The organism is Caulobacter sp. Root655 (genome assembly GCF_001427665.1).
GTDB lineage: Bacteria > Pseudomonadota > Alphaproteobacteria > Caulobacterales > Caulobacteraceae > Caulobacter.
This window is the reverse complement of sequence record NZ_LMHC01000026.1, coordinates 111,628-203,632: the sequence shown is the minus strand read 5'-3', so window position 1 is coordinate 203,632 and position 92,005 is coordinate 111,628. Positions and strand designations below refer to the sequence as shown.

General features: G+C 67.9%; 83 protein-coding genes and 1 pseudogene (1 of these 84 cut by a window edge). 44 read left to right on the top strand and 40 right to left on the bottom strand.

Translation table 11 applies throughout. The annotated features are described in order from the left end of the window. Positions 1 to 366 precede the first annotated feature (366 nt). Positions 367 to 1,428, bottom strand: coding sequence for a ketol-acid reductoisomerase (gene ilvC, locus ASD79_RS21680; RefSeq protein WP_255357005.1), 1,062 nt, complete (start codon positions 1,426 to 1,428; stop codon positions 367 to 369). 323 nt (positions 1,429 to 1,751) lie between these two features. After that, positions 1,752 to 2,714, bottom strand: coding sequence for an RcnB family protein (locus ASD79_RS21675; protein ID WP_056725532.1), 963 nt, complete (start codon positions 2,712 to 2,714; stop codon positions 1,752 to 1,754). Between the two features lie 103 nt (positions 2,715 to 2,817). On the opposite strand from ASD79_RS21675, the gene ASD79_RS21670 reads away from it, so the two are divergent. The 7 genes from ASD79_RS21670 (at position 2,818) to ASD79_RS21640 (ending at position 7,901) form a co-directional block, all read left to right on the top strand. Then, complete coding sequence (locus ASD79_RS21670) at positions 2,818 to 3,372, top strand: DUF924 family protein (protein WP_056725558.1); 555 nt, start codon at positions 2,818 to 2,820, stop codon at positions 3,370 to 3,372. A gap of 75 nt (positions 3,373 to 3,447) precedes the next feature. Next, complete coding sequence (locus ASD79_RS21665; RefSeq protein WP_056725530.1) at positions 3,448 to 4,398, top strand: SH3 domain-containing protein; 951 nt, start codon at positions 3,448 to 3,450, stop codon at positions 4,396 to 4,398. A gap of 216 nt (positions 4,399 to 4,614) precedes the next feature. Continuing rightward, positions 4,615 to 5,457, top strand: coding sequence for a thymidylate synthase (locus ASD79_RS21660; protein WP_056725528.1), 843 nt, complete (start codon positions 4,615 to 4,617; stop codon positions 5,455 to 5,457). Continuing rightward, positions 5,454 to 5,885 carry a PaaI family thioesterase gene (locus tag ASD79_RS21655; protein WP_056725527.1) on the top strand — a complete coding sequence of 144 codons (432 nt, stop codon included), beginning with the start codon at positions 5,454 to 5,456 and terminating at the stop codon, positions 5,883 to 5,885. The genes ASD79_RS21660 and ASD79_RS21655 overlap by 4 nt, the downstream gene beginning before the upstream one ends. Before the next feature lie 9 nt (positions 5,886 to 5,894). After that, positions 5,895 to 6,410, top strand: a complete 516-nt coding sequence (locus ASD79_RS21650) for a dihydrofolate reductase (RefSeq protein ID WP_056725525.1) — start codon at positions 5,895 to 5,897, stop codon at positions 6,408 to 6,410. Next, positions 6,410 to 6,802: a hypothetical protein gene (locus tag ASD79_RS21645; protein WP_056725523.1), complete on the top strand. Its 393-nt coding sequence runs from the start codon at positions 6,410 to 6,412 to the stop codon at positions 6,800 to 6,802. The genes ASD79_RS21650 and ASD79_RS21645 overlap by 1 nt, the downstream gene beginning before the upstream one ends. 187 nt (positions 6,803 to 6,989) lie before the next feature. Then, positions 6,990 to 7,901, top strand: coding sequence for an SMP-30/gluconolactonase/LRE family protein (locus tag ASD79_RS21640; RefSeq protein ID WP_056725520.1), 912 nt, complete (start codon positions 6,990 to 6,992; stop codon positions 7,899 to 7,901). Positions 7,902 to 7,910: 9 nt separating this feature from the next. Here ASD79_RS21640 and ASD79_RS21635 read toward each other — a convergent pair whose 3' ends face one another. From ASD79_RS21635 to ASD79_RS21620, 4 genes are all read right to left on the bottom strand, one after another. After that, entirely contained in the window at positions 7,911 to 8,621 is a 711-nt protein-coding gene (locus ASD79_RS21635; protein ID WP_056725517.1) for an alpha/beta fold hydrolase, read from the bottom strand. A gap of 143 nt (positions 8,622 to 8,764) precedes the next feature. Beyond that, on the bottom strand, positions 8,765 to 9,856 hold the full coding sequence (locus ASD79_RS21630; protein ID WP_056725515.1) for an NADH:flavin oxidoreductase: 1,092 nt from the start codon (positions 9,854 to 9,856) through the stop codon (positions 8,765 to 8,767). A 229-nt stretch (positions 9,857 to 10,085) separates the two neighbouring features. Continuing rightward, positions 10,086 to 11,297 (bottom strand): acyl-CoA dehydrogenase family protein, encoded by a 1,212-nt coding sequence (locus tag ASD79_RS21625; RefSeq protein ID WP_056725513.1) that lies wholly within the window; start codon positions 11,295 to 11,297, stop codon positions 10,086 to 10,088. 4 nt (positions 11,298 to 11,301) lie between these two features. Then, positions 11,302 to 11,592, bottom strand: a complete 291-nt coding sequence (locus tag ASD79_RS21620) for a putative quinol monooxygenase (protein ID WP_056725511.1) — start codon at positions 11,590 to 11,592, stop codon at positions 11,302 to 11,304. Between the two features lie 136 nt (positions 11,593 to 11,728). On the opposite strand from ASD79_RS21620, the gene ASD79_RS21615 reads away from it, so the two are divergent. Continuing rightward, positions 11,729 to 13,183, top strand: a complete 1,455-nt coding sequence (locus tag ASD79_RS21615) for a serine hydrolase (protein WP_082585059.1) — start codon at positions 11,729 to 11,731, stop codon at positions 13,181 to 13,183. 8 nt (positions 13,184 to 13,191) lie between these two features. Here ASD79_RS21615 and ASD79_RS21610 read toward each other — a convergent pair whose 3' ends face one another. Both ASD79_RS21610 and ASD79_RS21605 read right to left on the bottom strand, forming a co-directional pair. Next, complete coding sequence (locus tag ASD79_RS21610; protein WP_056725507.1) at positions 13,192 to 13,479, bottom strand: hypothetical protein; 288 nt, start codon at positions 13,477 to 13,479, stop codon at positions 13,192 to 13,194. A gap of 104 nt (positions 13,480 to 13,583) precedes the next feature. Beyond that, the gene (locus tag ASD79_RS21605; RefSeq protein WP_056725506.1) at positions 13,584 to 14,279 is read right to left on the bottom strand and encodes a DnaJ family molecular chaperone; all 696 of its coding nucleotides are present in this window, start codon (positions 14,277 to 14,279) and stop codon (positions 13,584 to 13,586) included. Between the two features lie 348 nt (positions 14,280 to 14,627). Between ASD79_RS21605 and ASD79_RS21600 the strand changes: the two genes are divergently transcribed. Next, positions 14,628 to 15,464, top strand: coding sequence for a hypothetical protein (locus ASD79_RS21600; protein ID WP_056725504.1), 837 nt, complete (start codon positions 14,628 to 14,630; stop codon positions 15,462 to 15,464). 193 nt (positions 15,465 to 15,657) lie between these two features. On the opposite strand, the gene ASD79_RS21595 is transcribed toward ASD79_RS21600, so the two are convergent. The 5 genes from ASD79_RS21595 to ASD79_RS21575 form a co-directional block, all read right to left on the bottom strand. After that, positions 15,658 to 17,106 (bottom strand): GH1 family beta-glucosidase, encoded by a 1,449-nt coding sequence (locus ASD79_RS21595; RefSeq protein ID WP_056725502.1) that lies wholly within the window; start codon positions 17,104 to 17,106, stop codon positions 15,658 to 15,660. 89 nt (positions 17,107 to 17,195) lie between these two features. Then, positions 17,196 to 17,576 carry a hypothetical protein gene (locus ASD79_RS21590; protein ID WP_056725500.1) on the bottom strand — a complete coding sequence of 127 codons (381 nt, stop codon included), beginning with the start codon at positions 17,574 to 17,576 and terminating at the stop codon, positions 17,196 to 17,198. A 121-nt stretch (positions 17,577 to 17,697) separates the two neighbouring features. Beyond that, the gene (locus ASD79_RS21585) at positions 17,698 to 19,524 is read right to left on the bottom strand and encodes a DUF885 family protein (RefSeq protein ID WP_056725498.1); all 1,827 of its coding nucleotides are present in this window, start codon (positions 19,522 to 19,524) and stop codon (positions 17,698 to 17,700) included. A gap of 41 nt (positions 19,525 to 19,565) precedes the next feature. After that, positions 19,566 to 20,741 carry an MFS transporter gene (locus ASD79_RS21580; protein ID WP_056725496.1) on the bottom strand — a complete coding sequence of 392 codons (1,176 nt, stop codon included), beginning with the start codon at positions 20,739 to 20,741 and terminating at the stop codon, positions 19,566 to 19,568. Continuing rightward, positions 20,738 to 21,478 carry an SDR family oxidoreductase gene (locus ASD79_RS21575; RefSeq protein WP_056725494.1) on the bottom strand — a complete coding sequence of 247 codons (741 nt, stop codon included), beginning with the start codon at positions 21,476 to 21,478 and terminating at the stop codon, positions 20,738 to 20,740. Before ASD79_RS21575 ends, ASD79_RS21580 begins: the two co-directional genes overlap by 4 nt. 109 nt (positions 21,479 to 21,587) lie before the next feature. Between ASD79_RS21575 and ASD79_RS21570 the strand changes: the two genes are divergently transcribed. Then, the gene (locus tag ASD79_RS21570) at positions 21,588 to 22,193 is read left to right on the top strand and encodes a TetR/AcrR family transcriptional regulator (RefSeq protein WP_056725492.1); all 606 of its coding nucleotides are present in this window, start codon (positions 21,588 to 21,590) and stop codon (positions 22,191 to 22,193) included. Here ASD79_RS21570 and ASD79_RS21565 read toward each other — a convergent pair. Beyond that, positions 22,190 to 22,798 carry an FMN-dependent NADH-azoreductase gene (locus ASD79_RS21565; protein ID WP_056725490.1) on the bottom strand — a complete coding sequence of 203 codons (609 nt, stop codon included), beginning with the start codon at positions 22,796 to 22,798 and terminating at the stop codon, positions 22,190 to 22,192. The two genes, ASD79_RS21570 and ASD79_RS21565, sit on opposite strands and share 4 nt — an antisense overlap. A gap of 112 nt (positions 22,799 to 22,910) precedes the next feature. On the opposite strand from ASD79_RS21565, the gene ASD79_RS21560 reads away from it, so the two are divergent. After that, positions 22,911 to 23,825, top strand: a complete 915-nt coding sequence (locus ASD79_RS21560; RefSeq protein WP_056725487.1) for a LysR family transcriptional regulator — start codon at positions 22,911 to 22,913, stop codon at positions 23,823 to 23,825. Between the two features lie 41 nt (positions 23,826 to 23,866). Then, on the top strand, positions 23,867 to 24,436 hold the full coding sequence (locus tag ASD79_RS21555; protein WP_056725485.1) for a Uma2 family endonuclease: 570 nt from the start codon (positions 23,867 to 23,869) through the stop codon (positions 24,434 to 24,436). Positions 24,437 to 24,493: 57 nt separating this feature from the next. On the opposite strand, the gene metH is transcribed toward ASD79_RS21555, so the two are convergent. The 9 genes from metH to ASD79_RS21510 form a co-directional block, all read right to left on the bottom strand. Further along, the gene (gene metH / locus ASD79_RS21550; RefSeq protein WP_056725484.1) at positions 24,494 to 27,163 is read right to left on the bottom strand and encodes a methionine synthase; all 2,670 of its coding nucleotides are present in this window, start codon (positions 27,161 to 27,163) and stop codon (positions 24,494 to 24,496) included. Further along, entirely contained in the window at positions 27,160 to 27,561 is a 402-nt protein-coding gene (locus ASD79_RS21545) for a DUF4259 domain-containing protein (RefSeq protein WP_056725482.1), read from the bottom strand. The genes metH and ASD79_RS21545 overlap by 4 nt, the downstream gene beginning before the upstream one ends. A gap of 2 nt (positions 27,562 to 27,563) precedes the next feature. Then, positions 27,564 to 28,559, bottom strand: a complete 996-nt coding sequence (locus ASD79_RS21540; protein ID WP_056725480.1) for an ATP-grasp domain-containing protein — start codon at positions 28,557 to 28,559, stop codon at positions 27,564 to 27,566. Between the two features lie 11 nt (positions 28,560 to 28,570). Continuing rightward, positions 28,571 to 29,665, bottom strand: a complete 1,095-nt coding sequence (locus ASD79_RS21535) for a homocysteine S-methyltransferase family protein (protein ID WP_056725478.1) — start codon at positions 29,663 to 29,665, stop codon at positions 28,571 to 28,573. Continuing rightward, positions 29,662 to 30,537, bottom strand: coding sequence for a CAU/MBL1b family subclass B3 metallo-beta-lactamase (gene blaCAU, locus ASD79_RS21530; RefSeq protein ID WP_156400621.1), 876 nt, complete (start codon positions 30,535 to 30,537; stop codon positions 29,662 to 29,664). Before blaCAU ends, ASD79_RS21535 begins: the two co-directional genes overlap by 4 nt. Further along, positions 30,534 to 31,478, bottom strand: a complete 945-nt coding sequence (gene metF / locus ASD79_RS21525; protein ID WP_056725476.1) for a methylenetetrahydrofolate reductase [NAD(P)H] — start codon at positions 31,476 to 31,478, stop codon at positions 30,534 to 30,536. Before metF ends, blaCAU begins: the two co-directional genes overlap by 4 nt. Further along, positions 31,475 to 32,452 (bottom strand): metalloregulator ArsR/SmtB family transcription factor, encoded by a 978-nt coding sequence (locus ASD79_RS21520; protein WP_056725474.1) that lies wholly within the window; start codon positions 32,450 to 32,452, stop codon positions 31,475 to 31,477. The genes metF and ASD79_RS21520 overlap by 4 nt, the downstream gene beginning before the upstream one ends. A 62-nt stretch (positions 32,453 to 32,514) precedes the next feature. Next, positions 32,515 to 32,883 carry a VOC family protein gene (locus tag ASD79_RS21515; RefSeq protein WP_056725472.1) on the bottom strand — a complete coding sequence of 123 codons (369 nt, stop codon included), beginning with the start codon at positions 32,881 to 32,883 and terminating at the stop codon, positions 32,515 to 32,517. 269 nt (positions 32,884 to 33,152) lie between these two features. Then, positions 33,153 to 34,112 carry a 2-hydroxyacid dehydrogenase gene (locus tag ASD79_RS21510; RefSeq protein ID WP_056725471.1) on the bottom strand — a complete coding sequence of 320 codons (960 nt, stop codon included), beginning with the start codon at positions 34,110 to 34,112 and terminating at the stop codon, positions 33,153 to 33,155. Between the two features lie 262 nt (positions 34,113 to 34,374). On the opposite strand from ASD79_RS21510, the gene ASD79_RS21505 reads away from it, so the two are divergent. Then, on the top strand, positions 34,375 to 34,788 hold the full coding sequence (locus ASD79_RS21505) for a hypothetical protein (protein ID WP_056725469.1): 414 nt from the start codon (positions 34,375 to 34,377) through the stop codon (positions 34,786 to 34,788). Positions 34,789 to 34,813: 25 nt separating this feature from the next. Here ASD79_RS21505 and ASD79_RS25255 read toward each other — a convergent pair whose 3' ends face one another. Both ASD79_RS25255 and ettA read right to left on the bottom strand, forming a co-directional pair. Beyond that, positions 34,814 to 38,536 carry a calcium-binding protein gene (locus ASD79_RS25255; protein WP_056725467.1) on the bottom strand — a complete coding sequence of 1,241 codons (3,723 nt, stop codon included), beginning with the start codon at positions 38,534 to 38,536 and terminating at the stop codon, positions 34,814 to 34,816. A 141-nt stretch (positions 38,537 to 38,677) separates the two neighbouring features. Continuing rightward, complete coding sequence (gene ettA, locus ASD79_RS21495; protein WP_056725464.1) at positions 38,678 to 40,345, bottom strand: energy-dependent translational throttle protein EttA; 1,668 nt, start codon at positions 40,343 to 40,345, stop codon at positions 38,678 to 38,680. A 239-nt stretch (positions 40,346 to 40,584) separates the two neighbouring features. On the opposite strand from ettA, the gene ASD79_RS21490 reads away from it, so the two are divergent. The 8 genes and pseudogenes from ASD79_RS21490 to ASD79_RS21460 all read left to right on the top strand — a co-directional run bounded on the left by ASD79_RS21490 (position 40,585) and on the right by ASD79_RS21460 (position 50,898). Then, entirely contained in the window at positions 40,585 to 41,184 is a 600-nt protein-coding gene (locus ASD79_RS21490) for a cation transporter (RefSeq protein WP_056725460.1), read from the top strand. Positions 41,185 to 41,330: 146 nt separating this feature from the next. Then, positions 41,331 to 43,706, top strand: a complete 2,376-nt coding sequence (locus tag ASD79_RS21485) for a TonB-dependent receptor (protein WP_056725457.1) — start codon at positions 41,331 to 41,333, stop codon at positions 43,704 to 43,706. Positions 43,707 to 43,796: 90 nt separating this feature from the next. Then, positions 43,797 to 44,909, top strand: a complete 1,113-nt coding sequence (locus ASD79_RS21480) for an alkaline phosphatase D family protein (RefSeq protein ID WP_056725455.1) — start codon at positions 43,797 to 43,799, stop codon at positions 44,907 to 44,909. Positions 44,910 to 44,985: 76 nt separating this feature from the next. After that, complete coding sequence (locus ASD79_RS21475) at positions 44,986 to 45,924, top strand: polysaccharide deacetylase family protein (RefSeq protein WP_156400620.1); 939 nt, start codon at positions 44,986 to 44,988, stop codon at positions 45,922 to 45,924. A 6-nt stretch (positions 45,925 to 45,930) separates the two neighbouring features. Further along, positions 45,931 to 46,063, top strand: a pseudogene (locus ASD79_RS24150) (hypothetical protein); the annotation flags it as partial. Positions 46,064 to 46,096: 33 nt separating this feature from the next. Continuing rightward, entirely contained in the window at positions 46,097 to 48,328 is a 2,232-nt protein-coding gene (locus ASD79_RS21470; RefSeq protein WP_056725453.1) for a S9 family peptidase, read from the top strand. A gap of 120 nt (positions 48,329 to 48,448) precedes the next feature. Then, the gene (locus tag ASD79_RS21465; RefSeq protein WP_056725452.1) at positions 48,449 to 49,231 is read left to right on the top strand and encodes an acyl-CoA thioesterase II; all 783 of its coding nucleotides are present in this window, start codon (positions 48,449 to 48,451) and stop codon (positions 49,229 to 49,231) included. Positions 49,232 to 49,434: 203 nt separating this feature from the next. Further along, positions 49,435 to 50,898, top strand: coding sequence for an amidase (locus ASD79_RS21460; RefSeq protein ID WP_235524554.1), 1,464 nt, complete (start codon positions 49,435 to 49,437; stop codon positions 50,896 to 50,898). A gap of 174 nt (positions 50,899 to 51,072) precedes the next feature. On the opposite strand, the gene ASD79_RS24145 is transcribed toward ASD79_RS21460, so the two are convergent. The 4 genes from ASD79_RS24145 to ASD79_RS21445 are packed head-to-tail and all read right to left on the bottom strand — an operon-like array spanning position 51,073 to position 54,717. Further along, a complete protein-coding gene (locus tag ASD79_RS24145; RefSeq protein WP_156400619.1) occupies positions 51,073 to 51,228 on the bottom strand; it encodes a hypothetical protein in 156 nt (51 codons plus the stop codon). 2 nt (positions 51,229 to 51,230) lie between these two features. Continuing rightward, positions 51,231 to 51,773 carry a hypothetical protein gene (locus ASD79_RS21455; RefSeq protein WP_056725449.1) on the bottom strand — a complete coding sequence of 181 codons (543 nt, stop codon included), beginning with the start codon at positions 51,771 to 51,773 and terminating at the stop codon, positions 51,231 to 51,233. Then, positions 51,770 to 53,212 (bottom strand): hypothetical protein, encoded by a 1,443-nt coding sequence (locus ASD79_RS21450; RefSeq protein WP_056725447.1) that lies wholly within the window; start codon positions 53,210 to 53,212, stop codon positions 51,770 to 51,772. The genes ASD79_RS21455 and ASD79_RS21450 overlap by 4 nt, the downstream gene beginning before the upstream one ends. Beyond that, a complete protein-coding gene (locus tag ASD79_RS21445) occupies positions 53,209 to 54,717 on the bottom strand; it encodes a tetratricopeptide repeat protein (RefSeq protein ID WP_056725444.1) in 1,509 nt (502 codons plus the stop codon). Before ASD79_RS21445 ends, ASD79_RS21450 begins: the two co-directional genes overlap by 4 nt. Positions 54,718 to 54,936: 219 nt before the next feature. Here ASD79_RS21445 and ASD79_RS21440 point away from each other — a divergent pair, with 219 nt between their 5' ends. Then, entirely contained in the window at positions 54,937 to 56,721 is a 1,785-nt protein-coding gene (locus ASD79_RS21440) for a VWA domain-containing protein (RefSeq protein WP_056725441.1), read from the top strand. Between the two features lie 125 nt (positions 56,722 to 56,846). On the opposite strand, the gene ASD79_RS21435 is transcribed toward ASD79_RS21440, so the two are convergent. Next, positions 56,847 to 58,070: an acyl-CoA dehydrogenase family protein gene (locus tag ASD79_RS21435; RefSeq protein ID WP_056725439.1), complete on the bottom strand. Its 1,224-nt coding sequence runs from the start codon at positions 58,068 to 58,070 to the stop codon at positions 56,847 to 56,849. A gap of 13 nt (positions 58,071 to 58,083) precedes the next feature. After that, complete coding sequence (locus ASD79_RS21430) at positions 58,084 to 59,199, bottom strand: acyl-CoA dehydrogenase family protein (protein ID WP_056725435.1); 1,116 nt, start codon at positions 59,197 to 59,199, stop codon at positions 58,084 to 58,086. 149 nt (positions 59,200 to 59,348) lie between these two features. On the opposite strand from ASD79_RS21430, the gene ASD79_RS21425 reads away from it, so the two are divergent. Beyond that, positions 59,349 to 59,915, top strand: a complete 567-nt coding sequence (locus ASD79_RS21425; protein WP_056725434.1) for a hypothetical protein — start codon at positions 59,349 to 59,351, stop codon at positions 59,913 to 59,915. On the opposite strand, the gene ASD79_RS21420 is transcribed toward ASD79_RS21425, so the two are convergent. Then, on the bottom strand, positions 59,912 to 60,838 hold the full coding sequence (locus ASD79_RS21420; RefSeq protein ID WP_056725432.1) for a CPBP family intramembrane glutamic endopeptidase: 927 nt from the start codon (positions 60,836 to 60,838) through the stop codon (positions 59,912 to 59,914). The genes ASD79_RS21425 and ASD79_RS21420 overlap by 4 nt on opposite strands. Before the next feature lie 68 nt (positions 60,839 to 60,906). Beyond that, entirely contained in the window at positions 60,907 to 61,431 is a 525-nt protein-coding gene (locus ASD79_RS21415; protein ID WP_056725431.1) for a hypothetical protein, read from the bottom strand. A 96-nt stretch (positions 61,432 to 61,527) separates the two neighbouring features. Here ASD79_RS21415 and pepN point away from each other — a divergent pair, with 96 nt between their 5' ends. From pepN to ASD79_RS21400, 3 genes are all read left to right on the top strand, one after another. Continuing rightward, the gene (pepN, locus tag ASD79_RS21410) at positions 61,528 to 64,119 is read left to right on the top strand and encodes an aminopeptidase N (protein WP_056725429.1); all 2,592 of its coding nucleotides are present in this window, start codon (positions 61,528 to 61,530) and stop codon (positions 64,117 to 64,119) included. Between the two features lie 203 nt (positions 64,120 to 64,322). Continuing rightward, positions 64,323 to 66,827, top strand: a complete 2,505-nt coding sequence (locus ASD79_RS21405; RefSeq protein ID WP_200952343.1) for a PAS domain-containing sensor histidine kinase — start codon at positions 64,323 to 64,325, stop codon at positions 66,825 to 66,827. A gap of 7 nt (positions 66,828 to 66,834) precedes the next feature. Continuing rightward, positions 66,835 to 67,155: a low molecular weight protein tyrosine phosphatase family protein gene (locus tag ASD79_RS21400; RefSeq protein WP_056725424.1), complete on the top strand. Its 321-nt coding sequence runs from the start codon at positions 66,835 to 66,837 to the stop codon at positions 67,153 to 67,155. A 7-nt stretch (positions 67,156 to 67,162) separates the two neighbouring features. Here the strand turns inward: ASD79_RS21400 and ASD79_RS21395 are convergent, their stop codons facing one another. Further along, positions 67,163 to 67,681 (bottom strand): hypothetical protein, encoded by a 519-nt coding sequence (locus tag ASD79_RS21395; protein ID WP_056725422.1) that lies wholly within the window; start codon positions 67,679 to 67,681, stop codon positions 67,163 to 67,165. 177 nt (positions 67,682 to 67,858) lie between these two features. Here ASD79_RS21395 and ASD79_RS21390 point away from each other — a divergent pair, with 177 nt between their 5' ends. From ASD79_RS21390 to ASD79_RS21375, 4 genes are all read left to right on the top strand, one after another. Then, positions 67,859 to 70,288, top strand: a complete 2,430-nt coding sequence (locus tag ASD79_RS21390; protein ID WP_056725419.1) for a TonB-dependent receptor — start codon at positions 67,859 to 67,861, stop codon at positions 70,286 to 70,288. A 166-nt stretch (positions 70,289 to 70,454) separates the two neighbouring features. Then, complete coding sequence (locus ASD79_RS21385; protein WP_007664037.1) at positions 70,455 to 70,793, top strand: helix-turn-helix transcriptional regulator; 339 nt, start codon at positions 70,455 to 70,457, stop codon at positions 70,791 to 70,793. 25 nt (positions 70,794 to 70,818) lie between these two features. Beyond that, the gene (locus ASD79_RS21380; RefSeq protein WP_056725417.1) at positions 70,819 to 71,292 is read left to right on the top strand and encodes an SRPBCC family protein; all 474 of its coding nucleotides are present in this window, start codon (positions 70,819 to 70,821) and stop codon (positions 71,290 to 71,292) included. A 109-nt stretch (positions 71,293 to 71,401) separates the two neighbouring features. Beyond that, positions 71,402 to 72,049 (top strand): glutathione S-transferase family protein, encoded by a 648-nt coding sequence (locus tag ASD79_RS21375; protein ID WP_056725414.1) that lies wholly within the window; start codon positions 71,402 to 71,404, stop codon positions 72,047 to 72,049. Between the two features lie 11 nt (positions 72,050 to 72,060). Here the strand turns inward: ASD79_RS21375 and ASD79_RS21370 are convergent, their stop codons facing one another. Then, complete coding sequence (locus tag ASD79_RS21370; protein WP_056725412.1) at positions 72,061 to 72,684, bottom strand: glutathione S-transferase family protein; 624 nt, start codon at positions 72,682 to 72,684, stop codon at positions 72,061 to 72,063. Between the two features lie 97 nt (positions 72,685 to 72,781). Between ASD79_RS21370 and ASD79_RS21365 the strand changes: the two genes are divergently transcribed. From ASD79_RS21365 to ASD79_RS21340, 7 genes are all read left to right on the top strand, one after another. Next, positions 72,782 to 74,116, top strand: a complete 1,335-nt coding sequence (locus ASD79_RS21365) for an MFS transporter (RefSeq protein WP_056725410.1) — start codon at positions 72,782 to 72,784, stop codon at positions 74,114 to 74,116. Positions 74,117 to 74,521: 405 nt separating this feature from the next. Beyond that, entirely contained in the window at positions 74,522 to 76,027 is a 1,506-nt protein-coding gene (locus ASD79_RS21355; RefSeq protein WP_056725408.1) for an MFS transporter, read from the top strand. A gap of 957 nt (positions 76,028 to 76,984) precedes the next feature. Then, a complete protein-coding gene (locus ASD79_RS24140) occupies positions 76,985 to 77,647 on the top strand; it encodes a hypothetical protein (protein WP_156400618.1) in 663 nt (220 codons plus the stop codon). Beyond that, entirely contained in the window at positions 77,644 to 79,254 is a 1,611-nt protein-coding gene (locus tag ASD79_RS23565) for a hypothetical protein (RefSeq protein WP_082585058.1), read from the top strand. The genes ASD79_RS24140 and ASD79_RS23565 overlap by 4 nt, the downstream gene beginning before the upstream one ends. Before the next feature lie 58 nt (positions 79,255 to 79,312). Then, positions 79,313 to 80,623: an adenylosuccinate lyase gene (gene purB, locus ASD79_RS21350; protein WP_056725407.1), complete on the top strand. Its 1,311-nt coding sequence runs from the start codon at positions 79,313 to 79,315 to the stop codon at positions 80,621 to 80,623. 10 nt (positions 80,624 to 80,633) lie between these two features. Continuing rightward, on the top strand, positions 80,634 to 81,134 hold the full coding sequence (locus tag ASD79_RS21345; protein WP_056725406.1) for a DNA-deoxyinosine glycosylase: 501 nt from the start codon (positions 80,634 to 80,636) through the stop codon (positions 81,132 to 81,134). Positions 81,135 to 81,266: 132 nt separating this feature from the next. After that, entirely contained in the window at positions 81,267 to 83,291 is a 2,025-nt protein-coding gene (locus tag ASD79_RS21340; protein ID WP_056725405.1) for a M13 family metallopeptidase, read from the top strand. A 56-nt stretch (positions 83,292 to 83,347) separates the two neighbouring features. Here the strand turns inward: ASD79_RS21340 and ASD79_RS21335 are convergent, their stop codons facing one another. After that, entirely contained in the window at positions 83,348 to 83,770 is a 423-nt protein-coding gene (locus ASD79_RS21335) for a DUF1842 domain-containing protein (protein ID WP_056725404.1), read from the bottom strand. A gap of 261 nt (positions 83,771 to 84,031) precedes the next feature. Continuing rightward, positions 84,032 to 84,349: a DUF1476 domain-containing protein gene (locus ASD79_RS21330; RefSeq protein ID WP_007668482.1), complete on the bottom strand. Its 318-nt coding sequence runs from the start codon at positions 84,347 to 84,349 to the stop codon at positions 84,032 to 84,034. Between the two features lie 268 nt (positions 84,350 to 84,617). Here ASD79_RS21330 and purC point away from each other — a divergent pair, with 268 nt between their 5' ends. The 6 genes from purC to ASD79_RS21300 all read left to right on the top strand — a co-directional run bounded on the left by purC (position 84,618) and on the right by ASD79_RS21300 (position 88,313). After that, positions 84,618 to 85,376, top strand: a complete 759-nt coding sequence (gene purC, locus ASD79_RS21325; RefSeq protein ID WP_007668486.1) for a phosphoribosylaminoimidazolesuccinocarboxamide synthase — start codon at positions 84,618 to 84,620, stop codon at positions 85,374 to 85,376. A gap of 190 nt (positions 85,377 to 85,566) precedes the next feature. After that, positions 85,567 to 85,806 carry a phosphoribosylformylglycinamidine synthase subunit PurS gene (gene purS, locus ASD79_RS21320; RefSeq protein ID WP_056725403.1) on the top strand — a complete coding sequence of 80 codons (240 nt, stop codon included), beginning with the start codon at positions 85,567 to 85,569 and terminating at the stop codon, positions 85,804 to 85,806. Positions 85,807 to 85,908: 102 nt separating this feature from the next. Then, positions 85,909 to 86,607 (top strand): TIGR02594 family protein, encoded by a 699-nt coding sequence (locus tag ASD79_RS21315; RefSeq protein ID WP_056725402.1) that lies wholly within the window; start codon positions 85,909 to 85,911, stop codon positions 86,605 to 86,607. A 62-nt stretch (positions 86,608 to 86,669) separates the two neighbouring features. Beyond that, positions 86,670 to 87,155 (top strand): DUF3291 domain-containing protein, encoded by a 486-nt coding sequence (locus ASD79_RS21310; RefSeq protein ID WP_056725401.1) that lies wholly within the window; start codon positions 86,670 to 86,672, stop codon positions 87,153 to 87,155. A 197-nt stretch (positions 87,156 to 87,352) separates the two neighbouring features. Then, on the top strand, positions 87,353 to 88,015 hold the full coding sequence (gene purQ, locus ASD79_RS21305; protein WP_056725552.1) for a phosphoribosylformylglycinamidine synthase subunit PurQ: 663 nt from the start codon (positions 87,353 to 87,355) through the stop codon (positions 88,013 to 88,015). Positions 88,016 to 88,028: 13 nt separating this feature from the next. Then, on the top strand, positions 88,029 to 88,313 hold the full coding sequence (locus tag ASD79_RS21300) for a hypothetical protein (RefSeq protein ID WP_056725400.1): 285 nt from the start codon (positions 88,029 to 88,031) through the stop codon (positions 88,311 to 88,313). Here the strand turns inward: ASD79_RS21300 and ASD79_RS21295 are convergent. Further along, a complete protein-coding gene (locus tag ASD79_RS21295) occupies positions 88,310 to 89,017 on the bottom strand; it encodes a hypothetical protein (RefSeq protein ID WP_056725399.1) in 708 nt (235 codons plus the stop codon). The genes ASD79_RS21300 and ASD79_RS21295 overlap by 4 nt on opposite strands. A 135-nt stretch (positions 89,018 to 89,152) precedes the next feature. Between ASD79_RS21295 and ASD79_RS21290 the strand changes: the two genes are divergently transcribed. Then, a complete protein-coding gene (locus ASD79_RS21290) occupies positions 89,153 to 91,066 on the top strand; it encodes a CocE/NonD family hydrolase (RefSeq protein WP_056725398.1) in 1,914 nt (637 codons plus the stop codon). Between the two features lie 200 nt (positions 91,067 to 91,266). Here the strand turns inward: ASD79_RS21290 and ASD79_RS24740 are convergent, their stop codons facing one another. Together ASD79_RS24740 and ASD79_RS21285 are read right to left on the bottom strand one after the other, a co-directional pair. After that, positions 91,267 to 91,428, bottom strand: coding sequence for a hypothetical protein (locus ASD79_RS24740; protein WP_200952341.1), 162 nt, complete (start codon positions 91,426 to 91,428; stop codon positions 91,267 to 91,269). 83 nt (positions 91,429 to 91,511) lie between these two features. Beyond that, on the bottom strand, positions 91,512 to 92,005 hold the 3' portion of the coding sequence (locus ASD79_RS21285) for a peptidylprolyl isomerase (RefSeq protein WP_235524553.1). Its footprint extends 133 nt past the window's final position; 494 of the gene's 627 nt are visible here — the last part of the coding sequence; its start codon lies beyond the right edge, outside the window; its stop codon occupies positions 91,512 to 91,514.

Below are 92,005 nucleotides of genomic sequence, written 5' to 3'. Positions count from 1 at the left end.
GCGCTCTCGCCACGGCATCGCACAGCCCTCCAACCTATCAGGCGAGAACTGTTACCCATCTATCCGGGCTGGTCTGTCACCTCTCTATCCGGGCTGAACAGAGCGGCGGTATCAGGTCGCCTGGGGGCCGGTGTTCGTGCTGGGGTGAGTTTCTACAAAATCCGCTCTTCCCGGCGAAGGCCGGGATCCAGATGGAATGGCTGTGGGGCTGACGCCAAAGGCTCTGAGATCTTCCAATCATCCGCACCGCCACGGGATCTGGATCCCGGCCTTCGCCGGGAAGAGCGGATTGGAAAATAGGCCCGAACGAAAAACGGCGGGCCCTTTCGAGCCCGCCGTTCGTCGTTTCAGCGATGGAGCCGAAGCCTAGTTCTTGGCCACGTCCACCAGCTTGTTCTTGGCGATCCAGGGCATCATGGCGCGCAGGCGGCCGCCGACTTCCTCGATCTGGTGCTCGCCCGCGCGGCGGCGGGTGGCCTTGAACGAGGGTTGGCCGACCTGGTTTTCCAGCATGAAGTCGCGGACGAACTTGCCCGACTGGATGTCCTCCAGCACGCGCTTCATCTCGGCCTTGGTCTCGGCGGTGACGATGCGCGGGCCGGTGACGTATTCGCCGTACTCGGCCGTGTTGCTGATCGAGTAGTTCATGTTGGCGATGCCGCCTTCATAGATCAGGTCGACGATCAGCTTCAGCTCGTGCAGGCACTCGAAATAGGCCATTTCCGGCGCGTAGCCGGCTTCCACCAGCACTTCGAAGCCGCAGCGGATCAGCTCGACCGTGCCGCCGCAGAGGACGGCCTGCTCGCCGAATAGGTCGGTTTCGCATTCCTCGCGGAAATTGGTCTCGATGATGCCCGAGCGGCCGCCGCCGATGGCGCTGGCATAGGCCAGGCCCAGATCCAGGGCGTTGCCGGTGGCGTCGTGGTGGACGGCGATCAGGCAGGGCACGCCGCCGCCCTTCTGGTACTCGCCGCGCACGGTGTGGCCGGGGCCCTTGGGGGCGACCATCAGCACGTCGATGGTGTCCTTGGGTTCGATCAGGCCGAAATGGACGTTCAGGCCGTGGGCGAACAGCAGGGCCGCGCCGTCGCGGATGTTCGGGGCGATCTCTTCGGCATAGATCGCGCGCTGGTGCTCGTCGGGCGCCAGGATCATCAGCAGGTCGGCCCAGGCGGCGGCCTCGGCCACGGTCATGACCTGCAGGCCTTCGGCCTGCGCCTTCTTGGCGGTGGCCGAACCGGCGCGCAGGGCGACGGCGACGTTCTTGGCGCCGGAGTCCCGAAGGTTGAGGGCGTGCGCGTGACCTTGCGAACCATAGCCTACGATCGCGATCTTCTTGTCCAGGATGCGAGCGAGGTCGGCGTCGCGATCATAATAGACGCGCATGTTTTTTCTCCAGGACTGGTCAAATCGAGCCGCCCCGCGCAACGGCGGAGCGACAAAGGCCGGGCGTTTGAGCGTTTTTTTGCCGTTTCGTCAAGGCGATGACGACAGAACGCTGTGACCCGGAAGCCTCTGCGACCAGGTTTTAGACGCTGGGGCGTTCCGCCGCCATGCCTAGCGTCCGACAGAGCTCGAAAGACACGTCCCAAGACGGCGAATATCGAGAGCGATTTCCCTCCCCCTTGCGGGGAGGGTGGCCCCGAAGGGGTCGGGTGGGGGATCGGTGCAGAGCGCTATTGGCGCGGCGCGGCCCCACCCACCAGCTTCGCTGGTCCCCCCTCCCCACGAGGGGGAGGGAAGGTTCAGGCTTACCAGAACAGGTCGTAGTAGACGCTCAGCACCTGGCCCGACCAGACGTCGACCAGCACGGCGTCGTCGCCCACCCGGATCCACTCACAACCGACCGGCGGCATCGGCAGGCCGTAGCGGAACCAGTCGAGATAGTAGGGCTGGCTGTACCAGCCGCCCGGCAGGTAGTCGCCGAACGACCACCGGCGGACGTAGAAGCCGCGCGGATAGCGGTAGGCCGGCGCGCGGTAGCGCTGCGGGGAATTATAGAACGGGCGATAGCGGTTGCGGTCGTAGCGCGGACGGTCGCGGTCGCGATCGCGCCATTGGCCGCCGGAGCCGGGGCCGCCGAAGCCGGGACGGCGCTGATCGCCGCGATCCCAGCCGCCACGGTCGCGGCCATCACGGTCACGGCCGTCACGGTCACGGCCGTCACGGCTCCAATCGCGCCGATCTCCATCACGCCGGTCGCCGTCGCGGTCGCGCGGGACCTGCGTCCGGGGCGCGGACGGCGGTTGCTGAGCCTCGGGGGCCGGGCGGGCGCCGCCGCCCCAATCGGGCCGACCGCCACGGTCGCCGCGGTCGCCGCGATAACCACGGTCGCCACGGTCGCCGTCAGACGGTCGCTGACCCCGCCACCCACCGCGATCTCCGTCGTCTTGCCGGACCTGCGGCGCGGGCGCGGCTTGCGGGGCCTCGGGGGCCGGACGCCCGCCACGACGGTCAAGGCGTTCGCCACGACCGCCGCGATCGCCGCGATCGCCGTCGTCCTGGCGGGCCTGGGGTCGTGGTTGCTGCGGCTGTTGCTGTTGAGGTTGCTGTTCCTGCGCTTGCCGCTGGCGCCAGCCGCCCTCGCGGCGTTGACGCCGGTCGCCGTCCTGCTGATCCTGCCCTTGGGCGACCGCGGCGCCGGCGCCGGCGGCCTCAGCCGCGACGCCGCCGAGCAGCGACAGGATCATCGCGGTCGTGATCAGACGTTTCATTTCAAGCTCCAGAGGGCCTTGTGCTAGGCCCGACGCTCATCCCTTGTACGCACTGTCCGCCTTGCTCCATGAACCGCGTTTGAACGACCTGCGGAGGACCTTCATGACCGCCAAACCACAGGATGTGCTGGGTTTTTGGACCGCCGCCGGACCGGCCAAGTGGTTTTCCAAGTCCGAAGCCTTCGATTCGGCGATCCGCCTGAAGTTCGAGCCCGTCCACCAGGCCGCCGCGCGCGGCAAGTACGACGCCTGGACGGCCAGCGCCGAGGGCGCCCTGGCCCTGGTCATCCTGCTCGACCAGTTTCCCCGCAACCTCTACCGCGACAGCGGCCACGCCTTCGCCACCGACGGCAAGGCCCGGGCGGTCGCCGCGGCGGCGATCGCCGCGGGCCACGACCGGCAGGTCGATCCGACGCTGCGGTCGTTCTTCTACATGCCGCTGGAGCATTCCGAATCCCTGGCCGACCAGGAGACCTGCATCGGCCTGTTCGAGGCGCTGCAAGCCGACACCGGCGACACCGACGGCCTGAAATGGGCGCTACTGCACCGCGACATCATCGCCCGCTTCGGCCGCTTCCCGCACCGCAACGCGGCGCTGGGGCGCACCACGACCGCGGCCGAGCAGGCCTTCCTGGAGGAGGGCGGCTTCGCGGGATGAGCCCAGGAGCTTGGCTGAGCGCCGGCCGCAAGCTAGGGTTGGCGTTCAAGCATTGAGCACACCTAGGGGCATCTCATGAAATTGCTGTCGGGTCTGGTGACGGCCGGCGTCACCCTGTCCATCCTCGCGCCATCGGCGGCCTTCTCCCAGGCCAAGCCCAGCAAGACCCAAACGCTTCAGACCCAGGCGATGACCGAGATCCCGCGCTGCTCGCGCAAGCTGGGCACGCTGTCGATCATGGACGGCGACGACACCCGCGGCTGGATGCAATACAATCTGGCCTCGCCGCAGAAACTGCTGAAGGCCATGGTCCAGAAGTCGGGCTGCTTCAACCTGGTCGACCGAGGCGCGGGTCTGAACGCCGCCCAGATCGAGCGCAACATCGGCGGAAACCTCGGCCTGCAACGCGGCTCCAACGTCGGCCAGGGCCAGGTCAAGGCCGCCGACTACGTGCTGGTCGCCGAGGTCCAGGCCAGCGACAGCAATTCGGGCGGCGGCGCGGTGGCCGGCCTGGTCGGCGGCATGCTGGGCGGTCGGGCCGGCGGCCTGATCGGCGGCATCAAGACCAAGAAGCTGGAAGCCAACACCGTGCTGTCGCTGACCAATGTCCGCACCACCGAGACGATGGCCGTGCAGGAAGGCTACGCGGCGAAGAACGACATTGGCTGGGGCGCGGGCGGCGGCCTGGGCTTCGCCGGCGCGGTCGGCGGCGGCTATGAAGACACCGACATCGGCCGGATCATCACCCTGTCGTTCATCAACAGCTACACCAAGCTGGTCACCGACCTGGGCCTGCTGTCGACCACCACCACGGCCGCCGCGGCCGCGCCGGCCAAGACCTTCGTCGCCACCCGCGTGACCAACATGCGGGCCACGGCGGTGGCCGGCGGCAAGCTGATCCGCGCCCTGCCCGCCGGCGCGATCGTCTATCCCACCGGCGAGAAGAACGGCCTGTGGTGGGAAGTCGCCGACGAGAACGACAATGTCGGCTGGGTGCTGAACACCGGGCTTGAGCCGGCGCGGTAATCCGGCGCGGTAGTAAAGGGTCTCTACTTCCCTCCCCCTTGTGGGGAGGGGGGACCAGCGAAGCTGGTGGGTGGGGCCCGCTGCTCCAAAGAAGCCCTGCACCGATCCCCCACCCGACCCGCTACGCGGGCCACCCTCCCCACAAGGGGGAGGGAAAGGCCATCAGAGTTATTCACCGCACTGGCGACCGTGCCGATTCGACGGCATTCTGTCCCCATGAACGCCGTCACGCCCATCCACGCTCAGCAGGCCCCCGCCGACCATCCGGAACGGCAGTACCTGAACCTGCTCGCCGACATCCTCGAGAACGGCGTCCAGCGCGGCGACCGCACGGGCACCGGCACCCTGGGGGTGTTCGGCCGGCAGATCCGCTTCGACCTGGCCAAGGGCTTCCCGGTCCTGACCACCAAGAAGCTGCACCTGCGCTCGATCATCGTCGAGCTGCTGTGGTTCCTGCGCGGCGACACCAACGTGAAGTACCTGCAGGACAACGGCTGCAAGATCTGGGACGAGTGGGCCGACGAGAACGGCGACCTGGGTCCGGTCTACGGCAAGCAATGGCGCTCGTGGGCCGCGCCCAACGGCCAGTCGATCGACCAGATCGCCAAGCTGGTCGAGGGGCTGAAGACCAACCCCAACAGCCGCCGCCATATCGTCAGCGCCTGGAATCCGGCCGATGTCGACGACATGGCCCTGCCGCCCTGCCACTGCCTGTTCCAGTTCTTCGTGGCTGAGGGCAAGCTCAGCTGCCAGCTCTACCAGCGCAGCGCGGACGTGTTCCTGGGCGTGCCGTTCAACATCGCCTCCTACGCCCTGCTGACGATGATGGTCGCCCAGGTCGTCGGGCTGGAGCCAGGCGAGTTCGTCCACACCTTCGGCGACGCCCACCTCTACCTGAACCACCTGGACCAGGCCCGCGAGCAGATCCAGCGTGAGCCCTTTCCCTTCCCGACCCTGAAGATGGCCGACAAGAAGGACCTGTTCGCCTTCGACTACGCCGACTTCCAGTTGGAAGGCTACGAGGCCCACCCGCATATCAAGGCGGCGGTCGCGGTTTGACCTGGGCCACCGACCGGCTCGACCAGATCAAGGGCGGCGACACGCCCTTTCCGCCGGTGGTCCAGACCCTGCAACTCGGCGGTCTCGACGACTGGGGCGAGGGCTGGGCGCGCAAGACCTGGACGCCAGCGCCGGCGCTGCTCAACAGCGACGGCTCGCTGTTCGGCGGCTACATCGCCGCCCTGGCCGACCAGATCCTGGCCTTCGCCGCCATGACCGCCTCCCCGGCCGACGCCATGTTCCGCACCAGCAATCTCAAGGTCGACTTCATCCGGGTGGGCAAGGCGGAAATCCTCGCCCTGGAGGGCCGCGTGGTCGCCAGGACCCGCGGCATGATCCATGTCGAGGCCGATTTCCGGCGCCCTGACGGCGAGCTGATCGCCCGCGCCTCGGCGCAACAGGTGGTGGTTCCGTTCGGAGCAGCGTAAGAACGGGGCATGTCCGTTATTCTTACCGTCGGCCCCGTGGCCCGCTCGCTCAACGGCGTCATCGGCCGCGACAACGGCCTGCCCTGGCGGCTGAAGTCCGACCTGGCGATCTTCAAGGCCCGCACGATGGGCAAGCCGGTGATCATGGGCCGCAAGACCTGGGACAGCCTGCCCAAGAAACCCCTGCCCGGCCGGATGAACATCGTGCTGTCGCTGGACGGGTCTTTCGAACCCCCGCAGGCCGTGGTCTGCGAGAGCTTTCTGGAGGCGCTGCAGATGGCCAAGGAACAGGCCGCCGACGACGGGGTCGACGAGGTCTGCGTGATCGGCGGCCGCGCCATCTTCGAGTTGGCCCTGCCGCGCGCCAAGCGGCTGTACCTCACCGAGGTCCAGGCGCGGGTCGAGGGCGACGTCAGCTTCCCCGACTTCGACGAGGCGGCCTGGACCGAGGTTTCGCGCGAGCAGCACCCCGCCGGCCCCGACGACGACCACGCCTTCGTGTTCCGCGTCCTGGAGCGCCGCTGATGCGCCGTCTGCTCCCCGCCCTGTGCGCCCTGGCGCTGTCGGCCGCCGGCTTCGCGGCCTTCGCCACCACCGGCCAGGACGACGGCGGCCTGGCCCGGGCCGCCGCCACCGACGTGGTGGTGTTCGACGTGCTCAAGGTCCGGCCGCTGCTCAAGGGCGAGGTCGCCAGCTGCCGGGTGTTCGGCCGGGCGATCCGCGCCGAGCGGGGCGCCCGCTACAAGCCGCGCCAGTCGGTGCGGCTGACCGTGCCGTGCGCGACCCAGGGGGCCGGCTCTTCCGACTCCGTCCCCAAGTGGGTGGACCGCGAGGCCCTGGTACGCTCGGCCCACGGCCGCGCCTTCCTGGCCAGCGACGGGGTGCTGATCGCCTACGAGCTCTACGACCTGCACTGAGGGCCGTGCGTCCTTCGAGGCTCGCCTATCGGCTCGCACCTCAGGATGAGGAAGTGGGTTGCTTCTGAATTCCTCATCCTGAGGCGCCGCGTAGCGGCCTCGAAGGACGCACGGCCTTGCCCCTTCGTTCAAACGCTCGTTTACTCCCCGGACCCGCCCGTCAGAGGCGGCCAAAAGGGAGTGACGCATGCAACTGGAACTCGTCGCCGAAGGCCTGCGGTTTCCGGAAGGCCCGATCGCCATGGCCGACGGCTCGGTGATCCTCACCGAGATCCAGCGCCAGACCCTGAGCCGGATCACCCCGAACGGCCGCCGCGAGACGGTGGCCGAGCTGCCGGGCGGCCCCAACGGCGCCGCCGTCGGTCCGGACGGGGCGATCTATGTCACCAACAACGGCGGCAGCTTCCAGTTCATCGACATGGGCGGCCTCAACGTGCCGGGCCCGACCCCGCCCAGCCATCATGGCGGCTCGATCCAGCGGGTCGACGTCGCCACCGGCGCGGTGACCACCCTGTATACCGAATGCGACGGCAAGCCGCTGGTGGGTCCCAACGACCTGGTGTTCGACAAGCAGGGCGGCTTCTGGTTCACCGACCATGGCTGCACCACGCCGGAGGGCCGCAAGTACGGCGCCCTGTACTACGCCCTGACCGACGGCTCGAAGATCGTCCGCTGGCGCGAACACTTCGTCTCGCCCAATGGCGTGGGCCTCTCACCCGACGAGAAGACCGTCTACATGGCCGACACCATGCTGGGCCGGCTGTGGTCGTTCGACGTCGCCGCGCCCGGCGTGCTGGCCGACCCCGCGCCGCTGATGCCCGGCAATGTCGTCTGCACCCTGCCCGGCTATCAGCTTCTGGACAGCCTGGCGGTCGAGGCCGATGGCAAGGTCTGCGTGGCGACCATCATCAACGGCGGGATCACGGCCTTCTCGCCGGACGGAACGACCGAGCACCACGCCGTGCCCGACGTGATCGTCACCAACATCTGCTTCGGTGGGGCCGACATGCGGGATGCGTGGATCACCGCGTCGGGCACCGGCAAGCTCTACAAGGCGCGGTGGCCGAGGCCGGGACTGAAGCTGAACTTCAACGCCTGAGGTCCGTCTTCAGCCGGCGGCGACCCCGTCGAGCACGGCGGCGAGTTCGGCCGGCAAGTCGAGCATGACGTCATGCCCGCAAGCCATGGTGGAGGTGCGCCAACCTCTCTTCGCCGCCAGGTCGCGGAAGGCGGCGAAGGGCGAGTGGCTCCAGCCGGTCGCCAGGACGTAGCGGATGTCCGGGATGGATCCCGCCTTCTCGGAAAAGATCAGCGGTTGCTCGAAGGTCGCCAACGATTGCGGCGTGCATTGGCGATCGACCCAATCTCGGTCCTGGTCGTTCACCGCGAACATCGCGGCCGGGTTCGGCGGAACCTTCCAACCGCCGCCATGATCTCGGGCCATCGCGCGCTGATGATCGCTGATCTCGGGCGGCAGGGTGTCGTGCAGGCTTTGGCCGCTCTCTGGCAGGAAGGCGTCGAGATAGACCAGGGCGGCGATCCGCTCCGGCATCTGTTCGGCCACGCCGCTGATCACCAGTCCCGCATAGGAGTGGCCGCACAGCACCACGTCCGACAGCTCTTCCCAGCGGATCAGATTGGCCACGTCCTGGATATGAACCGTCAGGTCGATCCCCGGCGAGAGGAGATGAGCACGTTCTCCGACGCCCGACAGCGTGGGGGTGAAGACCTCATGGCCCAGCTCCCGCAGCGTCCGGCGCACCCGCTGCCAGCACCAACTGCCGTGCCATGCGCCATGAACCAAAACGAACGTCGCCATGTCGTGCCCCTCGGCCCAGGACAACCTGTGCGCTCACCGGGACGAGGTCAATGCTCACGGACACGGGACTGGGGACGTACGCTCACGCCGCGGCCGGGCCAAGATCGCGCGGACTCGCCGTGAGCGTGCGTCCCGGCCGTGTCCTAGTACAGCACCCCCAGCGCCGCGCGCTCGAAGCTCTTCAGCTCCTCCGTCCGGCCCTCGCGGATCTTCACCACCCATTCGGGGTCCTGCAGCAGCACGCGGCCGACGCCGACCAGGTCGAACTCGCCGCGCTCCAGGCGCTCCAGCAGGCCGTCGATCGAGGCGGGCTGGCTGCCTTCGCCGCCGAACGCCGCGATGAACTCGCCCGACAGGCCCACCGAGCCGACGGTGATGGTCGGGGCGCCGGTCAGCTTCTTGGCCCAGCCGGCGAAGTTCAGGTCGCTGCCCTCGAATTCCGGCTCCCAGAAGCGGCGTTGCGAGCAGTGGAAGATGTCGGCGCCGGCGTCGGCCAGCGGCTGCAACCAGGCTTCCAGTTCCTGCGGCGTGGTCGCGTTCTTGACCGCGTAGTCCTGTTGCTTCCACTGCGACAGGCGGATGATCACCGGGAAGTCCGGGCCGACGGCGGCGCGGACGGCCTTGAGGATCTCGGCCGCGAAATTGGCGCGGGCGGCGATGGTCGGGCCGCCGAACGCGTCGCCGCGGACATTGGTGCCTTCCCAGAAGAACTGGTCGATCAGGTAGCCGTGCGCCCCGTGCAGCTCGATGGCGTCGAAGCCCAGGCGCTTGGCGTCGGCGGCGGCCGTCGCGAACGCCTGGATCGTGTCGGCGATCTCGGCGTCGGTCATCGGCTCGGTGAACGGGGCGCCGCCGGCCTTGGACAGGCCAGAGGGGCTGTCGATCTTGCCCAGCACGTCCTTGCCCTTGGCCGAACCCACATGCCACAGCTGCGGGGCGATCAGGCCGCCGGCGGCGTGGGTCTCGTCGACGACCTTCTTCCAGGCCGCCAGCTCCTTCTCGCCGTGGAAGCGCGGGATGTTGGCGTCGTTCAGCGAGGCGTCGCGGGCCACGCCGGTGCCTTCGGTGATGATCAGCCCGACCTGGTTCTCGGCGCGGCGGCGGTAATAGGCGGCCACGTCGTCGGTGGCGACGCCGCCGGGCGAGAACGACCGGGTCATCGGGGCCATCACCACCCGGTTGGGCAGCTTCAGCGACTTGAATTCGAACGGCTTGAACAGGGCGTCGAGGGCCATGAGGCGGCTCCGGAGGAAACAGTTGTTTGAAAGCTTATGCAGTGGGTTTCGTTTCAGGACCATGCAGAAAAACTGAAGGCCATAAGCCCTCCCCCTCTGGGGGAGGCGGTCGCGAAGCGACCGGTGGGGGGATAGGTCGGACGGCTCGATCCGGGTTGTGGCCGGCGCCCCGTGACTCCCCCCACCGTCGGCTTTCGCCGACACCTCCCCCACAGGGGGAGGACTTAGCTCACAACCCCAGCACCAGCTTGGCCATGATGTTGCGCTGGATCTCGTTCGACCCGGCATAGATCGAGGCCTTGCGGAAGTTGAAATAGGCCGGGGCGGCCGGCGCGGCATAGTCCGGCCCGGCCCGTCCCTCGTTGGTCGGCGCCCAGGTGTCCTGGACATAGGGCGCGGCGTAGGTCCCCACCGCTTCCAGGGTCAGTTCGGTGATCGCCTGCTGGGCCTCCGAGCCGGCGCATTTCAGCATCGACGACACCGCCCCCACCGCCTTGCCGGCCGAGCGGCCGGAGAAGATCCGCAGCTCGGTGGCGTTCAGCGACTCCACGGCGATCTCGAGGTTGGCGATCTTGTCGCGGAAGGCCGGATCATCGATCAGCGCCCCGCCGTCGTCGGCCCGCTCGAGCGTGGCGAGTTTCCGCACCTTGCGCAGGGCGTTCATCAGGCCCGGCGCATAGGCGTTGCCGCGTTCGAACTCCAGCAGGTACTTGGCGTAGGTCCAGCCCTTGTTCTCCTCGCCGATGCGGTTGGCGACCGGCACGCGGACATTGTCGAAGAACACCTGGTTGATCTCCTGCTCGCCCTCGGCGGGACCGTCCAGGGTCGGCAGCGACTTGATCTGGATGCCGGGGCTGTCCATGCGCAGCAGCAGGAACGAGATGCCGTTCTGCGGCTTGCCCTCGGTCGAGGTGCGCACCAGGCAGAACATCCAGTCGGCCCACTGGGCATGGGTGGTCCAGATCTTCGAACCGTTCAGCACGTAGTCGTCGCCGTCACGTACGGCGCTCATCTTCAGGCTGGCGAGGTCCGAGCCCGAGCCCGGCTCCGAATAGCCCTGGCACCACCAGATGTCGGACGACAGGATCGGCGGCAGGTGCTGGGCCTTCTGCTCTTCCGTGCCGAACGCCATGATCACCGGGGCGCACATCTTCAGCCCCATCGGCGAGGGATGCGGCGTGCCGGCCAGGGCCAGTTCCATGTTGAAGATGTAGCGCTGCGACGGGGTGAAGCCCGTTCCGCCCAGCTCGACCGGCCAGTCGGGCGCGACCCAGCCGCGCGCGAACAGCTTCTTCTGCCATTTCACCTGGCCGGCCTTGTCGAGATAGCCGTTCTTCGACTGGGCCATCTGGCGGCGCAGGTCGTCGTCATAGGCGGTGGCGATCCAGTCGCGGACTTCCTGCTGGAAGGCCAGATCCTCGGGGGAGAACGCCAGGTCCATGGCCCTACTCCACCGCGTCGAGATATTCGATCTCGGGACGGCCGGCCATGAACGGCCCCATGGCCGCGCCGGCGGCCTTGAAATAGTCGCTGCCGCCATGGGCCTTCAGCGCGTCTTCCGAGGCATAGAGCTCCAGCACCTTGTAGGTCCCCGGCTCCGCGCGGCTCCTGGTCAACTGATAGGCGATGCAGCCCGGCTCGTTGGCCTTCACCTTGGCCGCCAGGTCGAGGAACACCTTCTCGAAGTCCGCGGCCTTGTCCGGCTGCACCTTCAGAATCGCCACCACGCCGATCATGTCGTCCTCCCAAGGCCTTGGCGGCCAAACACTTGTTTGAAGGCAGTGTCGGGGAAGCGAGGGCCGAGGGCAAGGGGTCTCGCGCTTGACAACCCTGAGTAGGGTCACGCCAGATGCGGCGTTCTGGGGGGAACGCATGCCGCCAACGCGTCGAGACCACCTATTCGGCGCCGTGGCGTTCGCGGCGATCGCCTTGGCCCGGCCGGCCCGCGCGGCCGAGCCGCTTGCCGCCCTGGTCGGCGTCTGGTCGGGCGCGCTCATGGACGATGGCCGCTCCTATCGGGCTCGACTGGCCATCGCCGTCGATCATCGGGCCACCCTGACCATCGTCGACATGGCCGAATTGACGCTGGAAGCCAGCCAGTTCGAACTTTCAGGCCTGGACCTGACACTCGAATGGAAAACCAACAACATCACCTTCACCGGCCGATTGACCGGCGCCGACGCGCTGACGGGAACGGTCGTCCAGGACGGCAAGCCCGCGCCCATCGCCTTCAAACGCGGCGATCTGTTCAAGGTCGATCGGACGGTCCTGCCGCCGGGGCCGCTGACCCCAGCGAGGTTGAACCGGTTGCTGGCGATCTCCGGGGCCCCCGCCTTGGGTCTGGCCTGGGCGTTCAAGGGCGGACCGGACCACGTACTGGCCGACGGCCTCAGATCGGCGGACGCCAGGACACCCGTGGCCGCGACCGACCAGTGGCACATCGGCTCGGACACCAAGTCGATGACGGCCACCCTGGCCGCCCGGCTGGTGGAAGCGCGCCGCCTCGACTGGACGACCACGGTCGGCGAGACTCTGGGTCCGCGCCTGGCGGACATGAACCCCGCCTATGCCGGCGCCAACCTCCTGCACCTGCTGAGCCATCGCTCCGGGCTGCCGCACGATGCGCCCGATCCCGACGGCCGCTTCTCACGTGTCCCCCTTGAGGATCCCCGTGGCGAGCGTCTGGCCTATGCCGCCGAGGCCTTGAAACAGCCGCCGCTGGCGCGGGTTGGCGAGACGGAAAGCTACAGCAATACCGGGTTCGTCGTGGCGGCGGCGATGTTCGAGGTCGTCATGGGCCGATCCTGGGAGCGGTTGATGCGCGAACAGGTCTTCCGCCCCCTGGGCCTGGGCAGCGCCGGTTTCGGGCCGCCGGCCGCTGGCGGGCGCCTGAGTCAGCCGTTGGGCCACGCGCGTGGACCCGACGGGCGCCTGCATCCGGAGACCCGACGCGCCAGAGCGGACCTGCCCACGGTGTTGGGACCCGCCGGCCTGATCCACATCAACCTCGGCGACCTGTTGACCTATCTGAAGGCCCATCGCGACCATCCGACCACCTTCTTGACCGAGGCATCCTGGCGAAAGCTGCAGACCCCGCCGTTCGGCGGTCATTCGGCATTGGGCTGGGGAGTCGATGGCAATGGCAGCCTCGGCCACGTCGGCTCGAACGGCCTGTGGTGGGCGCATGTCTTCATCGACCAACAGGCGGGTATGGTCTTCGCCGGCGCTCAGAACGCCGTGACTCCCGAAGCGCAGTCGGTCATGCAACAAGCGCAGGAGGCCGCCAAGCACAGTCGAGGTGAGGTTTACAGTCGAGGTGAGGTTTAAGGAGCGCCCTAGCGCCGCTCGTTCCAGCCGTAGGCGACCCACGAATGGCCGCCCATGTGGCGGGCTTCGATCAGGCTGGGATCGCTGGGCGTGGCGGCGGCATGGCCGTGACGGGCGCGCAGGGCGAAGGCGGCCAGGCCCAGCAGCGCGGTGGCCATGAAGCCGATGACCACCAGGGTCGCGGCGAACACCACGGCCAGAACGGCGGCGACGGCCACGGCGATCGAGGTCGCTACGGCGCCGGCGACGGTAACCAGGCTGCGCCAGGCGATACCGCTTGCCTTGGGTGTGTCCATCATCGTCCTCGTCAGGCGTAGCCCCGCCCATAAGCTAAGGTGGGGCGCCAGTACTGAACGTCAACTGAACACCCGACCGATGGTTCCGTAAAATGAATTCCGCGCTAACCAGCCGCGAAACCGGCCAATTCGCGACGTTCGCGCATCACCGTGCTGAAAGCGGCGTTGATCGACGCCGATTTCGCCTCGGCCACCTCGACGAACTCCAGAGGCAGGCCGCGGGCCCGCGCCCGGTCCGGGTGGGCTTCTGACAGCGCCGTGCGCCAGGCCAGGTGCACCACGGCGTCCTCGGCGTCGGCCGGCACGTCGAGGATGCGATAGGGATCGTCCGGCTGGGCTCCGATGTGGGTGGCCATCAGGCGACGGAACGACAGCGGCGACACGCCGAACAGGTCGGCGACCCGCTCCAGATAGTCCAGCTCGTCCTGGGTCACCGCGCCGTCGGCCTTGGCGATGTGGAACAGGCCGTCGAGCACGTCCTCCAGCAGCTGCGGGCAGGTGCGGTACCGCTTGGCCAGGCGCTTGGCGTAGCTCTCGAACCCGTGGGTCGTCTGCCGCGCCAGGTCGTACAGGCGATGGATGTTGTTCTCCGACGCCGGGTCGGGATGGAACACCTCGGCGAAGGCGGCGAACTCGTCATGGTCGGCCGAGCCGTCGGCCCGCGCCAGCTTGGCGCCCAGGGCGGTGACGGCGGTCGAGAAGGCAGGGTCCTGTCCGGGCAGGCCGGGCGGACACTCCTGGCATTCCGCCATGTCCAACCGCCGCGCGGCGAGGCTTGCGATGTTACGCCAGAAGGTCATGGCAGCGACGAAAGTCCAGAAGCGTGGCGGAGTAAAGGCGGGGGGAAATACGTAAGACCGCCGTCTACGGACCACGCTCTCAAGGGGCCTTCTAGCACGAAAACGCCGTCGCCCCACCCGGGGCTTGCTGCGTCGCACATTGAAAATTGGTAACCCGCGCCGACGCGTCGGCGCCACGCTTGGGAAATCTTCGTCGCGGGCGGGAGCGTTTTGGCCGGTTGTGTCGTTATGGTCACGCTTTGTCGCCTGGCGGGTTGAAACACCCCTGGCGCCATGCTCCGGTCCCATTGCGGCCGGAAATGAACTATTCGACGCGCACGACGCCCCATCAAGAGGACTTCCGCCCGCATGGCGACCGCTTTCCTTCTCGCCCTGGCCCTGCTGGCCCAGGACGCCCCCGTTTCCACCGCGCCGACCGCCTCCGCTCCTCCGCCCCGCACCACCCCGTCCGCCACGCCGCCGACCGACGACTACGGCTATGTCGGCTGGTGCTACGGCGCGCTGGGCGGCTATGCCGATCTGTACGAAAAGGTGATGCCCGAGGTGACGCGCATCGAGAAGGCCTTCCCCGGTCCCGGCGGCGTCGCCGCGGCGATGAAGGAATATCCGCTGATGCGCGACCAGGCGCGCAGTGACCTGAAGCTGTATCGCGCGGCGATCACGGCGGCCGAGAAGGCCAGCCCCCGCCCGATCGCCGAGTATGGCGCGGCGGCGATCAAGAAGGGCCGCTCGGTCTGGGGCGGTTCGGACCAGGTCGACAAGGCTCGCCTGGCCCAGGTGTGGATGAGCTGGAGCCCGCCCAGCGACTGCGAAACCCGCGCCAAGACCCTGGAGACCAAGTCCAACCTGTTCGGCCAGGCCCTGAACTACAACGTCAAGAAGGACGAGGCCCCCGCCGAGACGGCGCCCGCCATGCCCGAGCCGGAAGCTGCTCCGACCGAGGCGCCGGCCATGGAAGCCCCCGTCGCCGAGGCGCCCGCCCCCGCGCCGGTCGCGCCCAAGCCGGCCGCCGTCAAGACGAAGACCAAGCCGGCCCTGCCCGCGATCGGCGCCAAGCCGGCCGCCATGCCGCTGGCCCAGAAGGGCGAGATCATCATCGACCCCAACGACCCCAAGCCCTGCGCCGGCAGCCTCACCCCCGCCAAGCGTGGCGGCAAGAACGTGCTGATCTGCAAGGCGGATTAAGGGGCGACCTTAGAAACCCTCTCCCAGAGGGAGAGGGAGGGACCCACGCTGCAAGCGTGGGAGGGTGAGGGGTTTAGACGTTGGACGGCGTGCCGGCAGGGCGTTGGGGATGGGCGGTTGACGGCGTCACCCCTCACCCTCCCACCGCTGCGCGGCGGGTCCCTCCCTCTCCCCTCCGGGAGAGGGTTTCACTTCAAGGCTTCAACGGCAGCAACCCGCTCTGCGCCAGCGCCTTGAACCACCCATAAGACGCTTTCGGCGTCCGCACCCCGGTCGCGCGGTCCATCGCCACCAGGCCGAACTTCGACGTGTAGCCGATGTCCCACTCCCAGTTGTCGATCAGGGTCCAGGTGAAGTAGCCGCCGATCCGCGAGCCGGCCTCCATCGCCCCCTTCACCGCCTCCAGATGGCGACGCAGGTACTGGCTGCGGAAGCCGTCGTCGATCACGCCCGGCCCGTTGCCGAATGGGTCGGAGCAGCCGTTCTCGGTGATCAGGACCCGCGGATTGCCGTAGTCGCGGCGCACCATCTCCAGCACCTGGCCCAGCCCGGACGGATCGATCTGGCGACCGAAGGCGTCGAGCTCCGCGCCCTGCGGCGGCGCCCCCGGGGCGATGTGGCTGGCCGATTTCAGGTCCAGCTTCACATAGGCCGGGGCGTAGTAGTTGACCCCCAGGAAGTCGATCGGCTGGCGGATGGTCACCAGGTCGCCGTCGCGGACGTGGCCCTTGAGGAAGTCCTCCATCAGGCTCGGATAGGTCCCCTTCAGCAGCGGATCCAGCCAGGCCCGGTTCCACAGGGCGTCCAGCCCCTGGGCCGCCGGACGGTTCCAGAACGCCAGCGCCCCGCCCGCCTGGCGGCACGGCTGCAGCGCCTGGGTCGTGCCGATCGTCAGGTCGCCGTGGGCGGCGCGCAGGGCCTGAATGGCCAGCCCCTGGCCCAGGTTCATGTGGTGGGTGGTCGGGCCCAGCAGGGCGATGTCCTTGAGGCCCGGAGCATGCTCGCCCAGCACATGGCCGAACACCGTGTGCACCGCCGGCTCGTTGAGGGTGATGAAGTGCTTGAGCCGGTCGCCCAGCCGCGCGGCCACGGCGGCGGCGTAGTCGGCGAAGCTGCGGGCCGTGTCGCGCGCGCTCCAGCCGCCCTTGTCCTGCAACGCCTGGGGCAGGTCCCAGTGGAACAGGGTGGCGTAGGGCGTGACCCCCTTGGCCAGGCAGGCGTCGACCAGGCGGTCATAGTGGTCCAGCCCGGCGGCGTTGACCGTGCCTGCCCCGGTCGGCAGCACGCGCGACCACGCCATCGAGAACCGGAAGGCCTTCAGCCCCGCCCCGGCGATCAGGTCGACGTCCTCGGCGTAGCGGCGATAGCTGTCGGTGGCGAGGTCGGCGGTCGAGCCGTCCTTGATCTGCCCCGGCTGCTTCTCGAAGGTGTCCCAGATGCTGGGGCCGCGACCGTCGGCCGTGGGCGAGCCCTCGGTCTGGAAGGCCGCCGTCGCCACGCCCCAGATGAAGTCGTCGGGAAACTGGCGCGACTTGATCGTCACCTCGGTCTTGCCCGCCCGGTCGCAACCGCTCAAGCCCACGCCGATCGCCCCGCCGGCCGCCAGAACGCCCAGCGTCCTGCGGTTGATGCCCTTGTCCAAGTTCGCCCCCTGCCCCGTCGAAAGTCGTCGCCTTCGTTCAGCGGAAGGATGATCTCAAATCACCGCGATGGCCAGTCCGGCGGCGGCGATCACCAGGGGCGCCAGATCACCTTGGGCGAGCCGTTTTCGAGCACGATCATCAGGGTGCAGTCGGTGACGTCCTTCGATTCCGGCACGGGATGCTCGGTCGAATAGCCGTTGAAGTCCGACCAGTAGAGGGTCTGGCCTTCGTCATCGTTCACCCAGAACGAGACCACCCATGCGCCGTTGTCGGCTTTGATCGTGATGTGATGGTCCGCCCAGTAACGCGAGTCCGAACAGTCGGGCAGGAAGATCCAGTTGTTGTCGCCGCCGCCGGTGTGGGTGACGCCGAGGGCGGCGATCGCGCAATCGTCCTCGGAATGCTCGATGCTGTCCAGATAGGCGGACATGCCGGTGGCGTTGGCGACGGCGTAAAGAATGTGAGCCATGATTTCCCCCTGGTTGTTTTGGCGGCGAGAAACCACCTAAAGGACACCATGACGCAAGCTCAACCATAAGGCTAGAGGTTTCGCAGAACATCGGTATGGGATTTTCGCTGGCGCGCTCGGCTCACCGTCCCGCGATATAGCGGTCGATCACCCCCTCCAGCTGGGTCAGCGGGACGTTGCCGCCCATCACCACCGCATCGTCGAAGGCGCCAAGCTGGAACCGCGCGCCCAGGGCCGCCTGGGCCTTGGTCCGCAGGCGGACGATCTCGCTGTGACCCACCTTGTAGCCGCAGGCCTGGCCCGGCCAGGCGCAATAGCGGTCGACCTCGCCGCTGACCTCCTGCTCCGTCGAGCCGTTGGTGGTCACGAACCAGTCGATGGCCTGCTGGCGGCTCCAGCGCTTGGCGTGGATGCCGGTGTCGACCACCAGACGGCAGGCGCGGAAGGCGATCGACTGCAGATAGCCCCGCCGCCCCAGCGGATCGTCGTCATAGGCCCCCAGCTCGTCGGCCAATTGCTCGGCATAGAGCGCCCAGCCCTCGGAATAGGCATTGAAGGCCAGCAGCGAGCGCGCCAGCGGCAGCTTGTAGGTGTATTCGCCCTGCCAGATGTGGCCCGGTATGCCCTCGTGATAGGTCAGGGTCGGCAGGGCGTAGCGCGGCCAGATGCCGGTGTCGCGCAGGTTGATATAGTAGTTTCCGGGCACCGTGCCGTCGATCGAACCGGCCCCGGCATAGCCGCCCGGCGCGCCGTCCTGAATCTCGACCGGCACCCGCTTGATGATCAGGTTGCCCGGCGCCAGGGTGTTGAAGGCGCGCGGCAGGCGAGTGCGGATGTCGGCCACCCGGCCGTTCAGATAGGCCAGGATCTGGGCCCGGCCGGCGTCGGTGTTGGGGAACAGGTTCTTGGGGTCTTCGCCCAGCGCCTTCATCCGCGCCCCTACCGTGCCCTGGCTCAGGCCCTGGGCCTTCAGCAGCACGTCCATGCGGGCCGAGAGCTCGCGCACCTGCTCCAGGCCCATGGCGTGGACGGCGTCGGGCGACAGGGTACTGGTCGTGCCCGCCCGCAGCGCCCAGGCGTAGTAGGCCTCGCCGTCGGGCAGCTTCCAGGCCCCGGCGTCGCCGGTCGCCCGGGCGCGGTGGGCGGTCAGTTCGGCGATCTGGCGGTCCATGGCCGGGGCGATCCTGCTCTCCGCGATGGCGGCGGCGCGGCGGACGTGATCGCCGGGCGCGCCCTGGACCTTCTTGGCCAGCGCGGTGACTAGGCCCCACTCGCCGACCGGCTGGGCCCGCGCGCCCTTCATCTGCTTGAGGGTCTTGTCGAGCAGGAAGTCCGGCGCGACCACGCCCAGGCCCCCGTCGTGCTTCAGGCGGGCCGTCTCGCCGTCGAGGGCGGCGGCGTACAGCTCCAATCGGGCCAGATAGGCGTCGGCGTCGGCCGCGTTGGCGATGCCGTGCTGGCTGTCGAGGAAGTCGGGGATCTCGACGAAGGCCCCGGTGTTCTGGGCCACCACATAGGGCGCGTTGCGGTAGGACCATTGCGCGCTGAGGCCGATGGCGTCGCCATAGGCGAAGTCGAAACCCTCGACCGCCAGTTCGTGGGCGGTCTGGACGACACCAAGGTCGAGGGCCGCGGCGGGGCTCAGGCCCTTGCGGTCCACGGCCTTCATCGCGGCGACCCGCGCCTTGGCCGCCGCCGCCAGCCTTGCCCGGCCTTCCAGGGAGCGGTCGGTCAGCGTCGCCTTCAGTCCAGCCCGAGCGCCCTTGTCGAGCCCGAGCGCGCTGGCGTTCTCGGGATATTCCCGCATCAGGTCCTCGGCCACGCCCGACAACAGCGCCTCGGCGGCGGCGTCGCCGGGCGCGGCGGCCAAGGCGGCTCCGCCGGTCGCCGCCGTCGCGAGCGCGGCGCCGCCGAGGGCCAGAACGTCACGTCGATTGAATTGGCTCACGGAGCGCCTCCCGGATTCGATCCCGAGTCCTAGCGCGGTTTTTACGGGGATACACACGCCTCGCGTCGGCCGAGCCCGATTCTCCGCCTCATCAGCGCCGCCAGCGACGCCGTCAGCAGCGCCAGGGCCGCCGCGCCCAGTCCGATCCGCGCCAGACCTAGGACCTCGGCCATCCCGCCGCCGAACACCGCGCCCAGGGCGATGCCGAGGTTGGCGGCGCTGATATTGAGGGCGCTGGCGAAGGCCGCCGCCTCGCCTCCGGCCAGCACGACCCGCACCTGGCAGAGCACGAAGACCGCCGTATGGGCGACGCCCCACAGGGCCAGCAGGCCGACCAGCGCCGCCAGACCGTCGTGCCAGATGGCCGACAGGACGAAGGCCACCGCCAGGGCCAGCATGGCCGTGATCGTAGCCGCCAGCGGACGGCGCTCCGCCACCCGCCCGGCCAGGGTGTTGCCCGCCAGCCCGGCCAGCCCGAAGCCCCCCAGGCACAGCGCCACCGCCCACGGCTCCAGCCCCGCCACGGTCTCCAGCCAGGCCGACAAATAGGTGTAGCCGGCGAACATCGCGGTGAAGGCCGCGACCGACAGGGCCAGGTGCGCCAGGAAGCGTGGCCGGGCCAGCAGGCCGGCCTGGGCGCGCCGATCGCCGGGAGCGGACGGCGTGTCGGGGAACAGGATCATCGCCAGGCCCATCGCCGCCGCCATGCCGCCGAGGATCAGGAATGGACCACGCCAGCCGTCGCCGCCGGCCAGCAAGACGCCGGCCGGCACGGCGAACACCAGCCCGATCACCGTGCCCAGGTTGGCGTCGGCCAGCGCCTTGCCGCGTCCGCCCGCCGGGGCCAGGGCGACCAGAGCCGCCGCGCCGACGCTGAAGAACACTGGCAACACCGCGCCCTGGGCCACGCGCACGGCCAGCAGCACGAGATAGTGCGGGAACAGCACCGCCAGGCCGTTGCCGACCGCGAAGACCGCCAGGCTGGCGGCCAGCACCCGGCGCGCCGACCAGCGCCCGGCCCAGGCCGTCAGTCCCGGCCCCAGGATCGCGGCGGCCAGGGCGAAGCCGGCCACCAGGCCGCCGGCCCGGCCGAGCGGAATCCGAAGATCCCGGGCCAAGGCCGGCAGCAGGCCCACGACGATGAACTCGGTCGCCACGACGACGGCCAGGGCCGGCGCCAGCAGCCAGGCCGCCCGTCGCGCCGACCTTGACGTCACGCGTTCGCCCCACCGTCGATGGTCAGGCCCGCGCCATTGATGAACCGGCCCTCGCCGCCGGCCACGAAGGCCACCAGGGCGGCGATGTCCTCGGGCTTGCCATATTCCGGGATCGCCATGCGAGCGCGCTGGGTATCGGCCTGGGGCCCGACGGCCGGGTTCATGTCGGTGTCGGTCGAGCCGGGATGGACGATGTTGACGGTGATCCCACGCGGCCCGAGGTCGCGCGCCAGGCCCTTGGTCCAGCCGATCAAGGCCGCCTTGCTCAGCGAGTAGAGGGCCATGCCCGGTTCGGTCACCCGCTCGGCCAGGCAGCTGCCGATCGAGATGATCCGCCCGCCCCGGGGCAGGTGGCGGGCGGCGGCCTGCGAGGCGATCACGGCGGCCCGGACATTGACGGCCAGGGTGATGTCGATATCGGCCAGCGTCAGGTCCTCGACCGGTCCGCCCCGCCAGATGCCGGCGTTGTTGACCAGGATGTCCAGGCCGCCCAGGGCGCGGGCCGCCTCGTCGACGGCCGCGCTCATCGCCGCGGGATCCGCCGCGTCGGCTCGGATGGCCACGCCTCGCCGCCCCAACTTGGCGACCTCCGCGACCAGGGCGTCGGCCTTCTCGGTCGAGCGCTCGTAGGTGATGGCGACGTCGGCCCCGTCCCGCGCCAGACGCAGGGCGATGGCCGCGCCGATGCCCCGGCTGGCGCCGGTGACCAGGGCCCGTTTTCCGGTGAGATCGCTCATGGCGGTTCCTTTCCGTGTTGATCGCACAAAAATAGCGCCGCCTTGCCACGCCCGGTCAAGCGATTTATATAACGATCATCACAGAAATAGACGGAGGCTTCGGACAGGCATGGCGGAACGCGGCCGACCGCGCGGCTTCGATCGCGACCTGGCCCTGGCCAAGGCCATGGAGGTGTTCTGGGCCCGGGGCTACGAAGGCGCGTCGATGACCGACCTGACCGCGGCCATGGGCATCGCCTCGCCCAGCCTCTACGCCGCTTTCGGCTGCAAGGAGGCGCTGTTCCGCGAGGCGCTGCGGCTCTACGCGGCCACCGAAAGCGACGGGATCTGGGGCGGCCTCGAAACCGCGCCCACCGCGCGGGCGGGGTTCGAAAGCTTCCTGTACGCCACCGCCCGGGTGTTCACCCGCCCCGGCAAGCCGACGGGCTGCCTGGTGGTGCTGTCGGCCCTGAACGCCAGCGAACTGAACCAGACGGTCCGCGAGGAACTGGTCCGGGGCCGCGCCGCGATGGCCGACGGGCTGGAGGCGCGCCTGAAACGCGGCCAGCGGGACGGTGACGTGCAGGCCGGCGCCGACACCCGCGCGATCGCCGCCTATTTCGCCACCGTCCAACAGGGCATGTCGATCCAGGCCCGCGATGGCGCGACCCGGGCGACGCTGGAAGCGATCGCCCGGGTCGCGCTGTCGGGTTGGGACAGTTTGGTCGGGGCCTAGGCGGCCAGTTTCAGGATTTCAGCTTCCGCGCCTTCGACCGACTTGGCGCGCTGCTCGTCGCCCATCGCCACGCCCTCGGCGCGGATGAAGCGGACGTCGGTGATCCCGAAGAAGTTGAAGACGCCGCGCAGATAGGTCTCCTGATGGTCGAAGGCCGCCATCGGCGTGCCTTCGGCATAAACCCCGCCGCGCGACGAGGCGATGATCACCGTCTTGCCGCCGGCCAGGCCTTCGACGCCGTTCGCGCCGTAGCGGAAGGTGCGGCCGGCGATGGCCAGGCGGTCGATCCAGGCCTTGAGCTGGGTGGGGATCGAGAAGTTGTACATCGGCGCGCCGACCACCACGATGTCGGCGGCCAGGAACGCCTCGAGTACTGCCACGCCGTCGTCGAAGTCGGCGGCGAGCGTCGCGTCTTCGGGCACGGCGCCTTGTCCGGCGGCGAGATGCGCGCCCGACAGGTGCCCCACAGGCGCAGCGGCCAGGTCGCGGTAGCTGACCTGCAGGCCCGGATGCTGGGCCCGCTGGGCGGCGACGATGGCCGACGACAGGGTGCGGCTGACCGAGCCGGCGCCCAGGATGCTGGAATCGATGTGCAGAAGTTTCATGGCGCTAGAGGCTCCGTCACCGCGTTCTCTCGCGGCGACGGGATAACTAGGGCTGCATCGTCCAGTGCAGTAGCCTATATATTGCGATCACACCTATCGTCAGGAGCGATACATGATCGACGGTGTTTCCCTCGACCAACTGCGCACCTTCCTGGCCGCGGCCGATGAAGGCAGCTTCTCGGCGGCGGGCCGTCGGCTGGGCCGCGCCCAGTCGGTGGTCAGCCAGACCCTGGCCAATCTGGAGGGCCAAATCGGGGTGCGGCTGTTCGACCGCGCCGCGCGCCTGCCGGTGCTGACCGACGAAGGCCGGTCGCTGCTGCTCGAAGCCCGCCTGGTGGCCGGCCGTATGGACGCCTTCAAGGCCCGCGCCGCCAGCCTGGCCGGCGGACTGGAGCCGGAGGTGTCGGTGGTGATCGACGTGATGTTCCCGATGGAGTTGCTGACCCACGCCATCGGCGACTTCCAGGCGCTGTTCCCCGACACCGCCCTGCGCGTCCATGTCGAGGCCCTGGGCGCGGTGCTGCAGCCGGTGCTGGACGGCCGCGCCGCGTTCGCGGTGATGGGCTCGCTGCCCGACGCGCCGCCGGCGCTGGTGCGCGAGCGGCTGGTGACCATGCGCATGGTCTTCGTGGCCTCGTCCGGCCATCCGCTGGCCGACCACGCGGGGCCCGTGCCGACCGAGGAACTGTCGCGCCACGTCCAACTGGTGCTGACCGACCGCTCGCCCCTGACCCAGGGCCGCGAATTCGGGGTGATCTCGCCCCGGACCTGGCGCCTGGCCGACCTGGGGGCCAAGCACGCCTTCCTGCGGGCCGGCCTGGGTTGGGGCGGCATGCCCTGGCACCTGGTCCAGCCGGAGCTGGAAGCCGGGACCCTGGTCGAGATCCAGCCGGAGGAGGCGCCCGCCGGCGGCTTCGCGATGCCGATGTACGCCGCCCACCGCGCCGACACGCCGCCCGGTCCGGCCGGCCGCTGGCTGATCGAGCGGCTGAAGGACACGGCGGCGCAGTGCCCGGATCAGGGGTGAGGCAGCGTGCGCGGCCTCCCCCTCCATGCTAATCTGCGCCCATGAACGCGCCCGTTCGCCCCTCCCCTGACCTGCCCCGCCGGCTGTTCACCACGCAGGACGTGTTCCGCATGGTCGAGGCCGGCGTGATGCAGGAGGACGAGAACGTCGAGTTGATCGAGGGGGAACTCGTGGTCATGGCCGCCAAGAAGAACGACCATGAGATCTTCAAGAGCGCCTTGCTCGAATGGCTGGTGAAGGGCAAGGCCGACGACCAGCGAGTGGGCGTCGAGACCACGCTCTACCTGGCCGAAATGCTGTTCGTCGAACCCGACCTGATGCTCTATCCGCGCGCCATCAAGCCACAGGACCTGACCGGCGGGGACATCACCCTGCTGATCGAGGTCAGCGACGACAGCCTGTCGCGCGATCTGGGCCTGAAGGCGGCGATCTACGCCGATCACGGGGTGCGCGACTACTGGGTGGTGGATGTGGAGGCGCGGCGCGTGACCGTCCATCGTGACCCGACGGACGAAGGCTATCGGTCGGTGGAGATCTTGGAGGCCGGCGCCGAGATCGCCGCGCTGCTGGCGCCGGAACTCGCGATGAGGCTGGCGGACCTGTTGGACTGAGAGCCCGGAACGGGGACAGGCACATGTGCCTGTCCCCAGTCGTACCAAGGCTTGATGCTAAGCCGCCGCGTCCCGCGCCCGCGCCGCCGGGTCGTAGTTGAGGATCGGCGACAGCCACTTCTCGGCGAAGGCCATGTCCCAGCCCTTGCGGCGGGCATAGTCCTCGACCTGGTCGGCGTCGATCTTGCCGACCCCGAAATAGTGGCTCTTGGGATGGCTGAAATAGAAACCTGACACCGCCGCGCCGGGGCTCATGGCATAGCTCTCGGTGAGGATCATGCCCGTGGCCGCCTCGGCGTCGAGCAGCTTGAACAGCGTGCCCTTCTCGGTGTGGTCGGGCTGGGCCGGATAGCCGGGGGCCGGGCGGATGCCCTGGTACTTCTCGGCGATCATCACGTCGGTATCGAGCCCCTCATCTGGGGCGTAGCCCCAGAGCTCAATACGCGCCTTGTAGTGCAGCCACTCGGCGAAGGCCTCGGCCAGGCGGTCGGCCAGGGCCGAGGCCATGATCGCCGAATAGTCGTCGCCGGCGTCCTTGAAGCGCTTGACGATCTCGTCCTCGCCGTGGCCGGCGGTGACGGCGAAGCCACCGACATAGTCGGGCCCGTGGCCGATCGGCGCGACGAAGTCAGCCAGGGCGGCGTTCATCTTGCCCGCGCCCTTGTCCATCTGCTGGCGCAGGGTGAACAGCCGCGACAGCTCGGTCGCGCGGGTTTCATCCGTATAGAGAACGATGTCGTCGCCGTCGGCCTGGGCCGGCCAGAAGCCGATCACGCCCCTGGCCCCGAACCACTTCTCGGCCACCACCTTGTCGAGCATCTCGCGGGCTTCGCGATAGAGGTCGGTGGCGGCCTGGCCGACCACGTCGTCCTCCAGGATCTGCGGGAAGCGGCCGATCAGCTCCCAGCTGGCGAAGAACGGCGACCAGTCGATGAACGGGACCAGCTCGGCCAGCGACGGCTCGAAGCTTCGCACGCCGATGAAGCTGGGCTTGGGCGGGACGTAGCCGGCCCACTCGATCTCGAACTTCTTCTTGCGAGCATCGACGATGTTGGTCCGCGCCTTGTTCGACTGGCCCCGGGCATATTGCTCGCGGATGCGGACATATTCCGTGCGGGTCTCGGCCTGCAGGCGGTCGCGCTCGCTGGGCGACAGCAGGCCCGAGACGACGCCAACGGCGCGGCTGGCGTCGAGCACATAGGTGGTCGAGCCCTTGTGGTAGGCCGGTTCGATCTTGACCGCCGTGTGGGTGCGGCTGGTGGTGGCCCCGCCGATCAGCAGCGGCATGGTGAAGCCCTGACGCTCCATCTCCGAGGCCACGAACACCATCTCGTCCAGCGACGGCGTGATCAGGCCCGACAGGCCGATCATGTCGACGTTGTGCTTCTTGGCTTCCTCGAGGATGCGGTCGGCCGGGACCATCACGCCCAGGTCGATGACCTCGTAGTTGTTACATTGCAGCACGACGCCGACGATGTTCTTGCCGATGTCGTGGACGTCGCCCTTCACCGTGGCCATCAGGATGCGGCCGGCCTGCTCGCGCGGCTTGCCGGCCTTCTCGGCCTCCATGAACGGCTCCAGCCAGGCCACGGCCTGCTTCATGACCCGGGCCGACTTGACCACCTGCGGCAGGAACATCTTGCCCGAGCCGAACAGGTCGCCGACCACGTTCATGCCGTCCATCAGGTGGCCTTCGATGACGTGCAGCGGGCGTTCGACCGACAGGCGCGCTTCCTCGGTGTCAGCGTCGATGAACTCGGTGATGCCGTTGACCAGGGCGTGGGTGATGCGCTCGCCCACCGTGCCCTTGCGCCATTCGAGATTGGCGGTCTGGACCTGGCTCTTGTCGCCCTTGTAGCGCGGGGCCATGTCGACCAGCCGCTCGGTGTTGGAGACATTGGTGCGCTGCGGGCGGTTGAGGATCACGTCCTCGACGGCCTCGCGCAGTTCGGGGTCCAGCGCGTCGTAGACCGGCAGGTCGCCGGCGTTGACGATGCCCATGTCCATGCCCGCGGCGATGGCGTGGTAGAGGAACACCGAGTGGATGGCCCGCCGCACCGGCTCGTTGCCGCGGAAGCTGAACGACACGTTCGACACCCCGCCGCTGATGCGGGCGTAGGGCAGGCGCTTCTTGATCTCGCGCGTGCCCTCGATGAAGTCGACGGCGTAGTTGTCGTGTTCCTCGATCCCGGTCGCCACGGCGAAGATGTTGGGATCGAAGATGATGTCTTCCGGCGGGAAGCCCACCTTGTCGACCAGGATATTGTAGGCCTTCTCGCAGATCTCGATCTTGCGGGCGGCGGTGTCGGCCTGGCCGACTTCGTCGAAGGCCATGACCACCACGGCCGCGCCGTAGCGCAGGCACAGGCGTGCCTGCTCGATGAACTTGGCTTCGCCCTCCTTCATGGAGATCGAGTTGACGATGGCCTTGCCCTGCACGCACTTCAGGCCGGCCTCGATCACCTCCCACTTGGAGCTGTCGATCATCACCGGCACCCGGGCGATGTCGGGCTCGGCCGCCATCAGGTTCAGGTAGGTGATCATCGCCTGCTTGGAGTCGAGCAGGCCCTCGTCCATGTTGACGTCGATGACCTGGGCCCCGGCCTCGACCTGCTGGCGGGCCACCGACAGGGCGGCCGGATAGTCGCCCTCGATGACCAGCTTCTTGAACCTGGCCGAGCCGGTGACGTTGGTGCGCTCACCGATGTTGACGAAAACGGGTCTCATTGGGGTGCACTCAAGGTCGTTTGCAGGGCGGCGATCTGGGTGAGCCACGCGTCGTGGTCGTCACCCTCCTGCCAGAGTTCGTCGAGTTCGGACGCCGGGGCGACCACGCGCGCCAAGGCCGAGCGGGCCAGCGCCACCGCGCCTTCCGGCGGAGCGCCGAGGGCGGCCTTCAGTTGGCGATGGCTGTCGGGCAGGATCGTGGCCTCGCCGACGGCGGCCGCGACGATGGCGGCGGCGGCCACGGCGATCTCGCCTTCCGGCGCCTCCAGATAACCCGCTGTCTTAGTGACGTGGTCGAGCATCTGCACGACCGTGCGCCAGTCGGGCGCCTCGGCCAGGTCGCCAACGAAATCCATCGCCTCGTCGTTGTCGAAAAGTCCGCTAGCCCAGGCGCTCATCGTCAGGCCGCCACGGCTTTGGCGCGGGCGATCGCCAGATCGATCTGGCCGGCCAGGAAGTCCGCGAACGCGATGCCCTGGGCCTTCAGCGACTTGGGGTACAGCGAGGCGGCGGTCATGCCCGGCAGGGTGTTGATCTCCAGGAAGATCGGGCCTTCCGGGGTGACGATGAAGTCGCTGCGCGAATAGCCGCCGGCCCCGACCGTCTTGTGGGCCCGCAGCGCCGCGTCCTGCATGGCGGCGTTGACTTCGGCTGCGAAGGTGGCCGGGCAGATCTCCTCGGTCGTCTTGGCCAGGTACTTGCCGACATAGTCGAAGGCGCCGTCGGCCGGGCGGATCTCGACCGGCGGCAGGGCGAAGACCCGGCCATCCTGTTCCAGCACGCCGCAGGTGGCCTCGGCCCCGGCCACGAAGGGCTCGATCACATAGGCCTCGCGCCCGGCCGCGTCGGCCAGGCGTTCCAGGTCGGCGGGACCGTTGACGAAGATCAGGCCGTAGCTGGAGCCGTCGGCCACCGGCTTGGCGACCAGCTTGCCGTATCGGGCCAGCGCCGCCTCGGCGTCGGCCAGGTCCACGGTCAGGGGCGCGACCACCCCGGCCTTGGCCACGGCGGCCTTGGTGGCGATCTTGTCGAAGGCCAGGCGGCTGGAGACCGAGTTCGAACCGGTGAAGGCCACGCCGCGCGCCTCGCACAGGGCCGCCAGGTCGCCGTTCTCGGCCGCGCCGCCGTGCATGCCCAGCACCAGGACCCGGCCTTCGGCCTTGGCCTGGTCCAGCGCCGCCTCGATGCCGCCGATCGGGGCGCCTTGCGTGGGCAGGTCGATCTCGAACGGCCGGGCGTGAGCCTGCAGGGCCTCGAAGCCGGCGACATAGACCTTGTCGTCCGGCGCCCAGAACCACAGGTCGGCGCCCGGCAAGGCCTTGGCCAGCGCCTGGGCGCTGGCCACCGAGACCAGGCGCTCGCGGCTCATGCCGCCGAACAGGAGGGTGGTGCGCATCGTCAAGAGTCTCACGCCAGCTCGAACGGTTCCAGGCCCGCCAGGCGCATGGCCTTCGGGCGTTCCGGAATAGCGCGCGGCTTCACGCCGCGCACCTCGTCGGCCACATGCTTGATGTGGTCGGGCGTCGTGCCGCAGCAGCCGCCCAGGATGTTGACGATGCCGTCCTTGGCCCATTCGTGCAGTTGGTGGCCGGTCTGGTGCGGCTCCTCGTCGTACTCGCCCATGGCGTTGGGCAGGCCGGCGTTGGGATAGGCGGCCACCAGGGTGTCGGCGATGCGGGCCATCTCGGCGATGTGCGGCCGCATCAGGTCGGCGCCCAGGGCGCAGTTGAAGCCGACGGCGAACGGCTTGCAGTGCTTGATCGAGTTCCAGAACGCCTCGGCCGTCTGGCCCGACAGCGTGCGGCCCGAGCGGTCGGTGATGGTGCCGCTGATCCAGATCGGCAGTTCCTCGTAGCCCTCGTCGACCAGGTCCATGATCGCCTTGATCGCGGCCTTGCAGTTCAGCGTGTCGGTGATGGTCTCGATCAGGAACAGGTCGACGCCGCCGTCGTGCAGCGCCGCCACCTGCTCGCGATAGGCCTGGTACACCTGGTCGAAGGTGACCTTGCGGGCGCCCGGGTCGTTCACGTCGGACGACATCGACAGCATGACGTTCAGCGGCCCGATCGAGCCGGCCACGAAGCGCGGCTTTTCAGGCTCCTTGGCCAGCCATTCGTCGGCCACCGACCGGGCGATGCGGGCGCCTTCGTAGTTGATGTCGCGCACCACGTCGGCGCCCAGGCGGTAGTCGGCCTGGGCGATGGTGGTGCCGCTGAAGGTGTTGGTCTCGGAGATGTCGGCGCCAGCCGCGAAGTACTGGTGATGCAGATCGGCGACGATGTCCGGCCGGGTCAGGCACAGGATGTCGTTATTGCCCTTCATCTGGCCGTCGTAGTCGGCGAAGCGCTCGGCGCGGTAGTCGGCCTCCGACAGTTTGCGCTTCTGGAACATCACGCCCCACGACCCGTCGAGGATCAGAATGCGTCGCTTGGCGGCGGCCTTGAGGGCGGCGATGCGGCCTGTTCTTGTCGAAAGATCGGGGGGCGTGGTCAGGTCGGTCATTTGGCGGCGTCCTGTTGCCGGGCCAGTTCGGTCTCGAAGGCCTTGCGGGAGGTCTCGACGTACTTGGGCATTTCGGTGGGGTCGATGAAGGCGTTGACGTCGCCGTTCAGCATTTTCCGGCGCTTGTCCAGCAGGTGGCCCTGCTCTTCGTGACTGGGCAGCATCACGTCGGTGGGCAGGACCGCGAGCTTGGCGAAGGTGGCGCGGTAGTCGGCGACGATGGTCTTGTAGGTCCTGTTGCCCACCAGGACGTTTCCGGCCACCGAGGTCGAGCAGTTGAAGGTGACATTGAGCGGCCGGTCGCGGTCGATCACCTGGGTCGTCCAGGTGGTGCAGCCGATCGTGTGGCCCGGCGTCAGATGGGCGACCAGGGTCGTCTCGCCCAGCTTCAGCTTCTGTCCGTCGCCAAAGGTCTTGTCGACCTTCACCGGCGCGAACGGCGTCAGGCCGTTGTCGTTGTCGCCGAAATGCTGGCCCTTCTTCAAGGCCGGTTCGTCCGGGCGCGAGGCCCAGACCTTGGCCCCGGTATCGGCCTTCAACTGGGCCAACCCGCCGGCGTGATCGAAGTGGGCGTGGGTGTTGATCAGGATCTTCACGTCCGAGAGCTTGAAGCCCAGGGCGGCGATATTGGCCTCGATCAGCTTGGCCCCCGCGGGCGAAGGCCCGCTGTCGAGCAGCACATGGCCCTCCGAGGAGGAAATCAGCCAGGCCGACAGCCCCTCCGAGCCGACATAATAGACGTTGCCGACCACCCGGTAGGGGCGGATCGGCTTGTTCCAGTTGGACGGCGGATCATCGGCCAAGGCCATCGCCCCCGGGACCGAGGTCGCCAGGATCAGGGCCGCCAGGAGGATCGACGCCGCCCGTTTCACGCCGCGGCCTCCGAGCTGGCCGGCGCGGTCTCGCGCACGCCCAGCACGCGGCAGATCGCATAGACCAGGTCGGCCCGGTTGAGGGTGTAGAAGTGGAAGTCGCTGAAGCCCTGCTCCTGCAGCTTGGCGCACATCTCGGCGGCCACCGAGCAGGCGATCAGGCGGCGGGTGTCGGCGTCCTCGTCCAGGCCGTCGAACAGATTGGCCAGCCAGCCGGGCACGGCGGTGCCACAGGCCTTGGACATCTTCACCAGGCCCTTGAAGTTGGTCACCGGCATGACGCCCGGCACGATCGGAATGGTGATCCCGGCCTTGCGCACCTGATCGACGAACCGCAGGAAGGCGTCGGTGTCGAAGAAGAACTGGCTGATGGCCAGGGTGGCGCCGGCGTCGACCTTGGCCTTCAAGACCTCGATGTCGTGGGCGATCGACGGGCTCTCGGGATGCTTCTCGGGATAGACCCCGACCAGCACGTTGAACGGCGCGATCGAGGTCAGGGCCGAGGTCAGTTCGGTGGCGTTCTTGTAGCCGTCCTCGCGGGGCACGTAGACGCCGCCGATGCCGCCCTCGCCGGGGGGCGGGTCGCCGCGCAGCGACACCACGTGGCGGACACCGGTTTCCCAATATTCGCGGATCACCTCGTCGACCTCGGCGCGGCTGGCGCCGACGCAGGTCAGGTGGGCGGCGGGCTTCAGGCTGGTTTCTTCCAGGATGCGCTTGACCGTGCGGTGGGTGCGCTCACGGGTCGAGCCGCCCGCCCCGTAGGTCACCGAGACGAAGGCCGGGTCCAGCGGGGCCAGGCGGTTGATCGCCGCCCACAGGTTCTCTTCCATCTGCTCGGTCTTGGGCGGGAAGAACTCGAACGAGACGCGCGGACGGTCGGTGCGTTCGCCGGCGCGAGCGACTGGACCGATGACGCGGCGGGGGGCGGGAGCAGTCATGCGGCGCTTCTTTCGGCGGACGTGGTGGCTGAACGGCGAGCCGTCCAGATCTTGACGGTGAGCCCCTCGGCCGAGGTCGGCGGCAGGGCGATGTTGCTGCCCGGAACCAGGCCGGCGTCCTCGATCCAGGCGGCGATCTCGGCGTCTTCGAAGCCCAGGCGGCGGTGCTGGTGAACCTCGCGCAGGAACTCGTGGTCGTGCGGGGCGAAATCGGCGATCAGCAGCAGGCCGCCGTCGGCCACCAGGCGCGCGGCCTCGGCCACGGCGGCGGCCGGATCGCCCAGATAGTGCAGCACCTGGTGCACGGTCACCAGGTCGGCGCAGCCGCCCGGCAGGCCGGTGGCGAAGATGTCGCCGTGACGCAGCTCACATTGGCCGAGGCCAGCCTTGGCCACCTCGTCGCGGGCGATGTTGAGCATCTGCTGCGACAGGTCCAGCCCCAGGGCTGCGTTGGCGCGACTTCCGAACAGCGTCAGCATGCGGCCGGCGCCCGCGCCCAGGTCGACCATCTCGTCGAAGGGCCCCTCGCCCGCCGCCTGCAGGATGGCGGCCTCGACCTCGGCCTCGTCGACATAGAGCGAGCGGATCTCGTTCCAGCGCGCGGCGTTGCGCGCGAAATAGGCCTGGGCGCCGGCGGTCCGCTCGGCCCGCACCAGGGCCAGCTTCTCGGCGTCGGCCCGCGCCGCGGGGTCCTCGATGTCGATCAGATCCAGGGCCTGGCCGACGAGCGCCCGGCCTGGCGACTTCAGCGCCAGGCGGTAGAACACCCAAGCCCCGTCGGGAAAGCGCTCGACCAGGCCGGCCTCGGCCAGGAGCTTCAGGTGGCGCGACACCCGCGGCTGGCTTTGGTCGAGGATGCGGCACAGCTCCAGCACCGACAGCTCCTCGGCGGCCAGCAGGGCCAGCACCCGCAGGCGGGTCGATTCCCCGGCCGCGCGCAGCAGATCCACAACCTGTTCGGAAGACACCTTCATGAGGACATAAAGATATCTTTATGTCCTATTTTGCAAGCCTAATCTGTTGCTCCGCTGGCCTTTCAAGCCCCCCGGGGAGCCGGCTGCCAGAGTTCGATCTTGATCCCGGCGGGGTCGACCAGCCAGGCGAAACGGCCCATGTCCTCGTCCTGCCGGCCGGTCGGCGACACGCCTTGCGCCGCCGCCTTGGCCAGGATTCCGTCCAGGTCATCGACGATGAAGTTGACCATGAACGGCGCGTCCGACGGCTCGAAATAGCGGGTGTCGGCGTCGAACGGCGACCAGTTGGTCCCGCCGACCCTGGGATGGCTGAACACCACCCCGCCCCAGTCGAGGACCTCGAACCCCAGCACCCGCGCGTACCAGTCGCGCACCGCGGCGGGGTCTTGCGCCTTGAAGAACACCCCGCCCAGGCCCAGCACCTTGGCCATGATTCAGATCTCCGCCGGATCGTGGGCCCCAAGTTCCCGGGCCCAAGCTACCGACCAATCGATCAAGGGCGCAAGGGCCTCGTGAATAGTCTGCGGGGTTTCACGCTCAACCAAGCACCCCCTTATGTTGTCATCCCGGAAGCCTCGTAGAGGCTATCCGGGACCTAGGGCCGCCGCACCGCATTCGCCCAGTCCCCTGGGTCCCGGCTCTTCGCTTCGCTACAGCCGGGATGACAACAAGAAATAGCTCTAGTCGGGCCCGGAACGCTCTAGGCGTCCACCGGCGAGGCCAGGGTCTCGCCCTTGAAGAACCGGCGCAGGTTCTCGACCGTCAGTCCGACCATGGCGGGGATGCTGTCCAGCGTCGCCCCGGCCGTGTGGGGAGTGAGGACGGTATGCGGCACGCCGGCCCAGCGCGAGGCGGGGGTCGGCTCGTGGTCGAACACGTCCAGCCCGGCCATGCCCAGGCGGCCGTCCTTGAGGGCGGCGATCAGGGCGTCCTCGTCGACCAGCGAGCCGCGGGCCACGTTGACCAGAAGCCCCTGAGGCCCCAGAGCCTCGATGACCGCCTGGTTGATCATGTGGCGGTTGGCGGCGTCGGGCCGGGCGCAGACCACCAGGATGTCGCTGTCGCGAGCCAGGTCGAGCAAGCTCCTGGCGCGCGGCAGGTCGGTCTCCTTGGGGCGCGGGGCCCACCACGAAACCTTCAGCTCAAAGGCCTCCAGACGGCGGGCCACGGCTTCGCCGATATGGCCCAGGCCGACGACGCCGGCCTTGCGGCCGCGCAGGCCGTGACGCGGGCTCATCCGCTCCATGCTGGTCCAGTGGCCGCTGCGCAGCTTCTGGTCGCCCTCGACGATGCCCCGCCAGGCGGCCAGCATCAGCCCGACCGCGTGGTCGGCGACGTCGCCGGCGTTGAGGCCGGTCGAGTGGCTGACCGAAATGCCGTGCGCCTTGCACCAGGGCACGTCGATGCCGTCATAGCCGACGCTGACGCAGGCGATCAGGCCCAGGCGCGGCATCTCCGACAGCAGGTCCTTGGGCAGCACCATCTCGCCGGCATGGACGATCGCCCGCACCTGTCGCCCCGGCCCGTCCAGGAAAGCCAGACGATCAGGATAGTCCCACAGGCGATGCACCTGATACGCGCCCTCCAGCAGGGGTTGCAGCGGCATCAGCATCTCGTGTGAGATCAGGATGTGGGGCTTCTCGGCGGGCGTTTGTGGCATGCGATTCCTCTTACCCGAGATGGGGTTTGCTCTTGAAAACGCAAGCTACTCCAGTTGCGGCGGGGCGCCACCGGCAACCGGCTTCATAGTGCTTCCAGATGGGCCCGACACGGAACCGGTCAGCGAAACTCGCGACGCGAACCCGGGTTCCGCGCCACCCTGCCCGGGCGTCTCCAAGGCCACGCTGTGAACTGCCGTCGCCCTCAGGGGTTTTGCCTACCGACGCGCCTCACCGGCGCGCCCAGTCCTGGAGGAATTCCCCATGATGCTCAAAACGCTCGCCGCCGGCGCCGCGCTGGCGATGCTGGTGTCCGGCGCGGCCTCCGCCGCGCCGAAAGCCAAGGCTTCCGCCGCCGTGGCCGCCCCGAAGCAGCCGATCCCCTACGCCCAGCTCGACGCCTATCTGAAGGCCTCGCCCAAGGCCCGGGCCAATACCGACTGGTGGAGCGGCTCGGCCTCGACCGGCATGTCGGCCGACACCTCGGCCACCATGCCCGCCGCCCCGACCACGCCGGACGGCGCGGTGAACCCGCCGACCTCGTCGACCATGCCCACGGAACCGGCCCCCGCCATGCCGGCCACCCCGCCGACCATGCCGGACGCCACCACGCCGGCCCCGGGCTCGAACCTTCCCGACACCACCATCCCGCCCGGCGCTCCGACCGAACCGAAGTAGCCTCGGCTCCTGACGGCTTCCGGCTTCAGAGCACGAAGTCGGAGACCGTCAGGCTCAGAAAGTTGCCGGATAGCAAGATCCGGCCGTCCGCGAACGTATCACCATCGAGATAGAGGGTGACGGAGGTTTGGTTGGCGGCCGTGTCGTAGGCCAGGACCACATCGCCGAAATGGTCGGCGGTCGCGCCCAGGTGGAGAGCCTGGCGCCCGTCCGCCCACATGTTCCCGTCCAACACCGAAAGATCTATCCGATCTCCTCGGGCGAAGTCGGTGATCAGGTCAGCCCCGTACCCCCCGTCCCCGGCCCCCGAATCGCCAAAACCGAATACGAACGTGTCCGCTCCCGCGCCGCCCGTCAGGATGTCGGCGCCGCGCCCGCCAATCAGCACATTGGCTCCCGCATCGCCCGTCAGCCGGTCGTCATAGCCCGAGCCGATCAGGTTCTCGATCGAGATCAGCGTATCGACGCCGGCGCCTCGGGTCTGCTGCTCTTCCAGGATCGTGAGGTCGATCTCGACCGCCCCCACCGCCCACTCGTAGCTCGCCGTATCGCGTCCCACGTCGCCGAACAGGGTGTCGTCGCCCGCCCCGCCGATGAGCATGTCGTCGCCAGCGCCGCCCCAAAGGCTGTCGGCGCCCGTTCCGCCGTCCAGATAGTCGTTTCCGCCACCACTGATCAGCCAGTCCAACCCACCGCCGCCGCTGAGGTTGTCCTCCCCGTCCCGGGTGATGATGATGTCGTCGCCGCTCCCGGCGAAAAAGCCGAGGGACTCCACGCCCGTCACCCGGGCCGCCACGGCGTCGTCCATCTTGATGACCGTAGTCTGGTCCGGCGCCGCCAGGGTAAAATCGAAGCGTCCGGCCACTAGGGTGAAGTCGAGCACGGCCGTGTCGTTTCCGGCCCCGCCGTCGATCGTGTCATCCGACCATTGATAGACCCACGCCGACCAATTGGGTTGCTGGGCCTGGGTCGGGCCGGCCTGCACGTAGATGTAGTCGTCGCCGTCGCCGCCGATCAGGACGTCCTGTCCCTGGCCACCGTACAGCAGGTCGTCGCCGCCCCCGCCATAGACCCGGTCGTCATCATAGGGGAACGGGTCGGAGGGGTCCGTCGGCCTCTCGGCGTCGGCGAAGAAGGCGTCGTCGCCCGCGCCGCCGACCAGCACGTCGGAGAGCCCTCCCGTGTGGAGAACGATGCCCGTGTCGTCGCCATAGAAGTGAACAGCCGGCCCGGTGATCACCGCATGCTCCACCTCGCTGAGGCGCAGCAGGCCGATCTCTTGTTCATCTCCCGGCGCACTTCCCGCGCCGATCACCAACACGCCGTCGGGATCGAGCGGTGCGACCAGCTGGACGCTGTCGTCGCCCTCTCGGCCATAGATGTTTAGCGTATGCTGCAGCATCGCCGGATCGAACGTCAGGGTGAACACGTCATCGTCGGCTCCGCCCGACACCGCCCAGAGATTCTGCGTGGCGCCGGCGGCCAGCCCTCCGACGAAGAACGCGTTCTGGCCCCAACCGTCTTCGAGATAATTGTCCTGAAGGGCGCCGACCAACGTGTCTCGCCCGGCGCCGCCGTGCAGGTCGTTGGCGCCCCCGCCGCCGCGCAAAACGTCGTCGCCATCGCCGCCGTCGAGATAGTCGTCGCCCTTGCCGCCAACCAGGGTGTCGTTGCCCGCATCGCCGAACAGGACATCGTCGCCATCCGCGCCGACGCCCATCAGCACACCGCCCCACAAGGTGTCGTCGCCGTCGCCGCCCCCCAGGACGTCGTCCCCGGTTTCACCGATCAGGACATCCGCCCCGCCCCAGCCGCCGATCGAGTCGTTGCCGGCCATGCCGACCAGCGCGTTGCTGCCGTCGTCGCCGTACAGGCGGTCGGCTCCGCCACCGCCGAAGATGTCCTCGATCGAGATCAGCGTGTCGATGCCGAGGTCGTAGAGGTACTGGGGTCCGGCGATCTTCAGATCCACCGTCACCCCATAGGTGGCGTCGCCGTAGTCGGCGATGTCGCCGGCGTTGGCAAACACGATCTGGCCGGACGGCAGGGTGAAGAGACTGGCCATGCCCTCGCCGCCGACACCGCCATCCAGCACGTCGAAACCGGTTCCGCCGCGCAGGATATCCCTGCCGGCCCGGCCGCGGAGCGTATCGTCGCCGCCCCCGCCACGGATCGAGTCCGCCCCGGAGCCGCCGTACAGCGTATCGCCATAGGCCGAGCCTTCCAGCCGCTCGATGTTCTTCAGGGTGTCGATTCCGCCGTTGCCGGTGTTCTGGGCGATCTGGATCGCCAGGTCGACCGTGACGCCGCCCGTGTTGTAGCGGTAGCTGACAAGGTCGTTGCCCGCCCCGCCGTCGATCAAGTCATCGCCGCCGCGCGAATAGAGCGTGTCGCTCCCCGCGTCACCATAGAGGTCGCTCGTGGTGCGCTCGCTCGCCAGCGGATCGCCGTCGCGCGCCGTCAGGGCGTCGTCGCCGTCGCCGCCGTGCAGCACCGCGCCGCTCACCAAGCCCTCCAGCGCATCGTCGCCGACATCGCCGAACAACATTTCGCCTTCGACGGTGTCATTGCCGTCGCCGCCGCGAACCACATCTCCGACGCCGCCGTGCAAGACGTCGCTTCCCGCGCCGCCTTCGATCACGTCGCTGTCGAGACCGCCATAGATCAGGTCGTCGCCGTCGCCGCCGCGCAGGGTGTTGCCGCCGCGTCCGCCCCCAGCACTGCCGCCGTAGATAAGGTCGTCGCCGCCGTTGCCTTCGATCAGGTCGCCGCCGCCCATGCCGTCCAGGTAATTGGCGTTGTCGTCGCCGATCAGGGTATCGGCGGCGAAGGTGCCCGCCAGGTTCTCGATGCCGACCAGGGTATCCCAGCCCGCGCCGCCGGTGTTCTGGACCACGCCCTGCAGCAGCAGGCTGACGGTGACGCCGATCAGGCCGTCCTCGCCGCCGGTGTAGAAGATGGACGGGTTGAAGTAGCTGGCGAAGTCCACGCCCGCGCCGCCGTCGATATAGTCGTCGCCGTGGCCGCCGCCCAGCACATCGTCGCCGACCAGGCCGTAGAGGTGGTCGTCGCCATAGCCCCCCACAAGAATGTCCACGGCCGCGCCGCCGGTCAGGATGTCGTTTCCGTCCATGCCGTACAGCTTGGACTCGCCCGGACCGCCCTTGACGACGTCGTTGCCCCCACCGCCCTGGAACTGCACCCGCTCGACATGGATCAGCGATCCGCCCCACGCGCCGCCCAGTTGGATGACATTGAGCTGATCGGCCAGGCTGTTGTCGAAGCTGACGGACTGGGCCTGGCCGCCGTAGATCAAATAGGCGATGTCGTCGCCGGCCCCGCCGTCCAGCGTGTCGCGCCCGCCGCTAAAGGCGGTCTCGCCGCTGAAGTAGAAATAGGGCGCGTGGCCATACTGGGCGAGCTGATAATTCACGCCCCAGGCTATGCCGGTGTAGAGCGCGTCGTCGCCATCGCCGCCGTCCAGCAGGTCGTCGCCCCAGCCTCCGCCCAGGAAGTCGTCGCCAGCTCCGCCGTACAGCTGGTCCGCGCCCCCCGGCGACGAATAGTCGAAATAGGATTCGCCCAGGAGGATGTCGACCCCGTCGCCGCCATGCAGCACGTCGGCGCCGTCGCGGCCGTTCAGGATGTCGTCGCCGCCGAGGCCATCGACGATCTCGGCGCTGGCGTCGCCGTCGTAGACGTCAGCCCCCTCGGTGGCCGCCGTTCCCTGCGCCCAAGCTCCCGGCATAAGTCCCCCGACCACTAGCACTTAAGGTTGATGTGAAACTCACCCGCTCGCCGCCGTCAACCTCCAGCAACGCTTCGGAGACGAATAAAGGCGCGACCCTCTCGGGCCGCGCCTTGGGGTCGTGATCCTGAAGACCGTCCTCTACCGCGCGAACTTCTGGAACTTGATGCGCTTGGGGATCAGGCTGTCGGCGCCCAGGCGGCGCTTCTTGTCTTCCTCGTACATCTCGAAGTTGCCTTCGAACCATTCGACGTGGCTGTCGCCCTCGAAGGCCAGGATGTGGGTGGCCAGGCGGTCCAGGAACCAGCGATCGTGGGAGATGACCACGGCGCAGCCGGCGAATTCTTCCAGGGCCTCTTCCAGGGCCTGCAAGGTTTCGATGTCCAGGTCGTTGGTCGGTTCGTCCAGCAGCAACAGGTTGCCGCCGGTGGCCAAGGTCTTGGCCAGGTGGACGCGGTTGCGCTCACCGCCCGACAGCAGGCCGACCTTCTTCTGCTGGTCGGCGCCCTTGAAGTTGAAGCTGCCGACATAGGCGCGGCTGTTGATCTCGCGCTTGCCGACGATCATCACGTCGGTGCCGCCGCTGATCTCTTGCCAAATGGTCTTGTTGGCGTCGAGCGCGTCGCGGCTCTGGTCCACATAGGAAAGCTTGACCGTATCGCCGACCTTCACCGTGCCCTGGTCGGGCTGTTCGCGGCCGGTGATCAGCTTGAACAGGGTCGACTTGCCGGCGCCGTTGGGGCCGATGACGCCGACGATGCCGTTCGGCGGCAGGCGGAACGACAGGTCCTTGAACAGGACCTTGTCGCCATATTCCTTTTCCAGGCCTTCGACTTCCAGCACCAGATTGCCCAGGCGCGGGCCGGGCGGGATCTGGATGTGGGCCTGGGTCTGGGCGGCGCGGGCGTTTTCCTGCGCGGCGACCATTTCCTCGTAGCTCGCCAGGCGGGCCTTGGACTTGGACTGACGGGCCTTGGGGCTGGAACGCACCCACTCGAGTTCGCGGGTCAGGGCGCGCTGGCGGCTGTCGGACTCCGACTGCTCCTGCACGACGCGCTTGGTCTTCTGCTCCAGCCAGCCGGAATAGTTGCCCTCGTAGGGGATGCCCTTGCCGCGATCCAGTTCCAGCGTCCACTTGGTGACCTGGTCCAGGAAGTAGCGATCGTGGGTGACCAGGATCACGCAGCCCGGGAAGTTTTCCAGGTGGTGCTGCAGCCAGGCCACCGACTCGGCGTCCAGGTGGTTGGTCGGTTCGTCCAGCAGCATGATGTCGGGCTTGCTGAGCAGCAGGCGCGCCAGGGCGATGCGGCGCTTCTCACCGCCCGACAGGTCTTCGATGCTGGCGTCGTTGGGCGGGCAGCGCAGGGCGTTGATCGCCATTTCGACCTTGGAGTCGATGTCCCACAGGTCGCGGGCGTCGATGATCTCCTGGAGCTTGGTCATCTCCTCCATCAGCTCGTCGGAATACTCCTCGCCGAGCTTGTTGGCGCATTCGTTGTATTTGTCGAAGATCAGCTTGTCTTCGCAGTCGGCGATGACGTTGCCCCAGACGTCCTTGGTCGGGTCCAGCACCGGCTCCTGCGGCAGATAGCCTCGGCGGATGCCCTCGGCGGCCTTGGCCTCGCCCGAGAACTGGTCGTCCAGGCCGGCCATGATCTTCAGCAGGGTCGACTTGCCCGAGCCGTTGACGCCCACGACGCCGATCTTGGCGTCGGAATAGAACGACAGCCAGATGTTCTCGAAGATCTTCTTGCCGCCGGGGAAGGCCTTGGTGAGGCCCTGCATCTGGAAAATATATTGCTGAGCCATGAGGGGCGTCGGTCTCGCTGAATCTGGATCGGGGGTCGGGCGCTGAAATAGCGGTCGCGAACCGTTTGCGCAATGACACCGGGCGCCACGTCGCGGGGCGGCGGTCACCGAGGGTGTTACACGATAACATCGAGCCCCTGCTGGAACCCGACGGATCGGTTTAGGGATCTTCGGCCAAATCGCGACTGTCCGCCAAGACTACATCCAGGCTAAGACCGCTGTCGCGAGGAGGCGCCACCATGTTGACTGACGAGGGTCTTGGCCGCGCCGTGCGGCTCGTCGCGATCCTGAACCTGGCCTATTTCGGGGTGGAGTTCGGCGTGGCGCTCCACATCGGCTCGGTCTCTCTCCTGGCCGACAGCGTCGATTTCCTCGAGGACGCCGCCGTCAACTTCCTGATCTTCGCGGCGTTGGGTTGGAGCATGCGACAGCGCGCCCGGGTCGGCATGGCGCTGGCGGGCGTTCTGCTCGTTCCCGCCCTGGCGTTCCTTTGGGCGCTATGGCGCAAGTATGCCGACCCGGCTCCCCCGTCGGCGATCCCGCTCACCATGACCGGCGGCGGCGCGCTGATCGTCAATCTGTTTTGCGCCTTCATCCTGGCCCGTTTCCGTCACCACTCGGGCAGCCTGACGAAGGCCGCGTTCCTTTCGGCCCGCAACGACGCCCTGGCCAATATCGCGATCATCGCCGCCGGCGTCGCCACCGTGTTCACCCGCTCTCTCTGGCCCGATGTCGTCGTCGGACTGGGCATCGCGGCGATGAATGTCGATGCGGCCAAGGCGGTCTGGAAGGCGGCGCGCGACGAGCACCGGGCGGCGCCGGTGGAATCCCGCCCCTAGGGGCGGGACCGAAAACCGTCATCCTACCGTCGCACCTCCGTCAGGAACCCGACACGGAACTGTCGGCGCACCGTCGCCGGCCGCTGTTACCCGGACGCCCAAGCCGACGCCGCTCCTCCCCTTGAGCGTCGGCATGGGGACTGAACATGAGACAACACCTGATGTTGGGCGCGGCCGCCTGCGCCCTGCTGCTCGCCGCGCCCGCCTTCGCCGCCGAAACCCCCGCCGCCGAGGCCCCGGCCGCCGCGACGGGCGCTGACGCCGACGCGACCGCCGTCGACGCCATCATCGTGCTGGGCCAGGGCCAGAGCCGCCAGGTCCAGACCATCAACGCCACCCAGATCGAAGTCCTGGCCGCCGGCTCCAGCCCGCTGCGCGCCATCGAGAAACTGCCCGGCGTCAGCTTCCAGTCGGCCGACGCGTTCGGCGCCTACGAGTGGTCGACCCGCGTCGCCATCCGCGGCTTCGACCAGAGCCGCCTGGGCTTCACCCTGGACGGCGTGCCGCTGGGCGACATGAGCTACGGCAACTACAACGGCCTGCACATCAGCCGCGCCATCGCCAGCGAGGACCTCGGCCGGGTCGAGCTGGCCCAGGGCGCCGGCTCGCTGTCGACCGCCTCGACCTCCAATCTCGGCGGCACGCTGCAGTTCTTCTCGCGCGCGCCCTCGGAAGACTTCCACGTCCGCGCCGACGCCACGGCCGGCTCGGACTCGATGTACCGCCTGTACGGCCGCATCGACACCGGCGCCCTCGAAGGCCTGGGCGGCCTGCGCGCCTATCTGTCGGCGGCCGACCAGAAGACCGACAAGTGGAAGGGTGGCGGCGAGCAGAAGCAGCGCCAGTACGACCTGAAATTCGTGCTGCCTATCGGCGACGTGGGTTCGATCACCGCCTTCTGGAACCACTCCGAGCGCCGCGAGCAGGACTACCAGGACATGTCGTTCGACATGATCAAGCGCCTGGGCCGCGACTGGGACAACTTCCAGCCCGACTGGAACAAGGCGATCGGCGTCGCGAGCGTGCTCAACAACCCGGCCAACTACGCCGGCGCCACGCCGCTCCTGAGCGGCGGCTACTGGACCGGCGTCGGGACCAACCCCTACGCGGCCTACGGCGTCGCCACGCCTGACGACGCCTACTACGCCGGGGCCGGCATCCGCGACGACGACCTCTACGCCGTCACCCTCGAGCAGAACCTGGGCGACCGGGTTCGCGTCGACCTCACCGCCTATGGCCACAAGAACAAGGGCCAGGGCCTGTGGTACACGCCCTACACCGTCAGCCCCGGCTACGGCACGGCCGGCTCGACCGCCGCGCCGCTGTCGATCCGCACCACCGAATACGACATCGACCGGGCCGGCCTGATCGGCAACGTCAATGTCGACCTGGGCGCCCACGCGCTCAGCGCCGGTTTCTGGATCGAGGACAACGACTTCCACCAGGCCCGCCGGTTCTACGCCGAGACCCTGGCCAAGCCGACGCGCGATCCTTTGGACTTCCAGTCCAACCCCTTCGCGACCTCGTGGGAATACCGGTTCAACACCCGCACCACGACCGGTTACATCCAGGACGTCTGGACGCTGAACGACGCCCTGAAGGTCAATTTCGGCTTCAAGGCCCTGAAGGTCGAGAACGAGGTTTCGACCATCGCCGGCGGCGCCATGAACGGCAAGATCGAGTCCAAGGACAGCTTCCTGCCGCAGGTCGGCGCGGTCTATGACCTGAAGAACGGCGTCGAGCTGTTCGGCGGCTACACCGAGAACATGGCCGCCTACGTCTCGGCCGCCACCTCGGGTCCGTTCGCCTCGCAGAACCAGGCGGCGGTGAACTACATCCGCGACAACCTGGAGCCGGAAACCTCCAAGACCTTCGAAGGCGGCGTCCGCTACAAGAACGACCGCTTCCAGGGCGTGGCGGCGGTCTATCACGTCGACTTCGAGAACCGCCTGGCCAGCGCCAGCACGGCCCCGCCGATCCTGGGCCTGCCCGCCGTGCTGTCGAACGTCGGCGCCGTCGAGACCAAGGGGATCGAACTGGCCGGCCAGTACCGCCTGACCGACGCCTGGTCGCTGTACGGCTCCTACGCCTACAACGACTCCCAGTATAAGGACGACGTGCCCGGAGCCGGCGGCACGGTGGCCATGCGCACCAAGGGCAAGGACGTGATCTTCACGCCCAAGAACCTGCTGAAGGCCGAGCTGAAGTACGACCAGGGCGGCTTCTACGCCAACCTCGGCGTTAGCTACACCAGCTCGCGCTGGTACACCTTCGAGAACGACGGCGGCAAGGTCGACGGCTTCACCGTGGCCGACCTGACGGTGGGCTACCGCTTCCAGGCCACCGAGGGCTTCCTGCAGGGGCTGGAAGTGCAGGCCAACGTCACCAACCTGACCGACGAGGACTACATCTCGACCGTGGGTTCGGGCGGGGCCAGCAAGTCCGACGTGTCGGGCACGGCCATGACCCTGCTGCCGGGCGCCCCGCGCCAGGGCTTCGTGACGGTGCGCAAGACGTTCTAGGCGCCAAACGGGGACACACGAAGGGCCGGGAGGCGACTCCCGGCCCTTTCTCGTTCAAGCTCGACCACAAGACGACCAAGAGGCCCGCCCATGACCGACCTGTCCCGCCGCACCGCCCTGGGCCTGGCCGCCGCCGCGGCGGCCGTGGCCCCCGCCGCCCGGGCGGGAATCGTCGACGCGCCGCACGCGGCGCTGGACCGGCCGCTGACCCGCATCGCCTGGGGCTCCTGCGCCAACCAGGACAAGGACCAGCCGATCTGGGAGGCGGTGCTGGACGCCAAGCCCGACCTGTTCGTGTTCCTGGGCGACAACATCTATGCCGACACCCGCGACCCGGCGGTGATGGCCCGCAAGTACGCCACCCTGGCCGCCAAGCCCGGCTTCAAGCGGCTGCGCGACAGCGTCCCGCTGATCGCCATCTGGGACGATCACGACTTCGGCGAGAACGACGCCGGCGGCGACTATCCGATGAAGGACGAAAGCCGCCGGCAGTTCTGCGATTTCTGGGGCCAGCCGGCCGGTTCCGTGCGCCGCACGCGCGACGGGGTCTACGCGGCCTATGTGTTCGGGCCCGACGGCCGGCGCGTGCAGATCATCCTGCCGGACCTGCGCTGGAATCGCACGCCGCTGCTCTCCAAGACCTTCAAGGGCGGCTATAAGGCCTGGGCCGTGGCCCGAGGCCTGACCGGCAAGCTGACGCCCGGCCCGTATGACCGCAATCCCGACCTCGACGCCACCATGATCGGCGAACCGCAATGGGCCTGGCTGCACGAGCAGCTGCAGCAGCCGGCCGACCTGCGCATCCTCGGCTCCAGCCTGCAGGTGCTGGCCGACTTCGCCGGCTGGGAGGGCTGGATCAACTACGCCAACGATCACCAGCGGCTGTTCGACACCATCCGCCGCACCGGGGCCGAGCGTCTGTTCTGCATCAGCGGCGACACCCACTACGCCGAGGTCTCGACGCTGTCGAACAACACGCCCTACCCGATCTGGGACTTCACCTCCTCGGGCCTGACCGAGGTGTGGCCGGTGACCCCGCCCAACGCCCTGCGCGTCTCGCCGGTGCTGCGCGAGCGCAATTTCGGCCTGATCGAGATCGACTGGTCACGGCCCGCCCCCGCCGTAACGGTGCAGATCCGCGACGAGAAGGGCGCGGTGCGGATCACCCAGGCGCTCGATACGGCCGACCTGAGGATCGGCTGAGACGGCCTTTACCTCGCCGCCGCCGCGCCCTACCAAGTTACCGCTACCGAAAACGTTCGGAGCGAGGAGGCGCGTCTTGAAACCGTTGTACCGCACCGCCGTGGCGCTGGCCTGGCTGGCCGCCCTGCCCCACCTCGCCCTGGCCAACGTCGCCCTGGCTCTGCCCGCCCCCGCTCCAGAACTGGCCCTGACCTTCGACGACCTGCCCGTCCACGGTCCCCTGCCGCCGGGCCAGACCCGCGTGGGCGTGGTCACGGCCCTCGTCGCCGCCCTCGACGCCGCCAAGGCCCCGGCCTTCGGCTTCGTCAACGGCGTCCAGACCGAGCGCGAACCGGCCTCGGCCCCGGCCCTCGCCGCCTGGCGGGCCAGCGGCCGGCCGCTGGGCAACCACACCTGGTCGCACCCCAGCCTCAACGCCATCGACGCCACGACCTTCGAGGCCGAGGTCGCGCGCAACGAACCCCTGCTGCAGGGCCTGATGGGCGAAGGGGACTGGCGCTGGCTACGCTATCCGTTCCTGGCCGAAGGCGACACGCCGGACAAGCGCGGCGCGGTCCGCCAGGCCCTGGCCGCCGGCGGCTACCGGATCGCCAGCGTCACGATGAGCTTCGGCGACTACGCCTGGAACGAACCCTATGCCCGCTGCCTGGCCAAGGGCGACACCGCCGCCGTCGCCGACCTCGAAACCCGCTTCCTGGCCGCCGCCGCCAGCGACGCCGATCGCGCCCGGGCGATGTCCAAGGCGCTGTACGGCCGCGACATCCCCTATGTGCTGCTGATGCATGTCGGCGCCTTCGATGCCCGGATGCTGCCGCGCCTGCTGGCCCTCTACCAGGCGCGGGGCTTCACCTTCACCACGCTGGACAAGGCCGAGCGCGACCCGTTCTATCGCACCGACCGCGACCCCGGCCTGCCGCCCGCGCCGACCACCCTGGAGAACGCCATGCGCGCCCGGGGCCTGACGCCGCCGGCCAGCGCGATCGACCTGGCGGGGCTGGACGGGGTGTGCCGGTGAGGCCGTGCGTCCTTCGAGGCTCGGCTTCGCCTCGCACCTCAGGATGAGGAACGTGGATTGGCTCTGAATTCCTCATCCTGAGGCGCCCGCGCAGCGGGCCTCGAAGGACGCAGGGCGTCTCCCCCACTTTCCCTGCTGACAACGGCCACGCTCGCCTCTAGCGTCCCGCGCCATGATCAGACCCTCGCTCCTGGCCATCGCGGCCTGCCTCGCCCTCTCGTCGCCGGTCATGGCGGAAAAGCTGACCCCGGAACGCATCTTCGCCGACCCATCCTTGTCGGGCCCCACGGCCAAGGGCGTGGCCCTGTCGCCGGACGGCAAGCGCGTCACCTATCTGAAGGCCAAGCCGGAAGCCGCCAACGTCCAGGACCTGTGGGCGGCCGACGTCAAGGGCGGCGAGCCCTATCGGATGATCGACTCGGCGGCCCTATCGTCGGGCGCCAAGGAACTGTCGGAAGCCGAAAAGGCCCGTCGCGAACGGGCCCGCGTCTCGGCCCGCGGCATCGTCGAATACAGCTGGGACCAGCAGGGCCGCTTCATCCTGGTCCCGCTGGACGGCGACCTCTATCTGGACAACGTCGCCGACGGGAAGGTCTCGCGCCTGACCGAAACGCCAGGCGACGAGGTCGACGCCAAGGTCTCGCCCAAGGGCGGCTTCGTTTCCTATGTCCGCGACCAGAACCTGTTCGTGAAACCGCTGGTCGGCGGAGCCGAGCGGGCCCTGACCACGCAAGGCAAGGACGCCCTGTCGTTCGGCACGGCCGAGTTCGTCGCCCAGGAGGAGATGGACCGCTTCACCGGCTACTGGTGGAGCCCCGACGACAGCCGCATCGCCTACACCCGCGTCGACGAGAGCGGCGTCGACGTCATCCCGCGCGCCGACATCGGCCCGGGCGGCGCGACGGTGGTCGAGCAGCGCTATCCGCGCGCCGGCCGTCCCAACGCGGTGGTCGACCTGTTCGTCCAGGACCTGGCCTCGGGCAAGACCGTCCAGATCGACCTGGGCCCGAACAAGGACATCTATGTCGCTCGCGTCGACTGGTCGGCCGACGGCAAGACCCTCTATGTCCAGCGCCAGACCCGCGACCAGAAGACCCTGGAACTGATCGCCCACGACCCGGCGACCGGCCGGGGCAGGACGATCCTGACCGAGACCGACGGCCACTGGATCGAGCTGAACGACGACTTCAAGCCGCTCGCGGACGGCAGCTTCCTGTGGTCGTCGGAGAAGTCGGGCTACAACCACCTCTACCGCTACGCCGCAGACGGCAAGCTGATCGCCCAGGTCACCCAGGGCGACTGGCCGGTCGCCGCCCTGGAAGGCGTCGACGAGAAGCGCCAGGTGGCGATCTTCAGCGCCTCGATCGAGACCCCGATCGAGCGGCGCATCTACGAAATCTCCTACGCCAAAGCTCCCCAAGGCAAGAATGGCAAGCCCAAGGCCCTGACCCCGGCCGGCGGCTGGTGGACAGCCAAGGTAGCGGAGACCGGCGGCGCCTTCGCCGGCGGCTACAGCGATCCCAAGACCCCGCCCCAGACCGCGCTCTACGCCCCCGACGGCAAGCGCGTGCGCTGGATCGAGGAAAACCGGCTCGCGGAAGGCCACCCCTACTGGCCCTACGCCGCGACCCTGCCGGTTCCGGAATACGGAACCCTGAAGGCCGCCGACGGTGAAGTGCTGCACTACGAGATCCTCAAGCCGACCGGCTTCGATCCCGCGAAAAAGTACCCAGCCATCGTCTCGGTCTATGGCGGTCCGCACGCCCAGACGGTGAACCGCGGCTGGCAGAAGGTCGGCGAACGGCCCTATCTCGAAGACGGCTATGTGATCTTCAAGCTCGACAACCGCGGCAGCGGCAACCGTTCGGCCAAGTTCAAGCGGGCCCTGGACCGCCGGATGGGCACGGTGGAGGTCGACGACCAACTGGTCGGCGCGAACTTCCTGAAGACCCTGCCCTATGTCGACGCCGACAAGCTGGGCGTCATGGGCTGGTCCTACGGCGGGTTCATGACCCTGATGCTGATGACCGCCGAGAACACCCCGTTCAAGGCCGGCGCGGCCGGCGCTCCGCCCACCGCCTGGGGCCTGTACGACACCCACTACACCGAGCAGTTCATGGGCACGCCGCAGGACAACAAGGACGGCTACGCCCGGTCCGACGTCATCAGCCGCCTGGGCGCCCTGAAGCCGAACAGCCTGCTGCTGCTGCACGGCATGGCCGACGACAATGTGATCTTCGAGAACAGCACCCGCCTGATCGCGGCCCTGCAGAAGAACGCCACGCCGTTCGAGATGATGCTCTATCCCGGCGAACGCCACAGCGCCCCCGGCAGCAAGACCAAGGGCCTGCACGTGCTGAAGACCCACCTGGAGTTCTTCGACCGACAGTTGAAGGGGCGGTAGGGAGGTAGCGCCCTCTCCCAAAGGGAGAGGGAGTCCATGGGCGTGCCCCAACCGCCCCCCATTTGACTTCCGTAGCGAAAGAAGACGAACCTTCGCGTCCGAAGCAAATCAGGACCTGCCGTGACCGCCTATACCGAGCTGATGACCGCCCTCGCCCCCACTGACAGCGGCTTCACCGCCCATGTCACGCCCGACTGGCAGCAGGGTCGCACCACCTATGGCGGGCTGTCGGCGGCCCTGTGCCTGGAGGCGGCGACGCGGGCGGTCCCCGACGCCCCGCCCTTGCGCTCGGGCCAGTTCGCCTTCGTCGGCCCGGCGGCCGGCGAATTGGCGATCCAGACCACGGTGTTGCGGCGCGGCAAGTCGACCTTGTTCATGGGCGTAGACCTGGTCGGCGAGCAGGGCCTGGCCACCCGGGCCGTCCTGACCTTCGGCGCGGCGCGCCAGTCGCGGCTGTCGCACGTCGACCTGGCCATGCCGGCCGTTCCGCCCGCCGCCGACTGTCTCGACTTCTTCCGGAACGGCGCGGGCCCCAACTTCACCCAGCAGTTCGACTTCAAGGTGGCGGGCGGGACGCCGATCGGGACGCCGGGGTCGCCGGACTTCCTGGTCTGGATTCGCCACAAGGACCCGGCCGCCCGCTCGCTCGCCGCCCTGATCGCCCTGGCCGACGCCCTGCCCCCGCCGGCCGTCACCCTGTTTCCCGAACGCGCCCCGATCTCGACCATGACCTGGTCGCTGGACGTGCTGGCGCAACCGCCTTTGGAAGACGACGGTTGGCGGCTGATGAAGAGCCGGGCCGACACCGTCCTCGAAGGCTATTCCGCCCAGGACATGGCGGTGTGGGATAGCGCCGGCACGCCGTTGATCGTTGCGCGCCAGAACGTGGCGGTGTTCATCTGAACGCTCGCCCCGGCGAATCTCCAGAGTCCGTTTTCCCGGCGAAGGCCGGGACCCAGATTCTTCCTGGGCGGCTCGTGGGTTTCACCTGGGTCCCGGCCTTCGCCGGGAAAACGGGATTAGGCCGCACGGCCCAGCCATTCGGGGGATCAAGCGTGATCAAACAGGCCTTGCTCATCGGCGGCGCAACCGCCGCCTTGCTGGCGATGACCGCTAACGCCCAGGAGGCCGCCAAGCCTTCCGCCGTCTCCGCCACCGAGGCCTCGCTCGCCGCGATCAAGGCCAAGAACGACCAGCTCCACGCCGTCATCGCCCTCAACCCCCACGCCCTGGTCGACGCCCGGGCGCTGGACGCCGAGCGCAAGGCCGGCAAGGTCCGGGGGCCGCTACACGGCGTGCCGATCCTGCTGAAGGACAATATCGAGAGCGCCGACGACACCGCCACCACCGCCGGCTCCCTGGCCCTGAAGGACAATGTCACCGGCCGCGACGCGCCCCTGGTCAAGCGACTGACCGACGCCGGCATGGTGATCCTGGGCAAGGCCAACCTGTCGGAATGGGCCAATATTCGCTCCAGCAAGTCGATCAGCGGCTGGAGCGCCGTGGGCGGCACGGTGCGCAATCCCTATGTGCTGGACCGCAGCGCCTGCGGCTCGTCCAGCGGTTCGGGGGCGGCAGTGGCGGCGGGCCTGGTCCCGGCGGCGATCGGCACCGAGACCGACGGCTCGGTCACCTGCCCGGCCGCCATCAACGGCCTGGTCGGCCTCAAGCCCACGGTCGGCCTGGTGTCGCGCACCCACATCGTGCCGATCAGCCACAGCCAGGACACCGCCGGGCCGATGACCCGCACGGTCACCGACGCGGCCCTGATCCTCACGGCCATCGCCGGCTCCGACCCCGCCGACCCGGCGACCAGGGAGGCCGACGCCCGCAAGACCGACTACGCCAAGGGTCTGAGCAAGGACGCGCTGAAGGGCGTCACCCTGGCCGTCGCCCGCTTCTACACCGGCTATTCGCCGGGCACGGACGCGGTGTTCGAGCAGGCGCTGAAGGACCTCAAGGCCCAAGGTGCCACCCTGGTCGACGTGAAGGATTTCGACGAGGGCCCGATCGGCAAGGCCGAGGGCGTGGTGCTCTACACCGAGCTGAAAGTCGACCTGAACGCCTACCTGGCCTCGACCGACCCCAAGAAGGTCAGGACCCGCACGCTGGAGGACGTGATCGCCTTCAACAAGGCCACGCCCAAGGAGCTGGAATGGTTCGGCCAGGAGACCTTCGACAAGGCCCAGGCCACCAAGGGCTATGACGACCCCGCCTACATCAAGGCCGCCGCCGACGCCAAGCGCCTGGCCGGTCCCGAGGGGATCGACCGGATCCTGAAGGAGACCGGCGCGGTCGCCATCGTCGCCCCGACCACCGGCCCGGCCTGGACCATCGACCCGCTGAACGGCGACCACTACGGCGGCTCGTCAACCACCCTGCCCGCCGTGGCCGGCTATCCCCACCTGACCGTGCCGATGGGCGACGTCGGCGGCTTGCCGGTGGGGCTCAGCTTCATCGGCCCGGCCTGGAGCGAGGCACGCCTGCTGGGGCTGGGGTTCGCTTATGAGCAGGCGACGATGCGGCGGAAGGAGCCGAAGTTCCTGCCGACGGTGGTGCTGGAGAAATAGGTTTGAAACCCTCTCCCAGAGGGAGAGGGAGGGGCCCAAGCGAAGCTTGGGAGGGTGAGGGGTTACGCTGTTGAAGATCCGGGCAGGGCTTCGGGGATGAGCGGTTGAGGCCTTACCCCCTCACCCTCCCACCGCTACGCGGCGGCCCCCTCCCTCTCCCCATGGGAGAGGGTTTCAGGTCTTCGGCCGGATCGCCCCGATCGGCGGCGGAGGCGGCGTCACCCGCGAGATGTCCGGCGAGACCGGCGGCGGCGGACCGTCGGGCGACGGGTAATAACGCGGGCCGCAAGCGCTCAGCGCCAGCATCAACCCGCCGAGCAGCAGCGCCATCCTCAGCATCCCGACCGCCCGTCGCCGCGCGGATCGGGGCGCGGGCCAGAGGCCAGCGAGCCGTTCGCCTGCATCCCCACGCCCTCGCGGAAACAGCGGTTGTCGGCGCGCGGGTCCCAATACTGGGTCGAGCCGTCCGGGGCGCGGAACGCCCAGCGTTCGCCCGTCCGGCCGGTGCGGCCGCTAACGGCCATGTCGCCGGGGCCGTCGGAATTGACCCGGTAGGCGTCGCCCGACAGCTTGTCGACGGCGCAGGCCTCGGCGACGCCGGGCTTGGACAGGTCGCCGCGCAGGGCGGCCGACGAGCCGGTGTCGCGGTTGAAAGCGCTGATCTCGGTCTGACCCTTTCCACCGACGAACACCTGGGTGCCAGTGGCGCGGTCATAGGTCATGACGTCGGGAGCCTCGCCGGTCAGGGGCGCGCCGCAGGGCAGCGCCCGGCGCGGCGGCTCGCGATAGCTGGCCCCGACCTCCTGGGCCCAGGCGCCGGTCGTGGCGGCGGAAACGGTCAGAGCGGCCAGCAGGCCGGCGGCGAGTTTGCTCATCGCGAGGTTCCTCCTTGCGGCGCATAGGGCTGAGGCGAACCGGGGCCAACAGGACCTCCGGCGGCGGCCGAGGCGTCCTGCAAGTCCAGACCGCCGGCCAGGCCATCACCCGGCAGGCGCGGCGCCGCGGCGGCGGTCGTAGCCAGGCTGGCCATCGGCCAGTAGCCGTCGAAATCCAGTCGGGACCGGTCGCGCGGCGTGCGGAACAGCTCCGGCCCCTCGAACCACGGCTGGCAGGTCAGCTTGCCGTCGAAATAGCCGGTGATCAGGGCCTCGCAGCCACCGGGCCTGGCGTAGACGCGGTTGTCGCGGGCCCGCACCTGGGCGCCGTTGTCGGCGAACAGCCCGGCCCGCATCACCCCGGCGATGGCGTTGTCGGCGGCGTAGACCGTGCCCGAGCCGGCATAGACGCCCACGTCCGTGGCTTCGAGCTTGCCCTCCAGCACCCGCAGGTCGGCGTTCTCCAGCACCACGGCCCAGTCGCTGTCGCGGACCACGGGGCGCAGCAGAGTGGTCTCGTCGCCGCCGCCCACATAGATCCCGCGCGAGAAGCCGTCGACGTATAGGCCCTCGATCTGCACCAGCTGCGAGCGGTTCATGCCGGCCAGCACGAAGCCCGCCGAATTGCGGCTGCGGCTGGAGCCGGTCCAGTCGCCCAGGCGGATGACGCGGAAGTCGCGGATGCGGCTGTCCTCGCCGGCCTCGAAGGCCGCGCCGATGGCGGTGGCGGCGACCTCGACATTGTCGGCCATGATCGCGCCGGTGGCCTTGACCACCGCCTGGCGGGTGCGGCCGATGAAGGTGACGTTCGAGGCTTCCAGCCGGCTTTCCCCCAGGTCGAGGGCCGAGGCGTCGCCGTCGTAGCGGACCACCACGTTCTTCAGCGCCAGTTCGGTGGCCCGACCGATGATGCACGAGGCCGAACCGGCCCGCAGGGCGTCGATGCCCAGGCCCTCGATGACCACGTACCGCACGCCGGCGGCGATGCGGATGCAGGGCTGGCCGGCTGGGGCGACCAGGATCGGCCGGCCGCGCGTCGGCGCGTAACCGTCGGCGACGATGGTCACCGACTTGGTGACGTTCAGGGAATCGACGCAGGCTCCGCCGCCGCGCGAGCGCAGGGTCAGGGTGTCACCCTCGTACAGCCGATCGAGCACGTCGCTGACCTCGCCCGGATAGGCGCGGTCGCAGTCGACGAAGGTGCGGTAGCGACCGCCCCGGCCGTGGCCGTAGCCCGCGCCGTAGCGCGGCTTGGGCTTGCGGTAATGCTTGACCCGGCAGCCGGTCGACAGGTTCGGCTCGAGCAGCAGGCCGAAGCACGGGCGGATCTGCTGGTCGATCTTGGCGTCGGGCGAGCCGGCGAGGGCGGCCTCTGGCAAAACACCGAACCCGAGGGTCGCCACCGCCAGGGCCGCGACGAGCTGGCGGAAGCGGGTCATCGGTAGTCCCTTTCGATATAGGGCCGGGCGCGTTCGCCGGCGGCGCGTGGCGGACGCGAGACTTGCGACAGCAGCTGCTGCAGCCGCCAGACCGACGGCTTGAAGCCGGCCAGGGCGCCGTCCAACTGGTAGACCACGGCCTTGGCCCGGTCCTGGTCGGCCACGCCCTGCAGGCCCAGCGAGAAGAAGGTCGACATGGCGTACTTGGCCTCGGCCGACCCCTGGCGCTCGGCCTCCTCGTACCAGTGATAGGCGCGGGCGTAGTCGCGTGGCACGCCGACGCCTTCGGAGTACATCACGGCCAGAACCAGTTGGGCCTTGGACGAGCCATTGACCGCCGCGTACTGCACGGCGCGCACCTTCTCGATGCCACTGAGGCGGCCAGTGATCGGCCGGCCGACCATCGCCTGGAAGGTCTGGGCGTCATTCGTGCTGAGCATCCGCTCATCGAGCAGCGGCGCCGGGATCACCCGCAGATAGGCCAGGGCCTCGCCGATGTGGACGAAGGGCAACTCATTGAGCCGCGCCAGGGCGGCCTCCTTGGCGTCGCCCGACGGATCGCTCTCGTCGGAATGCGGCACGCCGGAGTCGGGCGATTCAGGCGGATAGAACTCGTAGGGCGGAATCCAGCGCTTGGCCTTGGTCTCGACGAAGCCGCCGTAGGAGGCGCGCTGCGGCGAGGAGCGTTCGAAGTCCTTGAGCATCACATAGGCCGAGACGTCGCCGGTCTGCACCGCCAGATAATTGTAGAGATAGGCGTCGACGTCGTTGCGCCGGAACAGGTCGAGGGCGGCCGGGGCGCCGGTGCGCTTCCGCGAGCCGTAGGCCTCGATGGCCTGCAGGTTGTCGGACGGCTCGCCGAACGGGCCGAAGAAGCCGTCGTGCATCCGCGCCAGCACCCGGTAGCCGTCGGCCCCCTGGGTGGAGAGGACATAGATCACCCGGTTGCGGACCTTCTCGCGTTCCTCGGTCGACATCCGCGACAGCAGGCGGTCCAGGGCGCCGTAGGCGGCATGCCGCTCGAAGGCCCGGCAGTCGTCGAATCGCGACAGCGCCCCGCTGTCCTTGCCGCCCCGCCGCTCGTAGGCGGCGATCGGCGAATAGCCGCCGGCATTGGCCAGGGCCATGGCGTACCAGACCGCCGCCTCGACCGGGTCCTCGAGGTTCTTGTCGACCGCGCGCTGGCCCTCGTAGCGGCGGGCCAGTTCCAGCTGGGCGAAGAAGTCGCCCCGAAAACCGCCCTGGCGCAGGGCGCGAATTTCCTGCTGCTGCTGGTTGAACTGGCCGGAAACCCCTTGCGCGGCCTGAGGACGCGGGCAGGCGGAGGCGCGCTTGTGGAACCAGAAGCTGGGGCCGGTGTCGCAGCCGACCAGCGGGATTACCACGGCCGCCACCACCGCTCCGACCGGAATCCGGCGGGCCAGCGTCGCGCGATTGTCGATCAGATAGGCCAAGCTGCGCCGGAGCGCGACGAAGCGCGCAGCAGCCGTGCTGGTCTCGTGCATCGCTCCCCCTCAGCACGCCGTTAACCATGATTTACAGTTCACTCATGTGCCCCGGCTGAAACACTGTCAAGCTCGCGGAACACCGTTCGCGAAGCTGTCACGGAACTGCCCACAGAAGGTTACTCGCCTCGGGGAAATCCTTCGGTTTCGCGACACGGCCCAGCTTTCGCCACAGGCCGAGCGGCAGCATGGTTCGCAACCCTGAGAGGACTTCCGGTCATGGCGTCATCCGGCCTTCGTATCCTTGGCTCCACCGCCCTTTCCCTGCTGATCGCCGGCGGCGCCAGCGCGCCCAGCCTGGCCCTGCCGTCCCCCGGCGACGGCGCGGTGACGCCCGAGGCGTGCGCCGCCCTGGGCTATGTCGCGTCGAGCGAACGCGACCATCGCCTCGCCTCGCCCCGGCGCGCCACCATGGTTCAGGGCGCGCCGGTCGGCATGGCCCCGCCGCCCCTGCCGATCCCGTCGGTGCAGCCGCGCTCCGAATCGAAGGCGCCCCCTCCACCCCCGCCGCCCCCGCCGCCCCCGCCGGCGGTCTACGGTTACGCATCGCCGATCATGCCGTCGCCGGCCTTCGCCCCCCAGATTCGCGACACGGAGAAGTATCCCGGCGCCGTCGCCAACCCGGTCAAGCGCGTGGTCGACGAGCCGGTCTCGACCTTCTCGATCGACGTCGACACCGCCGCCTACGCCAATGTCCGCCGCTTCCTGAACGACGCCAGCGCCCCGCCCCACGACGCCGTCCGGGTCGAGGAACTGATCAACTATTTCGACTACGGCTACGCCCGTCCCACCGCCAAGGACTCGCCGTTCAAGCCGACCGTCGCGGTCGTCCCCTCGCCCTGGTCCAAGGATCGCCAGTTGCTGCACATCGGCGTCCAGGGCTACGCCGCGCCGCGCGCCGACCAGCCGCCGCTGAACCTGGTGTTCCTGATCGACACCTCCGGCTCGATGTCCGGCGAGGACCGCCTGCCGCTGGCCAAGAAGGCGCTGAACGTGCTGATCGACCAGCTGCGGCCGCGGGACCGGGTGTCGATGGTGGCCTATGCCGGCTCGGCCGGCGCGGTGCTGTCGCCCACCGACGGGCGTTCGAAGCTGAAGATGCGCTGCGCCCTGACGGCCCTGCGGTCCGGCGGCTCGACCGCCGGCGGCCAGGGGCTGGAGCTGGCCTATGCGCTGGCCAAGCAGAACCTCGACCCCAAGGCGGTCAACCGGGTGATCCTGCTGACCGACGGCGACTTCAATGTCGGGATCGCCGATCCGGCGCGGCTGAAGGATTTCGTCGCCGACCAGCGCAAGAGCGGCGTCTACCTGTCGGTCTACGGCTTCGGGCGCGGCAACTACAACGACACGATGATGCAGGCCCTGGCCCAGAACGGCAACGGCACGGCAGCCTATGTCGACAGCTTGCAGGAGGCGCGCAAGCTGCTGCGCGACGACTTCGACAGCGCCCTTTTCCCGATCGCCGACGACGTCAAGATCCAGGTCGAGTTCAACCCGGCCAAGGTCGCCGAGTATCGGCTGATCGGCTACGAGACCCGGCTGCTCAATCGCGAGGACTTCAACAACGACCAGGTCGACGCCGGCGAGGTGGGCTCGGGCGCCGCGGTGACGGCGATCTACGAGATCACCCCGGTCGGGGTCCGGCCGTCGTCGGACCCGCTGCGCTACGGCGACAAGACGCCGGCCAAGGCGAGCGGCGACGAACTGGCCTTCCTGAAGATCCGCTACAAGCCGCCCGGCGGTTCGGCGTCGAAGCTGATCGAGCGGCCGATTGGAGCCGGTGATGTCCGGTCGAGCCTGGCCGCCGCCCCCGAGGCCACCCGCTTCGCCGTGGCGGTGGCCGCCTACGGCCAGAAGCTGCGGGGTGATCCGTGGGTGGATGACGGCTTCGACTGGAACGCCGTCACGGACCTGGCGCAGGGCGCGCGGGGCGAGGACCCTTATGGCCTGCGGGCGGAGTTCGTGCAGCTGACGCGGGCGGCGAAGGACGTGAAGGGGAGCTGAGGACTTGCCCCCTACGGGTCGCTTCGCGACCGTCTTCCCCCATAGGGGGAAGAGCCTGGAGCGCGAGGCTCCGCCCCCTCGCCGCGACAGACCGCGAAGCGGTCAGGTGGGGGCAAGCGCCGACCCTACCGCCCCGTCGGCATGTCCTTGAACGCCACGTCCTTGTCGACCCGCACATCCCCCGGCAGGCCCAGCACCCGCTCGGCGATGATATTCTTGAGGATCTCGTCGGTGCCGCCGGCGATCCGCAGGCCCGGGGCCCACATCAGGCTCGCCTGGAACGCCGCCTCCATCGGGGCCAGGGACGGGTCGGTGAGGATGCCATACTCGCCCTGCGCCTCGACGGCGGTATTGGCCATCTCCTGCATCTGGTTGGCGGCGATGATCTTGCCGATCGAGCTTTCCGGGCCCGGCGTCTGGCCGCGCGACAGGGCGGTCATGGTGCGGAAGCGGGTGTATTTCAGCCCTTGGGAATTGACGTACCAGTCGGCCAGCTTCTCGCGGAAGGCGTTGTCCTTCAGGGCCGGGCCGTTCGGGCCCGAAAGGCCGCGCGCCAGTTCCATGACCTGGCGATAGTCCGGGCCGCTGGAGCCGCCGACCGCCAGGCGCTCGTTCATCAGGGTGACCAGGGCCACCTTCCAGCCCTCGCCGACCGCGCCCAGCCGCTGGCTGTCCTTGACCCGCAGGTCGGTGAAATAGACCTCGTTGAACTCGCGTCCGCCCGACATCTGGTGGATCGGCCGGCACTCGACGGCGGCGTCGCGCATGTCGATCCAGAACATGGTCAGGCCCTTGTGCTTGGGCGCGTCTACGTCTGTACGCACCAGGACGATGCCGTAGTCACAATAGTGGGCGCCGGTGGTCCAGACTTTCTGGCCGTTGATGACCCAGTCGCTACCGTCCTTGACCGCCCGGGTGCGCAGGGCCGCGACGTCGGAGCCGCCGGCCGGTTCGGAGAATAGCTGGCACCAGATCTCCTCGCCCTTCACGGCGGGCGACACGAAGCGCTGCTTGGTCTCGTCGCTGGCGAAGGCCATCACCGTGGGCACGCACATGCCCAGGCCGATGGTGAAGTAGCCGTAGCTGACGCCGGCCTTGGCTTCTTCCTGGCCGAAGATCACCGACTGGATCGGCGTGCCGCCGCCCCCGCCGACCCCGGCCGGCCAGGTGATGCAGGCATAGCCGGCCCCGGCCTTGCGCGCCTGCCAGGCCTTGGCGGCGGCCATGTGCTCGGGCGTGGTCGGCTTGGGCTCGCCATGCGCGGCGCGATGCGCGGCGGCGTTCTCGGCAAGCCAGGCGCGAGCCTTCTCGCGATAGGCGGCTTCTTCGGGAGAGTCGTTGAAATCCATGGTCCTGATCTCCCTAAGCCGCGTTCTTTTTTTCGAGTTCGCTGACCAGCCGCTCTTTCCAGAGCTTGGGCGAGCCGGCCACGAGGCTGAGCTGCCGCGAGCGCCGGTAGTAGAGGTGGCAGTCGACGTCCCAGGTGAAGCCCATGCCGCCGTGCACCTGCACGCTTTCCTTGCTGGCGAACCAGAAGGCGTCGGAGGCGGCGATGCGGGCGGCGGCGGCGGCGGTCGGCAGTTCCGGCGCATCGACGTCCAGGGCCCAGGCCCCGTAATAGGCGTTGGAGCGGGCGACCTCGTTCTTGACGTACATGTCGGCCATCTTGTGCTTCATCGCCTGGTAGCCGGCGATCACCCGCCCGAAGGCGTAGCGGCCCAGGGCGTATTCCCGCGCCATCTCCAGGCAGCGATCGGCGCCGCCCAGCTGTTCGAAGGCCAGCAGCACGGCGGCGCGGTCGAGGATCGCTTGCACCAGTTCGAAGCCTTGGCCGGCCTCCCCCAGCCGATCCGCGGTGGCCCCCTCGAAGGTCAGGCGGGCGACGCCGCGGGTGGGGTCCAGACTCTCCAGGGTCTCGGCGCGGACGCCGCTGGCCTTGAGATCGACCAGGAACAGGCCCGGCCGGCCGCCTTCGTTGGCCAGCACGATCGCCATGCCGGCCGCGTCGCCGTCGGTGACCGGGATCTTGACGCCCGAGAGCTTGCCGCCCTCGACCTTGGCCGACAGGGCCGACGGAGTGACCGTGCCCGGCCCTTCCGATACCGCCAGACAGCCGATCAGCTCGCCGGCGGCGATGCGCGGCAGGATTGCGGCCTTCTGGGCGTCGGTCCCGTGGGCCATCACGGCCTCGGCCAGCACGTAGACCGTCGAGGCGAAGGGGATCGGAGCCACGGCCCGGCCCAACTCCTCGGCGATGGCGCACAGCTCCACCCGCCCCAGGCCCAGGCCGTTATATTGCTCGGGAATGGCCGCGCCGAGCCAGCCCTGCTCGGCGACGGCGCTCCACAGCCCCGTGTCGTAGCTCCTGGCCGGGTCGTCGAGCACGCCGCGCACCACCGAGGGCGCGCAACGGGCGGCGAGGAACTTGCGCGCCTCGTCCTTGAGGAACTTCTGGTCGTCGGAATAGTCGAAATCCACTTGGACTTCCTCCCTGGCGCGCCCGCTCTTGTGGGATGGCGGCGCGACGCCCGGTCACGATGGACCGCCTTGGGCTCCAGGGAAAGATTGACCTCGCGTCAAGGATTTCAGGTTCTTATGGCGACCTCGAAACCTGTGAGAGCGCGTGCGTGGCCAAGACCGTCTTCCAGCGGAACCAGAAGGTGTGGGTCGACAGCGTCGGCGCCTGGGCGACGATCGAGCGCATCGTGCCGATCTGGGCCAAGGGCTTCGACGAGCCCGTGCGCGTCACCTACGACGTCGGCCTGGGTCGCGAGTTCCACGCCCACGAGCTGAAGCCCGAGGACCGCATCGACGATGAGGGCGGCGGCGTGGTCGCCAACTGGCGCATCCTGCGGGCCCGCAACAAATGGCAGCAGGAAAGCGACTGCCTGCACCACCCCTATCCCGGCACCTATCCGGTGGTGGTCACCGATTCCAACGACTGGGGCGGCTGGCGCACGCCGGGGGCCGAGTACGACCGCGACCCGCGCAAGATGGAGTTCCAGGCCCGGCTGATCGCCGCCGCGCCGCAACTCCACGCCCTGGCCCGCCAGCTGGTTGAACTGGCCAGCGACCATCCCGAGGACGCGCCGCCGGCCCTGGTGGCCCTGGCCCAACGCGCCGCCGCCATCGAGCGGGCGCTGTACGAGGTTCCCGCCGCCGAAGGGGCGGTCAGCATCGTCGAGGCGGGTTAGAGCGCCTCGATCGCCACCGTCGCGTCCGGGCGGACCTTGAAGTTCCCCTTCCTCCACGCCCAGTACAGCACCCCGATCGCCACGCTCGTCCCCACGATCATCGCCGGAACCGAGGCTTCGGGTCCGAACGCGCCGCCGCTCAGCCATTCCGGAGCGGTCGCGCGAGGTAGGCTCAGGAACAGGCTCTCCTTGACTTCGTTGCCCGAGACGCGCGCGCCCCAGATCCAGCCCTGGGCGAAGTTCCAGGCCGCATGCACGCCAACCGCCATCCACAGGCGTCCGGTCAGCAGGTAGAAGGCCGCCAGCATCAGGCCGGCCTCCACCGCGATCGCGGCCGCCGCCATCGGCGTGGCGTTGTCATTGCCCAGGTGCACGTAGCCGAAGAACGCGGCCGAGAGCGTCAGCGCCGGCCACAGCCCGAAGGCGCGCATCAGGAGACGCAGAAGGATCGCCCTGAACATCAGTTCCTCGAAGACCCCCGAGGAGATGGCGACGGTGATCATGTCCCAGGGCGACGACGCGCGGGGCCCGGAAATCTCGTAGAGGCCCGAGACCAGCAGCACCGCGACCACCACGCTCATCATCGCCGCGCCGACCACCAGCCCGATCAGCAGTTCAGGCGCGGCCTGCCTCAGACCCAGTTCGCTGGGCCAGCGCGCCTCCGCGCCCCGGACGAGAAGCGCGTACAAGGTCAGGCCGATGACGCTGGCCACGGCCGTGATCAAGGCGCCCTGGGACGCGCTGAACCAGGTGACGCCAGACTCCGTCGCCAGACCAAGCACGCCGTAGGCGAACCCGAACAGCACGAACAGCAACACGCCCCAGCCCAGCGACCGCAGCCAGCGCAATGGGCCGGGATGCAGGACGCGGCGCGAACCGACGTCGAGGCCGACAGCGGATGGCGAAGCGTCAGTCAGCGACATGGATGGAATCCCCCAGGAACTGTCCCGACCTTTGGCGGGATCATGTCGCGGTTCAAGTGACGAACGGCTTAGGTGGGTTCAACACGGCCGACGGTCTCGCGCGGCGGCCAGTCGCGTCCCGAACCCGGCCGGCGCAGGCGGCTGTGCGAGGCGAACCCCACGGCCGGCCGGACCACGCCGAGGTCGATCTCGCCGCCGCCAGGCGTCAGCCGCCAGCAGCGGCGTCCGACCCAGATCAGCACCTCCAGCCCCTCGGCCGCCCCGGCGTTGGCCCAGCCCCGCAGGATCACCTCGAACGGCGCCCGCCGCCAGGCCGAGGGCTGGGTCGGGTCGAGCTCGACATTGATCGTCCGGCCTCCATCGCCGGCGTGCAGCACGAAACCGCTGCGGTCCGGCCGCCAGGCCTGGTCCAGGCGGGTGTCCAGCAACCAGTCGCAGGCGAAGTCGGCGCAGCCCCGCGGCCGGTCCTCATAGACCCCGCACCCCTTGCCGCGCTTGTAGTAGCGGCACCAGACGTGGGGCGCCTTCTCCAGCTCGCGCACGCCGATCAGCTTGCAGCACTGACCACACTCGCCGCATTCCCGCCCGGTCATCGACGCCCCCTGGTGACGGCGCGAACTCGCGGACAATTTGCCTGTCGGGTCAAGAGCGCCCTCGCCCCGGCGCACCGCCTTGCCTACATTGGCCAGATGCGCACAGACACGCCCCAGCCCGTCCGGCTCTCGGACTATCGCCCGTTCCCGTTCCGGATCGAGACCACCGCCCTGGAATTCCAGCTGGAACCCACAGCAACGCGGGTCAAGGCGACGCTGGCGGTCAAACGCTGCGGCGCGGCGGACGAGCCCCTGTTCCTGAACGGCGAGCGGCTGAAGCTGATCTCTGTGGCGATCGACGGCCAGGCGCTGAGCGCCAACGAATACGCCCTCGACGCCGAGGGCCTGACGATCCACGCCGTGCCCGACGCCTTCGTCCTGACCACCGAGGTCGAGATCGACCCGTCGGCCAACAAGGCGCTGATGGGCCTCTACATGTCCGGCGGCCGGTTCTGCACCCAGTGCGAGGCCGAGGGCTTCCGCACCATCACCTTCTTCCCCGACCGGCCCGACGTGCTGAGCCGCTACACGGTGCGGATCGAGGCCGACGAGGCGTTCACCCACCTGCTCTCCAACGGCAACCTGGTCGAGAGCGGCGCGCTGGAAGGCAGGCGCCACTATGCCGTCTGGAACGACCCCTTCCCCAAGCCGGCCTATCTGTTCGCCCTGGTGGCCGGCGAATTGGACGTGCTGGAGGACAGCTTCACCACCATGACCGGCCGCCCCGTGGCCCTGAAGGTGTTCGTCGACCCCGGCATGGCCCCGCGCGCCGCCTATGCCCTGGACAGCCTCAAGCGGTCGATGAAGTGGGACGAGGAGGCGTTCGGTCGCGAGTACGACCTGGACCTGTTCATGATCGTCGCCGTGCGCGATTTCAACTTCGGGGCCATGGAGAACAAGGGGCTGAACATCTTCAACAGCTCCCTGCTGCTGGCCGCGCCCGAGACCGCCACCGACATGGACTACGAGCGCATCGAAAGCGTCGTGGCCCACGAATATTTCCATAACTGGACCGGCAACCGCATCACCTGCCGCGACTGGTTCCAGCTGTGTCTGAAGGAAGGCCTGACCGTCTTCCGCGACCAGAGCTTCAGCGCCGACATGCGCGGCGAGGCCGTCCAGCGGATCAAGGACGTCAAGGCCCTGCGCGCCCGCCAGTTCGCCGAGGACGCCGGCCCCTTGGCCCACCCCGTGCGGCCGTCCAGCTATCTGAAGATCGACAACTTCTACACCGCGACCATCTACGAGAAGGGCTCCGAGCTGATCCGGATGCTCAAGACCATCCTGGGCGCGGACGTCTTCAGGAAGAGCCTGGACCTTTATTTCGAACGCCACGACGGCGAGGCGACCACGGTCGAGGCTTTCATCGCCTGTTTCGCCGACGCGTCGGGCCGCGACATGGGCGATTTCTTCGCCTGGTACGAACAGGCCGGCACCCCAGCGGTATCGCTGACCCACGCCTATGACGAGGCCGCCCAGGCGCTGGAAATCACCCTCACCCAGTCGACCGCCCCGACCAGCGGCCAGCCGGACAAACGGGCCCTGCCAATTCCGGTGACCATCGGCCTGCTCGACAGCGAGGGTGAAAACCTGCGCGGCAGCGAGGTCGTGCTGCTGGACGGCCCGACCAGGATCGTGCGCTGGGACGGCGTGAAGAGCGCCCCGATCATCTCGGCCCTGCGCGGCTTCTCGGCGCCGGTGAACCTGACCACCGACGCCCGGTCGGTCGACCGCTACGTGCAGTTCGCCGCCGACCCGGACCTGTTCAACCGCTGGGAAGCCGGCCAGACCCTGGCCCGCGAACTGATCCTCGGCCGCGCCGCCGGCGCCCCCGACGATGTCGGCGAGGAGCGCTATGCCGACGCCCTGGGCAAGGCGCTGGTCGACGACGCCTCGGACCCGGCCTTCAAGGCCCTGCTGCTGACCCTGCCCAGCGAGGGCGATCTCAGCCTGGCCGTCGATCCGGTCGATCCGGCGGCGATCCACGCGGCCCGCGACAGCCTGAAGACCCGCATCGCCGTCCATTTGGGCGACCTGCTGCGGCGTCTGCACGGCGACCTGCAGAACGGCGGCGAGTTCTCGGCCGACGCCCGGGCCGCCGGCAAGCGCGCCCTGCGCAACGGCTGCTGCGACCTGCTGGCCGCCGACCCGCACGCCGTCAACGTCGAGCGCATCGTCGGCCACTTCGAGAGCGCGGCCAACATGACCGACGCCATGGGGGCCCTGTCGGCCCTGGTGCAAATCGGCGGCGAACCGGCCGAGAAGGCCCTAGCCGCCTTCCACGCCCAATGGCGCGAGGAGCCCCTGGTGCTGGACAAGTGGTTCTCGGTCCAGGCCCGCGATCCGGGCGAGGGAGCCATCGGTCGCATCCTGGCCCTGACGGCGCACCCCGATTTCGACGCCGGCAACCCCAACCGCCTGCGGGCCCTGGTCCAGGGTTTCGCCAGCGGCAATCCCGCCCGCTTCCATGACGAGACGGGAGCCGGCTATCGCTTCCTGGCCGACCAGATCCTGGGCGTCGACGGCTTCAATCCGATGACGGCGGCGCGGCTGGTCGAGCCCCTGGGCGCCTGGCGGCGCTACGTCCCGGCCCTCGGCGCCTTGATGCGCGAGCAGCTGGAGCGCATCCGCGGCCACGTCGGATTGTCAAAGAATGTGCTGGAACTGGTTTCCCGCGCCCTGGATTGACGGCTTGCGGCCCAGCTTCCGCTGAGTTTGGGATGATTCGTCCCCCGCAGGTTGCGACTAAAGGGCCCACACGCCATCAAAACCTCCGTTCTGCGGTGACGCGCCGGTCGCGCGTGCGTTAGATTCACCATGTTGGCGAAGTGACTCGCCAGAGATCGCGGGAGCATCTGGCGTTGGAGCGTGGCGGGGCGAGAACCGGGAGGCTGGCGGGAGCCGGCCTGTCGGCGGCGGGCGCGGCCCGCGCGCGCGCCGCGCGATCGCCTTCCCAGGCCTATGTGCGCGTGGCCATCCTGGCCGCCCTGCTGCTGCTGGCCGTCTACACCGCCTTCGGCGTCAACCGCCTGAAGCAGGAAGCCAGCGCGCCGCCGGGCGGCGCGTCCCTGGCCGCCGAGGCCCGGCTGGCGGCCAGCGCGGTCGAGACCAATCTCGCCGCCCAGCGCGCCGGCCTGTCGGCCGCCTCCGACCTGTTGCAGCGTGACCCCGGCGCCCCGATCGACGCCGCCGAGACCGCCCTGCGCGCCGCCGGCGGCGAAGCCATGGCGGTCGCCGTGGTCAGCCCCACCGACGTCCTGGCCGTGGCCGGGCGCGACACCGCCGCCGACTGGAAGGCCGCCGCCCGCGCCGCCGCCGCCTCGGGCCGCAGCGTCTGGATCGGCGCCGGGACCACTGGCCGCCTCTACGTCGCCCACGCCACGCCGGCTGGCGGCGGCCGCGGTTTCGTCATCGCCTCCAGCGACCCATCCCGCCTGCTCGCCGAGCCCCCCAAGGGTGGGGCCGGCGCGCTGATGCTGGCCGACGGCCGGTTCATCGCCGCCGCCGGCCGTCCGATCCAGGGGGCCACCAACCTTCGCGAGGCCTTCTCGCTGTCGATCGACGACGTCGGCGGCGCGACGGCCGCCCTGCGCGGCCAGTCGTCCGACGGCCAGGCCCTGGACATCGCCGTCCAACCCCTGGCCCAGGGCGCCTTGCTGGCCGCCGTCGGGTCGCGCCCACGCACCGTGGCCAATGTCGATCGCCAGGTGATGGAAGGCGCCATCTCGCTGCTGGCCCCGCTGGCCGTCGGCATCGCCCTGGCCTTGCTGCTGATGCTGCAGAGCCGCCGGGTCCAGACCGCCCAGAAGGAATTCGTCGACAGCGAGCAGCGCTTCCGCCTCGCCGTCGAGGCCGCCCGCTGCGGCATCTGGGAATGGGAACTGGGCGGCGACCAGGTGTTCATGTCCGACGTCACCGGCGCGATGTTCGGCTGGGGCGGCGGCGGCGTGGTCGGCGGCCAGGAACTGCTGGACCGCGTGTCGGTCGATCATCGCGACAAGGTGCGCCAGGCCCTGGCCAACGCCGCCATGTACGGAGCCTTCGACGTCTCGTTCCGCGTGCCCGGCGTCGATGGCGCCCGTTCGATCTGGGTCGACGCCCGCGGCCAGGGTTTCGGCAAACCGGGCGAGGATGGCTATTCTCGGATCATCGGCGTGGCGCTGGACGTCACCGAGGAACGCCTGGCCCAGGCCCGCGCCCAGGCCGCCGAGAATCGCCTGCGCGACGCCATCGAGAGCGTGTCGGAAGCCTTCGTGCTGTGGGACCGCCAGGGCCGACTGCTGATGTGCAACCGCAACTACCGTAACGTCTTCAACCTGGAACCCAAGCTGCTGAAGCCCGGCGCGCCGCGCAACGAGGTCAACCGCTTCGCGGCCCTGGCCATCAAGCACGACCAGCCCGCCCCGGACGGCGCCAAGGGCGTGCGCGAGGCCGAGCTGAACGACGGCCGCTGGATCCAGATCAGCGAACGCCGCACGGCCGAGGGCGGCCTGGTGATGACCGCCGCCGACATCACCGCCATCAAGAACCAGGAAGAGGCCCGCCGCCTCAACGAAGAGCAGCTCCAGCACGCCGTCGCCGGCCTGGAGCGCAGCCAGGAACAGCTGGCCGAGCTGGCCCGCAAGTACGAGATGGAGAAGGTCAAGGCCGAGGGCGCCAACAAGGCCAAGAGCGAGTTCCTGGCCAACATGTCCCACGAACTGCGCACGCCGCTGAACGCCATCAACGGCTTCTCCGAGATCATGATGAACGAGATGTTCGGCCCGCTGGGCGACCAGCGCTACAAGGGCTACAGCCTCGACATCCACAATTCCGGCCAGCACCTGCTGGCCCTGATCAACGACATCCTCGACATGTCGAAGATCGAGGCCGGCAAGATGAACCTGAAGTTCGAGCCGCTGCACCTGGAGGACGTTACCGAGGACGCCGTGCGCCTGGTGCGCAACCGCGCCGAGGCCGCCGGCCTGAAGCTGGAGATCGACTTCCCGTCCCTGCCCGAGGTCGAGGCCGACTACCGCGCGGTCAAGCAGGTGCTGCTGAACCTGTTGTCCAACGCCATCAAATTCACCCCCCGGGCCGGCCGCGTCACCGTGCGGGCCGAGGTGCGCCGCGATCCGCTGGGCGAACGGGTGCGGGTCTCGGTCACCGACACCGGCATCGGCATCGCCGCCGAGGACCTGGCCCGCCTGGCCCGGCCGTTCGAACAGGTCGAAAGCCAGCACGCCAAGACCACCCAGGGCACCGGCCTGGGCCTGGCCCTGACCAAGTCGCTGGTCGAGATGCACGACGGCGCCCTGGAGATGACCAGCACGCCGGGCGAAGGCACCACCGTCAGCTTCGTCCTGCCGATGCGCCAGAGCGGCCTGCCCGCCCTGCGCGACTTCGCGGCGGCGTAAGGCCCGCTTGAAGCGCGTCCTCTTCGTCTGCAGCCAGAACAAGCTGCGCAGCCCCACCGCCGAGCAGGTGTTCTCGACCTGGCCCGGCGTCGAGGCCGATTCCGCCGGCACGAACCATGATGCGGAGAACCCACTGACCGGCGAACTGGTCGAATGGGCGCAGATCATCTTCGTGATGGAGCGAACTCATCGCAACAAGCTGTCCAAGCGCTTCAAGCGTCACCTGAAGGCGCGGGTGATCTGCCTGAACATCCCCGACGACTACACCTTCATGGACCCGGCCCTGATCGTGCTCCTGAAAGCTCGGGTCGGCCCTCATCTGATCTGACGGACGCCTAGCTCCGCCGCCAGGCCAGCATGTTCGGATAGGCCGGCGGCCCCTCGGGTGTCGCGCGGCGGGGCTCGATCGTAAGGCCCCACATCGCCAACAGCGGCACGCCGACATAGTGGCCCTGGGTGAAGTTCTCGCGCAGCGCCTTGGCGCCGCCGCGATAGCCGCCGTCGTGGAACAGCACCGCCGGATCCAGGTCCATCGCCAGGGCCGCGGCGAACGACCAGGCGATGGCCGCCATCTCCTCGCCGGGGTCGTCCGACACCCCCTCCTCGCGCCGCAGCGGATCGCCGACGGCGACATGGCCGGCCTCGTGCAGCAGGTCGCCGGGCCAGGTCAGCCGCGCCGGATCGACGAGCAGCCGGCCGGCCGACACCATGACGCCCGGCACGAAGGCGTCTTCGTCCAGGGTTGTCGCGTCGATCTCGAAACCGAGGTCCCGCAGGAAGGCGACGATACGGGCGGCCCGCGGATCGGCGAACTCGGCGGCGGTCTCCTGGGCCCTGGCGATCGGCGCTCGCATGCCGCGACTCTCCCGTTTCGAGGATGGTATCAGAGCGTCTCGCCCGTCGTGCGTAAAGCTGAGGCAGACGATCCGGCGCCGTCACGAAGCCTTCGCGAAAACCACGCCGAAGCGTCATCGGCTTGCCCTAACACCCCGCAGCTACACGCCCGCGTCGGGCGACGTCGGAGGGGTTCCATGTCCATCACATCCGCTCGCCACGCCTTGTTGGCGGCCTGCGCGCTCGGCGCCCTGGCCATGGCCCAGGCGGCCCATGCCGCCGACAACACGCCCGCCGCTCCGGTCGCGGCCGAACCGGCCGCCGATCCCGCCGACGCCGTCGAGCAGGTGCTGGTCACCAGCCTGTCGGCCACCCGCTCGGCCGTGCAGCTGAGCGGCTCGGAGATGCAGAAGATCCTGCCCGGCCTCTCGCCCCTGAAGGCGATCCAGACCCTGCCAGGCGTGACCTACGTCACCGCCGATCCGTGGGGCAACAACGAGCAGAACACCTCGCTGTTCATCCACGGCTTCAACGGCCAGCAGTTGGGCTACACCCTGGACGGCGTGCCGCTGGGCGACCAGAGCTACGGCAACTACAACGGCCTGTCGCCGCAGCGCGCGGTGATCAGCGAAGTGGTCGGCAAGGTCATCCTGTCGTCTGGCGCCGGCTCGCTGGGCACCGCCTCGACCAGCAACCTCGGCGGCGCCGTCGAGACCTTCACCAACGATCCGCGCGCGGAGTTCGGCGGCCAGTTCAACCAGACCCTGGGCAGCTACGACACCAGCCGCACCTTCGTGCGCCTCGACAGCGGCACGTTCGGCGGGAACAACGCGCTGTACTTCGCCTACGCCCATCAGAAGGCCAAGGCCTGGGACTTCGACGGCAAGCAGGGCGGCGACCAGGCCAACCTGAAATATGTCCGCGACGGCGAGGCCGGCAAGCTGACCTTCTACCTGTCCTATTCGGACAAGACCGAGCCGAACGAGGACGGCACCACCCGCTACTTCCGCACCCCGCCCGCCAGCAAACCGACCGACGCCTACCAGCCCTACACTCGGCCGTTCTTCTATCCGGACTTCCACGCGGCTCTGGATTATCTGGACGCCGCCGGCAACTACCCGGCCGCCGAGGGCGACAATTACCGTAACTATTTCAGCGCCGCCCAACGCACCGACTACCTGACCTACATCAAGTACGACGCCAAGCTGTCGGACAACGTCACCTGGTCGAACCAGGCCTATTATCATGACGACCACGGTCGCGGCATCGTGGCCGGTCCGATCCGGGTCGCCGGCCTGCCGGCTCTGTTCAACTTCTATTTCCCGGGCCAGAACCTCAAGCAGGTGTTCGGCAATTCGGGCTACGCGACCCGCACCACCGAGTACCAGATCGACCGGCTGGGCGGCATCTCGACCCTGAACGCCACGCTCGGCGACCACCAGGTCGAGGCCGGCTTCTGGTACGAGCACAACAAGTCGTCGGCCTATCGCCGCTGGTACCCGTTCGACGTCAACCATCCGACCTCGCCCTATGACGTGCCCACCGGCTGGCTGATCACCCAGTACGGCAGCGAGATCGACAACAAGGTCTACCAGTTCTACCTCCAGGATCAGTGGCGCATCCGGGAGAACCTGGTGCTGCAAGGCGGCTTCAAGAGCAGCGTCCAGGACGCCACCGGCCGCGTGCCGGTGCAGCCGATCGTCGGTTCGCTGGTCAACTCGACCGGCCTGCCGGTGGGCAATATCAAGACCAAGGAGTGGTTCCTGCCGCAACTGGGCGCGGTGTGGACGCTGGACGGCGGGGTGGAAGCCTTCGCCAACATCCAGAAGAACCTGCGCCACTTCCAGACCTATGGCGGCGGCGGCCTGTCGCCGTTCAGCCTGGGCAGCCAGGCGGCCTTCGACCAGTTCAAGAAGAACGCCGAGCCGGAAACGGCCTGGACCTACGAGGCCGGCGTGCGCGGCAAGCGTGACGTCGCCTTCGGTCCGATCACCGGGATCGACGGCCAGCTGAGCGTCTATCACACCGACTTCAGCAACCGCCTGCTGGGCGTGGCCCCGTCGGCGGCGGCGATCTCGATCATCGGCGGAGCCGCCATTGTCCAGAACGTCGGCGCGGTGAAGACCGATGGCGTCGACCTGGCCCTGACCCTGGACCTGGGCGAGCACTTCTCGTTCTACGACGCGGTCTCCTACAACCGCTCGGTCTATCAGGACGACTACACCAGCGGCTCGACCACGGTGGGCGGCGTCGTCACCCCGACGATCGTCCGCATCGCCGGCAAGAAGGTGCCCGGCAGCCCCGAATGGCTGAACAAGTTCGTGGCCAGCGCCAACTTCGGCGACTTCGAGGCCCAGTTGATCGGCGACTTCGTCGGCGAGCGCTTCGCCACCTACACCAACGACCTCAAGGTCGACAGCTACATGCTGCTCAGCCTGCAGGTCAGCTACGCCTTCCAGACCCCGGCCAACTGGCCGATCCAGGGCCTGAAACTCAGCGCCAACATCACCAACCTGGGCCAGGAGAAGGGCGACCTGAACGTCACCGTCTCGCAGCCGGCCGGCAGCTACAGCACCTTCCCGATCCCGCCTCGCCAGGGTTTCGTCACCCTGTCCACGCGGTTCTGAGGTCGGCCAGCGCCTCCGCCCGTCCTCCCCTTCGGGCGTAAGAGCCTGGCCTGCGTCGAACGCCCCGGACCCCACGTCCGGGGCGTTTTTCGTTGAGCGCCGCAAATACTTAGGCAAACGACAAACTATATGTTGACCCGCCGCGAGCCTCGCGATACTTAGGCATATGACTAACCAACAACCCTCTCTCGACCTGATGTTCCAGGCGCTGGCCGACCCCAGCCGGCGCGGCATCATCGAGCGGCTGTGCGCCGGGCCGGCCTCGGTCAGCGAACTGGCCCAGCCGCTGGCCATGTCGCTGCCGTCGGTGATGCAGCATCTGCAACTGCTGGAGGGCAGCGGCCTGATCCGCTCGGAGAAGGTCGGACGGGTGCGGACCTGCCGACTGGAACCGGAAGCGCTCAGCGCCGCCGAGACCTGGATCAACCAACGCCGCGTCCTGATGGAGCGCAAACTCGACCGTCTGGGGGAGTATCTGCGCGCCACGGCCGGCGACGAAGACTGACCTTAATCCTCAGGAGGAAACGACCATGACCGAACGCTCCGTCGTCCACGCCACCTTCGTCATCAACCGCGTCTACGACGCCACCCCGGCGCGGGTGTTCAAGGCCTTCTCCAATTCGGAGGCCCGCGACCGCTGGTTCGTGAAGTCCGAGAACTGGCCGGTCGCCGACTATACCTACGACTTCCGGGTCGGCGGCCAGGAACACGGCCGGTTCAGCCCCGACGGCAAGCTCATTATTCTCAATGAGACCACCTACTGGGACATCGTCCCCGACCAGCGGATCGTCATGGCCTACGCCATGGACATCGACGGTAACCGCATCTCGGTGTCGGTGGCCACCATCGAGCTGAAGCCCGAGGGCGCCAAAACACGGCTGGTCTATACCGAACAGGGCGCGTTCCTCGACGGCTACGACATCCCCGCCCAACGCGAGGCAGGGTGCCGCGATCTGTACGAGAAGCTGGCCGAGGAACTGGAGCGCCAGGGCGCCGACGCCTGAGGCTCCGCCTTGCCACGAACTGGGGACACACACTCAGTCCCGCACATCGCCATTTCGTCATCGGCCGGTGGGGTGAGTGTGTGTCCCCGACCGTTCCACGGAGCTCCCCATGTCCCTGACGCTGCACATGCACCCGCTGGCCTCGTTCTGCTGGAAGGTGCTGATCGCCCTCTACGAAAACGACACGCCCTTCGAGGCGCGGCTGGTCGATCTGGGCGACCCGGAAGAGGCCGCCGCGTTCAAGGCGCTGTGGCCGACGAGCAAGATGCCGCTGCTGCGCGACGCCGCCCGGGACCGCACCGTTCCCGAGACCTCGATCATCATCGAGTACCTGCAGACCTGGTATCCGGGACCCGTCCGGTTCATCCCCGAGGATGCGGAAGCCGCCCTGCGCGTGCGGCTGCTGGACAGGCTGTTCGACCTCTACGTCCAGGAGTCGATGCAGAAGATCGTCGGCGACCGCATCCGGCCAGAGGGCGCCAAGGACCCGCATGGCGTGGGCCATGCCCGCGGCCAGTTGGCCATGGCCTATGACCTGCTCGAGACCGAGCTGGCGGACAGAACCTGGGCGGCGGGCGAGGCCTTCAGCCTGGCCGACTGCGCCGCCGCTCCGGCCCTGTTCTACGCCAACAAGGTCGCGCCGCTGGGCGAGGCGCATCCCAACGTCTCGGCCTATCTCGACCGCCTGCTGGCCCGCCCGTCGTTCTCGCGGGTGCTAGAGGAGGCCCAGCCCTATTTCGCGATGTTTCCCACCTAGGCCGCCAGCCGTCACTTCAAGGCGTCGGCCTCCCAGGCCAGATATTCCGGCGTCTCCAGCAGGCGTTCGCAATAGGCCCCGGCCGCGCCGGTGTCGCCATAGTCCGACAGGTGGATCCCGTAGGTGCGGAACCGCGTCGCCACCGGGGTGAAGAAGGCGTCGGCGATCGACCACTTGCCCAGCAGGAACGGCCCGCCCGAACGCTTGAGCAGCTGGTTCCAGCGCTCGACGATCTTGCGCACGTCGTTCTGGGTGGCCTCGGAGATCGCCACGGTCTTGCGGGTTTCCAACTCCATCGGGCACTCGCCGCGCAGCGAGGTGAAGCCCGAATGCATCTCGGCCGCCACCGAGCGACCCAGGGCCCGCAGGGTCGGATCCTCCGGCCACAGCAGGGCCTTGGGATATTTCTCGTTCAGATATTCGCAGATCGCCAGCGAGTCCCAGACCACCAGGTCGCCGTCCTTGACCACCGGCACCAGCTTGCTGGGCGAGTGCTGGGCGATCAGCGCCTCGGAGGTTCCGACGTGGCGCAGCTCGACCAGGGTTTCCTTGAAATCCTCGCCGGTGTGCTTGAGCGCCAGCCAGGGCCGCAGCGACCAGCTGGACCATTTCTTGGTGCCGACGACGATTTCCATGGCGGACTCCTTTGGGCGTATGCGGGGGTGGCCATCCGCCTTACCCCGCGTCTATGGTCACCTCAACGATTAGAACAACTGTTCGAGGGAGTAGCCCATGGCGGACACGGCCATACCGTCGCCGGTGATCAACCCTGTTTCCACCGGCTACCGCCGCTACGCCCTCTGGGTCCTGCTGATCATCTACACCCTCAACTTCCTCGACCGACAGGTGGTCAACATCCTGGCCGAGCCGATCAAGCGCGACCTGGGCCTGGCCGACTGGCAGCTGGGCATGATGACCGGCCTGGCCTTCGCGGTGTTCTACACGGTGCTGGGCATCCCGATCGCCCGGCTGGCCGAGACCAGGAACCGGCCGTTCATCATCGGCGCCTCGGTGGCGGCCTGGAGCGCCTTCACCGTGCTGTGCGGCTTCACCCAGAACTTCTGGCAGCTGATCCTGGCCCGGATCGGCGTGGGGGTCGGCGAGGCCGGCTGCACGCCGCCGGCCCATTCGCTGATCACCGACTATGTGCCCAAGGAGAAGCGGGCCAGCGCCATCGCCTTCTATTCGATCGGCACGCCGCTGGGCACCCTGGCCGGCATGGCGATGGGCGGGCTGGTGGCCGACGCCTACGGCTGGCGCGTGGCCTTCATGGTGGCCGGCGCGCCGGGCGTGATCTTCGCCCTGGTCGCCGCCATCACCCTGGTCGAGCCGCGCCGCCAGCTGGCCGCCGACCTCGCCGCCCGAGCCCATTCGAAGATCAGCTTCGGCGCCGCCCTGGCGGTGCTGGCGGCCAAGAAGACCTTCTGGCTGGTGGCCTTCGCCGCCTCGATCAAGGCCTTCATCGGCTATGGCCAGGCGCCGTTCATCGCCTCGTTCTTCTTCCGCGTCCACGGCGCCGACGTCGCGGCCCTGGCGGCCACCTTCGGCCTGAAGTCGGCCGGCTTTCTCGGCCTGGCCCTGGGGCTGATCGGCGGCACGGCCGGCGTCGTCGGCGCCTGGCTGGGCGGGGTGCTGGCCGACCGCCTGGGGGCCAAGGACCTGCGGGCCTATGTGACCGTGCCGGCCGTCGCCTCGCTGGTCTCCATCCCGTTCTACATCCTGGCGATCAGCGTCGCCGCGCCGATGCCGGCCATCGCCGTCCTGACCATCCCGATCCTGCTGGGCACCCTGTGGTACGGCCCGGTCTACGCCACCGCCCAGAGCATCGTCGACCCGGCCATGCGCGCCACCGCCTCGGCTGTGCTGCTGCTGATCATCAACCTGGTGGGCCTGGGCCTGGGGCCGGTGGCGGTGGGGGCGCTCAGCGACCTGCTGTCCGGCCCCGGCGGCCTGGGCGAGGCGCAGGGCGTGCGCTGGGCCCTGATCGTCTCCACCCTGTTCGGCCTGGTGGCCTTCGCCCTGTTCTGGCTGGCGCGGAAGACCATTCGCGAGGAGATGGTCGGCTAACCCCGACGCGAACCCAGCGCGGGCCGCGGAAAACAATAGGCCCAGGGATGGGCCTCGACGGGCGCGTCGTCGCTCCGGTCCAGGGCGCGGTGCGTCCGGGCCCGGTTCAATTCGGCGCAGGAGACCAGCACGGCTGAATGGTCGGACATCAGCGGCGGCGGCAGCGGGCGAGGAAAGGCGTGCATGGGAGACCTCAGGGGACAGCCGTCTGACGCGGCCGCTAAGGGTCCAGTAGAGACCCGCCGTCCTGAACAGACCCGCGACCGCCCGTTGTCTCGCGTTCATCTGCAGGCCACGAAGCCGCCGCGACCACCCAACCCGCGTTTCCCCTCTGGCCTTGCCGTTGACCTTGCGTCTATGGTCGGCCCAACGATTAGAACAAATGTTTGACGGGAGAGGCGTAGGATGAGCCAGACGATAGCGTCGGGCGGCGGCAAGCCGCTGTATTCGAATGGCTACAAGGCGACGGTGCTGGGGCTGCTGCTCGCCACCTACACCTTCAACTTCATCGACCGCACGATCATCGCCACCATCGGCCAGGCCATCAAGGTCGACCTCAAGCTGACCGACACCCAGCTGGGCCTGCTGGGCGGCCTCTATTTCGCGCTCCTCTACACCCTGCTCGGCATCCCCATCGCCCGGATGGCCGAGCGCTGGAACCGGGTGACGATCATCTCGATCTCCCTGGTCATCTGGTCGGGCTTCACCGCCCTGTGCGGCAGCGCCGCCAGCTTCGGCCAGCTGGCCCTCTACCGCTTCGGGGTCGGGGTCGGCGAGGCCGGCTGCTCGCCGCCCTCCCACTCGCTGATCAGCGACTACTACGCCCCCAAGCAGCGCGCCTCGGCCCTGTCGATCTATTCGTTCGGCATCCCCCTGGGCACCATGGTCGGCGCGGTGGCCGGCGGCTGGCTGGCCCAGGAGTTCAGCTGGCGCGTGGCCTTCGTCATCGTCGGCCTGCCGGGCATCCTGCTGGCCGTGCTGGTCAAGCTGCTGGTCAAGGAGCCGCCGCGCGGCCATTCGGAACTGAAGGAACACCCGCTGGCGCCCGAGGAGGTCGTCGTCGAGCCGCCCAAGCCGCCGTTCTCGCTGGCCGGCGAGTTCCGGGAACTGGGCGCGGTGATGAAGGTGCTGTTCGGCAAGTGGCCGGTGCTGCACATGATGCTGGGCGTCACCATCGCCTCGTTCGGCGCCTATGGCTCCGGCGCGTTCGTGCCGCCCTATTTCGTCCGCGGCTTCGGCCTGGGCCTGGCCCAGGTGGGCCTGATCGTCGGGCTGATCGGCGGCTTCTCGGCCGGGGTCGGCACCCTGGTCGGCGGCTTCCTGACCGACTGGGCCGGCAGGCGCAGCGCCAAATGGTACGCCCTGGTCCCGGCCATCGGCCTGCTGATCTGCACCCCGATCTACATCACCGCCTACCTGCAGACCGACTGGAAGATGCTGGCCCTGATCCTGCTGGTCCCGGGCATCTTCCACTACACCTACCTGGCCCCGACCTTCGGCGTCGTCCAGAACTCGGTCGAGCCGCGCCGCCGGGCCACCGCCACGGCCCTGTTGTTCTTCTTCCTCAACCTGATCGCCCTGGGCGGCGGGCCGGTCTTCACCGGCTGGCTGATCGACCACCTGGCCCACTACAACTTCAACCACCCGCAGGCGGCGACCATCTTCCACGCCCTGGGCGGCTCGTTCACCGACCCGGGCGCGGCCAGCTTCACCGCCCAGTGCCCCGGCGGCCTGGCCCCCAAGGGCGCGGGCGCCGACCTGGCCAAGTCGTGCCACGACGCCATGGCGAGGTCGACCCAGCAGGGCATCATCGTCACCCTGTGCTTCTACGCCTGGGCCGCCCTGCACTACGCCCTGGCCGCGATCGGCATGATCAAGCACATGAAGGAACGAGCGGTGGCCCAGGCCTAAATTCCTCCCCCCGTGGGGGAGGCGGCCGAAGGCCGGTGGGGGGAGTTGTCGGATCCTGGATCCGGGTTTTGGTGATCCGCCGATCACTCCCCCCTCCGTCGGCTTCGCCGACGCCTCCCCCATAGGGGGAGGACCTGAGACACACGGCTTCGCCGCCTCACGCGGAAACCCGCTGAGCGATTGGGGAGGGTTGCGAAGCGCCCGGGCTCCGCCCGGATGATTTGCAGTTTTGAATACCGTTTCGACGAAGACGAGCGCTTCGCGTGGAGCCGTTGGTCGGGAGCTTTCGGTAGGCAGTGGTCTTATCACTTAGCCGAAAGCTTGTTCGCGCCCCCGACGGGCGGGCCAGGGCGGCGAGCCCCGGTCCCGGACTGTGCGAGTAACCCCCTCGCACCTGCTGACTTGCCCGCCTACCCCCCGGCGCCGGAGTTTCGTCGCGACTGAGGCGAACCTGCTCCGAACCGACCAGAGAGCGCTCCTTGTGAGAGCCCGGCGACCAAGCCTTCCCGCTCGTCCACCCCTGAAAGCCGCATCGGTCGCCGTACGTGCGCCCTCCCCGTGCCTTCAGGTGAGGTCAGTATCGGGGAGGCTGGAAGGGGTGAGGATCAAAAAGATCGAAAAACTTCAAGCCATTGATTTTGCTGGATGCGAAGGGCGTCGATGCTCTCATGCACCGACCAAGATGGGGGACACATACTCACGGCGGAGACCTTGCCGACCCTGCCGAGACCGCGCCGTGAGTGTGTGTCCCCAACCGATCCGCCGAGCCCGCCCATTTTCTACCGTCATCCCGGGGCCTTGTGCCCGGGATGACGGCTGAAAGGGTCGTGCGCCCTACTTCAACCCTTCAACCGAAGGTACTCCATATGGTCTAGCTACTGCGGCCTGGTGTGGTATCAACGTCGCATGGATGTAGCCGAGTACTACCGAGGATTGTCCAACAGTCGGACCGAGATCATGGCAAAATGCATCGCCAGTAGCGAAGCGTTTGCGATGCACACGACGTCTCATAACTTCCTGAAAGATTATGGACTGATGCTATCGGTCATGTCCGGGCCCGAGAAATCCGTATTCGATCAAGCCTGTCGCGAATATCAATATTCCCTTGAGGCAATTATTCGCGGTAATTATCGCCACGCATTTTCAAGCCTTAGGCTTTCTCTAGAATTATTTATCGCATCAGTGTATTTTTCGGCTCACCTTATGAAACTTAAGCTGTGGTCTGCTGGAACCGACGATCTCCATTGGGCCACTATCACCGACAACGATAAGGGCGTTTTCTCTCATGCCTTCCTCGGCGCATTTAACGCCGAATTGGGTACCTACAGAACGCAGTACGCGAAGCTTGCGTCTTCGGTTTACCGGGAATGTTCCGAATATGTGCATGGCAACCCAATCACCCATGAAGACTCAGCGCTCAATATTGAGTTCGATTTTGACAAGACCATCGCTTTCCACGAGAGAGCGGATACTGTACGATTGTGCATTATATTTGTATTTTCGGTTAGATACTTGTCAGAACTCGATGGAATTCGCTTGAATATCATTGAACCTGTGGTGATGGATGCGTTGGGTACCATAGCTGAAGTTCAAGGGATTTTTGGGGCGACCGGCAAATGAGCGATTTTTTCTACCGCACGGAAGATATCAAGCCCGAAGAAGTTGGGCAATATTTTGCCGAAACATCCCAAGATCGCGTGGCGGTGAATGCTCTGAAGAGTAGAAACCCAGCCATCATCGTAGGTAGCCGCGGCGTTGGAAAATCGTTTCTACTTCGAATTGCGCAGAAGGAGCTTATGGACTCCTTTGATAAGGACCGTATTTTTCCCATATATGTAAGCTTTGTGCGTAGCTCTCTGATTCAATCAGATGACGAACATCAGTTTCGAAACTGGATGTTGGCGCGCCTGTGCTCCGTGGCCATCCGATCCCTCGAGCGCGCGGGATTGTTGGGGGCAGTTCCCGCTAGCATCGGCTTACTAGCAGGAAGCCACGTGGATGCAAAAATAGGCAAGACCAAGGTCGAAGAGATCGCGAGCGCCTATGAGGAATCCTACAAGCGACCTACAGAGGAAATTGATGCATCAGCTGTTCCGTCAACTGAGGATTTTAGAGACGCTTTCGAAGATTTATCCGATCGTCTAAATATTGAACGATTTGTGTTTCTTATAGATGAGGCTGCTCATATTTTTCTTCCGGAACATCAACGACAATTTTTCACTTTGTTCCGAGACCTACGCAGCCACTGCTTGACCTGTAACGCAGCGGTTTACCCCGGCGTAACAAGTTTTGGGGAAACGTTCCAACCTACGCACGATGCCAGCTTGGTCCACATAGATAGAGACGTTCTGGATCCACGCTATGTTGAAAACATGCGCGAGATAGTCGAGAAGCAAGCTGACAGCACTACCCAGAAACGTATAGCACAAAATGGGAAAAATTTTGCCATACTCGCATACGCGTGCTCTGGAAATCCGAGAATTCTTCTAAAGACACTAGCTGCCGCGCCATCGCTGTCATCAACGGAAATCAACGAAGTGATGCGCGATCATTATAGAACTACCATATGGTCTGAACATTCCGCACTTGCCGAAAAATACTATGGACATCGCAATGTTATTGATTGGGGTCGGGAATTCGTTGAATCAACCGTTATACCAGAGATAAAAACAAAAAATGATTCCTACCTGGCGAGCGATAGGAACACCAGCGCATACTTTTGGATTCATCGTGATGCTCCCGAAGTTGTGAAAGAATCGCTCAGAATACTTTGCTACACTGGCGTCCTGAACGAAATGGAAGCCGGAATTAGGGCGACGCGCAGCGAGATCGGCAAGCGTTACATGGTAAACCTTGGTTGTTTATTTGCCGTGGATGCTAGTCCTACAACACAGTCGTTCGAAATCGCTAAGTCGTTGACGCCAAAGCGGATGACTGAATACGGAGCCAATCATCCACTGTATAAAAATCTCCTGGAGCTGGAAGCTCGCAACCATTCGGATGATTCGGGGCGACACCTTGAACGTCAGCTCGCTAAGCCGATCCAAGTTCTTGACCTTACAGTTTGGCAGAAAGAAAAACTCACTGAACTAGAGCTGACGACCGTTGGAGACGTTCTGAACGCCACTGAGGAGCAACTGAAGCTCGCGAAGTACGTAGGCGATGTACGGGCGCGGCGGATGCGAAATGCTGCCGTAGCGGCTGTCCTTGAGTACCTCTCGGGGTGAGGAATTGCCCCCTCCCCGCCCTTGACTCTCACCCCCTCCGCGCCGAAACCCCGGCCTCATGATCACCCGCTATTCCCGCCCCGAAGCCGCCGCCATCTGGTCCAGCCAGACCAAGTACAAGATCTGGTTCGAGATCGAGGCCCATGCCGCCGACGCCATGGCCGAAATCGGGGTCATCCCCAAGCTCGCCGCCGAGACGATCTGGGAGAAGGGCCGCGACGCGGTGTGGGACTCGGACCGCATCGACGAGATCGAGCGCGTCACCAAGCATGACGTCATCGCCTTCCTGACCCACGTGTCGGAGATCGTCGGCCCGGAAGCCCGCTTCCTGCACCAGGGCATGACCAGCAGCGACGTGCTCGACACCTGCTTCGCCGTGCAGCTGTCCAAGGCCACCGACCTGCTGATCGAGGACGTCGACCTGCTGCTGGCGGCGCTGAAGCGTCGGGCGCTGGAGCACAGGATGACGGTCTGCGTCGGCCGCAGCCACGGCATCCACGCCGAGCCCATCACCTTCGGCCTCAAGCTGGCCGGCTACTACGCCGAGTTCCAGCGCGCCAAGGAGCGGCTGGCCATGGCCAAGTTCGAGATCGCCACCTGCGCGATCTCCGGCGCCGTCGGCACCTTCGCCAATGTCGATCCGCGCGTCGAGCAGCACGTGGCCGACAAGATGGGCCTGGTGGTCGAGCCGGTCTCGACCCAGGTGATCCCGCGCGACCGCCACGCCGCCTATTTCTGCGCCCTGGGCGTGGTCGCCTCGTCGGTCGAGCGGCTGGCGACCGAGATCCGCCACCTGCAGCGCACCGAGGTGCTGGAGGCCGAGGAGCCGTTCGAGGTCGGGCAGAAGGGCTCGTCCGCGATGCCGCACAAGCGCAACCCGATCCTGACCGAGAATCTGACCGGCCTGGCCCGGCTGGTCCGCTCGGCCGTGACCCCGGCCCTGGAGAACGTCGCCCTCTGGCACGAGCGCGACATCAGCCACTCGTCGGTCGAGCGCGGCATCGGCCCGGACGCCACCATCCACCTCGACTTCGCCCTGCGCCGCCTGGCCGGGGTGATCGAGCGCTTCAACATCTATCCCGACAACATGGCCAGGAACCTGGACAAGCTGGGGGGCCTGGTGTTCTCGCAGCGGGTGATGCTGGCCCTGACCCAGAAGGGCGTGTCGCGCGAGGACGCCTATGCCGCCGTGCAGGGCAATTCGATGAAGGTGTGGCGCGGCGAGGGCCGGTTCATCGACTTCCTGAAAGCCGACGCCGTGGTGTCGAAGGCGCTGTCGGACGCCGAGCTCGAGGAGCTGTTCGACTACGGCTACCACACCAAGAACGTCGACGTGATCTTCCGGCGGGTGTTCGGCGAGCAGGGCTAGGACTAGATCCTTGTCCCTCCGGGAGGGGCGCAAGGCAAGCTTCCCGGCGGTCGTCGACGCAAGCACCCGCGTCCTGATCCTGGGCAGCCTGCCGGGCGACGCCTCCCTGGCGCTGGCGCAGTATTACGGCCATCCGCGCAACGCCTTCTGGCGGTTGCTGGAGGGGGTGCTGGCCACGCCGCTGGTCGCGCTTTCGTATGAAGACCGGCTGGCGGCCCTGCTGTCGCGCGGCGTCGGCCTATGGGACGTGATCGCCCAGGCCGACCGCCCAGGCAGCCTCGACGCCGCCATCCAGGACGCCACAGCCAACGACCTGGTCGCCCTGGTCGAGACCCTCCCCGCCCTGCGCGCCGTGGCCTTCAACGGCGGCACGGCCGCCAGGCTGGGCGGCAAGCTGCTGGGCGGTCGCCTGCCCACCCTGGCCCTGCCCTCCTCCAGCCCCGCCCACGCGGCGCGGTCGTTCGCGGAGAAGGCGGAGGCGTGGGGCGCGATCAAGGCGTGGCTGGACTAGAGCCTCTCCTCCCCGATTTTCCCGGCGGGAAAACGGTAAAAGAGGTCCGCGTCGCCACATTACGCGTTTTTCATCTGCGCTCCGCCGCCAACTCAGGCAGCATCCTCTCCCTTCGAGGGGATGAGGTTCCACATGCGCATGATCCTGCTGGCCGCCGTCTCGGCGCTCGCGATGTCCGCCGCCGCTTTCGCGGCCGAACCCACCGCCTCCGCCAGCCCTCCAGCTGGAAAACCCATGTACGGCGCCTGGGGAGTCGACCTGACGGCCGGCGACACCAGCGTCAAGCCGGGCGACAACTTCGACAGGTACGTCAACGGGGCGTGGTTCGCCCGCACTCAGATCCCGGCCGACCAGGGCAGCGCCGGCGCGGGCAACGACGTCTACAACCGCTCCCAGGACCAGCTTCGGGCCGTGATCGAAAAGGCCCCGGCCTCGACCCAGCTGGGCGGACTCTACAACAGCTTTACCGACGAGGCCAAGGTCGAGCAGGTCGGCGACGGGCCGCTGAAGGCCGACCTGGCCAAGGTGGCGGCGGCGGCCGACAAGACCGCCTTCGCCCGGCTGATGGGCGCCGCGCACGGCGGCTTCGGCGCCGACCTGTTCCAGCTGGACGTCGCGCCCGACATCAAGAGCCCCGAGGTCAACACCCTCTATGTCTATCAGTCGGGCCTGGGCCTGCCCGACCGCGACTACTACCTGACCGACGGTTTCAAGCCGCAGCGCGAGGCCTATGCGGCGTTCGTCCAGCGCGCCCTGGCCGCCGCGGGCTACGCCGATCCGGCCAAGGCGGCGGCGCAGGTCATGGCCCTGGAGACGCGCATCGCCACGGTCAGCTGGCCGGCGGCCGAGCGGCGCGACGTCGACAAGACCTACAACCCCGTCACCGTCGACCAGCTGGCGACCTACGCCCCCGCCTTCCCGTGGGCCGACTACCTGGCCGCGGCCGGCATGCCGGGCCTGGGCGCCATGGTGTTGAACGAGAACACCGCCATCCGCGACATCGCCAAGATCTACGCCGAGACGCCGCTGGAGACGCTGAAGGCCTGGCAGGCCTTCCACCTGGTCGAGGAGGCCTCGCCCTACCTTTCCAAGCGGTTCGTCGACAGCCGCTTCGAGTACGTCAAGGTCCTCTCCGGCCAGACGACGATCCGCCCGCGCTGGAAGCGTGGCGTGCAGCTGGTGGACGGCAGCCTGGGCGAGCTGGTCGGCCGGACCTATGTGGAGACCTACTTCCCGCCCAGTTCCAAGGCCCAGATGGTCGAGATGATCGGCAACCTGAAGGTCGCCATGGCCAAGCGGATCGACGACGCGCCCTGGATGAGCCCGGCGACCAAGGCCGAGGCCCAGGTCAAGCTCAAGCGCATGGCGGTGATGGTGGCCTATCCCGACAAGTGGCGCGACTATTCGGGGCTGAAGATCGAGGCCGGCGACCTCTACGGCAACGTCTCGCGCAGCCGGGCCTTCGAGTGGGCCTACGAGCTGAGCGACCTGGGCAAGGCCGTCGATCACGGCAAGTGGCAGATGACGCCCCAGACCGTGAACGCCTACAACGACACCTCGCAGAACCAGATCGTCTTCCCGGCCGGCATCCTGCAGGCGCCGCTGTTCGACCCGGCGGCCGATCCGGCGGTCAATTATGGGGCCATCGGCGCGGTGATCGGTCACGAGATCAGCCACGGTTTCGACGACCAGGGCCGCAAGTTCGACGAGACGGGCAAGCTGCGCGACTGGTGGACCGCCGAAGACGGAAAACGCTTCGAGGTCCAGGCCGAAATCCTCGGCAAGCAGTACAACGCCTATGAAGGCGCGCCGGGCATGTTCATCAACGGCAAGCTGACCATGGGCGAGAACATCGCCGACCTGGCCGGGCTGCAGGTGGCGCTGGACGCCTATCACGCCTCGCTGGGCGGCAAGCCGGCCCCGGTGATCGACGGCCTGACCGGCGACCAGCGCCTGTTCCTGGCGTTCGGCCAGAACTGGCGCAGCAAGGTGCGTGACGACGCGCTGAAGGAGCAGATCACCTCGGACCCGCATTCGCCGCCAGCCTTCCGGGTCATCGGCCCGACCCGCAACATCGACGCCTGGTACGCGGCCTTCGGCGTCAAGCCGGGCGAGGCCTACTACCTCAAGCCCGAAGACCGCTCGCGGGTCTGGTGACGTGGAAAGGCCCGCGCCGCCCGAAGGCGGCGCGGGCCCATGCCTTCATGGGCCGGTCAGGCGATCTTCTTGACCGGGACCTTCTCGACGTGGGTGTTCAGATAGTTGAACCCGCCAAAGCCGTTCCAGGCCTGGTCCACCGTCAGCGCCGCCGTGAACCTGGCCAGGAACGAGCCGATGGCCGGCGGCGGCACGCTGTAGACGAACTCGCCATGCAGCGAGACCAGCTGGTGGTTGGGCCCGAAGCCGGTCTGATAGATCTGGCCGGTGACCGGGAAGCGGTGATGGCCGCCGACGATCGCCTGGCTGATCTCGGCGATGCCGCTGACGTGGCCGGAGGCGGCCTGCACCGTCAGGGCCAGGTTGACGATGGGCGCGCCGGGCGTCCCGACATTGCCGACCACCGCCTTGACGAAATAGAGGCCGAGGTCCGTGCCTTCGGCCTTCTGGGTGTGAAGCGTACCGATATCATCCGCCATGGTGTGTCCTCCTGGTGTGGGCGACCCTGTCGGTCGCCTCCCGCGAGAGTGATACATCCGGCTTCGGGCGGCGCCCAAAGAAACCTGGGCGCGCTATCTGATTTTCTATCTACCTATGAGAGCACTCGATCCGTACCCGCCGTTTCGCGAGCTCGGGACTCCCAAGACAACAAGGCCCGGCCGCGACGAACGTCGCGATCGGGCCCTGTGGATGGATTTAGAATAATTCTGTCGCGCCAAGCCGTTGGCGCGAACGCCGGCCTACTCGCCGGCGGCGATCTGACCGCGGGCCATGGCCAGCAGCTCGTCCATCTTGCGACGGACTTCGCCCTCGCTGACATTGACGCCCGAACCCTTGAGGTCGCCGGCCACCTTGCGCAGCACGTCCTCGTCGCCGGGCTGCTCGAAGTCGGACTTCACGACCGCGCGCGCGTATTCCTCGACGGTGGCCAGGCCCATCAGGCCGGCCGCCCACTCGCCCAGCAGGCGGTTGCGACGGGCGGTCGCCTTGAATTCCTGTTCCTGCTCCAGCGCGAACTTGCGTTCGAAACCCTGTTCGCGGTCGTCGAAGGTCGTCATGAAAGCCCCAATAGTCTCTGAGCGGGCTGCATATCCCCTGGCGAGCCGCCCGGCAATCGGAAGCAACGCCGCATCGCCCATGATCCGCTCACAATCCCGAGGTCGCGGCTAGCCCCGTTTGCGCCAGGGGCCGCGTTCAGCTAGGTTTCCGATCGACATTTTTCGTGAGCGGCCTTGAGTCGAACGCCGCGCGCAGCTATCCGCCGCGCGCGCTTTTCGTTTCTCCGGACAAGAGGCGCCCGCAACCAGAAGGGCCTCGACGAGAGCCATGACCACTCGCCGCAAGAAGATTTACGAAGGCAAGGCCAAGATCCTGTACGAGGGCCCCGAACCGGGCACTCTGATCCAGTATTTCAAGGACGACGCCACCGCCTTCAACGCCCAGAAGAAGGCCGTGCTCGAAGGCAAGGGCGTGATCAACAACCGCATCAGCGAGTACATGATGACTCGCCTGAACGCGATCGGCGTGCAGAACCACTTCATCCGCCGCCTGAGCCTGCGCGAGCAGCTGATCAAGGAAGTCGAGATCATTCCGCTCGAGGTGGTGGTGCGCAACATCGCCGCCGGCTCGATCGCCACGCGCCTGGGCCTGGCCGAGGGCACGCCCCTGCCGCGCTCGATCATCGAGTTCTACTACAAGGACGACAAGCTGGGCGACCCGATGGTCTCCGAGGAGCACATCACCGCGTTCAACTGGGCCGCGACCCAGGAGATCGACGACATGATGGCCATGGCTCTGCGGGTGAACGACTATATGAGCGGCCTGTTCAGCGCCGTCGGCATCACCCTGGTGGACTTCAAGATCGAGTTCGGCCGCATCTACGAAGGCGACTTCAGCCGCGTGATCCTGGCCGACGAGATCAGCCCCGACAGCTGCCGGCTGTGGGACTCGACCACCAACGAGAAGATGGACAAGGACCGGTTCCGCCGCGACCTGGGCAATGTCATCGAAAGCTACACCGAAGTGGCCCGCCGCCTCGGCATCATGAAGGAAATGCCCACCGTCATCCAAGGCGGCGTGCACTAGGCGAAGCACCTTCTCCCGGAGGGGAGAAGGTGGGGCCCGCGACGAAGTCGTGGGAGGATGAGGGGTTACGCCCCATCCGACTTCACGCCCTGCCGGCGCGCCGTCGAACGCCTTCACCCCTCACCCTCCCATGCTGCGCATGGGCCCCTCCCTCTCCCCTCCGGGAGAGGGTGAAAAGGTCAGGAAAGATATGAAAGCCAAGGTTCAAGTGTTCCTCAAGCCCGGCGTCCTCGACGTCCAGGGCAAGGCCGTCGAAGCCGCCCTGCACGGGCTGGGATGGGCCGATGTCTCGGGCGTGCGGGTCGGCCGCACCATCGAGTTCGACGTCGTCGAAACCGATCCCGCCAAGGCCGAGGTCGAGGTCAAGGCCATGTGCGACAAGCTGTTGGCCAATACGGTGATCGAAAGCTACGCGATCAGCTTCGCCTGATCCGGTCGAACCGCGTCTCGCGGTCGGCGGCAGGACTCGACAGATACACGCTTCGCGCGCAATCTCACATGGCGTCGGTATGTGAGATGGGCGAGGTGGGCGATGACCATTTTCGAAATCCAGAAGGCGCTGGCCGCCAAGGGCTTCGATCCCGGCAATATCGACGGGGTCTGGGGCCGCCGAACGGCCGCCGCCGTCCGCGCCTTCCAGACCAGCAAGGGCCTGCTGGCCGACGGCGTGGTCGGACCGATCACCGCCAAGGCGCTGGACGGCTCGTCCAAGCCGCCCAAGGACAGCCTGGACGAAGTCTCCCTGGTCTGGTTCCAGGAGGCTCGCCGGCTACAGGGCCTCAAGGAGGCCGCCGGAACCGGCGACAACAAGATCATCCTGGATTGGGCCGATGATCTGGACGTGCACTTTCCGCATGACGAAATTCCCTGGTGCGGCCTGTTCGTGGGCCACTGCATCGGGTCCACCCTGACGACCGAAGCCCTGCCCACCAATCCGCTCGGCGCCCGCAACTGGCTGAGGTTCGGCGCCCCGTGCGGACGCCAGCCCGGCGCGGTGATGGTGTTCTGGCGTGGCTCCCGCGACGGCGGCCTGGGCCATGTGGCCTTCTATGTCGGCGAGGACGCCTCGAGCTACTTCGTCCTGGGCGGCAACCAGTCCGACTCGGTCAGCATCGCCCGCCTGGCCAAGAACCGGCTGCTGGGCGCCCGCTGGCCGGCCACCGTGCCGATGGGCACGGCCGGGGCGCGCAAGGTGACCAGCGACACCGTCCTGTCGGTCAACGAACAGTAGCCCCTGGCGAACGCGGTCCGCCATCCCCATCCTCTTGAGACCACATCGAGGGGAGCAACGACATGAGCGCGGACTGGCAACTGGCCCAGGTCAATATCGGTCGCCTGCGGGCGCCGGTCGATCATCCGATGATCAAGGACTTCGTCGACAACCTCGACCCGGTCAACGCCCAGGCCGAGGCCTCGCCCGGCTTCGTCTGGCGACTGACGGGCGAGGGCAACAACGCCACCGACCTGGCCCCCTACGAAGACCCGCTGATCGCCATCAACATGTCGGTCTGGACCGACATCCCGTCCCTGGGCGCCTTCGTCTATCGCGGCGACCACGTCCAGATCATGCGCCGCCGCCGCGAATGGTTCGAGCACATGGACGTCTTCATGGTCCTGTGGTGGGTCCCGGCCGGCCATCGGCCGACCATCGACGAGGCCAAGGCCCGCCTGGCGCTGCTGGAACAGCACGGCCCGACGGCGGACGCCTTCACCTTCAAGGTCCCCTTCCCGTCCCCCGACGCCACGCCGGTCGAACCGGTGCTGGAAGAGTGCGCCTAAGGCGGTCCTTCGTTCTCGCATGAGAGCGGTCCCTCGGCTGTCATCCCGGAAACGGCGAAGCCGTTATCCGGGACCGCCGAAAGCGCATGCGTTCACGCGCCGGTCCCGGATCGGCGCGCTGCGCGCTTGTCCGGGATGACAACGAGAAGTGAAGGAGCCGCTGACATCCTCCGCGAACGATGCTACAGGCCCGCGCCATGAAAGCCGCCGTCGTCGTCTTCCCCGGTTCCAATTGCGATCGTGACTGCAAGGTCGCCATCGAGCGCTCCGCTGGAGCTCGCGTCGAGATGGTCTGGCACCAGGAGACGGCCCTGCCGGACGACCTGGACCTGATCGTCCTGCCCGGCGGCTTCTCCTACGGCGACTATCTGCGCTGCGGCGCGATGGCCGCCCAGAGCCCGGTAATGCGCGAAGTGATCAAGGCCGCCAACGATGGCGTGGCGGTCGTGGGCATCTGCAACGGCTTCCAGGTGCTGTGCGAGGCGGGCCTGCTGCCCGGCGCCCTGCTGCGCAACGAGAAGCTGAAATATATCTGCAAGCCGGTGGCGCTGGACATCACCAACGGCCAGACCCGCTTCACCGCCAGCTTCGGCGAGCAGCGCTCGGCCGTGATGACCGTCGGCAACGGCGAGGGCAACTTCTTCGCCGACGAAGAGACCCTCGACCGCATCGAGGGCGAGGGCCAGGTGGTGTTCCGCTACCAGGACAACCCCAACGGCTCGGCCCGCGACATCGCCGGCATCGTCAACGCCGGCGGCAACGTCCTGGGCCTGATGCCCCACCCCGACCGGTCGTTCGACCCGGACCTGGGCTCGGAAGACGGCGCGATCCTGTTCCGCAGCATCTTCGCCAGCGCTTAATTCCAGCTCGAGTGTGGACCTTCAGGCGATCCTTATCGAGCTCGCCGAGGAGCATCTGGACTCGATGCGGCGCGTTCCATGGGACGCTCACGCGCGATCCATCCGTAGGCGCTGGCCCGCAAGCGCCGGCGAAACCTTCGGCTGCGAGATCGACGGGATCTATTTCGACATCGGCGACAACGCCCGTTGGGTCGACGCGCTTGACGGCGACATCCTGCTGATCGCGCACGCCACGAACCCTGATGGTGTAAACCCCGAGCGGGTCGAACGCAGCGTCATCATCCCCCGACCCGCCTAGGGCTTGAGCGGAACCAGCGTCCATCCGCCGTTCTTGCGAACCACCCGGGTCGTCCGCCAGGCCGACGGCGGAAGTTCGCCGGCCAGCAGCTCGCCGTTCTTGTCGCGGTATTTCGGCGACAGCACCTTGAGCTGCAGGACGTCGTCGCTGAGCCAGACCGGATCGCAGGCATAGTCGGCGTCGATCGCCTGGGTGTCGAACTTGCCGTCGCGATAGTCGACGATCTCGACGCCGTTGAACTCGTTGATCAGGCTGTCGTCGCCCACCGCCGCGATGACCTTACCGCTGGGCGAGGCGAGCGGCGGACCGCCCATCTCGGTCGATTGGCCGCCGCGCGGATCGATCAGGCGCCAGGCCAGGTCCTCATAACGCAGCACGAACACCACCTCGAGGCCCGAGCGCGCCCAGCCGCCCAGATATTCGTACTCGGCGCCGTCGTCGCCTTCGCCGTCGACCATCTTGGTCTTCAGCCGGACCTTGCCCAGCGTCAGCACCTTGCCACTGCGCTTGACGCGCCCCTGGGACGCCAGGATGGCCTTGGCCTCCTGCCCAGGCACGCCGACATTCAGGCCTTCGCCGGTATTCTCGCCGCCATGGCAACGCCGGTTGGCGTAGTTGTCGCGGAGATCCAGATCCGCGGCGGCCACGGGCTGGGCGGCCAGGACGGACGTCAGGGCGACGCCCGCCAGGAAAGCTTTACGCATAGACTACCGCCCAATCACCAGTTGCAAGCCACAGGAGCACGTGACCGCCTCCGGCTCAAGCACGCCACCCCTGTTATACTATAGCGCCCCTCGAAAACCGCTCCTAAGGTGCCCGCATCTTTTGGGGAGCTTTCAATGAGTCTCGCGTCCAATCTGCGCGCCGCCCTGCTGGCCGCCGCCGCCCTGACCGCCTTCGCCACCACGGTTCACGCCCAGACCCCGGCCCTGACGCCGGATATCGACGGCAAGTACGTCGCGCCCAAGGTCGGCTATGACTACGACAAGCGCGTGGTGATGGTGCCGATGCGTGACGGGACCAAACTCTACACGGTCATCGTCACACCCAAGGGCGCGAAAAATGCGCCGATCCTGCTGACCCGCACGCCCTACAACGCCGCCAAGCGCACGGCGCGCAACGACAGCCCCAACATGTTGGCCACCCTGGCCCAGGGCGACGAGGTGTTCGTCAAGGACGGCTACATCAGGGTCATCCAGGACATCCGCGGCAAGTACGGCTCGGAAGGCGACTACGTGATGACCCGCCCGCTGAAGGGGCCGTTGAACAACAGCGAGGTCGACCACGCCACCGACGCCTACGACACCATCGACTGGCTGACCAAGAACGTGCCCGAGAGCAACGGCAAGGTCGGCATGCTGGGCAGTTCCTATGAGGGCTTCACCGTGGTGATGGCCCTGGTCAATCCGCACCCAGCCCTGAAGGTCGCCGCGCCGATGAGCCCGATGGTCGACGGCTGGATGGGCGACGACTGGTTCCACTTCGGGGCCTTCCGGCAGGTGAACTTCGACTACTTCACCGGCCAGACCACGGTGCGCGGCGCCGGCGAAGGGGTTCAGCGCGCGGGGGTCGACGACTACGAGACCTTCCGCCGGGCCGGTTCGGCGGGCGACTACGCCAAGCTGCACGGGATCGACCAGCTGCCCTGGTGGAAGAAGACCACCGAGAACGCCGCCTACACGCCGTTCTGGAGCCAGCAGGCGCTCGACAAGACCATGGCCGAGCAGCCCCTGAAGGTGCCGACCATGTGGATCCAGGGCCTGTGGGACCAGGAGGACATGTGGGGCGCGGTCCACGCCTACGCCGCCACCGAGCCCAAGGACACGGCCAACGACAAGAGCTATCTGGTGCTGGGCCCCTGGCGTCACAGTCAGGTCAATTACGACGGCTCCAGCCTGGGCGCCTTCAAGTGGGACGGCGACACCGCCCTGCAGTTCCGCCGCGACGTACTGCTGCCGTTCTTCGACCAGTACCTGAAGGACGGCGCGCCCAAGGCCGACACCCCGCCGGTGCTGATCTACGACCCCGGCCAGAACCATTGGGATCGCTACAAGTCCTGGCCACAGGGTGGGGCCAAGCCCCTCTATCTGACCGAGAAGGGCGGGCTGTCGTTCAGCGCTCCGTCGCCGGCCAAGGGCCCGGCGGCCTATGACGAATATGTCTCCGACCCGGCCAAGCCGGTACCCTATATCCCGCGCCCGATGAAGTTCGGCGACCGCGACCGCTGGACGCCGTGGCTGCTGACCGACCAGCGCGCCGTCGCCGACCGCACCGATGTGCTCAGCTATGTGTCCGAGCCCCTGACCGCGCCGCTGAAGATCGCCGGCGTGCCCAAGGTCAACCTCACCGCCTCGACCAGCGGCAGCGACGCCGACTGGGTGGTCAAGCTGATCGACGTCTTCCCCGACGAGGTCCCCAGCCAGCCCGAGCTGGGCGGCTACCAGCTGGCCGTCGGCATGGACATCTTCCGTGGCCGCTATCGCGAGAGCTTCAGCGATCCCAAGGCGATCAAGTCCAACACTCCGCTGAAGTACCAGTTCATCCTGCCGACCGCGAACTACACCTTCCAGCCGGGCCACCGGATCATGGTCCAGGTGCAGTCCAGTTGGTTCCCGCTCTACGACCGCAACCCGCAGACCTTCGTGCCCAACATCTTCTTCGCCAAGCCGGGGGACTATGTGAAGGCGACGCAGCGGGTCTATCACGCGGGGGATACGGCCAGCTTCATCGAGCTGCCGGTGGTGGCGCAGTAGAAGGGCCAAGTCCTCCCCCTCTGGGGGAGGCGGCCGAAGGCCGGTGGGGGGAGTTTTAGGAAGGTCGATCGTGAATCCGGCCGTCGGCCCATCACTCCCCCCTCCGTCGGCTTCGCCGACCCCTCCCCCAGAGGGGGAGGACTAAAGAAAGCCGGAGGCTTTCGCCTCCGGCCCTTCCTTCATTCACGGAGCGGTAGTCGTCAGCGGTCGCGGCGCTGGTCGGGTTGGCCGCCGGGATCACGGCCTGGCTCGTTCGGCATCGGGCGGTTCTTGTCGCCCTGTTGATGCTGTTGACCAGGGGCCTGCCGCTGCGGGTCGTTCTGCTGCTGCTGCGGATTGCGGGTCTTCTTGTCGTCGCCCATGATCGTTCTCCTTGGACAGCGCGCCGATCGCGCACGGGGAAGAAACGACTCGGGATTCACCCCGTTCCCAGGGTCAAGCTGCCTTAGTTCCTGCTTAGCTTTTGAATTTTAACGGGCTTTTCTATGAGTTGCCCCTTCAGGTAGGGATCGTCGGCCTTGCTGACGGTCGGCGCGTCGTGGATCGCGCGGACCACGTCCATGCCCTCGACCACCTTGCCGAACGCCGCGAAGCCCTGGCCGTCCTTGTTGCGGGCGCCCCCGAAATCCAGGGCGGGGTTGTCGCCGATGCAGATGAAGAACTCCGACCCCGCCGAGCCCGGCGCGCCTCGCGCCATCGAGATCACCCCGTCGGTGTGGAGGATGCCCGTCGCTTTCGTCGTCTCATGCTCGATGGCCGGCAGCGGGCTGTCGTCGCGGTTCAGTCCGCCCTGGATGACGCTGATGGTCGCCGGATTGTTGTCGTTCTTCGGCGACACCGTCCGGTAGAAGGCCCCGCCGTCCAGCAGATGCTGGTCCGCATAGGCCAGGAAATTGGCCACGGTGGTCGGCGCCTTGTCCGGATAGAGCTCGATGACGA

What these genes read in the sequence shown, in the direction of transcription:
- ASD79_RS21420 (WP_056725432.1), bottom strand. Translation starts at nt 60,838, where the DNA reads ATGTCGCTGACTGACGCTTCGCCATCCGCTGTCGGCCTCGACGTCGGT.
- ASD79_RS21520 (WP_056725474.1), bottom strand. Translation starts at nt 32,452, where the DNA reads ATGAAGGTGTCTTCCGAACAGGTTGTGGATCTGCTGCGCGCGGCCGGG.
- ASD79_RS21290 (WP_056725398.1), top strand. Translation starts at nt 89,153, where the DNA reads ATGAGTCTCGCGTCCAATCTGCGCGCCGCCCTGCTGGCCGCCGCCGCC.
- ASD79_RS21590 (WP_056725500.1), bottom strand. Translation starts at nt 17,576, where the DNA reads ATGGCTCACATTCTTTACGCCGTCGCCAACGCCACCGGCATGTCCGCC.
- ASD79_RS21545 (WP_056725482.1), bottom strand. Translation starts at nt 27,561, where the DNA reads ATGAGCGCCTGGGCTAGCGGACTTTTCGACAACGACGAGGCGATGGAT.
- ASD79_RS21455 (WP_056725449.1), bottom strand. Translation starts at nt 51,773, where the DNA reads ATGAGCAAACTCGCCGCCGGCCTGCTGGCCGCTCTGACCGTTTCCGCC.
- ASD79_RS24740 (WP_200952341.1), bottom strand. Translation starts at nt 91,428, where the DNA reads ATGGGCGACGACAAGAAGACCCGCAATCCGCAGCAGCAGCAGAACGAC.
- ASD79_RS21335 (WP_056725404.1), bottom strand. Translation starts at nt 83,770, where the DNA reads ATGGCGGATGATATCGGTACGCTTCACACCCAGAAGGCCGAAGGCACG.
- ASD79_RS21390 (WP_056725419.1), top strand. Translation starts at nt 67,859, where the DNA reads ATGTCCATCACATCCGCTCGCCACGCCTTGTTGGCGGCCTGCGCGCTC.
- ASD79_RS24145 (WP_156400619.1), bottom strand. Translation starts at nt 51,228, where the DNA reads ATGGCGCTGCTGCTCGGCGGGTTGATGCTGGCGCTGAGCGCTTGCGGC.
- ASD79_RS21375 (WP_056725414.1), top strand. Translation starts at nt 71,402, where the DNA reads ATGTCCCTGACGCTGCACATGCACCCGCTGGCCTCGTTCTGCTGGAAG.
- ASD79_RS21370 (WP_056725412.1), bottom strand. Translation starts at nt 72,684, where the DNA reads ATGGAAATCGTCGTCGGCACCAAGAAATGGTCCAGCTGGTCGCTGCGG.
- ASD79_RS23565 (WP_082585058.1), top strand. Translation starts at nt 77,644, where the DNA reads ATGAGCGATTTTTTCTACCGCACGGAAGATATCAAGCCCGAAGAAGTT.
- ASD79_RS21340 (WP_056725405.1), top strand. Translation starts at nt 81,267, where the DNA reads ATGCGCATGATCCTGCTGGCCGCCGTCTCGGCGCTCGCGATGTCCGCC.
- ASD79_RS21610 (WP_056725507.1), bottom strand. Translation starts at nt 13,479, where the DNA reads ATGGACACACCCAAGGCAAGCGGTATCGCCTGGCGCAGCCTGGTTACC.
- ASD79_RS21440 (WP_056725441.1), top strand. Translation starts at nt 54,937, where the DNA reads ATGGCGTCATCCGGCCTTCGTATCCTTGGCTCCACCGCCCTTTCCCTG.
- ASD79_RS25255 (WP_056725467.1), bottom strand. Translation starts at nt 38,536, where the DNA reads ATGCCGGGAGCTTGGGCGCAGGGAACGGCGGCCACCGAGGGGGCTGAC.
- ASD79_RS21435 (WP_056725439.1), bottom strand. Translation starts at nt 58,070, where the DNA reads ATGGATTTCAACGACTCTCCCGAAGAAGCCGCCTATCGCGAGAAGGCT.
- ASD79_RS21620 (WP_056725511.1), bottom strand. Translation starts at nt 11,592, where the DNA reads ATGATCGGCGTGGTGGCGATTCTGAAGGTGCAGCCGGACAAGGCCGCG.
- ASD79_RS21485 (WP_056725457.1), top strand. Translation starts at nt 41,331, where the DNA reads ATGAGACAACACCTGATGTTGGGCGCGGCCGCCTGCGCCCTGCTGCTC.
- ASD79_RS21310 (WP_056725401.1), top strand. Translation starts at nt 86,670, where the DNA reads ATGAGCGCGGACTGGCAACTGGCCCAGGTCAATATCGGTCGCCTGCGG.
- ASD79_RS21505 (WP_056725469.1), top strand. Translation starts at nt 34,375, where the DNA reads ATGATGCTCAAAACGCTCGCCGCCGGCGCCGCGCTGGCGATGCTGGTG.
- purS (WP_056725403.1), top strand. Translation starts at nt 85,567, where the DNA reads ATGAAAGCCAAGGTTCAAGTGTTCCTCAAGCCCGGCGTCCTCGACGTC.
- ASD79_RS21660 (WP_056725528.1), top strand. Translation starts at nt 4,615, where the DNA reads ATGAACGCCGTCACGCCCATCCACGCTCAGCAGGCCCCCGCCGACCAT.
- ASD79_RS21445 (WP_056725444.1), bottom strand. Translation starts at nt 54,717, where the DNA reads ATGCACGAGACCAGCACGGCTGCTGCGCGCTTCGTCGCGCTCCGGCGC.
- ASD79_RS21565 (WP_056725490.1), bottom strand. Translation starts at nt 22,798, where the DNA reads ATGAAACTTCTGCACATCGATTCCAGCATCCTGGGCGCCGGCTCGGTC.
- ASD79_RS21460 (WP_235524554.1), top strand. Translation starts at nt 49,435, where the DNA reads ATGACCGCTAACGCCCAGGAGGCCGCCAAGCCTTCCGCCGTCTCCGCC.
- ASD79_RS21535 (WP_056725478.1), bottom strand. Translation starts at nt 29,665, where the DNA reads ATGACCGACCTGACCACGCCCCCCGATCTTTCGACAAGAACAGGCCGC.
- purB (WP_056725407.1), top strand. Translation starts at nt 79,313, where the DNA reads ATGATCACCCGCTATTCCCGCCCCGAAGCCGCCGCCATCTGGTCCAGC.
- ASD79_RS21365 (WP_056725410.1), top strand. Translation starts at nt 72,782, where the DNA reads ATGGCGGACACGGCCATACCGTCGCCGGTGATCAACCCTGTTTCCACC.
- purC (WP_007668486.1), top strand. Translation starts at nt 84,618, where the DNA reads ATGACCACTCGCCGCAAGAAGATTTACGAAGGCAAGGCCAAGATCCTG.
- ASD79_RS21315 (WP_056725402.1), top strand. Translation starts at nt 85,909, where the DNA reads ATGACCATTTTCGAAATCCAGAAGGCGCTGGCCGCCAAGGGCTTCGAT.
- ASD79_RS21490 (WP_056725460.1), top strand. Translation starts at nt 40,585, where the DNA reads ATGTTGACTGACGAGGGTCTTGGCCGCGCCGTGCGGCTCGTCGCGATC.
- ASD79_RS21560 (WP_056725487.1), top strand. Translation starts at nt 22,911, where the DNA reads ATGATCGACGGTGTTTCCCTCGACCAACTGCGCACCTTCCTGGCCGCG.
- pepN (WP_056725429.1), top strand. Translation starts at nt 61,528, where the DNA reads ATGCGCACAGACACGCCCCAGCCCGTCCGGCTCTCGGACTATCGCCCG.
- purQ (WP_056725552.1), top strand. Translation starts at nt 87,353, where the DNA reads ATGAAAGCCGCCGTCGTCGTCTTCCCCGGTTCCAATTGCGATCGTGAC.
- ASD79_RS21625 (WP_056725513.1), bottom strand. Translation starts at nt 11,297, where the DNA reads ATGGACCTGGCGTTCTCCCCCGAGGATCTGGCCTTCCAGCAGGAAGTC.
- ASD79_RS21575 (WP_056725494.1), bottom strand. Translation starts at nt 21,478, where the DNA reads ATGAGCGATCTCACCGGAAAACGGGCCCTGGTCACCGGCGCCAGCCGG.
- ASD79_RS21665 (WP_056725530.1), top strand. Translation starts at nt 3,448, where the DNA reads ATGAAATTGCTGTCGGGTCTGGTGACGGCCGGCGTCACCCTGTCCATC.
- ASD79_RS21395 (WP_056725422.1), bottom strand. Translation starts at nt 67,681, where the DNA reads ATGCGAGCGCCGATCGCCAGGGCCCAGGAGACCGCCGCCGAGTTCGCC.
- ASD79_RS21380 (WP_056725417.1), top strand. Translation starts at nt 70,819, where the DNA reads ATGACCGAACGCTCCGTCGTCCACGCCACCTTCGTCATCAACCGCGTC.
- ASD79_RS21635 (WP_056725517.1), bottom strand. Translation starts at nt 8,621, where the DNA reads ATGGCGACGTTCGTTTTGGTTCATGGCGCATGGCACGGCAGTTGGTGC.
- ASD79_RS24140 (WP_156400618.1), top strand. Translation starts at nt 76,985, where the DNA reads ATGGCAAAATGCATCGCCAGTAGCGAAGCGTTTGCGATGCACACGACG.
- ASD79_RS21480 (WP_056725455.1), top strand. Translation starts at nt 43,797, where the DNA reads ATGACCGACCTGTCCCGCCGCACCGCCCTGGGCCTGGCCGCCGCCGCG.
- ASD79_RS21510 (WP_056725471.1), bottom strand. Translation starts at nt 34,112, where the DNA reads ATGCCACAAACGCCCGCCGAGAAGCCCCACATCCTGATCTCACACGAG.
- ASD79_RS21555 (WP_056725485.1), top strand. Translation starts at nt 23,867, where the DNA reads ATGAACGCGCCCGTTCGCCCCTCCCCTGACCTGCCCCGCCGGCTGTTC.
- ASD79_RS21640 (WP_056725520.1), top strand. Translation starts at nt 6,990, where the DNA reads ATGCAACTGGAACTCGTCGCCGAAGGCCTGCGGTTTCCGGAAGGCCCG.
- ASD79_RS21385 (WP_007664037.1), top strand. Translation starts at nt 70,455, where the DNA reads ATGACTAACCAACAACCCTCTCTCGACCTGATGTTCCAGGCGCTGGCC.
- ASD79_RS21645 (WP_056725523.1), top strand. Translation starts at nt 6,410, where the DNA reads ATGCGCCGTCTGCTCCCCGCCCTGTGCGCCCTGGCGCTGTCGGCCGCC.
- metH (WP_056725484.1), bottom strand. Translation starts at nt 27,163, where the DNA reads ATGAGACCCGTTTTCGTCAACATCGGTGAGCGCACCAACGTCACCGGC.
- ASD79_RS21450 (WP_056725447.1), bottom strand. Translation starts at nt 53,212, where the DNA reads ATGACCCGCTTCCGCCAGCTCGTCGCGGCCCTGGCGGTGGCGACCCTC.
- metF (WP_056725476.1), bottom strand. Translation starts at nt 31,478, where the DNA reads ATGACTGCTCCCGCCCCCCGCCGCGTCATCGGTCCAGTCGCTCGCGCC.
- ASD79_RS21615 (WP_082585059.1), top strand. Translation starts at nt 11,729, where the DNA reads ATGCCGCCAACGCGTCGAGACCACCTATTCGGCGCCGTGGCGTTCGCG.
- ASD79_RS21600 (WP_056725504.1), top strand. Translation starts at nt 14,628, where the DNA reads ATGGCGACCGCTTTCCTTCTCGCCCTGGCCCTGCTGGCCCAGGACGCC.
- ettA (WP_056725464.1), bottom strand. Translation starts at nt 40,345, where the DNA reads ATGGCTCAGCAATATATTTTCCAGATGCAGGGCCTCACCAAGGCCTTC.
- ASD79_RS21630 (WP_056725515.1), bottom strand. Translation starts at nt 9,856, where the DNA reads ATGGCCCTCGACGCCCTGTTCAAGCCGTTCGAATTCAAGTCGCTGAAG.
- ASD79_RS21330 (WP_007668482.1), bottom strand. Translation starts at nt 84,349, where the DNA reads ATGACGACCTTCGACGACCGCGAACAGGGTTTCGAACGCAAGTTCGCG.
- ASD79_RS21650 (WP_056725525.1), top strand. Translation starts at nt 5,895, where the DNA reads ATGTCCGTTATTCTTACCGTCGGCCCCGTGGCCCGCTCGCTCAACGGC.
- ASD79_RS21355 (WP_056725408.1), top strand. Translation starts at nt 74,522, where the DNA reads ATGAGCCAGACGATAGCGTCGGGCGGCGGCAAGCCGCTGTATTCGAAT.
- ASD79_RS21670 (WP_056725558.1), top strand. Translation starts at nt 2,818, where the DNA reads ATGACCGCCAAACCACAGGATGTGCTGGGTTTTTGGACCGCCGCCGGA.
- ASD79_RS21295 (WP_056725399.1), bottom strand. Translation starts at nt 89,017, where the DNA reads ATGCGTAAAGCTTTCCTGGCGGGCGTCGCCCTGACGTCCGTCCTGGCC.
- ASD79_RS21605 (WP_056725506.1), bottom strand. Translation starts at nt 14,279, where the DNA reads ATGACCTTCTGGCGTAACATCGCAAGCCTCGCCGCGCGGCGGTTGGAC.
- ASD79_RS21470 (WP_056725453.1), top strand. Translation starts at nt 46,097, where the DNA reads ATGATCAGACCCTCGCTCCTGGCCATCGCGGCCTGCCTCGCCCTCTCG.
- ASD79_RS21415 (WP_056725431.1), bottom strand. Translation starts at nt 61,431, where the DNA reads ATGACCGGGCGGGAATGCGGCGAGTGTGGTCAGTGCTGCAAGCTGATC.
- ASD79_RS21540 (WP_056725480.1), bottom strand. Translation starts at nt 28,559, where the DNA reads ATGCGCACCACCCTCCTGTTCGGCGGCATGAGCCGCGAGCGCCTGGTC.
- ASD79_RS21515 (WP_056725472.1), bottom strand. Translation starts at nt 32,883, where the DNA reads ATGGCCAAGGTGCTGGGCCTGGGCGGGGTGTTCTTCAAGGCGCAAGAC.
- ASD79_RS21570 (WP_056725492.1), top strand. Translation starts at nt 21,588, where the DNA reads ATGGCGGAACGCGGCCGACCGCGCGGCTTCGATCGCGACCTGGCCCTG.
- ASD79_RS21675 (WP_056725532.1), bottom strand. Translation starts at nt 2,714, where the DNA reads ATGAAACGTCTGATCACGACCGCGATGATCCTGTCGCTGCTCGGCGGC.